We start from the raw sequence: 115,343 nt of genomic DNA, 5'->3' as shown, positions 1-115,343 counted from the left end.
AAGCATTTGAACAAACGGATACCGTAGCATGTGGTAAGACCGGTACGAAATTGCGGTCGCAATAAGCTCTTTGTGGCGTCTTGTTGATCTCGCCGGCTAGTGTGCTGCAGCGAGATTTTCTGCACCAATTGAAACGGGAGGAGAGTAAATTGCGTCGTTCAGGGTGGGCGATTCTCGCTGTTCTACTCGCAATCCTCATAGCGATAGCCGTTACATGGGCATCACTTGCATTGTGGTATCGCCTTCCCGTTTCGGAGTTGGCCAGAGGCTTTGCCGCCGGGCTATTCGCTCTTTTTGGGTTGTTCACAATCACGAGATTGTTTGGCCCGTGGCGTTTCAAAGCCGTCGTCATATTCGCAGCGACGTTCGCACTTGTCCTGGTCTGGTGGCATACGATCAAGCCCCTCAAGAATGCATCCTGGGCACCCGATGTCGCTCGACAGGTCACAGGCGAATTCAACGGCGACCTGCTGACACTGACAAATGTGCGGGATTTCGAGTGGCATGGCAGCACTGACTTCCTCGAGCGATGGACGACGCGCACCTACGACATGAGCAAGCTTCGGACGATCGACCTGTTCATGTCCTATTGGGCCGGGCCAGAGATTGCCCACGTGATTTTTAGCTTTGGTTTTGAAGGTGGCGAGCAGCTTGCGTGGTCGATCGAAGTCCGTCGCCGGGTTGGAGGTGCATTCTCGCCCGTCGCCGATTTGTTCAAGAGCAATCCCCTGGTGATCATCGCAGCAGACGAGCGGGATGTTGTGGGCGTCCGTTCGAACGTCCGTCGCGAAGATGTGCAAATCTACCGCCTGAAAGCATCCCCCGAACAGGCACGTGCGCTCCTGCGCGAGTATGTTGCCGACGCCAATGCCCTAGCCGCGACGCCGGCTTTCTACAACTCGCTTACGAGCAATTGCACGACGACGGTCGTCAAGATGATGCGCGTGGTTGGAGGCACCGTTCCCTTCGACTGGCGTCTCATCGTCAATGGCTATCTCCCGGACTACGCCTACGATCATGGGGCGTTGGATATGGAAGCGTCACTCGCTGAACTCAGGACCGCCGCTCATATTGACCAGCGGGCGCGGGTCGACGCATTGTCGCCGCACTTCTCAAAGTCGATACGCGTCGGCGTACCTTCGCCACCGCCGGCGGATCCGCAATAAGCGAGAGACGTGCCATTGCTTCGATCGCGCCTGGAAGCTGCCGAAACCTCGGAAGGAGGAAGAGCTTCACGTCGCGGTGACGCAGGTTGGCCAGCGAGACAACACTCCTGGCTTGGAAGAATGCTTGAGGCTGTGACCTCCCAAGTTACAGGCTAGCGGTCAGCGTTGGAAGGTAAGATGTATGGTTCCGCTCGGCGCCGTTTCAGCTTTGACGTCGTAGCCAGTCTCCAGACCGCGCAGCTCGTCCCATAAGCGTACGCCGCGACCGAGCAGGATCGGCGCAATTGCAACATGAAGGCGATCGACAAAACCTGCTCTCAGAAAGTCACGAACAACAGTCGGCCCACCGCCGATCCGCACATCCTTGCCGCGGGCCGCCGCAACAGCCTGCTGGAGCGCATCAACCGGATCGGTATTGAGGAAATGGAAAGTGGTACCGCCAGCCATCTCTATGGAGGGGCGAGGCTTGTGGGTGAGAACGAAGACCGGAACTCGGAAGGGCGGCTCCTCGCCCCACCAGCCACGCCAGTTCGGATCGTCGGGGAAGTTGTGGAGCCCGAACATGCCGGCGCCCATGATCTCGGCGCCCACATTGGCGAAATATTCCTTCGCGTAGTCGTCATCGACCCCGGTGGTCCCGGCTCCGCTGGTATCCTTGAGCACGCGCTCGCGGAAAGTTCGCGTTGCCACATATGCGCCGACCAGGCGCGGCCAGTCCTCCCCGAACGGGACTTCGGGCGTTTGATCCGTCGTGGTCGCGAAACCATCGAGCGAGATCATGAGATCGACACGAACTGCCATGGGAGCTCTCCTTGCGAGTGGTTGCGCCCTAGCCGCCCCAAGCCAGGGCATCGACACTAAGGCAGATGCCTTTATAATTGATCATTACACTAAGGCAAGTGCCTTATTGTCCTTGACCGCCATTCCAATGCGTCTTAACAATTCGCATGCCCTATCATTCGACCCCACTCGACCTTGCCTTTCACGCTCTCAGCGATCCGACCCGTCGCGCGGTCGTATCACGGCTGGCTGACGGCGAGGTGCCGGTCAGCGTTCTGGCCGAGCCGTTCGACATGGCGCTGCCCTCCTTCGCCCAGCATCTCAAGGTACTGGAAGATTGCGGACTGATCGCCAGCGAGAAGCGCGGGCGCAGCCGCTGGTGCCGGTTGGTACAGGCGCGCTTCGACGAGGCGGCGGACTGGATGATAGCGGAGCGCAGGCGCTGGACCGAGCGGTTGGATCGTCTGGAGGTCTACCTGGACAAAGCGGGAGAGGATGATTGATGAAGACCATGGCAACCCTGTTTGACACCTGGTCGCTTGATCGAGAAATTGTGCTGGTGAAGCTGCTCAATCACTCGCGTGACAAGGTCTTTGCCGCCTGGATGGACCCCACGGCGCTTGCCGAATGGTACGGTCCGGCCGGCCTTAGGATCGAGAGCCATGAGGCCGATATCCGTGAGGGTGGGCTCTGGCGGTTCGACATGGTGGGCGTGTTCGAGGGCCAGGAGCAGCGCTTCCCGAATCTGATGCGCTTTCTGGAAATCGTGCCGAACGAGCGGATCGTGATGGACTATGGCACACCCGACCCGGACGACCCCGACCGCTTCCGCGTCACGGTGACTTTCGATGAGCAGGCCGACGGCAAAACCGTGCTGACCTTGCGCCAGCTCCACCCCAGCCCCGTACGGCGTCGGATCGTCATCGGGTTTGGCGCAGTCGAATACGGACTGCAAACCCTGGATGGCCTGGCAGCCTGGCTCGATCGCTGAGCGTTTGGCCTATCAGTCCCTAGGTCACCATTGACTGAGGCTGCTACAAGCCTTGCCCGGAGACAATGACCGCAATTGGCCCGGAAGGAAATCAGCCATGGAGGGCCTGTTTGACGGGAGATTCCCTCACGTCAATCCTTGGCTAGTGCACGCGCATCTTGGCCGCGGTTACTGCTTCCAGAAACTTTGCACGCGCTACTTCGGCGTCGACGCGACCGGCAAGGGCGCCCCGGCAGGCATTTCGCGCCTGCAGGAAGGACAGCGTTTCACAGTCCTCCCAGCTATCTTTCAGAAACAGGACGGCATCGAAGGCGCTCGATACGAATTCGCTACCTCGCGAGCCCACCGAGATTTGAACGGGCTTCTCCCACTTGACGATTGACATGACGATCTCCCTACTGGCTCTAGCGACGGGCAAACGTGCAATTCGTGGAAGAGTTCCGTGACCCCTGGAGCGGTCACGAGATGCTGCCGCGAGGGCGCGGACAGCCGACGAGAAGTGTCGCCGACCGCCCACGCCTCGTGTGCTACCCAGCCCCATCCAATGATCAGCAGATACTAACCTGTTCCCGGTCTTCTCCCTACGTGGTCCAGGTAGCAGTGGCCCAAAAGGAGAGAGTCTCCTGCCTGTTGAATTGGTTAGGCTGTGGTTATCCTGTTGATAGGCGGTGGATCGTCTGCTGCCACCGGAAACTGCCCACGCGTCGGTTGTCGGAATGGCGCTGCGGGAAGGACGCCTTGGCGCGTGTCAGGTAGCAAGTTCTCGCGCCCGTCCAGAGTGAGCTTCTGGCCCGTGAGCAGTCATCCGGCGTTGCCGCCTTTGCATTCAACTGTCGTCATGACTTGGTTGTTCGTTGCTAGAATGCCGCGTAGCTTCGCCAGAGAACATACAGACTGACGCAAAATATCACCCACCTGAAGACCTGCGCGAGGATGTTCCTGTAGTTCGCCAGTCGCGTGGCGGCAATCGTGCCGATGATACCGCCACCGATGCCACCTAGAATGAAATAGCCCGCAGTAAGCCAATCGACAAAACCCGACGCGGCATAGTTCACGGCCGTCGCCAATCCGAAAGTGCCGACCGCGAGCAGCGAGGTTCCAATCGCGTTTATGAGAGGCATTCCCGTTGCGACGAGGAGACCGGGCACAATAAGGAAACCGCCCCCTATCCCAAAAAGTCCGGAACATCCGCCGGCAAAAAGCGCGATCAGGCTTGTTTTCCCGTGTGTCCGTATCGTCAGCGACTGCGCTGTGACATCCGCTCGGCTCCTCGTTCTTCGCATCATGAAACTGACGAGCATCATAAGGAGGCCAAACATGAAGAGCAGGTTTTGGCCGTCGATGAGTTTCCCAAGACTCGAACCCAGGTAGGCACCGAGACATCCGGCGATCGCAAAGATCAAGGCGCATCGCCACCAGACATGACCCTTCACCGCATGGCCGGCCAGGTTGAGATACGCATTGGCCGAAACAGCGAGAGCCCCTGTGCCAATCGCGGTGTGCACATCGCGCATTCCGACAACATACACCAGCAGCGGCGTGGCGAGGATTGATCCGCCTCCCCCGATCAAACCGAGAATACAGCCGATCAATGATCCTGAGCTGAGAGCAAGCATAAGTTGCAGGAGACTGCCATCCACGTTGTTACGCGCCCCACGCCGATCCGGACAATGCATCGAGGGGAATTTTAAGATAACGACGGCCGTTCTCCTCGATCGGAGGCAGTTCCCCTCCCCGTATATTCACCTGCAGCGCGTGCAAGATAAGCTTCGGCATGGGCAGGATCCTGTCGCGGGCTTCCCGCAAGCCGATGAAGTCACTTCGCGATTGGCCGGCGACATGCGGGTTCTTCCTACGCTGATCTGCAACCGAGCTTTCCCAAAGTGCCTGACGTCCTTGGGGCATGTAGTCATGGCCGGTGAACAGGCGTGTCTCCTCCGGCAGGCTCAGGATGTCCTGGATTGACTGCCACAGGCTGGCTGCGCTGCCGCCCGGAAAATCAGCGCGGGCTGAGCCGCTATCGGGCATGAACAGTGTATCATGGATGAAGGCTGCGTCGCCCACGACGTAGGTAATCGACGCCAGGGTATGGCCGGGCGAATGCATGACGCGGACCTCGAGCTCGCCGATGTTGAATGTGTCACCATCACGAAAGAGCCGATCCCATTGCGAACCGTCGCATGCGAAATCATCCCAGTTGTAGATATCTTTCCAGATCTGCTGCACTGCGGTCACATGCTCACCGATCGCCGTCGGCGCTCCGGTTTTTGCCTTGAGATAACTGGCTGCCGAAAAGTGGTCCGCATGAGGATGCGTGTCCAAGATCCACTCGAGCTTCAGGTCGTTGCCCGCGATGTAATCGAGGATGATGGTCGCATTGATCGAAGCGGTCGTGCCGGACTTCTCATCGAAATCCAGCACCGGGTCGATGATGGCGCAGTTTCGCGTTTTGGGGCACGAGACGACATACTGGATACTGCCAGTGCGCGGGTCGTAAAATCCGGCGACCTCAGGTTTTTGCATGGGGGCTGCCCTCTGGTGCTGCTCCACGCGCAAAGAAGATCGCACGGCTCGGATCGACGTCGTAATCCTTTTCGAAGGTCGTCGCGTCAGTTGCGATTGTTGCCACTGAATCGAGAATGAACTGCACCTTCTCGTCTGGTAGCAGCACACTAAAGTTCAGCCGGACAAAGCCGGGCTTCTTTAGTTCATCTCCCGAGAGAATGGCCTGTCTGATCTCCTCGCTTTGCTGTTCATCGATCGACAGCAGTCGGTGGACATAGGGCCCGGCACAAGCGCAGCCACCGCGCGCCTGGATTCCGAAGCGGTCACTGAGCATTCGCGTCACCAGTTGCTGGTGGACGTAGCCGCCCTTCCCGTTCCTCACTCTGAAGGAAAAGATCGGCAGCCGGTCGGCATTGGACAGACCGAGCAACTCCAGTTGCGGGACGTCCTTCCAGGCTTGGAGTGCACGTCGTGCAAGCTCGCGATTGCGCATCGTCATCTTTTCAGCCCCGATCGCATCCTTGACGATGAATGCGAGGGCCGCACGGATATCACCGACCACATTCGGTGTACCGGCTTCTTCGCGCGATTCGAGACTGTCGCTATAATCATGCGTCTGCGGCGAGACGAACTTCACCGTGCCACCACCCGGCCAGGTCGGTTTCTTCGTCGAAAGCCCGTCGCGCCGAAGGATCATGATTCCGGAGGCACCTGGGCCCCCGATGAACTTGTGCGGCGAAACAACGATCGCGTCGATTTCCGCATCGGCGGCAGGGGACATGGAAATCGGCACATAGGGACCGGCTCCCGCATAGTCCCAAATCATCTTTGCGCCAGCAGCCTTGACCATCGCAGTAATCGCCGCGACGTTGCTGGTGATGCCGGTGATGTTTGATGCAGCAGACAGCGTGCACACCACCAAATCGGCGTTACCGTGCTTGAGCGCATCTGTCAGCAGCGACAGGTCAGGTCCGCCCGATGGAGTCTCGGCGATCTCGACAACCTCCGCACCACTTTCCCGCCAGGGCAGGATGTTGGAGTGATGCTCGTAAGGGCCGACAACAATGCGAACGTGCTTACCAGCCGAAACCGCCTCGGCAATGCCATAGAGCTTGACGAGGCGATTGATGCCAGACGTCGCGCCTGAGCCCGTGAAAATTACCGCATGTTGTTCACTCGCCCCGCAGAATTCCCCGATCATCGCGCGTGCTTCCCGGCGCATACGGGTCATGAACCCTCCGCAGTAGGAAGCCTCCGTGTGACTGTTGGCATAGTAGGGAAGGATGTCTTCCAGGATGAAACGCTCGATTTGGTGGAGCGCGCGACCGGATGCAACGTAGTCTGCGTAGACCAGCTCCTTCGCCCCGTACGGCCCGTCGATCGTCGCATGCGATCCGACCAGTCCTTCCCGGAGGTTGTCCACGAGGCGATCGCGTTTCAAACTTCGGCGAAATCTGGAAATTGGGGATTCGGTCTGTCGCGCCGCAGGTTGTGCAAAGTCCACGATCGTTCTCCTTCGCCTCGGGGCGTTGACACCGATCGTATCCTCCTTCAGGCTCAAAGAAGTCACCTAATTTTCGCTAGTTTCTGTAAAAGACATATCAAATGAACGAAGAATCGACAAAAATTGATGATTTTGATATGAAGATACTGAGTGCGATGCAGCACGATGCCAATCTCTCGCAGCGCGATCTCGCGGAGAAGATCGGCCTGTCTCAAAATGCCTGCTGGCGGCGACTGCAACGCCTTCATTCCATCGGCCTGATCAAAGGCGCACACTGCGATATCGATCTCCAGGCGCTGGGGTTAGATCTGACTGTTTTCGTGATGATCCGGACGCGTCACCATTCGAAGGAATGGAGCGAAGGATTCCGCGCGCATGTCGAGGGCCTGCCGGAGGTGATCGACTTTTATCGGATCGGCGGGGATTGGGACTATCTGATCAAGGTCATCACCAAAGGCATGTCCGGCTACGACGCATTTTATCAGAAACTGATCACGAACTTCGACCTTGCAACAGTGACAGGCTTCTTTTCCATGGAAGCGATCATCAACAATCGGCCGGTCGAGTTGAGAAAACTGACCTCCAAGGCCCAGGGGTCCACCCCGCCGAAAGCGACCCCGACGCGTGACCGCCTCTAGTGCCTCAGCAACGGACTGACTTCTTCCGCCGGTGGTGCTTTCTCACCGCAAACATCCCCGTGGAGGAAGAAAACGATCAACATTCTCGACCGCAAGGGAATTCCATTTTGGGGGTGCAAGGCAGCGACGCCCGCTCAACCTGCTTCTCCTTCGACGCCGACCGCCTTGCAGAAAGCGGCAGGAGGGTGCCGTCCAACCTCCCCGCCGGGCCCGTCCCAGGTCTCGCCAAACTCAGTCGCACACCCTGGGTCGTCTCGCCCGCCGCGGCTAGGGACAAGGCGTTGCCAGAAGGGCGGCGTCCGCCAGCCGTCGGTTGGACGTCCGGCGGTGAGCGAAGTTGAACAGGCACGCAAGGAGAGCCTGTTCCGGGAAAGCGATTACCCCTTCGATTCGACGAGGATCACCAGAGACTCCGGCACCACCCCGTCGAAGGCCATCGCATCGGCGGCGGCCTTGCTCTGCATCGCCGCCTGCAAGCCATCCATATCCGCAACGTCCATCATCAACGCCACGCGAGTGGGATCCTGAGGATCAACAAACGTTCGGATGTTGGTAACCCCGAGCGGACCAAAAAACTCCTCGCGCTTTCGTGAGGTGAGCCAGTGTTTCGCGCCCTTAGTGATGTTGTGATAGCCAATAATCGTCGGCATGGCATCCTCCCTGCGACGACGACGGCGGCCGGATCAGGGGCCGCGCTCCATCGCGCAAAGTTACTGTGCCCTGTTTTTGCTTTGGTGTGAATTGGTGGCGGTGGGATGACGAGTTCCACGTCACCGAGTTCGTGATGAAAGCCACACGCAGGATCAGTCGTCTGGTGGCGAATGAAATCCAGATGGCAGGAAGGATCCAGCCGAGGGGACTTCGATATCCTGCCGAGACGACGCGGATGGTCGGCGAACGCTGAACGCGGCGGCTATCGCCCTAAATCCGATCGGGCGATAGGCAGGATCGTCGCCCGGTTCGCCAAGGTCCTTCGATTTCGGATCTTTCAACGCACTGTCCTCCCGACCCCGCAACGACAAGGTCAGATAATACCAGCCTTTCTCTATGCTCGCCACGGAAGAGGCTGCTGTCCGATGCCGTTGGTGTCTCCATTGGAGAGACCAACCCGCTACCGCAATCTTGACGGCAAGCTGACCGACTCCACTCTCTTCGCGAAGAGAGGTGCCCCGATCTTCCGAAGGCAATCCAGACCGTTTCCGGCATTGTCAGGAGCACATGGAAGCTGCGTTTTCGGCCTGTCCGACGCCGCGATCCTGGCAAGGATGGAATCTTGAAGAGGTGACCGCCGCTTTCATCGAGTTGGCTCACAACCATATGCTGGGCCTCCTTGCCAATCGCGGTCTGGAGCGCGAATTTGCAGTTCTGAACAAAGCGCCAGAGGACGGAACCAGGAGCTGGATTGGCGCGTCTTCAACTTTTGCTTCTTGCTGCCAGAGATTTGCTTCTAGCCGCCAGCCATCTTGCTGGTGCCGCCTCGACTATCCATTTGTCGATGCAACGGTGGGGAAGCGCTTTGGGACCTTCCGATCTCTTAAGGAGGAAAGTAGATGACTAGACTAGCGTCGAGCCGCGCATACCGCAAAAGCCGGGTTACATGGTGACGTCGATCTTTTGCTCCTCTCGGATCTTATATGCCGCTCCCGGGCCTCCCGGAACAGAAATTGCATGGTCTCTAATATAAGTTGCGGTTGGGAGGCTGGGTGTAATGAACTGGCACAAATCCGATAATTTCGCTCCACTGTTCCTCGTGTTCCATGGTCAACAAAAATACAGGCAGATCCGTTCGCTTCGGCAAATGGCTGAAGTTCTTATTGCCGCCTGGCCCTCCTTTGATGGCGAGGAATACCTGACGGCTGCGAAAATTTGCCTGGATGCGCACCTTGGCACCTGCTCGGTGAACGAGGCACGGATCGCGTTGATTCGTGCTGCCGCAGAAGCAAATATTCCGGTCATCGCCGTCGTGCCACCAATCTGCGACGAGCAGTCTTCAATTGTGGAAGGAGGCGCTTCGTTAGTGAAAGGGGTTCATTCCGCATAAGTCTGACCAAGATCGGGCTAGCCCCGACGGTACAGTCCGTTGCTCTGTGCACGCTACCGCTGCAGGTCATAAACCGCCGGACAACGCCATAAGCCTACGGAATCTTCCGGTAAATCCAAAGCTGGGCCGGAGGAATATTTCGTACCATGAACGCCAAATGGCGCACCTCGTAGCCGGCGGGAAGTGCCACGACCGGAGACAATAGGCCGTAGGTTATTTGAACAACCGGTCTCCCGACGGGAACGCGTTCCAACAGATCGAGGACGAGTGCTAGCCTCCGATCCGCAGGCAGGTGCAAAAGCGGGATCGCGGAGATGACGCAATCAAACTTGGCGGCTCGTTTCCCACCCAGCGTTAGGTCGAGTGCAAAAGCGTCGCCGCATCGAATATCGACCTGTGGGAAAAGACTTCGCAGATGCTGACAGAACTCTGGCGAGTACTCGATGGAGGTAAGGTTTTGTGGTGCGATACCGCGTCCCAGAATTGCTTTGGTAATCACGCCTGTGCCTGGACCGAGTTCAAGTACGGGTAGCCCAGAACCGGGATGCACAACGCTAGCCATCTTTCGAGCTGTCACGGTGGAGGTCGGCGCAATTGCACCGACAGAAGTTCGATCACGTTTCCAGCCCTTTAAGAAAGCAATTTCATCCCTGAACTTAAGTCCGACACGCTCCCGCATACTCATTGAACTGTCCCTTCATTCGTTACGAAGCCTCATCACAAGCTGTCAGCTGCGAGGCCAAAATGCGCTTGTGAAAATCTTTATGAGGCGCCGGACACGAGCAGTGGCACGGAGAGGGGCTTCGCGTCGTCGTCAAGAATTTCGAACCGGTAATGATTGTCTTCGTCGCACGATACCGAGTAGGTCAGTCTGTCGACGACGTTGTTTTGGGCGTCAAAAGTGAGAACCTTTGGCTTGAGTTCCGTGATCTTGTGCTCGGCGAGATAGATCGAATTGCAGATGATAATCTGGTCCCCAGGCTGGCATGTGCGGGCGGCGGCACCGTTTAGGACACAGCATCTGGATCCGCGCACACCCAGAATGACGTATGTGGAGATGCGGGCGCCGGAGTTCTTGTTCCAGATTTCAACAAACTCCATCGGAAGGATCCCGGCCTCTTCGCAGTGAGCGGGGTCGAGTGTGATCGATCCGTGGTAATTGAGATTTGCCTCAGTCACATGGATCCCATGGAGCTTCCCGGCCACCAATTTTCGCATTTTGCGCCCTCGCTATCGGTCTTGCCCGCTCCGACCGCTGTCGGCAGTCCGGCACTGTAAAGCAGCCGTCGGAAATTGGAGGCTCGCGTCAGAGACTCAAGAAATAACTTCCAGCCAGCTAATTAAGTGGGTGCTATCGGATTGGAGGCGTCGTTAACAGGCCAGAATATGTCGTTTGGGTACGGTTGGGCAATTATTGCGCATGCCAACGCGCCTAGTCGGCGGGCGCCAGTTTGCTTGCCGTTCAGCAACTCGAAACACTTTCCGTTCGAGCGAGCGTTGATCGTTGACCTCGCCTCACGCCCTCATCGAGACATGTGCAAGATCCCGCGTAACTGGGCCGCCACTATGGATCCACCTATCGCAAATTCAGGGAAGGCCAAAGAAGGCATCCAGAGGCTCTTGAAGGATTTGTTCTTCGAGGTGTCGAAGGATGAAGGCACCCGACCACCATGAGGCTCGGGTGCCCTCCCTCAGCAAGCAGAGGTGCGCTTTGCTAGATGCTCTGGGGTGGTGCGAAGAAGCAGTTGAGGTAATCTTCGTTAGGGTGAAGACAGACATGAAACTCCCCGTCTCCCGAAGGCAACTCGTCGCCGTAGGGCACGAAAAACGTGTGTGGTCGTTTGGCGAGGAAGTGGTCGCCCGGATGCAGGATAATTGAGAAGCCACCGCGCATCTTTCGAACGCGTTCGCGCGGAATAGCATCGCAGTCGCCACCCTGGCCACGCCCCCTGCAGCAAGCTGGAGGGTAGGTCCAGCCGGATTCGGCGTCGTGCGCGTCGGAAGAAATACTCGACGTTGCACCGATGAGGATGGTTGCAGCTATCATTGTGAACGACGACGCGGTCATCTGACCCTCCCCCCGATCGTTCAGAACATCGCATTTTACGCCCAAGATGGAGAACGAACAATTCCCGTACCCTGTGTGCAAGAGCTTCGGGATCCGGTTGGACCCGCCGGGCGGTAAAAGCTTGTTCCACCCCGAGGTTTTCGCCACCCTCTAAGCGGTCGACGAACAGAGAAAGGGCTTCCGGCAGCATCTGCTCGTTCGCGGTGGAGAGCGGCGGGTATTCCAGCATGAGTTCCGGTCCGAGTGGGGCGATTCCGAACGCAGGCTCTATGAGACGAGCGGAGTATTCGCTGCGTGTGATCGCAACTACCCTCTCCTGCCCGCTGTGGGCCGTGATCACCGCTCCGCCGCATCCCGATGTCGAAACGATGCAAGCTCCAACCGACCTCTCGACCTAGCGGCTGCTTTTGACAGACCAGATTGCAATGGCCATCAAAGCAAGTCCGGACATTTGAACGAGTGAAAGCGAATGGCCGTAAATCTTCCAATCGATCACAAAAGCCGTCATGGGATATACAAACTGCAGTGCGGCGGTTCGACCGGTGCTTAGGCGAGCAAACCCGGCAAACATTACGACATAGGCAAGACCCGTATGGATCGCACCCAGCCCTGCTAGCCAGGCAATTGTGTCCCAATGGCTGGGCCACCCGTGTAGAATTGGCCACCAAAATGTAAGGACAGCGCCAACTAGACACTGCCACCAAGCGAGGGCAAATGAACTTACGGATCTCATCACCTTCGTCAGCAATGGAACCCAGGCGTAGACAAACGAGCCCGACAGGCTCATCAGCAAACCATAGAAATACTCTTGATGCCGCGCGCCCGTACCCATCACGTCGGTCGTCAGCACCAATCCCGCGAATGCCAAGAGCGCCGCGCCTACCTGCTTTCGGGACACCTTTTCCCGAAGAAGCCACACACCGAGCGCCATCGTCCAGAATGGCTGGATGTGGAATACGACAGTGGAAACGCCGATTGACGTACGTGGAATCGCGGCGAAATGGAGCGCCCAGCTAATAATCATCAGAACGCCCGTCGCGACAGCGCCGAGTAGGTCCCGTGCCTGCAGCCTGATTTCAGCCAACCGCCCACTCAACGCGCCCCACGAAAGCAGAGCAAGAAACCCAAAAAAGCATCGAAATGCTACCGTAGTGAGCGGGTCTTGGTTTGCCTGGAGCACGAAGATGCCGACCGTCCCAAGGATCAGCCCGCCGAGTACCATAAGGATCGTGCCCTGGCGTTCCCGCGCGTCACCCGGGACGGTCAAACCGGCAGATGTTGCAAGTGATGTGAGACCCCGTGTGTTCATCGGAAAATAATGGCGCTGGATCGATGTCCAGAAAAGCGAATATCTGTTACACGGATCATTCGATAATCGAATGGCCGGTGAGATGAACGATCTCCAGATTGATTGGCTTAGAACCTTCGTGGCAGTTGTCGACACGGGCTCCATCACGGCAGCATCCCGTCAGGTTTCCCGTTCCCAGTCGGCAGTCAGTATGCAACTCAAGAAGCTTGAGGAATGCGTAGGGAGTTCCTTGCTAAACCGGGGCCCACGCCACCTGTCTCTGACGCCTCCCGGCTTCGATTTACTCGCTTACGCGCGACAACTTATCGAATTGCACGGCCGCGCCCAGATCGCGATGCGCGGATCAGCGGTTTCTGGGAAGGTCGCCGTCGGTGTCCCTGACGACTACGTCGCGAGTTACTTCGCGCAAATTTTGCGGACCTTCGCCAACCGTTTCGCCGAAGTAGAAATATCAGTCGTTTGCGAACCGTCGAGTTCGCTGTTGCCAAGGATCGACCGTGGTGATTTGGATTTGGCACTCGTGACACGCGATATGGCGACCCGAGGGGAGCCAAATCGCGGCATATTCCTTTTCTACGAACCCTTGGTGTGGGTTGCGTCAGACCAGCATGAGGCGTGGCGGAAAAACCCGCTGCCCTTGGCTTTGCACGAACTGGGAAACCGCTTCCGTGGCGAAGTTTTGGCAGGCATCGCGGCGCTTGGGCGTGACTACCGTGTCGTCTATAGTTCACATAACCTAACGGGGCAGTTGGCGGTAGTAGAGGCAGGTTTGGCCGTTGCCGCGCTCGCACGATCCAGCGTTCCCAGTCATTTGAAGTTACTGGATACTCGCCATGGTCTGCCGGAGCTGCCTAAAATGGAGGTAGCCTTGGTTCGCAGCAAAGACTCTAAGCGCTCTGCGGCGGTCGACGCTATGCACAGCGAGGTCCTTCAAGTGTTGAATTTCCAGCCTTGATTTTCCTTGTCCGTTGGCAGCATGGCGCCGGGACGACGCACCCGAGAGGTGCTGTGGCTCGATGGCGGCTTTTTCCGATGGGGCTGGATTGTTTAACCACAACTTGATCGAGGGACCATCGATAGCCATGACATGATGGACCCGCTTGCCTGTTGACCAAAGCCTCATGAAGCGTGTGAGACATGGTCGTTTCCGGGGCAAGTTTTGTGATGACGGTGACCACCCGGTCACCGCAGGTCAGAGCACCGATTGCCTCCCGGCGATTGCCACGCCTTATTGAAAACGGCGTTCAAAATCACAATCTCAAAGTGATGATTGGAGCCTGACGATGCTATACCTAACTCTCGTCCTCGCCTTTTGCGTTTTAACCAGCACATACTTCGTCGGACGTTTCTACGCCGCAAAGACCCGGTTGGTCGAAAAGGCAATTGAGGAAACGATTGAGCGTAAGCTGTTGACATCCCCAATAAGCGCCGAGTTGCACCGCCTGCGGGAAGAGAACGGAGTGATGCGCAACCTGCTGATCGACATGGTGGAAAACGAGGCTTCGCTAGCCGACGCAACCAAAATGTCAGAGGTGGAAAGGACACGCGCGACAAACGCTCGAACACTCCGGCGCCGGGAGGTTTTCGGTGAGGCGATACTCGTGCTTCAGCAGACCAATGGAGGGCGACCCACAGCAGACAGCCTACTGAGCGGGCCCAAAGGCAGGCCTGGTGTGAACGTTATCCATCCGCCAATCTAGGGTGGCTCTCACTTGGAAGCCAATCGCCATACCCCGGAAGATGGGCGATAAACTGTCAGGCCTATCAGCCCGTCCAGGCGTATACGTCCGCTGGCTCTGCTACACCCTTAAGCACGAACGAGCCAACATTCCTAAACCCTTTCGGTACCTGTGCTGCGAATGGCCTTGATGCCAGAAGGCTGTAGCCGACCGTATCTGCAACTTTCTCGATCCGGGCCGCTTCGTTGACTGCGCGGCCGATCGCCGTGAAATCGAGGCGACGGGAGGCGCCGATGTTGCCGTAGAAAACCTCGCCAACGTGCAGAGCGATATCGACCAGCAGCTGCGGTTCCTCTTCATCGTTGCGCCTTGCATTCAGCAATTGATTGGCTTTCACAGCCATCCGAGCCGACGACAAAGCACGGCCACAAGCCTCGGAGGGATCGTCGATGTCAGCAGGGAAAATCGCCAGCAGGCTATCACCCATAAATTTGAGGATCTCGCCACCATTCTCCTCCACCGGCCCGGCAATCGCCTCGAAGTGTTCGTTCAGCCAGCCGACGATCCTCTCCGGTGGCCACCGCTCGTTCAAGGACGTGAAGTCCTTTAGATCGGCAAGCAGGATTGCTGCGTATATCGAGGCGCCATCTCCCCGACGGGTCTGCCCGCTGAGAATGCGGCCACTGGTTCGCGTGCCGGTGTAGACGGCAAGCATGTCGGTCGCAACGCGGGTGGTTGCAACTCGGCAGCAAGTCAGTGCCAACGCGGGCATCAAGCGTTCGACGTCTGCGATTTGTTGTTCTGAAAATCCGCCGGGTCCATCGACTGCTATCGAGAAGCCCACGCCACCAAGGGCAGTCTCTCCAGGAAACTCCGCAAGCTTGATCAAGTACTCAGTCGCGCCGAGCTGTGCCAATTCGTCGAACAACGGAAAGCTATTGGTTTCGTTCGCCGGCAGGCTCCACCGGCCGTAGAGAAGGTTATTCGACAGCAGATGGAAGATCGGCGAGCGCTCGAACATCTCCTGTCCCGCGTCATCATGCCCTTGGATGTCAACGGACATGACCGAGTGTGGCGACCACGCGACCGAAAATCCCTTCTGCATCGGGTCGATGGACGGCATTGCAATCGAGGCGCGGACAATCCGATAACCTAAAGCGACCAATCTTGGCCCAAGTCCCTCCATGATCTGCTCGACGCTCCGGCTGGATAGGCCTTCCCCGATGATCCAGTCGATCAGCTCCTGCAAACCCTGCACGAAAAACCCTCCATCATCGCGCATCCACCATAGGCTGGCACTGGATGCCCGGTCGAGAAGGCAAACGAAATCCAAAAGAAAAAAAAGGAGGCTTTCCGACGAGGCGGGCGGTCGTAGAAGCTACCCTTCGAAAGTTCTCCGCGCCTGCGGGCCCTTGGTTACAGTCGTGGAAGGCCAGAACCAGGTTTCCTCGCCTATTGCTGCCGCCTCATAGGGATGCGCGCCTCGTCGCGAGATTGATTGGCGGGTCGCGCGGTTTGCGAATGGCTGCGCGGTCGGCCAAAGCAAAAAGGCCGACGCGTCTTTCGCGTCGGCCCCAGTCTGCCGGTTAAGCCGTCGTGAACGGCACGGCTACGAAGGTCGTGTTATTGCCGCGCTGTATCAGCAGCAGCACTGACTTCTTCTTGGCCTTCGCAACATCCGCAACTGCGTTCTTGGCTCCACTGGCATTCTGGATTGTCTTGTCGTTGACCGACAGAATGACGTCACCGGCTTTCAGCCCCGCCGACGCTGCCGGTTTGTCCGGCGATACATTGGCAACGACGGCACCTTGGACGTCCTGTGAGAGGTCCAGCCGCTCACGAACTTCCGGCGTCAGGTCGACAAGTGCGACACCAATCCGCGGACCGGCTGGGATTGCCTGTTCGGAGCCATTGGGAGCAGCAAGCTTAGCCGTTCCGTCATCGCTGCTGCCGATCTCGACCGTGAGGTCGACGCTCTTGCCAAAACGCCAAACCGTAACGGTTTTCTTGTCACCAGGGGTAAGAGCCGCAACGAGCTGCGACAGGTCCTTCGGTGTCGACACCGACTTTTCGCCAACCGCCGTAATCGCATCGCCCTGCTTGATACCGGCGCGAGCGGCGGGCGTGTCTTTCGAGACGTTCGCAACAAGCGCACCAGCCGGATTTGCCAGATCGATCGCGTCCGCAACTTCCTGCGTCACCGGCTGGATCTGGACACCCAGGTAGCCGTGATCGACGGAACCGGCGTTCTGAGAATTTGCGACAACCTCCTTTGCCTGATCGGCCGGAATGGCGGATGCGGCAAATGCAGATGACGTTTCGAGGGAAATGGAGGCCGCGCCGATCATAATGGCGGCGCCCAGAAGAGCCGCAGATCTGCGGCGATTGACAATGTTTGTCACGATTTCAGTCCTATTAATTGATTCACCGCGTAAAGCCTCTCAGCGAAGCTCAACGCTTGGCAAGGATATGAAGCCAGCCAATTATGTTTTCAAATTAAAAGTATATTACAATTTCATTGCCAATAAGTAATGTATTAAAATAATTTAATACTTGATGGCAAGCTTTTGCAACTGGAGCGACGAATTAGCCTTTCGGAAGCTCGTGCTGCACCGTCCGCCCTGTTCGCAAGGTTTTCGCCAGGGGCGGTCACCCCCAAGACGGTGCGGTCGCCGTTGACCGCCCACAGCCAAGAGCGAGACGACCTCGACTGCCTCCTTGTCCTGATCCCCGATGCACGAGTTGAGCCGAATTTACGGAACCGGGACTTCCAGTCCAGCCTTGATGCGATCCATCGCGACAAACGTCCGGAAACGTTTGACGTTATTGTTTCCGAAAAAGAGCCGCCGGGTCAGGGATTCATATTCCTTCATGGATGGTACGACGACGAGGAGGATAAAATCCGCTTCGCCGGTGACATAGTAACACTGCTGGATTTCGGGGGTCGCCGCGAATTCCCGCTTGGCGCTTTCTATTTGCTCCGCGGTCTCGCTGATCACCTCCACTTCAACGAAGATTGTGATCAGATGCCCCAGCGCAGCGGGATCGACGATCGCGACATTTGCCTTGATCACACCGGCTTCCGTCATCTTCTTGATCCGGCGCTGAACGGCTGGAGCCGACAGATTGACCGCTTCGCCGATCATTCTCTGCGGCGTGAGGTTGTCCCTCTGGAGGAGGGCGAGGATTTTGCGGTCGAAGTCATCCAAAATGATCTTCTGCGCCAGCGCACCCATACTTTTTCGCTCCCTCGACGAAACAAACTTGCAAATCAGACCCCAATATTCAGCGCACGATGCAGAGGCAATGCAATATATTTTCCCCTCGAACCCGAGCGAGGCCCCAATGTTTCTCATAAATTCGAATAGCGCCTACAAGTCTCCACTGGACCCACGGGACGCGGAAGCTCTTGGCCCGGTGGCTGCCGCGGAGGTCGAGAGGTTCCTGTCGCACCGCCAAAACAACGCGAAGACGCCGTTGGTGTCCCTCGGCGGCCTTGCTCGCAAACTCGGGGTGTCGAGCATCCATATGAAGGACGAAGGCTTCCGGCTCGGCCTTGGCAGCTTCAAGGCGCTTGGCGGTGCCTACGCGGTGATGCGTCTTGTGCTCGAGGAGGCAAGCAAACGCCTTTCCAGGCAAGTCGATGTAACTGAACTTCGTTCACCTGAGGTCCTTGCCGTGGCAAAAACCATGACGGTTGCCTGTGCCACCGATGGCAACCACGGACGTTCCGTGGCCCAGGGGGCGCAGACCGTCGGCGCACGTGCCGTGATTTTCGTTCACTCGGGCGTCAGCGACCAACGTGTGGCGGCCATCGCAGGATTTGGCGCCGACGTGTGCCGCGTCGAGGGAACCTACGACGACTCTGTCAGGGAGGCGTCCAGGGTTGCGATCGAGCGTGGCTGGACAATCGTGTCGGATACGTCCTGGCCCGGCTATGAGCGCATTCCAAGCCTTGTAATGCAGGGCTACACCGCGATATTCCGCGAGGCACTCAGGGAGTTGCAGGACCCGCCGACCCATGTTTTCGTTCAGTCAGGGGTTGGCGGCATCGCTGCTGCGGCAGCCGGCTATCTCGCGCTTGTCATGGGGGACACACGCCCGATCTTCACAGTTGTTGATCCCGAACGTGCAGCATGCATCGTCGAGAGCGCCAGGGCCGGGCATCCGGTGACGGTCGACCACGGTGAGCCGACAATCATGGCCATGCTCGAATGCTACCAGCCGTCACTGGTAGCCTGGCGCATCCTCTCGCGTGTGGCAGACGCGTTCATGACCGTAGACGAACACGACGCAGTCACCGTCATGAAGAGGCTGGCCCACCCGGTCGGGGGAGACCCCGCCGTCGTGGCGGGCGAAAGTGGTGGCGTTGGCCTGGCCGGATTGATCAGGGCCATCGGTGATCGGCAGATCAAGGCTCATTTGCGGCTTGGAGATCAATCGCGCGTCCTTGTGATCAACACCGAAGGGGCGACCGATGCGCTCAAGTATGAGGCGATTGTCGGGGAAGCACCAGGATCAGTTTTGTCGAGAAACGCAGGGGCGGCGGCATGACTGGATCATCGGTAAATGAGGAACGCTTGCTCGGACGTCTGCGTGAACTCGGCTCCATCGGCAGGGACAAGGATGGCCACCTTGTCAGGCTTGCGGCGTCCGACGCGGACAAGCACGGCAGGGATCGCTTGATCGTCTGGATGCAGGAAGCCGGGCTCGACGTCGCAGTCGATCGCATCGGCAACATCTTCGGCATCTGGGCGCCGATACAGGCCGACGATACAACAAAACCGCTGATGCTGGGGTCTCATATCGATACTGTGATCAATGCAGGGGTGTTTGACGGCTGTTACGGTGTCCTTTCGGGACTGGAAGTCGTAGAAACACTGAAATCAGAGGGCTTCAATCCGAACCGACCTATCGCGATTGCTGCATTTACCAACGAAGAAGGCGTGCGCTATGCGCCTGACATGATGGGGTCGCTGGTCCATGTCGGCGGACTTGATGTCGATGAAGCGCTTGCCACCGTAGGCACTGATGGATCTGTCCTTGGTGAGGAGCTTGCCAGAATTGGCTATGCCGGACCACAAGAGCCCGGCTTCCTGCAACCGCACGCCTATATCGAACTCCACATTGAACAAGGGCCGATCCTCGAGCGCGAGGAGACCCCGGTTGGGGCCGTCGAGAACCTGCAGGGCATTTCCTGGCAACGAGTAACCATCGAAGGAGATGCCAACCATGCAGGCACGACACCCATTTCGCTGCGCCGCGATGCCGGCTTGGCAGCAGCGCGCGTCATCACCTTTCTGCGCGACCGGGCGAATGCCTCGAACACCCCTACGGTCGCCACAGTCGGGTGCATGGAATTCGAGCCAAACGCAATCAACGTGATCCCGTCGAAAGCGACATTCACGGTCGACCTGCGCGATCCGGATGAAGGAAAATTGTTGGCGGAAGAAGCTGCCTTGGCAGCATACCTCGATACGGTTGCAGACGATGAGCAGGTCACAATCACCACGAAATGTCTGGCAAGATTTCAGCCGGTGACTTTCGACTGCGGCATTGTGGCGGCGGTCGTGGAGGCTGCGACGGCCCGTGGATTGAAATCGAAAAGGATGACTTCCGGTGCAGGGCACGATGCTCAGATGATCGCCAGGATCGCACCCTCGGGGATGATTTTCGTACCCAGTATCGGCGGCATCAGCCATAACCCCAAGGAATTCACGCCCAACACCGATCTGGTCGCAGGAGCCAATGTGTTGCTTGACGTGGTCCGCAATCTCACCGCACCGGAGAACTGATCTGATGACCGACATTGAGACGCTCCATGCCGAAATGAGTGAGTGGCGGCGACACCTCCATGCCAATCCAGAATTCGGTTTTGCGGAGCAAGCCACGGCTGCGTTTGTCGCCGACAAACTTAGAACATTTGGCCTCGATGAGGTCGCCGAAGGCGTCGGTGGTACCGGGGTTGTCGGAACCCTCAAGCGAGGGACCGGCAACCGCGCCATCGCCTTGCGAGCCGACATGGACGCCCTGCGCATCACCGAGCAGGGTGACATGCAACATAAATCCCGCAACTGCGGGCTCATGCACGCCTGTGGTCACGACGGTCACACCGCCATGCTCCTCGGAGCCGCGAAGATGCTTGCCGCAGAAGGCGGTTTCGACGGGACGGTCCGCTTCATTTTCCAGCCGGCCGAGGAATGGGGCAAAGGCGCACTCGCGATGATGTCCGATGGTCTTTTCGAGAAATATCCGTTTGATGAAATCTATGGCATCCACAATATGCCGGGTCTTCCTGTTGGTTATTTCGAGACAAAACCTGAAGAATTCATGTCGGCGGAGGACAATTTCGAGATCACGCTCAAGGGGGTCGGGGGACACGCCGCCCGACCGCACTGGGGCAGCGAAGTCCTGGTCGCCGCCTGCGCCATCGTCACCAATCTGCAGACGATCGTCGCGCGGCGCATCGACCCCGCCGACATCGGCGTCGTATCGGTCACTGAGCTCATCACCGACGGTACCAGGAATGCCCTGCCCGGCATGGCACGCATTCTCGGTGATGCCCGCAGCTTCCGCAGGGAGATCAGCGAGCGCATCGAGCAGCAGATGCGGATTATCGCGCAAGGCACTGCGCTTGCCTATAATGTCGAGGCCCATGTCCGTTACACGCGTGAATTCGTTCCACTCATGAACGACGCCGCCTTGGCTGCCGAAGCCATGGCCGTGGGAGTAGAATTATATGGCGCGTCGAACGCAAGGGTCGCAGCAAAACCGATGACGGGATCAGAAGATTTCGCGCAGTTCCTCAGCCGGGTGCCTGGGTGCTTCGTCTTCCTCGGCAATGGCGAGACATCGGCTCCGCTCCACAATCCGAATTATGACTTCAATGACAACGGCCTTGTCCATGGTATGCGATTTCATGCAGCAATAGCGCGTCGACGCCTGGCAAATTGACCAAAGCGACGGCAGTTGCAGGCAAATTTTCGCCATCGAGGATCTAGCGCCTTGCCACTGAAGACGATCATCGCAACGTGCGACGAAGTGACGTTGGTCCGCCGGTGTTTCTAGGCACAACGCGGGCGACCTCAATCTCAAAAATCGAGCCAAGTGCCCTACCGAAGGACCTGGCGGTCTGGCCAGGCTTTGGTTCAAAAGTGACCCAAATCTTTAGTCGGTCTTCTGATCGCAACGTATCTTGCGATAGCAGCTATCCATTGTCAGGCCCTACAAGCCTTTTCAACCCGTTGTGGATCGACGAGGCCGGTGCAGTGGCAAGGTTCGAAAAGATATCACGCAGCAAATCCGCTAACAGATTTACGACGAGTGGCGAGTGACGAAGTTTTGGCTTTAACAGCCAGACGTCAACGTGCTCCGCCGGTTGAAGCGGCCGCCGAACCACGTTGTCAAGATCCAGGCCAACGAATGGCGGAACGATCGTGACGCCTGCTCCTTCGGCCACCAGCATTGCGGCGGTTTCGGAGTATGGCACCTCGATCCTGCCGCGTGAGGGGGCACTGAGGATCTGGAAGACGCGATCAGCTCTGGTAAACGAGCAGTCGCTGGACGGTAGCGCGATGAATGTCTCGGATCGGATATCGTTGATGTGAAGCTCTTCCTTGTCAGCCAATGGGTGATTTGCAGGAAGCATACAAACCAACGGAAAGGTTATCAGGTGCTCACTGGACACCTGTGGGTGGTCGACCGGTATGGTCGACAGTCCGAGGTCGACTTGTTGGGTTGCGACCATATCGAGAATACTGGGCGAGCTTCGTGACAGGACCTGTATGCGAAGGTCCAGGCGCTTCATGTTCTTCGCAAGGATCGATGGGATAAAGCGAACGGAGAATGCCGGAGGGGCCGCTATGCTGATCTCGCCCCATTCATGGTCACGAACAGCGCGCGCCACTTCCTTGATGCGCTTTGCTCCATGGAAAACCTTCGCAACCTCTGTCGCGAGGATCTCTGCTTCACGCGTCGGCACCATTTGGCCACCTCTCCGCTCGAACAGGGCGAATCCACAGTCCAAAGTGAATGATTTTAGCAGTTTGGATATCGCCGGCTGGGTGATTCCCAGTCGCTCCGCCGCGCGTGTCGCGGACCCCGTTTCAATCACCGCATGAAAAGCTTCGATCTGGCGTACGTTCATTAAGGCGCTCCATGAGTTTTGGTTATGTTACTGCTCCATTTTGACATTTGACAATCATTTTGGAGCTGAGCTTTATGGAGGCGCTTGCTGAGAGGCTACCAGATCGCCTGCCCTCCCGGACGATGTGTCGAACGCTTGGCCATCGGAGCTCTGTCACTCCTTTGAGACCTTGGAGGCATGTGAAATGAAGCATACTCTCGCTTTGGCTGCGTTGATGGCTGGACTGGCAACGTCGGCGATGGCCGCACCTTTGACGGTCTGCCTGGAGGGAGCGCCCGAGACGTTCAATCCGCAGCTAACGAGCAACGGCACGACCGCGACTGTCCTGGAGCAGATCTATGATGGCCTGGTCACGGTCGAGCCAGGCGGATCGCAGATTGTTCCTGCACTTGCTGAACGTTGGGATGTTTCGCAAGACGGCCGCACATACACCTTCCATCTTCGCAAGGGCGTCAAGTGGCAGACGACGGCGGATTTTACCCCGTCACGTGAGTTCAACGCCGACGACGTCATGTTCACCTTCGATCGGATGATGAAGCCGGACCATCCCTATCGGCAGGTGAATGGCGGCAGCTACATTACCTTCAACACGAAGCTTGCCGATGAACTGAGCAAGGTCGAGAAGATCGACGACTACACGGTCGCGTTCACCCTGAAGAAGGCGCTCGCACCGTTCCTCGGCATCATGGCCCACGGCTCCTTGAAGATCACGTCAGCCGAATATGCCGACAAGCTGCTTGCCGCCGGCACGCCCGAGCTATTTGATCGCAACCCCGTCGGAACCGGTCCTTTCCAACTGCAGGACTACCAGACTGATGCGGTCGTCAGGTTGTCTCCATTTTCCAGTACCTGGGGTGCTGAACAGCATATCGCTGCGAATACGCCAATGGTCGATGGCATCATCATGGCCATCAGTAGCGATGCGTCGGTGCGCGTTCAGCGGGCATTGGCCGGCGAATGTGCAATATCGTATTTCCCGAGCCCGGCCGATGCCAAGGCGATACAAGACAGCGGAAACCTGGACCTCGTAAGGGTCAAGGTCGCATCGTCCGGGTTTATCTCGTTCAACTTCACCATGGACAAGTTCAAAGACATCCGCGTGCGCCGGGCGCTCGCTCAAGCGATCAACATGAAGTCGCTCGTCAATGTGGTGTTCGACGGCATGGGGCACGAGACAGGAGCGGTCATCCCGCCGTCCCTCTGGGGTAGCGCGACAGATCTTGGGCCTTATCAATATGATCCCAAGCAGGCGAAAGCGTTGCTTGCCGAGGCGGGCTTTCCCGATGGGTTTGCGACGCAGATCTGGGCAGTGCCCGTTGCTCGCCCCTACATGCCCAACGGTCGGCGCGCTGCGGAAATGATCCAGGCAGATTGGGCCGCCATCGGCGTCAGGGCAGAGATCATCAGCTACGAGTGGGCAGAATACATCAAGCGGGCGCGCGAGCACGAAGCCGAGGTCGGCATGTTTGGTGGCATCTGGGACTTTCCGGATCCGAGCCAGATCCCCAGCAACTATTTCTCGTGCAATTCCGATGGAAAGCCAAGCCCGTCGAACATTGGCGCCTGGTGCAACAAGGACTTCGTCTCCTTGATGGCGCAGGCCGGGTCGATATCGGATCAGGCCAAGCGTACCGAACTTTATCAAAAAGCTCAGCACGTTCTCTACGACGACGTGCCAGCGGTTATGTTCGGAAGCGCCGACCAGTTGATGGCGGTCTCCAAGAAGGTCAAGGGCTTCGTCCCGGCGATCTTCGGGACGTCACGAATGTCCGGCGTGACGGTCGAGGATTGATGTCACAAACTACATGCTGACGAACAGGTTGAAAGTCGAGGAACAAAAATGCGGGTTATTGTCATCGGTGGAGGTATGTTCGGCGCGAGCACGGCCTACCACCTTGCCCGACACGGAGCGGAGGTCGCAATTTTCGATCAGGTCCATCCTGGCAAAGCGACGCTCGCAGGCGCCGGGATCGTGTGCCCCTGGGCAACGCAGATCGAAGAGCCCGAATGGTACGAAATGTACGCTGCTGGTGCGCGATACTACGATCAGCTGATCGCGGACTTGTCCAGCGATTCAGAGACCGAACTTGGCTATCGGAAAGTCGGTGCGCTGGTCACCTCCTCCGATGCCGGTGACCTTAAATCCGCCGGAGAACGGATTGAGCGCAGGATTAAAAGCGCGCCGGAGGCAGGGGAGGTTTCCCTCCTCTCACCGACGGAAGCGAAGGCAAAGTTCCCGGTTCTACGCGAGGATCTCCCAGCATATTTCATACCGGGAGGAGCTCGCGTTGACGCACGGCTGTTGTCGGCTGCTATGATCCGCGCGGCTGTAAGGCGAGGCGCGACCTACAGCAACGACTTCGTCACCCTGGAGATACATGACGAGCGCGTTCGCTGCCGCATTGGATCCGGCAAGATCATCGAGGCGGACGAAATCGTAATCGCGGCGGGGGCGTGGGCCTCGCAAATTCTGGAGCCACTTGGCCTTGCTCACCCGGTCAAGCCACAAAAGGGGCAGATCGTCCACCTCCGCCTCCCCGGCGTTGCGACCGCACAATGGCCGGTTCTTCTGCCGATGACGAGCCACTATATGCTGGCGTTCGACGACAGTCGTGTCGTCGTCGGCGCGACGCGAGAAACCGATTCTGGTTTCGACAACCGTGTAACGGCGGCTGGCCAAGCGGAAGTCCTCAATGCCGGCCTTCAGATTGCTCCCGGTCTGGCGAATGCCGAAGTGATTGAAACCCGCATCGGCTTTCGTCCCGCTGGTCCGACGATCAAGCCGATCTTCGGACGGGTGCCCGGGCTGCAGGGGCTGAGTGTCGCAAATGGCCTGGGAGCCGGGGGCATATCCATCGGCCCCTATGCCGGCAAGCTCCTCTCCGAGGTCATCAGTGGCAAGCCGACCGAACTTCCAGTGACCGCTTACGCGCCAAGTCGCTGACAACGGGTCTGAGGCAGACCTTGTTTCACCCTCGCGTGGGCGGGCTGCGGAGATTCGCGCCTGTCCAAACGAACCACGTTCCATCAACGACAATAGGAAATACCAATGGTCAAGCGCATCAGAAAAGCTCGCATCATGCATGGGGCCGTCGAGCACAATGGTCTTTTGTTCATTGGCGGCCATGCCGCTGTCAACATCGATCAGGGCATGGAAGGTCAGACGCGCGAAGTCTGCGCGAAGCTTGATGCCGTTCTTGCGGAAGGCGGCTCCGACAAGAGGAACCTTCTACAAGCCCGTATCTACATAACGGACATGTCAAAGAAGGAAGAAATGAATGCGGCCTGGCTTGCATGGTTGGCAGATGAGGACCTTCCGGCTCGCGCGACGATCGGAGTGGCCGATCTCGGTGATCCACGTCGATTGATCGAGGTGACGGCGATCGCTGCCGTAAAGGATAAGTAGAGCGCGACTTAAACGTCGGCGGGCGCAACAATTTCCATGACCGTCCGCCGTCATGTGGTCGACACCGCTGGCTGACGGCAGCAAGGGGCCACGTCGAGACACAGCAATCCGCTCGTCTTTCTGTTTGCGGGAAGAACTGGTTGCGTTTGCGTGAGAATCCGGGCTCTTCGGGATGCTTGCACGAAAGCCGTTGTGGATCAGATCCAATCATTCCGCGCCTTCAGCGCGGGTTGGACGAGCCGCATCCTTCAGGGAGCGGCGTCTTTTCTCCTGCGAGACCCAGGCGTCTGGGACAGCGTTGCTGCAGCACGAACAGTCTACGCGCAACGCCGCAGCGCACTCGCGTCAGCACTTCGGGACCGCGGTGTCCCTGTGCAGGACAGCCACGGTCTGTGCCTATGGGTGCCGGTTGCTTCGGAACCGTTCGCTATGGTCACATTGGCCGCTCGCAACATTGTCGTGGTCCCCGGAAGTAAATTTTCGGTCTTGCCGAGCAATCACATCCGGGTTGCCACTTCCATTCTTCGCGGTTCAAGCGAGCATATTGCTGACGCTATAGCGTTGGCCTTTCATCCATAATTCCGGGTGACCGATTGAGAAAAGATCGGTGCAAAGTGCGCTTTGCGCCATGTGCGAGGAACGATGAACCCGGCACGCAATTTCTCGCCCGTTCAAGTCGGCTCGCTTCCCTTTCTTACCAATTCGTCACCGAGCCATCCCGGCGTTTCAGATGAGGCGCCTCCCAGAATTCAAAACTCTGCCTGGCAATCAACTCCTCGTTCACTTCGACCCCCAGGCCGGGCGCATCGGAAACTGGATAGCAGGCAGCCTCAAGCCGTGGCTGGACCGGAAAGAAGTCAGAATTGTCAAAACCCAGATGCGTCTCCGCGGGGCTCGCCCGCGTTTCCAACCAGGCAAAATTCGCAACGGCGGCGCAGAAGTGGATCGTGGCAGCTGTGCATACCGGGCCGAGTGGATTGTGCGGCATCATGTCGACATAGTGAGCCTCGCTCCAGCCGGCGACCTTCATCGATTCAGTCAGACCGCCGACGTTACAGACATCAAGGCGATTGAACTGGTGAATGTCGCGCTCGATGAAGGGCAGGAACTGCCACTTCGACGAGAACTCCTCGCCGATCGCAAATGGAATATCGGTCATTCGACGCAGCGCCTCGTAGGCGCCCGGTGTTTCGTCGCGGATCGGCTCCTCGAGGAAGTCGAGTGTGCCCTTCGGCATCTTCTGGCAGAAGCTTGCAGCTTCAGCGACCGTCAGGCGGTGGTGATAGTCGATGCCCAGAACGATTTCCTCGCCCAGTGTTTCCCGAGCTTTGACGCACCATTTCGCTGTCATCGCGATATGTTCGCGGGGCTCGTAAATCTCCTTGTGCTCGTGACCCGAGGGTGAAAGTCGCATGGCCCTCCATCCATGCTCGACCAGCATCTGTGCCTGCTCGATCATCGCTGGCCCCGGCTCCGCGAAGGTCGTCGCAAAGGTCGGTATCCGGTCGCGCTGCTTGCCGCCGAGCAGCTCGTAGACGGGCACGCCAAGCGCTTTGCCCTTGATGTCATGGAGCGCGATGTCGATCGCCGAGATCGCGGCCTGCAATACGCGACCGCCCTCGAAATACTGGCTGCGATACATCTCCTGCCAGAGCGCTCCGATCTTGAACGGGTCGCGGCCACGCAAGAATTCCGCATAATGTTCCAGCGCACCGACGACCGCCTTCTCGCGGCCGGAGAGTCCACTTTCGCCCCAGCCGAAAATCCCCTCATCGGTCTCGACCTTCACCAGAAGCTGGTTGCGAATGCCAACCTTGACGGCGTAGCTCTTGATTGCTGTGATCTTCATGTCCGTTCTCCGGTTACCAGTGCCAGAGCGTGCCGTCTTCGAGACGGTTCACAGGCAGATAGGCGCGCTGATATGGATATTTCTCGGCAAGCTTTTCATCGATATCGACACCGTGGCCGATCGCATCGCCCGGATGGAGATAACCGTCATCCAGGCTCCAGGCACTCGGGAACACCTCAAGGATTTCCGGCAGGTAGCCCGAATATTCCTGAATGCCGAAATTCGGCACCCAGAGGTCGAGATGCAGGTTGGCGCCGAGGCAGATCGGCGACATGTCCATTGCGCCGTGGCAGGCAGTGCGGACATTATAGACGCTGGCGAAATCCATGATGCGCCTTTGGGCGGTCACACCGCCGGCATGTACCGTGGTCGTCCTGATGTAGTCGATCAGCTGCTCTTCCATCAACAGCCGCGCGTCCCAGATGGTGTTGAAGACTTCACCCACGGCAAGCGGTGTCGTGGTGTGTTTGCGGATCAGACGGAAGCCCTCCTGATACTCGGCCGCCACCGTGTCTTCCAACCAGAAGAGCCGTGCAAATTCGAGGTCTTTACCCAACCGCGCCGCTTCGATCGGCGTGAGGCGGTGGTGGCTGTCATGCAGGAGCTCAATATCCCAGCCATGCGCCTCGCGGACCGCCTTGAAGAGTTCGGGAACATAGCGCAGATATTTCGACGTCGACCAGGTTTCCTCGTGAGGAATGGCATCGTCTGCAGCGTTGTTGGTGACCGACTTCTTGCCGGTGCCATAGACGTCAGGCAGACCGGGAATGCCGACCTGAACACGGATCGCCTTGTAGCCCTGCTTAATCCGCTTGCCGACCGCTTCGACCGCTTCGGCAATATCAGTGCCCTGCGCGTGTGTGTAGCACAGCACCTTCTCGCGGCTGGCGCCGCCCAGCAGCTGGTAAAGCGGCATGTTGGCGGCTTTCGCCTTGATGTCCCAAAGTGCGGTATCGATACCGGCGATCGCCGCCATGGTCACAGGACCGCGGCGCCAATAGGCTCCCTTGTAGAAATATTGCCAGATGTCCTCGATGCGGCTTGGATCGCGGCCGATGAGCAATGGTGCAAGATGATCCTGAAGATAGGCTACGACGGCCTTTTCACGACCGTTCAGGGTGGCGTCGCCGACCCCTGTCAGCCCCTCGTCGGTGAAGATCTTGACGGTGACGAAATTGCGTCCGGGCGAGCAGACAATGATTCTGACGTCGGTAATTTTCATGACTTATCCGTTGGCTGAAACTGTACGTGCGGGGTCGTAGCGGAACCGGTTGTGAATGCGCCGGTTGCGCGGGTCGGGATGAGGAATGGCGGAGAGCAGCGCGCGGGTATAGTCATGCGCCGGATTGTTGACGACCTGATCGGTCTCACCCGCCTCCACGATCTTGCCGCGATACATCACAGCAACGCGGTCGCACATGTAGCGGATAACCGACATATCGTGCGAGATGAAGACGTAGGAGAGACCGAGCTCGTCCTGCAACTTCATCATGAGGTCAAGCATCTGTGAGCGCAACGACACATCGAGTGCCGAGGTTGCTTCATCGGCAACGATCAGCCGCGGCTTGAGCGCAATTGCCCGCGCAATACCGATACGCTGTCGCTGACCGCCGGAAAAAGCATGCGGGTAGCGTTCACGCCAGGCCGGTTCGAGGCCGACCTGCTGCATAAGTTCCGAGACCCGATCATCGAGGGATCTGCCCTTCACGCCATCGAGCTTCAACGGCTCGGCAATGATCTGGCCGACCGTCTTGCGTGGGCTGAGCGATCCGACCGGATCCTGGAAGATCATCCGGATATCGTGGCGAACATCCTTCAATGTCGTTTTGTCGGCCGAGCAAAGATCGACCGTGCTGCCGTCAGCGCGGCGGTAATTCATGGCGCCGGCTTGCGGATCGTAAATGCGCAGCAAGCAACGTCCCATTGTCGTCTTGCCCGAGCCGGATTCACCGACGATGCCGAGGGTTTCACCGGCGCGAACGATCAGCGACACGTCGTCCACTGCCTTCAGGCCGGATGGGAAAGTCAGCGACAGGTTCTTGACCGCGAGTAGCGGTGGCGCGCCAACGGGGATTTCGGATCGTGTCAGCCGAACTTCCGCCTTCTTCTCCAACTTGACGACCGAACCGATCAGGCGGCGCGTATAGTCGTCCTTTGGTGCGTGGAAAATCTGCTCCACGGAGCCACGCTCCATCACCTTGCCCCGATACATCACCAAGACTTCGTCGGCGATTTCGGCAACGACACCCATGTCGTGGGTAATGAAGAGCACGGCCATGCCGTGGCTGTGCTGCAGTCGTTTGATCAGATCGAGAATTTCGGCCTGGGTGGTGACGTCGAGTGCTGTCGTCGGCTCATCGGCGATCAGAACCTGGGGATTGCAGGCGAGCGCCATGGCGATCATGACCCGCTGGCGCATGCCTCCGGAGAATTCGAAAGTGTAGCAGTCGATTGCGGTTTCAGGGCGCGGTATTTCAACCTGGCGCAGCAGCTCGAGAACGCGGTCGCGCTGCGCCTTGCCGCGAATGCCGAAATGTATGCGCAGCGCTTCGCCGATCTGCGCGCCGATACGATGGACGGGCGACAGTGAACTCATCGGCTCCTGGAAAATCATGGCGATCTCCTTGCCGCGAACGCCGCGAATTTCCTTGCCGCGCGGGTCGAGCTTGGCGAGATCGACCGATGAGCCGTCTCCCCGCGTCAATACGATCGAACCATCCTCGATACGACCGGGTTTATCGACGATCTGCAGGATGGAGCGCGCCGTAACCGACTTCCCGGATCCGGATTCGCCGACAACACAGAGTGTCTTTCCGCGCTTCAGCTCGAAGGACACATCGTCGACCGCCTTGAACAGACCCGTGCGCGTCGGGAAGTAGGTTCTCAGGTTGTCGACCTTGAGGAGTGTATCGTTGTTCATGGTCATGACACCGACTCGTAGGGATCTGCGGCATCGCGGAGGCCGTCGCCGAGGAAGTTGAGGGAAAGCACCGAGATGACGATTGCGGCAGCCGGCGTGAACAGGAGCCAGGGCGCTTGAGCGACCGCGCGGATGTTCTGCGCCTCCTGAAGCAGCACGCCCCAGGAAATGATCGGCGGCTGTAGACCGACGCCGAGGAAGGAGAGTGCGGTTTCAGCCAGGATCATCGAGGGGATCGCCAGCGTCAGTGTGGCGATGATGTGGCTCATGAAGGACGGCACCAGATGGTGGAAGATGATGCCGAGCTCGCTCATGCCGTCGAGACGTGCGGCAATCACGAAGTCCTCATTGCGCAGAGAGAGAAACTTGCCACGCACCTCCCGCGCCAGGCTCGTCCAGCCAATCAGCGAAACGATCAGGGTGATGACGAAATACGTCCTGAGCGGTGGCCAGCCAACGGGGATTGCTGCCGCCAGCCCCATCCATAGCGGGATCGTCGGGATCGAGCGCAACAGCTCGATGAAACGCTGGATGGCGATATCGGCCCAGCCCCCGAAAAATCCGGATATGCCGCCGATCGTGACGCCAAGGATGAGGCTCATGAAGACCCCGACAAGGCCGATCGAGAGGGAGATCTTGGCACCATGGACCACGCGCGAGAAGATGTCTCGCCCGAGGCGATCTGCGCCAAAGATGTACATGCTGTCTCCCGGCATCGGGTTGGTGAGGCCAAAGAGCTTGGTCCTCATAGGGATGAAGCCGAGAAGAGTGTATGGCTGCGCCGCAGGTACGAAAAAGCCGACCGGGATCGGCTTGGCAGGATCCGGGGTGAACTCACGCCGCATGGATTCTGTGTTAAGCGTCATCTTCAGCTGATTGACGTGCGGGCGCAAGGAGCCGTCCAGCAGAAGCGATATGCCCTGTGGAGGGGCGTAGGTGAAACGCGCATTGGTCGCGTTGGGATCGAACGGTGCGATGAAATCCGCGAAAGCAGCGACGAGATACATGAACACGATGACGACAAGGCTTGCCAGCGCGATCTTGTGCTTCTTGAATTTCAGCCAGAAGAGCCGCCATTGGCCGGCAACCGCAATGTCACTGCGGTGAAGGTCGATTGATGTGCCGGTCTCCGGCGGGAGCTGAGTGATGTCTGTCATTGGAACCGGATCCGCGGGTCGGTGATGGCGAGCAGGATGTCGGAAATCAGCGTGCCGATAATGGTAAGCACCGAAATCAACAGGATTAGCGAGCCTGCGAGATACATGTCTTGTGCAAGCAACGCGCGCAGCAGCAGCGGTCCCGTCGTCGGCAAGCTCATGACAACCGAGACAATGATCTCACCCGAAATAACGGCGGGCAGAATCCAGCCGAGCGTCGAGATCAGCGGATTGAGTGCAAGCCGCACCGGGTAGCGAATGAGAAGCTCGAATTCGGACATGCCCTTGGCGCGGGCCGTCGTCACATAGGGCTTGGACAATTCGTCGAGCAGGTTGGCGCGCATGATGCGAACGAGCGCTGCAAGAGAGCCGAGACCGATGACGAGCACGGGCAGCCAGACGTGTTTGGCAAAATCGCCAAGCTTGGCAAAACTCCAGGCTGCGTCGACGAAAGCGGGCGAAAACAGGCCGCCGACACTTTGGCCGAAATAGGCCGACATGACGTACATCGCCGAAAGCGCCATCAGGAAGTCAGGCACGGCGAGAAAGAAGAAGGCAAGGAAGGTCGCTGAATAGTCGGAGATCGAATACTGGCGCACGGCCGACAGGATGCCGATCGGAATGGCGATCGCCCATACGAAGCAGAGCGTCAGGAAGGACAGGAGGAGCGAGAAACCAAGGCGGCCCCAGATCAATTCGGTGACCGGCTTGCCGAGCTCGAATGAAATCCCGAAATCGCCATGCATGAGGATCCCGGCCATCCATTTGTAATATTGGAAATACATCGGTTGATCGAGACCGTAGCGCTCACGCATGGCGGCAACCGTGCCCTCTTCGACCGCACCACCCTGGCTTGCCCAGTCGGCCATCAGAGTCGTGAGATAATCACCGGGCGGGAGTTGGATGATGATGAAGGCGATGATGGAAACGGCAAGGAGTGTCGGTATCGCGAACACCAGCCGTTTGGCGATATAACGGAGCATGATTTCTGACCGCTCGATGGGATCGAAGGGGCGGACCGGGGGGAAGTTTCCCCGCCGGCCCGGAGGAGTTTAGTTAGCCGGCTTGTCGAAGTACCACTGGGTCAGCGTCGGGGCTGGATGCCAGAGATTGCCGGTGATCGGAATGCCGTTGACGACATTCTTCAGGTTCTTCGACACCATCATGTATTTCGGCATGGGGCGCGAAATGCCGATGTTGAGGAAGTTGTCAGCGGAAAGATTGAGGAATTCCTTCATCTTCTCGCGGCGATCGTTGTCGCCCACGGCAGCGTTGACCTTGTCGTAGGCTGCCATGAGAGCCTTGATCTCGGCTGGAGGTTCCTCGCCCGTGGCGTGGTTCGAATACCACTCGCTCCACTTCATCGCGAAGAAGATGTCTGCCTTCTGGAACGGCATGTAACAACGCGGGTCGGTGTAGACTTCAGACAGGCCGCCAACGCAGTTCCAGATATAGGCGTCCTGCTCGTTTGCTGCCCACATGGTGTTCAAGCGAGCGCGATCCGTGGTCCGCAGCTGGATGTCGATCCCGACGTCCTTGGCGTATTTCTGCACCATCTGCATCACGTCGGGATAGGAGAGCCCGAAAACGTCTGCCACCATGAAGTTGATGGTGAAGCGCTTGCCGCTGTCGTCGAGACGGAAACCTTCCGCGTCTTTCTTCGGCATGATCTTGTCGAGCATGTCGTTGGCAAGCTTCGGATCAAATTCCGTGTATTGCTTGGCTTCACGCTCGTTGAAAAGCTCGTGCTCGGGCTGCGTCGCCACCTGCGCCGGGGCGCCCTGGCCGACATAGACGAGATCGATGATCTCCTGCCGGTTGATCGCGTGGCTGAGCGCGATGCGGAAATCCTTGTTCTGGAAAAGCTTGCGCTTGGTGTCGTCGGTCGAGTTGAGATTGAGCAGGATGACGGCATCATTCGCCGGCAGGTCCTTCACGTCGACAAAGCGATAATTGCCGCTTTCCTGGCCATCGAAGAGCACCGACTTGAAGGTCGAATTATTGATGTGGCGGAACGCGAAATCGAACTCGCCCGACGTCATCTTCAGCGCCATCAGCTGTGGGTCGTCGAGCTTTGCCCAGGTGACGCCGTCGATATAAGGCAGCTGGTTGCCCTCAGGATCCACCTTCCAATAGTAGGGATTGCGGGTCGCGACGACGCGTTCGCTGTCGGCATAGGGTACCGTCAGGATCCACGGGTTCATCGTTGGCAGCTGGAGGTTTTGCCAGTACGGCGGCTGGAAGGTCAGGGAGACCKTCGAGTTGAACAGCGCCACCCAATCGCCTGCAGCCGGATTGGCTTTCAGCAGAGCGGGGATGCCGTCCTTGTTATACTTCTCGTGGAACTGGCTGAGGTAGTGCTTGGGGTAGATGACCGGCAGATGACCCTGGCCGTAGGCGAGCTGTTGCAGGAACAGGCCATAGGGGCTGTCGAATTTGAATTCGACTGTCAGGTCGTCGATCTTGCGCACTTTTACCGGTTTGCCCGCGACCGTAAAAGTCGGGTTCTTGGCCGGCGAAAGCGCGTCGTTCATGAACACGTCTTCGTACCAGAACATGATGTCATCGGCCGTGAAAGGCTGGCCGTCGCTCCACTTCAGCCCCTTGCGAAGCTTGAAGGTGTAGGTGGTGGCATCATCCGATGCGGTGAATTCCTCCGCCAGCGAAGGTATCACCTTCTGCCAGGCCGGATCCCAACGAACGAGCAGTTCATTGGCGATGGTACGGGTCAGATTGTACTGGTCGCCATTGGCGAGAATGGTGGTGCGCAGCGTGCCACCGTATTTGCCTATTCCATCAACCATCGCTTCGACGAAGGGATGCTCAGGAAGCCGATCGGCAACGGCTGGCAGCTTGCCGGCCTTCACTTGCTCGTCGAGCATTGGCGCCTGTTTGAAATCCACCGCAAAGGCAGGAACAATCGCTCCCAAGAGCGCCGCACTCAACAACCCCGTCGATAGGACGAGGCCACGCAGCTGTTGCTGGTAACCCATTCTTTTCCTCCTGATAACCGGCCCTCTCCGCCGACTGAAAACGAAAGCCAGGTCGGCAATCGCGTGGAGCGAAAACTTTCAGATCGTACATTATATGTCAATCGGAATGTACAAACAATTTGAAGAGGTATTGGCAAACCGGGGGAAAGTGTATTAAAAGCAGTCTTATGACCACGATAACGCGAATGCCCCAGACCATGCCTGACGGTGACGAGTTGACCGAGGAAAATGGCGCGTCCATCTACGAGCGCCTGCGCGATGACATCATCCATGGCCGCGTCAAGGCCAACGAGCGCCTGAAGGTCGCCGAGCTCGCCGCGCGTATGGGCACCTCCACCAATCCGGTGCGAGAAGCATTGCAGCAGCTGCGCGGCGAGGGTTTCGTGGTCATGATGCCCAATCGCGGCGCCCGAGTGCGGCCGATTGACGAGGAGTTCGTCAGAGATATCTGCGAAATAGAGGTCTTGATCGAGCCGGCGCTGACGCGCTGGTTTGTCGGGGTTGCGACGCGAGCAGATGTCGATGAACTGGAGCGCATTCAGGCCGAGATCGAAGCCCTGAACTTTTCGGATGAGCTGAAACACTCAAATCTGGACATGCAGTTTCATCGGCTGATGTACGACCGGCACTACAACAGGCACGCTGTCGATCTCTGGATTCGCCATCGTCAGATTTTATGGGCGATAAGTCGCGGCTTTCCCACCTCCCTGAGCCGCCAGTCGAACGTTCGTGAGGAGCATCGCGAGCTCATCGGATGCATCAAGGAGCAGGATGCGGACGGGGCGGCGAACGCCATTGCCAAACATGTTGGTGGATCAGGACGGCACATCATCGAGCGCATGCGTCTCAACAAGCAGCGGCCGTGATTTAGCCGAAGCTCGGCCATCGCGCCGGCCGGGGCCGTCATGGTTGTTGCGCCTTTCGATGATGGGAAATGGCCCTCGCGGAAATTGCGATCGGGACGCTGACCTTGTCCACGCGCCGACCGTTCGTTGCCTTGCGGCAGACCATGGCTGGGCTCATGACGCGAGGTGCCTTCGGCAATACAGGGCAAGTCCTTGATGCACGCGTGATCACGAGATAACGTATACGTCACCGAAAACATTCCTGAAGTCCAATGTCATCGAATTCCGACCGGGTAGACGTTGCCCATCGCACTCTCCGACAGGCCATAATCGAACAGGCGCTGAAAGCCGGAACCAGGCTGCCAGAAGACGAGATTGGCAGGCACTTCGCAATGAGCAGAACCCTGGTTCGCGCCGTGCTGGCGAAACTGCAGGCCCAGGGGCTCGTCGACACCTACCACAAGCGAACTGCCACGGTTGCCCAGCCGAGCCTCGACGAGGCGCGCAATGCCTTTGCTGTTCGGCGCGCGCTTGAACGGGAGGTGATGAAGGCGGTGATCGCGCGTTGGAGCCCGGTAGTCGAGAAGATCCTCTCCGATCACGTGCAGGAAGAAGGGGCCGCCCATGCCAAGGGGGATGTGCGCCTGTCGACCCGGCTAGCCGGCGAATTCCACCTCAAGCTTGCGGAACTCTCGGGTAATGCGCTGCTCGAACGATATCTCTCCGAACTCGTATCCCGCTGTTCGCTGATCCTGGCCATGTACAGCCGGCCGCACTCGAGCGAGTGCGCCATCAGCGAACATTCCGGACTGATCGGCGCGCTCAAGAAGGGCGATATCGCTGCGGCAGAGCATCTGATCGACGACCACCTGTCATCGGTTGAAAGCAGGGCCCTGCTCGAGGACGATACCGCGGCGGAACTGGATCTCGGCTCGATCCTCTCGCGCTTTTCCGCCCGTGGCAGCGGCTAGGCTGCCGCTTTTTCAATGATGTATACATGATCATGCATTTTATGTAGACGTTCGAAACCGGCGGCGACACGCGTGTACGTGATGGTGTCGGCGGTTTTCCTCGAATGAATCCATATATCTAGCCACTCTGTGCTGCCAGGAGTCCTTTTCCGATACAATCTGGCACCATTGTTGCATACATGATTACGGATATCATGTAGCCAAGAAGCGGGTGGATATGCCAAGATGACGACGAGCAATCCGGAGCTGCCCGAGCCTGGTCGCCGCCGAAATGAAGGCCGCAGAAGCTGCGATCACCAGCGCCAAACTGAAGCCGTTTGCCGGCGTGAGCAAGGACCAGAAAGGCACGGGTAAAGGTGACCAAGGGCCAGGAACTGGCGGATGCCGATATCAAGGGCATGACCTGGCTGATCGAAGGCGTGCAGGGAACCCTGCCGCAGAACTGATCGTCGCACGACGATCGATTGACAGGCCGCCTCCCCGATCCCGTCGGGGAGGCGTATTGATGATACAACAAAGAAATCGAGGGAGATCCCGGTGACCGAAACACTTTTTACAAACGCCAAGCTCGCCGACGGCACCTTCAACGACATTCTGGTCTCCGACGGCCGCATCTCTTCCATCGCTGCTGCTGGGTCGAGCTCCGGCTCTGCGCGCACGCTCGATATTGCCGGTGCGCTTCTCGTCCCGGGCTTCGTTGAGGGCCACATCCATCTGGACACGAGCTTCTACGGCGACAAATGGATCCCGCATAAACCTTGCACCAACGGGTTTGACGTGCATGAGCGCGTCGCCTTCCAGGCCGAGAACATGGCAGCCGCCGCACCGATGGACGAGCGTGCCCGCAGCCAGCTCGACCTCTGCATTTCGAACGGCGCGCTGCAGATGCGCAGCCATGTCATGGTCGATGGCTCGGTCGGGCTGAAATCGCTCGAGACCATCCTGGCCGTCCGCGAAGAATACAAGGACATCATCGACATTCAGCTCGTGGCCTTCCCGCAGAGCGGTATCCTGAAGAGCCCCGGCACGCGCGACCTGATGGACGAGGCGATTTGCATGGGAGCCGATCTGGTCGGCGGGCTCGATCCGCTGTCCTTCGATCGTGATATCAAGGGGCATCTCGACGCGGTCTTTGGAATTGCCGAAAAACGTGGTGTCGATGTCGACATACATCTCCACGATGCCGGCACGATGGGCGCCATGACGATCGAGGAGATCTGCGCGCGGACCGCAGCACTCGGCATGCAGGGGCATGTGGCCGTCAGCCACGGCTACGGGCTTGGGGACCTCGCCCCGGATGCCGCAAAGAAGATCGCCGCCGTCATTGCAGAAAGCGGCGTCTCGATCATGACCAACGCTCCAGGAAATCACAATTTCCCGCCGGTCGCATTGCTGCGGGACGCCGGCGTCAATGTTTTTTCAGGCAATGACAATATCCGCGATTCGTGGTGGCCCTTCGGCGATGGCGACATGCTCCGTCGGGCAGAGATCATCGCCTATCGCTCCGGCTTCTATACGGATACCGAGCTCTCCGCCGCTTTCGATGTGGTTACGACAGGAGGCGCCAAGGCGCTCAATCTTGAAGGCTATGGCATCGCCGTCGGCGCCAAGGCTGATTTCGTGACACTCGCCGCCGACCACATTCCGGAGGCAGTCGTCGCCGTCCCCAAGCCGCGACGCGTCTTCAAGCAGGGTCGGTTGGTGGCCGATAACGGCGCAGTGGTCCGCTGATGCAATTTTCAAGCAGGCAGACCGAAACGGGCGGCGCGCGATCGCGTGATGGCATGGTGACAACACCGCATTGGCTCGCCAGCGAAGCCGGTGCCCGGGTGCTTTCACGCGGCGGGAATGCGATCGAGGCGCTGGTCGCGGCTGGAGCAGCACTTTCGGTCGTCTACCCGCATTTCTGTGGTCTCGGCGGAGACGCCGTCTGGATGGTCTCCGACGAGGCCGGCGATGCACGGACGTTCCTCGGCATAGGCCAGGCGGCAGATGTTGCCGTCCCCGGCAGCACGATCCCATTGCGCGGCGCTGCCTCGACCTTGACCACCGCCGGCCTGGTCGACAGCTGGGACAAGGTGCTCAGCTATTCCGCAACCGCTTGGGGTGGCACCGAGAGCCTGTCGGGATTGCTGGACGATGCGATCGCCCTGGCCGGAAACGGTTATGCCGTGAGCGCGTCGCAGGCATTCTGGTTCGATTTTCGCGCCGCCGAATCCGACGCGTGGCTGGGATTTCGCGACCTTTTCAGGCGGGACGGTATCCAGTGCCAGCCGGCCCTGGCGAGGAGCCTCGAGGCGATCGCCAGAAACGGCGCCCGCGAATTCTACGAGGGGGCGCTCGCCGGCCGCATCGCAAGCGGTCTTGCCGCGGCCGGCTCGCCGCTTACTGCTGCCGATCTTGCAGCGACAAGCACCCAGGTCGTTGCGCCCGTGCGACTATCCTATGGTGAAACAGTACTTTTGGCGCCGCCACCCCCGACCCAGGGCGTGACCACACTCGCTATCATGGGCGTCCTCGCTCATCTGTTACCGGCAGACAAGGCGGTTGACAGTGCGTCCTATTATCACCTGCTGGTAGAGGCGGTGAAACAGGCATTTCGCGACCGGCATCTGATTGCTGATCCGGCATTCGGTGACGATGTCTCCGGGGCACTCCTTAATCCCGATCGACTTGCCGGGAAGGCCGCCGCAATTGACCCCACCCGTGCTGCCGCCTGGGCGCATCCCTATCGGCAGGGCGACACGTCCTTCCTGGCCGCTGTCGATTCCAGCGGGCGGGCAGCCTCGATGCTTCAAAGTATCTATTTCGATTGGGGCAGCGGCGTCGTTGCCGGCGATACAGGCATTCTCTGGCAGAACCGCGGCGCCGCCTTCAGCACTGATCCCATAAGCCCGAACCGCTACGGGCCTGGAAGGCGTCCATTCTACACCCTCAATCCCGGCCTGGCGCTGAAGGGCGGCCGCCCGCATCTGGTCTATGGCACGCAAGGTGCCGACGGTCAGCCGCAGACGCTGGCACTGCTGCTGAGCCTCCTCATAGACCATGGCCTCGATCCCCTGGCGGCCCTTTCCAGGCCACGCTTCCTGCTCGGCCGTACCTTTTCCGATAGCCGCGACAACCTGAAGATCGAGGAGAATATTGGCAGTGACGTGATCGCGGCGCTTGCCTTGATGGGCCATGAGGTCACGACGATCGCTCCGCTCAGTCCGCTCGGCGGTCAGGCCGGTATCATCCGCATCAGTGGTGACGGCATGTTGGAAGCAGCTCACGACCCTCGCAGTGACGGCGGGGCAATCGGCCTATGAGCACTGCTGGCGACAGTCCGCTCGACCTGCTTATCCGCAATGTCCGGGTGAAGGAGCATGGTGGACTCGTCGATATCGCTGTTCGTGGCAACCGGATCGTGGCGATCGAGCCCGGGTTTCGTTGCGAGGCCGTCGAGGACTTCGAAGGCGATGGCGCTTTTGCGTTTGGTGGTTTCGTCGACACGCATGTCCATCTGGACAAGGCCTGCATCCTCGATCGTTGCTCGATCTGCGAGGGAACACTTGCTGAAGCCGTGCGACAGACCTCCAGCGCCAAGGCAGACTTCACCGAGGCGGACGTCTATGATCGCGCCGCCCAGGTCGTCGAAAAGGCGATCTCGCACGGCACTGTGCGGATGCGAACCTTCGTCGAGATCGATCCGCGCGCAGGCTTTCGCTCCTTCGAGGCAATCAAGCGCATCAAGACGGAATACGCTTTTGCGATTGATATTGAAATCTGCGCGTTCGCGCAGGACGGTCTCACGAACGAGCCTCAGATGCTGGACATGCTCGACCGGGCGCTCTCAGAAGGGGCCGATCTCGTCGGTGGCTGCCCCTACACTGATCCCGATCCGGTCAGGCATGTGGACCTGATCTTCTCCCTCGCTGTCAGGCACGGCGTCGCAGTGGATTTTCATCTCGACTTCCATCTGGATCCCGGCCAGAGCGATTTGCCGGCTGTAATCGCGGCCACAGAGCGCCATGGCTGGCAAGAACGGGTCGCAATCGGCCACGTCACCAATCTTTCGGCCATGCCGCTGGCCGATGTCATTCATATCGCCGACAAACTTGCTGAAGCGGGCATCGCGCTCACCGTTCTTCCGGCGACAGATCTTTTCCTCACTGGCCGCGGGCACGACCGACTGGTGCCGCGGGGCGTCGCACCGGCGCATGTCATCGCGCGACGCGGCGTCGTCACCTCAATCGCCACCAACAACGTCATGAATCCTTTCACTCCCTATGGCGACGCCTCGCTGATCCGGATGGCAAATCTCTATGCCAATATCGCACAGCTTTCGCGGGACGAGGACGTGCACTCGGTCTTTGAAATGGTGGGACAAACGGCAGCGAGGCAGCTCGGCGTTCCGCACGGCCTTTGGGTCGGCGGTGACGCGACCATCGTGCTTGTCGATGCGGTCGGCCCGATGGCGGCTGTGCGCGAGGTCGGCCGTGTCCTCGCCGGCTGGAAGAATGGCCACATGAGTTTCAACAATGGTCGAGCTCGGATCCGCAGGCGCTCACTTGTGTGAACACGGTACCAATGTCGACGGTGTAACCGTCTTGTGCCTGTGTGGCTCTGAGCCTGCTGGCCTGGAAACAAATCAGACGGAGGGTTCAAGGGGACGCCGTTCCGGCGCCAATGTGCCAGCCATTGAAATACATTAGAATTGACGCTATATAACGTCAGTATCAATGGCATGTATGGGAGTTTTGGATATCATGGGTCTTGCTCGGTATGCAGACGGCGGCTTGTTCTCGCCCCGCAAGATCGCGCAAGCATTGCGCACGACCAGCGAGGAGATCGCGCTGACCGCTGGACTTGGCAAGGATGCCATCCAGCGTAAGGATCGCATTCGTTCCGACAAGACGCAGCGGCGACTACGCGAGGTCACAGAAATCATCAACAAGGTCGAGCCCCGGTTCGGTTCGGCTCTGATGGCTTATGCCTGGTATCGCTCGGAGCCCTTGTCGGGATTTTCCGGTTTGACGGCAATGCAACTGGTGCGTGATGGACGCGCGAACGACGTCCTTGACTACATCGATGCAGTCGATGCGGGCGTTCACGCCTGACTTGCCGATGCACTTTAAGGGCACCCTTTATCGCGCGCTCAACCCGATCTACGCGCAAGACGCTTTGTCCGGGCGTGGAGCGGAACTCTATGGCGGACGGTTCAACCGAAAAGGAACCCCGGCGCTCTATACGTCTCTGTCCGTAATTGCCGCGCTACGAGAGGCCAATCAGGTCGGCAGCTTGCAGCCGACCACGCTGGTATCTTACGACGCCGACATTGAGCGTGTTTTCGACTGCCGGGACGAGGTTGCTCTGCGAAGCGAAGGAATGGACGCCAGCATGCTTGCTGATCCGGCATGGCGCGATCAAATGAGGAAACACGGGGAGGCATTGACGCAGGCGTTCGCCCGCGCACTCAGCCAGGCGGGTTTTCACGGATTGCTAGTGAGGAGTTTTGCGCACGGGGCAACTGACAATGATCTCAACCTTGTCCTCTGGCAATGGAGCGCCGCGTTACCCAGTCGGGTGACGCTCATCGACGACGAACATCGTCTGTCGCCTTAGCTAGGGCCAGCTGATCGCAACCGCATTGGACGTCGCAACGTTCGATCGGGCTCAATAGCGGATCCGCCGCCAACCGGCTTCAGGTCTTCTGCCGCCCATAGAGCAAAAGCATGCTCACGATCACTACGCCGTAGATCAGCTGGCGACCCGCCTCTTCAATTTGCATTACCGAAAGGATCGACTGCAGTAGGGTAATAAGGATCACGCCTGCCACCGTACCGAGGTAGGTCCCTTTTCCACCAAGTACATGGGTTCCACCAAGGACCACGGCCGCGATTGACGGCAGAAGATAGGCGTCGCCCATCGATTGTGAGGCTTTTGACGCATAACCGGCCAGCAAGACTCCACCAAGTGCGCTGAGCGAACCCGAGATGACAAAGGCGATCATAGTAATACGCCGGGTGTCGATGCCCGACATATAGGCCGCCCGTTCGCGGTTTCCGATTGCATAGAGCGATCGACCGAAGGTCGTTCTGGTCAACAGGAAAACCGCCAGTATGCCAACGGCAAGCCAGACAAGAACGCCGTTGGGCACAGAGGGGATGGTGTATCCGGTCGCGAGAAATCGCATCGCCCGAGAGGCAGAATCCTGCGGCGAGAACCCGCCCGTGTAGACGACCATCAGTCCCTGCACGACGGCATTGGTCGCGAGCGTGATGATCATGGAGGGAATGCGCAGGTAGGCGACGGCAAGTCCGTTGACCAGACCAATCGCTGCCCCGCATGCAATTCCGAATGGAATTGCCAGGAGTGATCCGCCTGCGCCATAAGCTGTCGCAGCACAGGCCATCATCGCGCCAGCGGTCACTGTCCACGGAACGGACAGATCAATCTGCCCAAGCAGGATTACCATCATCATCCCCGTCGCGATCACGCCGAGGAAGGAGGCCACCTTCAACTGTTGCAGGAGGTAATCGGGCGAGAGAAAATTCGAAGAATAGATCGATCCGCCAAGCAGCAGGAGCAGGATGCAACCGAAGGCGATCGCCACCGCGGGATCTCTTCCCCGCAGCCGACGAGGAATTATTGAATGCCGCATGCCGAAAGCATCTTCGCTCATTGGAACCATTCCAGTCGATTGCGTACACGGGCCAGCCCGATCGAGCCAATGCCGATCGCCAGCATCAACACGATGCCCTGGAACAGAGGCTGCCAGAGTGGGTCGAGATCAAAAACGAAAAGAAGATCGCCGATCGTGCGGAAGGCAAGCGCCCCGAACACGGCGCCGACGGCACTGCCCTTGCCACCCGCCAGAGACACGCCTCCAAGGACAACTGCAGCAATCGAGTAGAGCGTGTAAGCATTGCCGCTCGCAAAGGCCGCCTCACCTGTATAGGAAAAGAAGGTGAGATAAAGTCCGCCCATGGCCGACAAGAGCCCCGCAAGGGCATAGGCCAGAAGCTTAGCCCGCTTGAGCGGCATGCCGGACATATAGGCAGCATACTCCGAAGACCCGGCGGCGTAGGCTGCGCGCCCATAAATCGATCTGCTGAACGGGATCCAGACCAACAGTATCGTGGCAGCGAGAACGATCAGGCTAGTGGGCAACACCCCGAACATCTTGGAGGTAAAGACGTCAGCAAGTGTCTCGTTAACGGAGCCGCCCGGCGTTGGCCGCAAAAGTAGCGCAAGCCCGAAAAAGATAGCACTGGTGGCGATGGTCGTCACGATCGGCTGCAGTCTGCCGAAGATGATGATCAGACCGTTCAAGGTGCCGCAGGCGAGACCTGCCGCCAGCACGGCGACGATGCCGAAGCCCGTCTGCAGTGGTGTGCCGACGACAAGCCAGGATGCGAGACAGTTGCACAGAACCAGAACCATCCCGGCCGAAAGGTCTATGCCCGCCGTGATCACCACGAGACATTGTGCCATCGCGACGAAGGCGAGGAGCGTTGCCTTGTTGGACGCTGTCTGCACAACGTTTGGTGTGAAGCCCGCTGGATGGTTGGAAACATAGATGACGAACATCACCACAAAGAGGGCCGCGGCAAGAAGCGTTCCTTTATGAAGCTCGTACCGGAATCGCCATTCACCGACCTTTCCCGTGTTCACAGTGTTGGCCCCCGCTCCACCTGTTTGGCAGCGATGTTCAACGCACTGCCGATCAACGCGCGTTCGTTGATATTGTCACCTTCAAGCATGCTGGCGATCGTGCCGTCGTACATCACAAGGACTCGATCACAGCAACCAATCAGCTCGTCGTAGTCGGTGGTATAGAAGATAATTGCCGCACCACCGTCCGCAAGCTTTCGCAGCAGCTGGTAGATCTCCTGTTTGGTCCCGACGTCGATGCCGCGTGTGGGATCGTTCAACAGTATGATCCGGGGCCGGTTCATCAGCCATTTGGCAATGACAACCTTCTGCTGGTTTCCACCGGACAGATTGCTGACCGGCATGTCGATGTTCGCCGCTTTGATGGCAAGGAGCTTCAAGAGTTCGCCAACGCAAGCGGCCTCCGCGCCGCGATCGATGACACCTTTCCGCGAAACACTGCCGAGGGCCGCTATCGAAAGATTCTCCCGCACTGTCATGGGCAGCATCAACCCCTCGGTCTTTCGATCTTCCGGGATGAGAGCTATGGAGGTTGCCTGCGACTTCGCCTCCTTGGGACTGGTCAATCGCAGACTGCGACCATCGATCCGCACGTCGCCCCTGACGTCGCGAAGCACGCCGAAAAGCGCCAGCAGGAGCTCGCGTTGACCCTGCCCGTCCAGGCCGCCCACGCCCACAATTTCGCCCGGGCGCGCATCGAATGTAATGTCAGTCAGACGGTCCCCCCAGCACAAGCCAGAGCAGGAAAGGACGGGCGGCCTCGAAATCTCGACGCCCGGCTTGGCTGGAAACACACTTTTGTATTCCCGACCGATCATCAGCTCAACAACCTGCTGATCGGTCTTTGTCCCGGCTTTGTAGGATTCGATGCTACGCCCGTTCCGGAACACGGTGCAGTCGTCGGCGAGTTCTGCAATTTCATGCATGCGATGCGAAATATAGACGAGCGCCAATCCCTCCGATCGCAGTCGCTTCAGGACACTGAAGACCTTGTCGACATCTGACTTGCTCAAGGCGGAGGTCGCCTCGTCCAGGATCATCAGCCGAGGGCTGCGCGCGAGAGCCTTGGCAATCTCGACCATTTGCCGACGGGAAAGCGGAAGGTCCTTGACCAGCGACGACGGATGAATGTCGAAGGCGCCGGCGCGCGAAAGCGCCTCCTCGGCGATCCGTCGCTGGGCGCCGCGGTCGATCATCCCAAAACGCGTGGGCGGATTGCTGATGACGATGTTGTCGGCGACCGAAAGGTCGGGAATGAGCGACAGCTCTTGAAAGACCGAAACGATCCCGGCCGCATTCGCCATCGCAGGCGACGAGAAAGATACCGCCTTGCCATCCAGCAGCATTCGGCCGTCGTCGGGTATCGTCACCCCGGCCATGATTTTGATCAGCGTCGATTTTCCTGCACCGTTCTCGCCGAGGACTGCATGGATCGCGCCGGGTCGAATTGCAATATCGGCCTCGTTGAGGGCTATGACGCCGCCGTAGCGTTTCGATATGCCTTCCATGCGCAACAGTGGTTCTGACAAGATCACCCTCCCATCGGGTGCATTTCGCCTGTGACTGCGAGCACGCATGCCCGCAGTCGATCCCATGGGCACTTGCTGCTATTGGTTTTCCTTGGTCTGCCCCATGATTTCTTGCGCGGTGAAATTGATGCCGCAAGTCGGGAAGGAGTTGCCGACGAAAAAGTTGTCGGACTGATCAGGGTAATAGTCCTGATCCTTCTTCAAGTCGGGATGCGACACGAGTGCCGTCGGCAACTTGACGGCTTGCGGGACGACCTGGCCCTCAAGAGCTGCGATGGCAGTCTTTATGGCGACAGCAACCTGAGCTGGCCCTGTCCCGGCTGACGAGCAAACTAGCCCCTCGCCCGCATGAGCGGCGCAGAGCTTTCGGAAGCCATTTTCGGTCTCGCCGCCGAACGGAACGAAGGGGTGCTTCGCGTCGATCATCGCCTGAACGACACCGGTGTCGCCACCCTGGGCGGTAATCCCGTCAAACGGTCCATTTGTCGCTATAGCATCTGCCGTCGCCTTCTGGGCAACGCCGTCATCCCATTTGCCGACGACTTCGGTCACGTCGAACTTCTTGCCGGAGGCTGCCAGTGTTTCCTTGATGCCATTATGGCGGTCGGTATCAACGGACGTGCCAGCGACACCCCTGACTTCCAAAATCTTGCCGCCGTTCGGCAGGTGTTTGACAAGCCACTCGGCCCAGGTGACACCAAGGCCCTTCTGATCGACGTTGACGTTGATCGCGTCTTTCGTGTCCAGGGTGTTGTCGAATGCTACGAGCACGACGCCAGCTTCCTTGGCTCTCTTGATCACGGGGCCAAAGGCTGTCGGGTTTTGAGCATTGACGACGATCGCATCATAGCCGGCGTCGATGAAGTTGTTGATCGCTGAAATCTGTGCCGGCACGTCCTCTCCGGTTGAGACAACCTTGAACTCCTTCAACTTCGCCTTGACGTCCGGTTGCGCCGCATAGGCCTTTGCGGTCTGGACCATCTGGATGCGCCATGTGTTGGCAATGTAGCCGTTGGCGAGCGCGATGCGGTAAGGACCTTCCTTTTTCGGATACTGCAGAAACTGAGTATCAGAAGCCCAAGGCGTCATGCAGCCTGGATCTGCTGCTGGTCCGTTCACAACTTTCGGTTCTGCATATGCAGCGCCGCACAACAGCGCAAGGATCGGTGCGGAAACTGCCGCAACGCGCGCAGAATTCGCTTTCACGTTTTTAAGCATGGATGTCCTCCTCCAGAGGCGGACGCAGCCGCCCTCCAATATTCTCAACCTCCAGTATTGTCATTGGTACGCTTGGTCCGAAAAGGCTCCACCCTGCCCTTTGCGGAACGATCGAAACGTTAACATACGTGACAGCGCTGTCAAATTCTATTTGATAGCGCTGTCATTTGTGGAGTATCACTTTGTTCTGCTTATTTCTCTCTGCTCTCTAACCTTTTGTATTTGGACAATGCTTTAATGCGCCGAATAACTCTCGACGATGTTGCGAGCCTGGCGGGTGTCAGCCCGATCACGGTTTCGCGCGTGCTCCGGAAGCCGGCCACGGTCTCGGAAACCTTGCGGCTGCGCGTTATCGAGGCCGTCGAAAAGTTGGGCTATGTGCCGAATGTGGCGGCAAGCAGACTTGCCTCGTCGCGCACCCACACGATCGGCGTGATCGTGCCGACGCTCTATAATGTGATCTTTGCTGAATACCTGTTTGCGCTGCACGAAGTTTTAGTCGCTGCAGGTTTCCAGGTCGTCGTGGTCAACAGCAGATACTCGGAAGTGGAGGAAGAGAATGCGATCAAGGCGCTCCTTGGTCAGCGGGTGGAAGCGATCATCATTGCAGGTATTCACCATACTGCACTGTCGCGCCAGCTTTTGGTCCAGGCGCGACTTCCGGTTGTGCAAACTTTCGAATTGTCCGACGATCCAATAGATCTCAACATCGGCATGTCACAGGAGCATGCGGGCCACATTGCGACCCGCCATCTCATTGATCGCGGCTTCCGACGGATTGCATTCCTGACAGGCAATCTCGACCATCGCGCCCAGTCACGCTTTGACGGGTATCACAATGCGATGCAGGAGGTAGGCCTGAAAAGTCTGGAAATGATTGCTCATAGACCGCGCCACAGTTCGGTGGCACTCGGATCCGAGCTCTTTGGCGAGATGGATGACCGCGGCGATCTCCCCGAGGCGATATTTTGTACGGACGACAACCTGGCTCTTGGTGCAATGCAGGAGTGCAGGAAGCGACGCATCCGCGTGCCGGATGATATTTCGATTATCGGTTTTCACGACCTCGAATTCTCAGCCTGCGCGGCACCGTCCCTTTCCTCGATCGCCACCCGCCGTTACGAAACCGGCAGGCTTGCTGCCGAGAAGGTTCTCCTGGCGCTCGATGCAGCAACAAGATCCGGACCCGAACAAATCGACATGGGATTCGCGCTTGTCGTGCGCGAAAGCACTTCTAGCGAACTTGTCTTCGCGAACCGGAATAGCAATTCGAGTGCCGACGCGATCAGGCCGACCAACGAGGGCGAGCAGCCCGACGATTGAATCGATGCAATATGCATCCTTAACGCCGTTTTCCGGTTTTGCAGGAGTCGGCCCGTTATAAGGGTTTTGGCTAATACTTATAACATTGACGGCAACTGATCGAACTATAAGGTTTTGGCAGAAACTTATAACGGCAATCCAAGCGGACTTGCCAACGAGACAAGATCATCCATTGAGGCACGGGGCAAATATGGCCTGAAAGATGTGCCCCCGCGAAGAACGAGTGGCAACCGATAGAGGCGCTCTACATCCGCAACATGCCAGCTCGTTATAAGGTCGGTTCGTTATAGGGTTGGCTGGGACTATAACTCGAGCTCCCCAGGTGTGAGGGGACATCGCCACGCAGGAAGAGCGAGGCGATGCTCAACCTTGTGTTAATGAAGAGCACCAGCCGTGGGCGCGTTGACATATGTGACAGGCGCTCCGGGAAACCGAGCAATCAATATCCGGGTCAGTTCCTCCTGAGTGCGATGACCGCGATTGAAGAGGTCGACTGCCGCGCTGCAGATTACTTCCGACGTTCTGTCATCTGGTTTGGCCCTGTAATGCCGGTACCAGGATTGAACGGACAGTGAGAGCACGGCCAAATCGGCTTCGAGGATACTCGAGACTAGCATTCCTTACCTCCCCTCAGAATTACACGAGCTGCTCGGCCAGAACCTGTGCGAGCATCTCCAGGCTCAGGCCAGTTCGAGTGACGACCGCCAAGGCGCGCCGGGGCGCTCATTGCGACGTGATGGTCTGTCGTCCGTCGTTCGCAAGATGCGCAACAATCGCGCGCCGGATTTCGCTAATCGTATCGAAGACCATGTTGTCCAGATCAATGACGCTGAACCGGACAGCGATGAACTTCAGACGAGTTTCTACGGGAACAGCGATCCCGACTTCCTGACCATTGAAAACGACAGCCTGTTTCTGCATGACAAACCCCGAGGCACACACCATCGTGCGTCCCATAAGCAATTTTCGGTGATGGATTTACGACGGGTCAGACCGATGGTGCGGCTCGATATCGGGTTGAAACGCGATGGCGCACCCGCTGCACAATTGCGAATAAAGAAACGCTCGGACGCAATGTCTTATCCTCCTCAAGCGTCGTCAACCAACACTGAGTACAAGTACCAAATTTTGATGTTGGGCACCTCTCCCAGAACAAAACCTATTCGAGAAAAGTCAGATAAGCAACTGAAATAGTGTAATTTTTAGCGCGTTGAATTATATGATAATTGCCGCAACTGCGAAGCAGAAAATGACGTACGTGCGTCCAAGTGCGGTGGCAATATTGTCGGGGCGGCCGTACGTGTCACCGCGTCGCCGAGCGAAACTGCTTCCTGAGGGCGCGACGCGGATTGAGCTCCCGAAGGCTCCCGCAGTCTTGCGGATCGCCGGCAACTTGTGCTGAGCTAAAATGCAGACGCATCTACCAGTATTGACGAAAGTCACCCGTGGCTGACTGTAGCAGTGTGAGCGGATATCGGCCGGGGTGATGGACAAGCGCCGTCATGTTGATTGGCCGGTCCCGCTCGTCAAAGGCGATTTGATCGACAGTGAGCACGGCCGAAGGTGACGGGAGTTCGAGCATCGCAGCTTCGGCTGGATCCGCAAGTCGCGCACTGAGTGTCGTTTGCCCCCGCCGTGGCTGGATGCCGTAGACTTCGCGCAGCTCGGCATAGAGCGAGCGATTTGCGACCGTCCAGTCCATGCCGGTCAATCCCGGCGCGCGGGAGGCCGCTATCCAGTCGGTCTGGAGGACGACCGGCACGCCGTCAAGTAGCCGCAGGCGCGCCAGCACGATCACATCCGATCCGGGAGGCAAGAGCAGCGGCCGGGTGATGTCAAGAGACGCCTTTACGACCTCCATCGCAAGAAGGCGATGTCCGGGCACGCGACCACTTGCCAGGGCGGTGCTCGTAAAGCTCCTGAGGACCTCGAGTTCAAATCCTCCTCCATTTTCCGCAACATACAAGCCCTTGCCCGGCTGACTTTGGACAACGCCCTGGCGGATCAGTTCGCGCACCGCATGGCGCACCGTGATGCGACTAACATCGTAAAGTGAAACGAGTTCACGTTCGGAGGGCAGCTTGCCGCGCAATGGCACCTTCCCTTCCCGGATCGTAGCCAGCAAGTCTTCGTAGACCTGCTGATGAAGCGGACGAGGGTCGGCCCGATCGATTGCCGCATGCCTCTTTGTCGCTGCCACCGGTTCACGGGTTTTCACGTTGCGTTCGCTCCCTTAGTCGGTGCTGGTATTTGCTTTTGCATCTTTGCCCACAAGGGACACAAGAGTCCAGTTGACATGACTGGTCATAACCAGTCCTACTAGGCTCAGGAACCAGAGAGTTCCGCACCGCTCAAGTGTGATAAAGACAGGAACAGCTCATGTTGAAGAAATGCCTTACTGCAGTTGCAGTCTATGCCGGCCTATGGGCCAGTGCCGCGCATGCGGAAAGCATCTCCGTATTCTGCGCACCAACCGAATTCGAACTTTGCACCAAGGTTGCCGACGCCTGGAAGACAAAGACAGGCAACGAAGCAAAAATTAACAAGATGCCGGCTCTCCTCGACGACGCGATCCCGCTCTATCAGCAATTGCTGGCGGCAAAGTCCAAGGATATCGACGTCCTGTTTCTCGACGTCATCTGGCTCGGGATGTTCAAGGCCAACCTGCTTGATTTGAAAACCATGATTCCTGCGGCCGATCAGGACAAGCATTTCACTTCTACGCTCAACGCTGCCAAGCTGGACGGCAACCTGGTCGCGATGCCTGCCTACATGGACGTCGGCCTGATGTTCTACCGCAAGGATCTCCTGGAAAAGTATGGCAAGCAGCCTCCAAAGACCTGGGATGAGCTTGCTGCGACCGCAAAGGAAATCCAGGACAAGGAGCGCGCCGCCGGCAATGCCAAGATGTGGGGCTACGCCTGGCAGGCAAAGAGTTATGAGGGCCTGACCTGCGATGCGATCGAACTCATTGCATCAAATGGCGGCGGCACGATCATATCCGACGACGGCAAGGTTACGATCAACACGCCGCAAGCCGCCGAAGCGATCGAGAAGGCCAGAGGCTGGATCGGTTCGATCAGCCCGGAAGGCGTTCTGAACTACGATGAAGAAGCGTCACGGGCAGTTTTTGAATCCGGCGACGCGGTATTCCATCGCAATTGGCCCTATGTCTGGGGTACATCGCACAAGGAAGGCAGCTCGATCATCGACAAGGTTGGCGTCATGCCGCTTCCGGTTGGCAAGGAAGGCCAGAAGTCCAGCGGCTGCCTGGGTCCCATGTATTATGGCGTCTCGAAATACAGCGCCAAACCTGAGGTCGCAGCCGACTTTGTGAACTTCATCACCGGTCCGGAGATGCAGAAGATGCGTGCCGTGGAGGCGACCCTCAACCCTTCGATCCAGTCGCTTTATAGCGATCCGGAGGTGCTGGAAAAAATTCCATTCCTGAAAGACAACCAGCAAGCCTTCGCCGATAGTGCGGTCCGTCCGTCCGGCTACACCGGCACCAGCTACAACCGTGTCTCTCAGGCCTTCTATCGCGCCACCCATGACGTGCTGTCGGGCAGTGGCGATGCCAAGGACAGCTATGCATCGCTGGCCAAGCGCCTGGAAAAGCTCAAAGAGAGCCGCTGATTGAAGCAAGATTGCGGGAGCCTCAGCTCCCGCAACCTGTGCAGCCGGCGCTCTGTGCCGGTCGAGCCCCCATGCGCAAGCCAAGGTGAAAGATGGCATCGGTTTCGATGGAGTCCGTTTCGAAGAGTTTCGGAACACACAGTGTCATTCATGATGTAGACTTGAAGATCGACGATGGTGAATTCGTTGTCTTTGTAGGCCCCTCCGGATGCGGAAAATCCACGCTGCTGCGCATCGTGGCGGGCCTGATCTCAGCCTCGTCTGGAACGGTCAAGATTGGTGGCGACGATGTCACCGATGTCCCCGCTTCGAAGCGCGGTGTTGCCTTTGTTTTTCAATCCTATGCGCTCTACCCGCATATGACGGTGGCGCGCAACATTGGTTTCGCACTCGAGACCATGGGGATCCGACGCGATGCGATTGCTCAAAAGGTGCAACAGGTCGCGCGTATGCTCAAGGTTGACCATCTCTTGAGCCGGAGACCGAGAGAATTGTCCGGAGGTCAGCGCCAGCGCGTGGCGATTGGACGGGCATTGGTGCGGCAACCCGAGATTTTCCTGTTCGACGAGCCGCTTTCCAATCTGGATGCGGACCTGAGAATGGAAATGCGCATGGAGATCGCCAAGCTTCATGATGATCTCAAGACGACGATGATCTACGTCACGCACGATCAATCAGAAGCCATGACGCTGGCAGACCGGATTGTTGTCCTCAATCACGGCAGAATAGAACAGATCGGCACACCTTCGGAGCTGTATCGTCAGCCCGGCAATCGGTTTGTTGCGGGTTTTATCGGCAGTCCGCGCATGAACTTCCTTGCCGTCGAGACACGGGCAGCGCATGACGATGAGCACATCGTCGGCCCGGGCGGCCTGGCAATTGGGCAATCGCCAAGCGATGCAATTCCGGTTGCCGAGATAGGCATTCGGCCGGAGGCGTTGCGCCTGGTACCAACGGGAACCGGGCGTCTCGATTGTATGCTCGAGCGGGTCGAAGACCTCGGACACGAACACTTCGCCTATTGCCGGGTGGGGAGCGGCACACTCTGGGTTGTTCGCCTGCCCGCGGCACCAAACCCCGACGCGATCGGCAAGCCGGCTGCACTGACTTTCGACGACCATTCGCTGTTTTTTTTCGCCGCCGACGGCACACGACTTTTGCCGTCGGCCGAACCATTCGGCGTCAGGAGCGCTCTATCATGAGTGCACGCCTTGCCCGCCGCGATCACCTTGCTGCCTGGCTCTTCCTCGTGCCGGTCATTGCCTCAATGCTGCTTGTCGCCGTATGGCCGTTAGGACGGACATTCTTCTTCGCCTTTACGGACGCCTTTCTCGACGATCCCAGCGTCTACTCCATGGTCGGCATCGACAACCTCATCGAGGTTTTCAATGACCACAGCTGGTGGCTTGCCGTCAGGAACACACTGACCTTCACGGTCATCTCGGTGGCAATTGAAACTGCGCTGGGATTGGCTATCGCTCTTCTTATCAACGAGGCCATACCAGGCCGGGGTCTTGCGCGCGCTGCGATCCTTGTCCCGTGGGCCATTCCGGTCGTGGTGTCCACCAAGATCTGGGAATGGATGTTGAACGACCAGTTCGGTGTCATCAACAAGCTACTGGAAGCCCTTGGGTTCATCGACCACGGTGTGGCATGGACTGCGAGTGGTTCGCTGATCATGGGGGTGGTCATTTTCATTGACGTATGGATGACGACCCCTTTCATGGTTTTGCTCATTCTCGCGGGCCTGCAGATGATCTCCCAGGAAATCTTCGAAGCCGCCGAAGTGGACGGCATTCCGGCCTGGAAACGCTTCTGGTCGATCACCCTCCCGATGCTGCGACCCGCGATCGGAGTTGCCGTGTTGTTTCGCACGCTCGATGCCCTGCGCATGTTCGACCTTTCCTACGTTCTGGCGGCCAGCAATGAAAAGGTCATGACAGTGTCGATCTACGCACGCGACCGTCTGATCAGCTTCCAGGAACTCGGTGTCGGCTCCGCGGCTTCGACCTGGGTTTTCCTGCTGGTTGCGCTCGTCGCGATCATCATCATCGGTGCCTTGCGCCTCGACAGGGCAGCGGGGCATTGATCATGACTGACCTTTCTCTTGTACGCCCGGCCCGAAAGTCGAGCGCCTATTACAGGGGCCGGCGCCAGGTGTTGCGGGTGCTGCAAATCCTTGCCCTATCACTGGTGCTGATCTACACGCTGTTTCCCTATTACTGGGCCTTCGTTTCGTCGACGAAACAGGGCGCAGCACTCTACCGTTCGGTCCTGCTGCCAGCGCTCGACTTTACCTATTACCGGGAGTTGATCAACAACCCGGTGTTCATCGGATCACTCCTGAACTCCGCCTATGTCGCCGTAGCGACGACCTGCCTGTCCCTTGTGATCGGTATCAGTGCGGCCTATGCGCTCGGACGCATCGACTTTCCGCAGCGTCGGGCCGTTTTGATGATTATCCTGATGATCTCGATCTTTCCGCAGGTGGTCGTGCTTTCGGGCATGTTTGAGCTCATCAACTGGCTCGGGCTCTTCAACCGTCCAAGCGCGCTCATTCTGACATACCTTCTGTCAACGGTGCCGTTTACGACGTGGATTCTCACAACCTTCATTCGCGAGTTCCCGCGCGAGTTGGAGGAGGCCGCGATCGTTGATGGTTGTTCGCACCTTCGTATCCTCCTGAAGATACTGCTGCCGCTGATGGGACCGTCACTTGCAAGCACCGGCATCCTCGCCTTCATTCTTGCATGGAACGAATTCCTCTTTGCCTTGACTTTCACGCTGACGGACGAAAATCGCACCGTGCCGGTCGCGATCGGATTGATCGCCGGCACCAACCGTTACGAATATCCCTTCGGACAGATCATGGCTGCCTCGGTGACTGTCACGTTGCCGCTGATCGCGGTCGTGCTCATCTTCCAGCGGCGCATCGTTGCGGGGCTGACGGCCGGTGCCGTGAAGGGATGACGATAAAGGGACCAATCACATGGATATGCTTGTCAAGCTATACGATCTCAAACCGGACACCTCCCTCGATGCGAAAATGGAACGGCTAGGTGTCACGATCCGTCGCGTCTTGCCGCCTGAACTGAAGGCTTTGACCGATTGGATTACGCCCCGCTTTGGAGCCGGGTGGTCTTGCGAAGCGACCACGGCCGCAATGCGGCAGCCGCCGACGTGCTTCATCGCAATCCAGAACGGAAGACTGATCGGCTTTGCCTGCCACGACGCCACGGCAAAGGGCTTCTTCGGCCCGACTGGCGTCGATAGTGCAGTCCGTGGCCAGGGGGTTGGCCATGCGCTGCTTTTGACGACGTTACTCGATATGTATGCACAAGGGTATGCCTACGGCGTCATCGGTGGCGCAGGACCCATGGACTTCTACGGCAGAAGCGTTGGCGCCGTTCCGATCGAAGGATCCGTCCCCGGAATATACAGGGGCATGTTGGCCGAGGCAGAGCCAGATGAAATCTCGCAATCGCATGGCCAACCTTCATAGATGCGCGTCCAGAGTCCTTGAGCGGCTCATGCAAGCCAGGGTGTGGGCCGCCCCAAGGTTACGTGAACTCCCTTGAACTGCGAATATTCGTCGAAGCCATAGCGGCCAAGCTCGCGTCCCAGTCCGCTCTTTTTGTAGCCCCCGACCGGCAGCTCCGGTGTTCCGTCGATAACGCTGTTGATCCAGCAGCGACCAGCGCGAATGCGGCGGATACTTTGCAGCGCGTTTTCGAGGTTGGTTGACCAGACGCTCGCTGACAGGCCGAATTCGGTACTGTTGGCAAGTGCGATAGCCTCTTCGGCTGTCTTGAAGGTCAGTGTTGAAAGCACGGGCCCAAAAATCTCCTCACGAGCGATCGACATGTCCGGTTTGACGCCTGCAAAGACCGTCGGCGGGTAATACAGTCCAGTCCCCTTGCCTACCCTTTCGCCGCCAAGAAGAAGTTCCGCGCCGGAGGCAATCCCTGCCTCGACGTAAGCATGCACCTTTTGTGCATGCGCCTCCGAAATCATCGCGCCGATCTTGGTGCGCTCGTTCAACGGATCCCCGAACGTGACCTTCCGTGAAATGCCGAGCAACCGATCCATCAAGGCATCCCGGATATCCTCCTGAACCAGCAGCCGGCTCCCTGAAATGCAGCATTGGCCGGCATTGTGATAGACGCCGTAAGCGATCCCGTCGGCCGCCGCATCGAGATCCGCATCGGCAAAGACAATCTGCGGCCCCTTGCCCCCAAGCTCCAGCCCCACCCGCTTGACGCTACGCGCGGCGATTTCGCCGAGCTTCGTGCCAACGCGCAGGGAACCAGTGAACGCCACCACGTCGATGCCTGGATCCTCCGCGAGAGCCTGGCCAGCCGGATCGCCAAAGCCTGTGACAACATTGAAGACCCCGTCCGGAATGCCAGCTTCGCGCGCAAGTTCCGCCATGCGGACCGACGTGCCGGAGGTGAATTCAGATGGTTTCAGGACGACCGTGCACCCAGCGCCGATCGCCCATGGCACGCGCTCCGAGGCAATGATGAAGGGGAAGTTCCATGGCGTGATGATGCCAACGACGCCTGCCGGTTCGCGCAAGACGAGACCAAGCCGGTCGTCGCCAATATTGTTGTGCGACTGTCCCTCAAGCGCCCGGGCCTGGCCAGCTGCATAGGACCACAGATCCGCGCAAAATCCGATCTCGCCCCGAGCCTGGACGATTGGCTTGCCGACCTCGAGGCTCTCGATCAGCGCAAGTTCTTCCTGGTGGGCAAGAATGAGATCCGCCACCTTGAACATCAGTCGCGACCGCTCGGCGCCCGACATGCGCGGCCAAGGACCGGTGTCAAACGCCCGCCGCGCTGCTGCGATTGCCAAGCGAACGTCGTCCGCCGACGCATCCGGCCATGTTGCGACCACGATACCGGCATGGCCGGGGCTCACCCGATCGATGGTCTTGCCCGTGGCAGCATCAGCAGACTTGCCATCAACGAGCATGCGGTAACGATATCTGGATCCCAGCCGCGGATCACTGGAATCAGGCACGATAAAGTTAGACAGCATCATTTCTCCCCGACCAGACATCACGGTCGGCCTTTTCGTCCACTTCCGGTCTTCAATGACCGGACGCATTCGTTTAGGTCGTATGGTGCAGCATGGAATGGCCCCGCTGGTCTAGTCCTGACGTGCAACCACCGGCAGCGAGCCCTCGTCGTGCAGGCGGCCTTCAGTCTGTCGAGCTGCTGCCACGAGGCGGCGCTGTGCCCGGATCGCATGCCATTGCTGGTCGATAAGGACGCCGATGAGGATCACGCCACCCATCACGGCAAAGTTCAACGACGACGGGATGCCGAGCAAGTTCACAAGGTTCTGCAATTCCTGAAGCAAGACTGTACCAAGCACGACACCGACGATCGATCCCTCGCCGCCGCGCAGCGAAAACCCGCCAAGCACGGCAGCGGCGATCGCATAGAGCTCGTAAAACTGTCCATGGCTCGCCGGTGAGATCGAGCGTGTATACATGGCAAAATAGATCGCCGAGAGCGCCGTGAGCAATCCGCAGATGACATAGGCCGACATGATCATTCGGCCGGTGCGGATGCCTGAATAACGGGCCGCTTCCTCGTTCTTGCCGATTGCGTAAAGATAGCGCCCGAAGACGGAGCGGTGCAACACCACCCACATGACCACCGTGATGATGACGAGCGCAATGAAGGTGTTGGGAACACCATAGAAGCGGCCCGCGGTCAGGAATTCGAGGTCGGGGAAATTCTGGCCGAAGGCAAATCCCGCCGTCCCGTCGGCAGTATAGAAGCGCGCGGCGCCACGATAGATCAGCAAGCCGCACAAGGTGACGACAAAGGGTTGCAGATTGAGCCTGGTAATCAGCCAGCCATGAATGGCACCGATGACCGCGCCAAGCACGAGGATGAGCGGCAGCGCCAACATCCAGGACATGTCCTGGACAGCAATGAAATCGATGAAAAGGACGCCAAGAAGCGCGACGAGCGAACCCACGGAAAGCTCGATGCCGCCGGTAATGATGACAAAGGCCTGGCCGATCGAAAGGATGCCAAACAGTCCGATCAGGTTGGCGGTGTTCGCCAGATTGATCGGCAGCAGGAAGCGCGGATTGATGATGGCGACGACGATGCCGACGACGACAATCAAAAGCAGCAGTCCAAGGTCTTTCTTGATCATTCGAGATCCGTTCCCCGATACCTATGATGGCCGCAGCCGCTATTTTACTCTCTTGCCGACGGCAAGCAAAAGGACGCTTTCCTGGCTGAAGTCATCCTCTTCCAAAATCCCGGCGATCTGGCCCTCATGCATGACGGCGATGCGGTCAGATACGCCGATCACCTCTTCCATGTCGCTTGAGATCATCAGGATGGCGACGCCAGCATCGGCAAGGGCCCGCATCAGCCCGTAAATCTCATTCTTCGCCCCGATATCGATGCCGCGCGTTGGCTCGTCGAAGATCATCACCTTCGGGTTCATCGATAGCCATTTGGCAAGCACCACCTTCTGCTGATTGCCGCCCGACAGAGTGCCGGTCCGGGTCGAAACCGAGGGCGCCTTGATGCCGAGGCGAATGCGCTGCTTTTCGGCCGCCGCCGCTTCGCGGTCGGCAGACAGCATGTGGCGGTTGGCAAGATTTGGAAGGTCGGCAAGGGTAATGTTCTGGGCAATCGGGAAATCAAGAAGAATTCCGTTGCGCTTGCGATCCTCCGGCACCAGGAAAATCCCGCGAGCCACGGCATCACGCGCGGAGCCGACCGCGATTTGCTGTCCGTCCTGCAGAATGGCTCCGCCGTAACTCCGGTCAATGCCGAAGAGCACCCTTGCAAGCTCGGTGCGCCCCGAGCCAACAAGGCCGGCAAGTCCGAGGATTTCTCCATACCTGATGGCCAGATCGACAGGGCGGGACGGATAGGCCTCGGTGCGCACGCCGCTTGCCGTCAGCGCAACCGAGCCGGGCGCGCGTTGCGGTTTGGCGGTGCGCGCCGCAAGCACCCGGCCAATCATCAGCTTGACCATCTGGTCGTGGCCGATCTCGGCCTTTGCAAGCGTACCGACGAGCGTGCCATCGCGTAGCACGACCACGCGGTCGGCGACGCGCTCGACCTCGTGGAGGCGATGCGAGATGAAAATCACGCTGATGCCATCTGCTTTCAGCGACTTGATGATGCTCAAAAGCCGCTCGGTTTCGGCCAAAGGAAGGCTGGATGTAGGCTCATCGAAGATGACGAGCCTCGCGTTGATCGACAATGCCTTGGCGATTTCCACCATCTGCTGCTCGGCAAGCGAAAGCGACGCCACGGGGGTGTCGGCGGAAAAATGCGCCCCCACGCGCTTCAGGAGCGGCCTTACCATCTCCCTCAGTCGATCACGATCGACGAGCTTGAGAGGCCCGGCCTTCAGAGGTTCGCGGCCCAGGAAGATATTGGCGGCGACGTCGAGGTTTTCGAAGAGATTGAGTTCCTGGTGGACGAAGGCGATGCCGGACGAGATGCTCGATTCGACGGTTAGCGAACGAAGCTCCGCCCCGTCGAGCAGGATCGTGCCCCGGTCGGGCGCGATCACGCCGCCGAGGATCTTCATGAGCGTCGATTTTCCTGCCCCGTTCTCGCCGACGAGGCCGATCACCTCGCCCGGCATGATGTCCATTGACAGGCCGTCAAGTGCGACGACGCCCGGATAAGTCTTGCCCACACCGGAAAGCGAAAGGAACGGTGTCGCGGGCGCGTCCGGTGACGGGATATCGGAGCTGTGGTTCATCGCCTGTCCATGGCTGCTAATGCTGTCGGCACGAAACGTCACTCGCGGCGGCGACTGGCGCCACCGCCGCAAGGAAGGTTTACTTGCCGGCCATGGCCTTCAGGTTGGCAGCATACTTGTCGACATCATCCTTGCCGATGATGACCGTCGGGATGATGATCAGACCGTTGGCTGGAACGCCAGACTTGTCGCCCTTGAGATAGGCTGCCATCAGCTTCATGCCCTGATAGGCCCATTCGAACGGCTGCTGCACGACGGTCGCCGCAATTGTGCCTTCCTTGACGCCACCAAGCGTGATCGGATCGTCATCAAAGCCGACGACGGTGATCTGGCCGAGCTTGCCTGCGTCACGCAGCGCCTCATAGATGCGTGGCGTGTTGTAGGAATAGAAGCCGACCATGCAGGTCACGTCCGGGCTGGCAACCAGCGCATCCTCGACGTTCTTCTTGGCACGGGTCTGGTCGATGTCGTCGCCGCGAACGTCCGTCAGCTCGATCTTTGTCCCCTTCAGCCCGTCCTTCATGCCCTGGATGCGTTCCTTGGCATTATCGGCGCCGAGAAGTCCGACGAAGCCGATGCACTTGCCGCCATCAGGCATTGCCTTCTTGGCGATTTCAGCGGCCTGCTTGCCAGCATCAACGTTGGACGAGCCGATATAGGCGACACGGTTGGTCTGGGGCGCGTCGCTGTCGGTGGTAAAGAGTGCAGTCTGCGAACCGATCTTGTTCAGGCCGTCCGTCTGGGTCTTAGGATCGACGGCGGAAACCATGACGCCTTTGACACCAGCGCTCACAAGGTCTTCCATCAGGCGCTGTTGAACGGCGACTGACGCCTGTTCAGGATATTTCAGCTGCATGTCGTAGTCTGGCATCTCGCCCTGAGCCTTCTTCACGCCGGCCTCAGCAGCCTTCCAGAAGTCGGAAGCCCCGTTGACGACGAACGCGAGCGTGGGCTTGTCGGCAGCATGGGACACCGCCACAGGCGCGGCACTCAGCATCAATCCGGCGAAAAACAAGGCAGCATTGCGTTTCAGCTGATTCATAATACACCTCCCGAAGGGCCGCAGTAGCAAGGGCCCGATTGCAACTTGCGGCCGGCCGGATGCGCGCCCCCTCCTAGGGCGGTCGCGAAGCGACGAATGGCATAGGGTTCCGATCGCTCCATGACGGTATACAAGAATTTTAATTAGTAAATAGTATTATCAATGCAGATCAAAACATTTCATAGAATGGCAGCGGGAATTGCATTTTTGCGTTCGGATATGGCCACCAGCGGCGTACAAGTATGTCACTTCATGCGATTGCTAACGCGAACTGATCAGTGGTAATATTAATTACCAATGCTGCGCAAGCATACACCTTGACCAATATGGGTAACGGACCTCCACGGATGCGAAAAACCAAGATCTTGGACGAGCACGAGCCCGCGGCAATGAAGCCTGCACGCAACCGAAAGGCTTCTCGCCCCGAGCGCGTGACAATGATGGATATTGCCAAGGCGGCCGGTTGCTCGCAGGCGGCCGTTTCCTTCGTGCTCAACAACACGCCCGGCACCCGCATCTCGCAGTTGACCCGCGAGCGCGTGTTTGAGGCAGCGCGGGCACTTGGCTATATGGGAGCGACATATGCAACGCCGACCTCTTACTCGGGCCTGGACAATGTGATCGGGTTTGCCGTCGACCAGCTCGCGACCAGCCCGGAAGCGATCGTTGCGATTGAAGGCGCGCGGCAAGCCTCATGGAACGCCGGCAATGTCCTGTTGGTGACGCAAACGCTCAGCGATCCCGTCATGGAGCCGAAGGCAATAAACGCGTTGACGAGCGGCGGCATATCGGCGCTCATCTACATGACGATCTATACGCGCGAGGTTGAGCTTCCCGCCTATTTTTACAAGCTCAACATCCCGACGGTGCTGCTCAACTGTTATACGGCGGATTACGCCTTTCCCTGCGTTGTGCCGAGCGAGATTGCGGGAGGACAGAGTTCCACCCGGCATCTGATCGCGCATGGACACCATCGCATTGCCACGATCACCGGCGAAATCTGGATGCAGGCTGCGCAGGATCGTCTTACCGGATATCGCCGCGCGCTTGCGACAGCCGATATTCCCTTCGATCCCGAGCTGGTCATCGAAGGCGACTGGTCGGCCAGCGCCGGCTATGCTGCAACAATGAAGCTGCTGGCTTTGAAGGAGCCACCAACAGCGATCTTCTGCCAGAATGACAGAACTGCGATCGGGTGCTACGAAGCCCTCAAGGATGCGGGTCTTCGCATTCCCCAGGACATGTCGGTTGTGGGTTACGACGACGAAGACATATCGCGACATCTCGTTCCCCCGCTGACGACGTCTGTCCTTCCCCATCTCGCCATGGGCCAATGGTCGATCGAACATCTCAATCCGGAAAGCCTTCCTGGCAAGAAGCGGTATCCGATTACGAAGCTCGAATGCTCTCTCGTCAAACGTCACTCTGTCGCGGGACCTCCGGTCAAAAGGCCAAAAATCCACCACAGCGAGCAAAATGCGCAATAGAGCAGTCGGCGGTGCAATCCCAGCGAATGTGATCAGCTACGTTCACCCATTCACATAGGCTCCTCATCGAGGCGGTTATTGCGAGACGACAGCCGCGGAATCCCCCGGTTTGACCAACCCTGGAAAGTGGCGGGCGATGAGGATGCCATCCATCTTCGCGACGAGCTCGACAGGCGCTTCGCCGGTAGGGGCAAGTTCCTGTCCGGTTATGGACTGTCTGCCGGTCCCGGTCCGGATCCCGCTTCGCCGTTGCCGATCTCGACCGGTTGAAACAGGCTCCCAATCTCGTCGCCGACACCACCACTTAAGCCGCACACCAACATCGTCAGGTTTCCGGCTCAGGCCCGCCAGCGCAGCAGCCTGGCTTCTGCCGCACCGGCGAGCCTGTTAAGTGAAAACCCGACAAGGCCGAGAATGATGACGCCGACCATGACCAGTGCCATGTCGAAGCGCTCGCGTCCAGCAATGACCAGACCGCCGATGCCTGGGCCGACCGCAAGAAAATACTCCGCGCCGACGGTCGCCAGCCACGAATAGATGAGGCCGAGATGGATGCCGGTGGCGATCGCCGGGAGAGCTGACGGCAGGTAAATCCTGGCAACGCGCTGCCAGGGTCGAAACCGCAGCGCCCGACCGACCTCCACCAGCTCTGAAGGCGCGTCCTTGATTCCGTCATAGGTGTTGAGGGCGATGGGAATGAAAGCTGCAAGAGCGACAAAGACCACCTTCGCCTGCTCGCCGAAACCGAACCACACCGAAATGAGCGGTATCCATGCAAGCAGGGAAATTTGCTTCAGGCCGTTGAAGGTCGGCATGACCAACCTGTCTCCGATCCTCGTCACGGCAACGAGCGTGCCGAAACTGACGCCGAGGATGCAGCCAATCAGAAAACCTGCGATATTGCGCAACAGACTGGCTGCGAGCTGGCCCGTCAGACCATTGTCGATGATCTCGCGCTTGGCGGTCAGGACGACATCTTCGATCCCCGGCAGAAAGCGGGGATCAACGAGCCCGAGGCGGCTGGAGGCCTCCCACACGGCGAGGAGAAGAAGAGGAAGGGTGAGGCCACGTCTTATACGGACAAGCCTCGTTGACGCTTCGGCCATCGTCAAAGTCCTTCTTTCTTCCAGCGCTGGATAAAGACCTCGACGCCATTCAGGCCCTTGTCCATGGTAACGCCTATGAGGCCGATCACGATCATCGCGATGATCACGGTATCAAGCCAGAACATCTGTCTTCCCCACACGAGCAGGTAGCCGAGCCCTTCGGATGACGCCAGGAGTTCGACCCCGACAAGCGAAGTCCATGCGTGCGTAAGGCCATAGCGGATACCGGTGAAAATGGAAGGAATAGCGCCTGGCAGGACGATCAGGCGGAGCGTTTGCCACCGGCTGAAACGCAGTGCCTTGCCGACTTCCACGTATTTGCCGGGAACACTTCGGATGCCGGAGAAGGTATTGAGCGTGATCGGCACAAGAGCGCCCTTGGCGATGATGATGATCTTCAGTGTCTCCTCGATGCCGACCAGCAGCATCAGAAGCGGGATCCATCCAAGCGTCGGGATCTGTGCGAAGGCTAGGAACGTCGGCTTAATATAGTCTTCCAGGCGCTGAGACAGGCCCATGGCGATGCCGAGACCCAATCCCAACCCCGCGCCGATGGTGAAGCCGAAGACAACGCGGCGCAAGCTGACTGCGGCATGGTAAAGCAGCTCCCCGCTCATGATCATGTCACCGGCGGTCTGCAGTACATAGGACGGCGCCGGAAGGATCTGCTCCGGCAGCCAGCCTCTCGCGGAGGCGAGCCACCAGAGGGCAATCAGCAACACGGGAAGAAGCAAGGCCGAGAGCGAAGAGAACCGTCCCTTGAAAAACCTGCGCGCGTTCGGGATGCCGTCATCACCGGCGATTTCAAGAGGGATTGCCATCAGCCTGCTGCTCCAATGCTCTGCTTACGAGGCGAGCGGCTTGCCGTCAGCGCCATAGGCTTGCCAGAAGTGCTGCAGGTTGAACCGTTCAATGGCGCTTTTGAGGTAGCGAGGCTCGAACCAGCCCTCAAGATCGACATCACGGCGGATGAGACCGAATTCCTTGCTCTTCGCCGCCTGCTCCTTGTATTGCGACACAAGCAGGTCATCGATCAGCGGCGAGTTGCGGTAGGCGAGCGTGTCACCCTTGAAGTATTCCTCCAGAATTGGAACTGGCGTTCCCGACTTGTGCCACAGCTCGAGAAGTGCGGTGCGGTTCGGCTCGTCCGACGACCATTGCGCCGCCTTGACGAAAGCATCGACGACCCGCTGGGTTATGTCAGGATGGGCATCGATGAACGCCTGGCGGCCGATGACGCCGGCATTGCGGCCGAAGCGCGGATCGTCCCCCTTGGTGGTGTAGATGATATCGGCTGCACCCTTGGTGGCGAGATTGATCAGCTGCGTATCGCCGAATGCGGCGTCGATGTCCTTGCTGGTCAACGCGGCAACCGTGCCTGCGCTGTCGAGATTTACGACCTGAACGTCGCGCTCCGTCAACCCATTGGCCTCCAGCACCTTGATGGCAGCCAGATGACCGTTCGTGCCGCGCTGGAGGGCTATCTTGCGGCCCTTCAGATCCGCGATAGATTTAATGCCGCTATCTTTGGCGACGGCGAGATAGAGCGGCTTTCTCGCTCCGCTTGCCAGGAGATACTTGGTCTTCAGCCCGTTGGCACGGCCGATCAACGAGGGAAGATCACCCTGGTAGGCGAAGTCGAGCTGATCATTCGCAAAGCCTTCGTTGACGGCAGGGCCTGCGCCCTTGAAGAAGGTCCATTCAATCTTGATGTCCGGATCCTTGGCAAATTCCTTCTCCAGAAATTCGCCCGCCCGGGCGGTCGCGGCAGATGTGCCTTCCGCGTAAGGACGATTGTCGACGCCAATCGCGGCATAGCCGACATGAATGACCAGCGGTTCCTCGGCGCGGACCGTGGCCGGGGCGGTCGCGAGCATCAATGCGAGGCCGGCGATCACGCGTGACAGCAATGCGTGTTTCATAGTTTCTCTCCTTTTTTTGAAGCTTATCTGGCGAGTGCGACTGCACGTTCGGCGTGGCTGCCGTCATCGGCTGATTTCAACCCCTTGGGCTGGGTGCTTTCGCCCGTCGCATGAAGGCTCTTCAGGACGCGGTCGCGCAGGTTGGCAATATCGCTGGATGTACGCCGGCGTGGGCGAGCCAGCTTGACCGGTACCACCTCGCGGATGCGGCCCGGACGCGGCGACATGACGACGACGCGATCCCCGAGATAGACCGCCTCTTCCACGTCATGCGTCACCAAAACCATCGTGATGTTTTCCTTCGCCCAGATCTCCTGCAGCTCGTCCTGCAGGCGTGCCTTGGTGATGGCGTCGAGTGCCCCGAAAGGCTCGTCGAGCAGAAGGACGTTCGGCCGGCTGACAAGGCCACGGGCAATGCCGGCACGCTGCGCCATTCCCCCGGACAATTGATGCGGGTAGACATTGGCAAAACGGGAAAGCCCGACAAGCTCCAGATGTTCGCGCACAAGCTCTGTCTTTCGCGCCTTGGTCAGCTTGCTGTTCAGCAGGCCAAGAGAGACGTTTTTCTCGACCGTCAACCAGGGGAAGAGGCGCGGTTCCTGGAAGACGATGCCCCGATGAAGGCTGGGTTCGACGACTAGCTCGTCCGCATGGCGGATGGTGCCGGATGTCGCGAGATCCAGGCCCGCGAAGAGACGCAACAGCGTCGACTTTCCGCAGCCGCTGGCACCGACAACAGTGACAAACTCGCCCTTTGCAATATCCAGATTGATGTCGTCGAGCGCGATCAAGGGCTCCCCGTCGATCTGGAACTGCCGGGTTATGTGCTCGGCTGTGAGATGGTGTCGGTTCATGTCGATCACCCCTACTCTGCCGCGGCCTGAACGCGCGCCGGGTGACGGGGTATGCTAAGGCCAAGATTTTCGCGCAACGTCCTGCCCTGATATTCGGTGCGGAACAATCCACGGCGGCGTAGTTCCGGCAACACGAGCTCCACGAAGTCCCTTAGTCCGACGGGCAGATGCGGCGGCATAACATTGAAGCCGTCTGCCGCTCCGGTCGTGAACCAGTGCTCCATCTCATCAGCGATCCGGCCCGGCGTGCCGACGACCTGCCAATGGCCACGCGCGCCTGCGATCCTCAGATAGAGCTCGCGGATCGTCAGGTTTTCGCGCCTGGCAAGATCAAGAAGCAACTTTTGCCGGCTCTTGCTTGCGTTCGTTTCCGGGAGGTCCGGGATGGGGCCGTCCAGAGGATATTTCGAGAGATCAACGCCGCCGGTCATGCCGTTCAACATCGACAGGCCGACCACCGGATGTATGAGATCCTGGATTTCCTGGAATTTCGCCTCAGCCTCTGCCTGCGTCCGGCCGACGACCGGGAAGATCCCCGGCATGACCTTCAACTCTTCCGGCCCGCGTCCGTACCTGGCAAGTCGGCTTTTGAGATCCCTATAGAAGCCGCGAGCATCCTCGATTGTCTGATGCGCGGTGAAGACAACCTCAGCGGTACGCGCGGCAAGCTCCTTGCCCGGTTCCGACGAGCCTGCCTGTACGAGCACCGGCTGACCCTGAGGCGCGCGGGCTACGTTCAGTGGCCCGCGAACCTTGAAGAATTTGCCCTTGTGATTGAGGATATGCTGCTTGTCCGGATCGAAGTAGATGCCGCTTTCCTTGTCGCGCAGGAATGCGTCTTCCTCCCAGGTGTCCCACAGTCCGCGCACGACATCGGCAAACTCTTCGGCCCGCTCGTATCGCTCCGCATGTGCATAATGCTCATCACGACCAAAATTATGCGCTTCGTGCTCGCTGGACGAAGTGACCAGGTTCCAGCCCGCTCGGCCGCCGCTGATGTGATCGAGCGAGGCGAATTTCCGCGCGATATGGTAGGGCTCGTTGTATGAGGTGGAAGCTGTGGCGACGAATCCGATGTGCTTGGTCACCGCCGCCAGAGCCGAGAGCAAGGTAATCGGCTCGAACTGCGCCACATAGCGGACAGCTGTCCTGCTCAATGCCTCTATGTCCGTCCCGCGCGTTCCAACGCCGTCAGCCATGAAAATGAGATCGAACTTCGCCGCTTCAGCCAGCTGCGCAAGCTCGATATAGTGAGCAATATTGGAACCGGCGTCCGCCTGCGCTTCCGGATGCCGCCACGCGGCCACGTGATGGCCCGTCGGATAGAGGAAGGCGCCAAGTTTGAGCTGTGGTCGCGCGGCACTCATGTGTGTCTCCTTGGTGAGGGAGACGATAGGCTAGCAGCAACAATTAATATCTATAGAAATAGTATTCTATTTCCTGTGGCGATGCGAGATTTTTGCCGCGTGCAATGGAGCCTTTTGAATGACGACGTACTGCCGTGGCGCCGGTCAGAAAGATATTTCGTCGATAGCGCCGCTGGCGAAATTGTCGCCTAAGAAAAGAACTTCTCTGCGTAAAATCAATCAGATATTTCTGGACCGAAAAGCCAGCCAGCGGCGAGCGGACGCAGAAGTACCCGCGCCAGGGCCATTGCTGCGCTCTCGGCGGCTTCTCGGTGACGGACGGCCGCGAGGCCGGCCGCCGCTTCATTGACAGCCTTCAACTGCTCTATCCCGTCGCCAATATCGGTGACGCGCGCGCTTATTGGCAACAGGGAGCGGGGCTATTTCCGTGCTCGGCAGCTTCGTCCATGAACCATCAGCCATGTATAGGGGGTGGCGTCCCTGCCCCGGACAGATCCGGACCAGCATCCATTTTTGCACCTGAGGTGCAAAAGCTATGATGGAAGCCGGTCGGTTAGCGTGACGACTTCGCAGTATCTTCCGAAATGCGCATGTCCTTGCAGGGACCGGCCGAGCGGCGCTCGATAATGCGCGAGGCGATATTGACGCGGCGAGCGGGGTCGCCTGGTCGCCGCGGCGTCTCGATGCGCTCGAGCAGGAGGCGCAGGCCGACCGCCCCGCACTCCTGACCCTCCATTCGCACGGTGGTTAGCGGCGGCGAGATCTGTGTTGCCGGGGAAAAGTCGCCGAACCCGACGACAGAGACGTCGTCGGGAATGCGATAACCCTGACCGAGCAATTCGGAGACAACGGTCAGGGCAAGACCGTCATGGGCACAGAAAAACGCGGTCGGCCGCACACCGCTCTCCTTCAGCGCGCCAAAAGCATCGGCGAAGGCTCCCTGTTCGTCGAACTGCATCACATGAAGCGCGACGTCGGGATGACTTTCGGCGATCTCGCGAGCGCCGTAGAAGCGCTCACGGCGTCCCCTGTATCCCGGGGCACCGGACACGTAGGCAATCGAGCGATGGCCGAGATTGATCAGGTACTGGATGACCGCCTGGCCTGCCTCATGGTCCGTGCCAGTGATCTGATCGGCCTGCTCCAACGGGTCGATCCAGCCGAACCGGACGATCGGAATGCCGGTCGCCGTCGCAGCCGCAATCGCCTCGCGATCATGGGGGCCGACGAGAAGCAGCCCGGCGCAGGCACGGGCCAGATCTTCCAGCTGCCGAGCGCTATGCGTCCAGTGCACGCGCAAACCCATGCCGAGCCTTTGGGCTTCGCCCTGCATTCCATTCTGGACCTGCATGTAGAGCTCGCTGTTGACAGGATCGAGATCGTGAAAAACAACGGCGATATCGTTGGAACCCGACTGGGCCGCCGGTTTGGCATAGCCAAGACGTACGGCCATCTCGCGAATGCGCTCGCGCGTTTCCTCGCTGACGCCGCTCTTGCCCGCCAGTGAACGCGAGACCGCATATTTCGAGAGGCCTACCTCCCGCGCGATCGTCTGCAACGTCACTCGTCCCCTGCTCCCCACTCCGCACCTCTGCGTTGTCGTTCCATCTTCGCTTCGCCTACACTGCCTCATCTGAAAAAGCAAACTTCATCGATAACGAAACATAACGCTTTACCTAACAGTATCCAAGTGTAATCTTCCCGTCATCCAAGCCTGGGAGCAGAACAACAATAAAGGGGCGCGGATCTTTGGAGGAGATATCCATGATCAAGCTGAAACGTCGTGCGTTTCTGGCCGGGACCTCGGCCGTTCTGATTTTGCCTGCACTGCCGGCTCTTGCGACCGGCTACACGGAAGCGGACGTCCTCAAGGAAAAGGTTTCGAGCGGCGCGCTGCCACCGGTCGCGGATCGGCTGCCGGCAAACCCGCTCGTCGTCAAACCGGTAGAAAGTGTCGGAAAATACGGGGGCGACTGGAATATGGCACTGGTCGGCGGCGGATCGCTCTCCATGCTCTTCCGCTATCAGGCCTATGAGCCGCTGCTTCGTTATACGCCGGATTGGTCAGGCGTCGCCCTCAACGTCGCGGAAGCCTTCGATGGCGATGCCGAATCCAAGGTCTATACGATTCGCCTTCGCAAGGGCATGAAGTGGTCGGATGGCCAGCCCTATACTACGGCCGACGTCAAGTTCTGGTATGATACGGTCCTGACCGACAAGCGCGTCGCCGTTACCAGCCAGGGCCACTGGAAGACAGCCGGCAAGCCGGCCAAGCTTGAAGTGGTCGACGAACAGACCTTCAAGGTGATCTTCGAAAAACCTAACGGTATGTTTCCGCTCCAGGTGGCCTGGGCCAACAACGACCACACGACCCGCTGTCCGAAACATTATCTCGAACAGTTCCATATAGACTACAATCCGAAGGCCGACGAACTGGCCAAGCAACGCGGCTTCGAAAGCTGGATCGCAGCCTTCCAGGCGGCGTCCGGGTTTCAGGATGATAACGCATTCTTCCTCAATTCCTCGAAGAAGCCCTGCCTCAACGCCTGGATGTTCACAACCGCGCCCGGCGAAAATACCGAACGCGTCATTGCCGAACGCAACCCCTTCTATTGGAAGGTCGATACCGCGGGCAATCAACTGCCCTATATGGACAGGATCGTCTACCAGATGGTGGCGGATCCGCAGGTATTGCTTCTGAAGGCCATGCAGGGCGAGATTGACCTGATGGACCAGTATATCGCGACGCCGAATAATAAATCGGTGCTTTACGATGCCCGTGAGCAGGGCGGCTACGACTTCTACACGCTGACCTCGACAGAGGCCAACGTGATGAACTTCATCTTCAACCTGAACCATAACGACGCGACCAAACGGAAGCTCTTCCGGAACAAGGATTTCCGCGCGGCTCTTTCGACGGCGCTTGATCGCCAGACGCTGATCGATGCCGTCCTCGTCGGCCAGGGCGCGCCGGCCCAGCCCTCGATCAAGCAGGGAGATCCGCTCTATAACGAGCAGCTCGCCACGCAGTTCACCTCGTATGATGTCGACAAGGCGAATGCCATGCTCGACCAGATCATACCGAAGCGCGATGACCAGAACTTCAGGTTGGACGACCAGGGCCGGCGCCTGACGATCATCTTCGAGATCGACCAGGCTCGTGCGATCTTCCTCGATCTCTTCCAGTTGGTCATCCCGATGTTCCAGGCAGTCGGTATTGATGCGCAGATGCGCACGATGGACCGTTCGCTTTGGGAAACACGCGTCCGCCAGGGCCGCGATTTCGATGCCACGGCCCACCAATTCGGCGCCAATGGCGGTGTCGCCGCAATGCTCGACCCGCGCTACTATGTGCCGACGGATTCAAACGCGATGTATGCCCCGGCCTGGCAGCTCTGGTATCTCGACCGAAACAATGAAAATGCGGAAGAACCGCCGGAAGAGACCAGGAAGCTGCTCGAGCTTTACGACAAGCTGAAGGCGACCGCCGACCCCGCAGGTCAGCAGGAAGTCATGAAGAAGATCCTGCAGGGCGCTGCCGACAACTTCTACGTCTTCGGTGTTTCGCAGCCCCCGGACGGCTACGGCATCGTCAAGAACAACATGAAGAATATCACGCGGACCATGCCGAATTCCTTCGGTTGGCCCACACCCGCTCCCACCATGCCGGAGCAATTCTACAAGGCCTGACGGTCTTTCAGGATCAGACATGTATCCGACGCCGGCCGACCTGGGCCGGCGGCAGATCCCTCGTTGCCTTTTTGCCAAACGATTGGATGAACCGATGCTCGATGCGAGAAGACAAAACACCGGAACGCTCCGGACACCGGACTGGTTCAAGGACGCGACCCGCTGGACCCAGCTGACCTTCGTCGAGGACGACCCGGAGAAGTACGACCCCGCCTTCTGGGTCGACGTCTTCAAGCGCACGAGATCCAATGCAGTCTGCCTTAGCGCCGGCGGCTACATCGCCTACTATCCGAGCGAAGTGCCCTATCACTATGTCAGCAAATATCTCGGCGACAAGGATATCTTCGGCGCGCTCGTCGATGCGGCCCGCAAGCTCGACATGCATGTCATGGCTCGTGTCGACCCACACGCAATCCATGACGATGCCGCCAGGGCCCATCCGGAATGGGTGATGATCAACGCCGACGGGACGCCGCGCCGCCATTGGGCCTATCCCGATGTCTGGGTGACCAATGCCTATGGCGACTACAATACCGTCTTCATGCCCGAGGTCGTCAAGGAGATCGTCCGCAAATACGATATTGACGCGGTCTTTGCCAATCGCTGGCAGGGGCATGGCGTCGACTATAGCGAAGACAGTGCCCGCCGCTTCAAGGACATGTTCGGCCATGACCTGCCAAAAAAACCGGATGCGGAAGATCCGGCTTGGCAGGCCTGGGTACAGTGGCGCCGCCGGGTCCTCACCGACATGATCGCCCAATGGGACGATGCGGTAAAGGCGATCCGCCCGCATGCGAGCTTCATTCCGAACATGGGCGGTGCCTCGCTGATGGAATTCGACCTGTCGGTCATTGCCCGCCATTGCCCCTTCCTCGTTGTTGACCACCAGGGCCGCAAGGGCCTGGAGCTCGGCTGGTCGGCCGGACGCAACGGCAAGCGCATCCGCGCCACCTTTCCGGATCGCCCTGTCGTCCTCATCACCTCGATCGGTCCGGAGGAGGAATATCGCTGGAAGGATGCGGTCACGTCCGGCGAGGAGATGCAGCTCTGGATCAATGACGGCACAGCGCATGGCCTCTATGCCTGGTTCACCAAGTTCAACGGGGTGGTCCCGGACGAGCGCTGGGTCGAGCCTGTCGCCGACGCCTTCGCCCTGCAGGCGGCAGTCGAGCCGGTGCTCGAAAGCATGAAGCCCGCCGCCGAAATCGCCGTCATCGACCCCTCCACGACGTTGCGCCACTGGGCACCGGAGGAGCGGCCCAACGCCGAAAAGCACGATCTCGGCTTCTACCACGCCCTGGTCGAGGCCCGCCTGCCCTTCGAGCTTCTCTCGGACCAGGTTCTGACGAAGGAAAATCTCGACCGCTTCAAGCTCATTATCCTCGCCAACGCCGCCTGCCTGTCGGACGAGCAGAACGCTGCGGTCCGCGCCTATGCCGAACGCGGCGGCAGCGTGATCGCTTCCTACGAGACCTCGCTGCGCGACGAAACCGGCAGGCAGCGCCAGGAATTCGGTCTCTCCGAGTTGTTCGGCGTCAAATTCGTCTCCGGACCGCGTGGCATCGTCAAGAACACTTACGTGGCGCTCTCCGGTGATCATCCGATCAACGAAGGCTACGAAGGCGCCGAACGCATCATGGGCGGTACACGGCTTCTCCACGTCGAGGCCACGAACGGCTCCAAGACCCCGTTCCTCTACGTGCCCGACTTCCCGGATCTGCCGATGGAAGAAGTCTATCCGCGCAAGGCGCCGGAGGGTGCCGCGGTCATTGCGCGCGAGACAGGCATGGGTGGCCGCGCTGTCTATATTCCCTGGAACATCGGCGAAATCTTCTGGGAGGTCTTTGCCGTTGACCATGCCCGGCTGATCGCCAATGCCGTCCACTGGGCACTCGGCAAGACGCCGCGCGTCACTGTCATGGGTCCTGGTGTCGTTGATCTGGCCCTTCGTGAAAATTCCGACGGCATCGCGCTTAGCCTCTTCAACCTCACCAATCCGATGATGATGAAGGGACCGATCCGCGAAAATTACCCTCTGGCGGCGCAGACCGTTTCGGTGGAAATTCCTGCCGGCAAGTCCGTGGCGCGCGCCTGGCTTGTCGTTGCCGACCGTGCCGCAAACGTCAGCGTCAAGGATGGCCGTGCACAGGTGGAGGTGCCGGGGATCGAGCGGCTGGAGGTGCTGCACCTCACCTGGAAATGAGGTGTAGCGCGCAGAGGAGCGCTTTCGGCCGCTGCCGGCCGGGAGCGGATGAATTTCCGACGAAGGCGCAAGGGCGCTCTCAACGGGAGGAGAGACATTCCGATGCTTGGCTATATCTTCAGGCGCGTGCTCTACATGATACCGACCCTGTTCGGCATGTCGCTGATCTCGTTTCTGATCATCCAGCTACCGCCGGGTGACTATCTCACCTCGATGATCGCGACGATGAGTGACAGCGGCCAGGCTGTCGATCCGGCGCAAATCGAACGGTTGAAACAGATCTACGGCTTCGACGACCCCTTCTACGTCCAGTACCTGAAATGGATGTGGGGAATTGTCAGCCGCGGCGACTTCGGCTGGTCCTTTGAATGGAACCAGCCCGTCTCGGGCCTGATCTGGGCGCGCATGGGCTCAACGCTGGTCATCTCGCTGCTGAGCCTCCTCTTCGTCTGGATCGTATCACTGCCGATCGGAATCTATTCTGCCGTGCGCCGCCATTCCATCGGTGATCACGTCTTCACTTTTTTCGGCTTCATCGGCCTTGCCGTGCCAAACTTCATCCTCGCGCTGACGCTGATGTATATTGCCTACAAGTATCTTGGCCTGAGTGTTGGCGGGCTGGTCTCGCCCGAATATGCAGAAGCACCCTGGAACCTCGCCAAGATCGGCGATTTTCTCACCCATCTCTGGATTCCGATCATCATCATCGGCGCATCCGGAACGGCGGCGATGATTCGCATCCTGCGCGCCAATCTGACGGACGAACTGCACAAGCCTTACGTCATTACCGCCCGCGCCAAGGGCCTGCCGGAATACAAGGTCATCCTCAAATATCCCGTTCGCATCGCGCTCAACCCCTTCGTGTCGGCGATCGGTTGGGTGCTGCCGCATCTTGTCTCGGGCGTGACGATCACGGCTATCGTTCTCAACCTGCCGACCTCCGGCCCCCTGCTTTTCCGGGCGCTGGTCGCACAGGACATGTACCTCGCCGGCAGCTTCATTCTGCTGCTCTCCGCGCTGACCCTCGTCGGCATGCTCTTGTCGGATCTGCTGCTTGCGCTGCTCGATCCGCGCATCCGGTTCGATTGAGGAGAGGCCGATGAGCACGCACGAAACATTCGGAACCCATACCGGCCCTCTTCATATCGTTGCCGATGGTCCGTCGATCAGCCCACTGAAGCAGGGCAAGACGGTCTCGACCGCCGCAGTCGGTCCCTGGCGGTTGATCGCCGGCAAGCTGCTCCGCCAGAAGGTGGCGATGGTCGCCGGCGTTATCATTCTCCTGCTTTATCTCGTCGGCCTCTTCGCCGAATTCCTGGCCCCCGGGCTGCCTTCGACCTCCAGGCCGCAATTTACCTATGCGCCGCCGCAGGGCTTGAGTTTCTTCATGACCAGGCCCGACGGCAGCTCCGAGTTCAACTTTCATGTGAAGGGCTACAAGGTCGAGATCGACAAGGTGGCGCTCAGGCGCACCTTCGTCGTCGACGATACCAAGGTCGTGCCGATCGGCTTCTTCGTCAAAGGCCCGGCCTACAAGCTCTGGGGTCTCATCCCGATGAGCAGACGCCTGATCGGCCCGATCAACCCGAACGATCCAATGTATCTCCTCGGCGCCGACCGGCTCGGCCGCGACGTGCTCTCGCGGCTGATCTACGGCACCCGCGTCTCCATGTCCATCGGGCTTGTCGGCGTTGCCATGTCGCTGATCCTGGGTGTCGTACTTGGCTCGATCTCCGGCTTTTTCGGTGGCTGGGTCGATACACTGATCCAGCGTGTCATCGAGGTGGTAAGTGCCATGCCGACCATTCCGCTCTGGCTTGGGCTCGCGGCGGCGATCCCGCTGACATGGTCGCCGGTCAGTGTCTATTTCGTCATCACGATCATCGTCTCGCTGCTCGGCTGGACAAGCCTTGCCCGCGAAGTGCGCGGGCGTTTCCTGGCCCTGCGCAGCGAGGATTTCGTGACTGCGGCAAGGCTCGACGGATCAAGTGAAGCGCGGCTGATCTTCCGCCATATCCTGCCGTCGCTGACGAGCCATATCCTCGCCGTCGTGACGCTCGCCGTGCCGACGATGATCGTCGCGGAAACGTCTCTCTCCTTCCTTGGCATCGGTCTGAAGCCGCCTGTGGTTAGCTGGGGCGTGCTGCTGCAGGACGCTCAAAACATCCGCACGGTCGCCACCGCACCCTGGCTGTTGATCTGGCCGTCGCTGGCAGTGGTCGTCGCGGTGCTCTCGTTCAACTTCTTTGGCGACGGCCTGCGCGACGCCGCCGACCCCTATGACAATTGAGGAGGAAGCTATGACCGACCTTCCCGATGACGTTGTCCTGTCCGTCGAAAATCTCTCGATCGATTTTCGGCTGCGCACCCATATCCTGCACGCCGTCGAGAATGTGAGCTTCCAGCTCAAGCGGGGCCAGACACTTTGCCTCGTTGGTGAAAGCGGCTCCGGCAAGAGTGTCACCGCGCGCTCGCTGCTGCAGATCGTCGACAGCCCCGGACGCGTCGTCGGTGGCCGGATCCTGCTTCGCAATGGCAGCGCCATCACCGATATCGCGACGCTTTCACCTGCCAGCAGCGCCATGCGGGCAATTCGCGGCCGACGCATCGGCCTGATCTTCCAGGAGCCGATGAGTTCCCTGTCGCCGGTCCACACCATCGGCTCGCAGATCGTCGAAGCCGTACGCCTGCACAGCACCCTCGACAAGGCGGCGGCGCGAGCCCGTACAGTCGAACTGCTGCGCCAGGTCGAAATCCCGAATCCCGATAAGATGGTCGATCGCTATACGTTTGAATTCTCGGGCGGCATGCGCCAGCGCGCCATGATCGCCATGGCACTTGCCGGCAATCCCGATATCCTGATCGCCGACGAGCCTACGACGGCGCTCGACGTCACGACCCAGGCTGAAATCCTCGATCTCATCAAGCGCCTGCAGGTGGAGCGTGGCATGGCGATGCTGCTTATCACCCATGACATGGGCGTGGTCGCCGAAGTCGCCGACGAGGTTGCTGTCATGCGTTTCGGAAAGATCGTCGAGCGCGGCCCGGTCGACCCGATCTACCACGCGGCGGAACATCCCTATACGCGCCAGCTCCTCGCCTCGACAGTCAAGCTCACCCATCACGTCGAAGGGAGGTTGCCGGCAATCGCGCTGTCGGCTGAGGCGCCGAAGCCGGTCCTTTCGGTGCGCAATCTCGGCAAGACCTTCGGCTGGCAGGGCAGCGCCAACACGCTGCGTGCCGTTGACGACGTCAATTTCGATCTCTATCCGGGCGAAAATCTCGGCATTGTCGGCGAAAGCGGCTCCGGCAAGACAACGCTCGGCCGGCTCATCCTGCGCACTGTCGAACCGACCACCGGCAGCGTCATCTACCGCGGCAAGGGCGGAGAGGAGGTCGAGGTCACGAAGCTCGGCAAGAAGGAACTGCGCGGGTTCCATCGCGAGGTACGGTTGGTCTTCCAGGACCCCTTCGCCTCGCTCAACCCGCGCATGACGGTAAAGGAGGTGATCGGCGATCCCCTCGTCGTCAACGGGCTCGCCAAGGGCAAGGCGCTGGAACAACGGGTCGCCGAGCTCATGCGGCTTGTCGGTCTCGATCCATTGGGCATGGAGCGTTATCCGCACGCGTTCTCCGGCGGTCAGCGGCAGCGTATCGGCATTGCCCGCTCACTGGCGCTCGATCCGCGCATCATCATCGCCGACGAGGCTACATCGGCGCTCGATGTCTCCATCCGCAGCCAGATCCTCGATCTGCTGCTCGATATCCGCCAGCGCCTGAACCTCAGCTTCATCTTCATCTCGCACGACATTTCCGTGGTTCGCTACTTCTGCGACCGCGTCGCCGTCATGCATCGTGGCAGGATCGTCGAACTCGGTGAAGCCGAGCAGATTTGCACTGCTCCGCGGGAAGCCTACACCAAGAGCCTCATCTCCGCCGTTCCCAATCCCGATCCACGCGACAAGCGCATGTTGCACCGGCATCGTTTCATCGCGCCTGCCAATGCATAAGGACCTTCCAGTGCCGAAATTCTCCGCCAATCTCTCCTTTCTTTACCAGGAACTTCCCTTCCTCGACCGCTTTGCCGCCGCCGAAAAAGACGGCTTCTGCGCGCTCGAATATCTCGGTCCCTACGCCGAGCCGAAGGAGAAGGTCGCAGACGCCCTGAAGGCAAGCGGTCTGAAGCAGGCGCTCTTCAACGTGCCCTCCGGCGACTGGGTTGGCGGCGAGCGCGGCATTGCCTGCCTGCCTGATCGCATCGACGAATTCCGCAACGGTGTCACGCTCGCACTCGATTATGCCAAGGCCCTCGACTGCCCGCAGGTCAACGTCATCTCCGGTCTCGTGCCGAAGGGCGCCGATCGCCAAGTGCTGGAGAGGGTTCTGGTCGACAATCTGAAATACGCTGCCGCACGCGCCGCCGATGTCGGCGTGAAGCTGCTGATCGAGCCGATCAACCTGCGCGACATTCCCGACTTTTTCCTGTCGACGACGGAACATGCCGAACGGATCCTCGACAAGGTCGGCTCCGGAAATCTCTACATACAGTACGATTTCTACCACATGCAGATCATGCAGGGTGACCTGATCCCGACCTTCACGCGGCTGCGCGACAGGATCGCGCATGTCCAGATCGCCGACAATCCCGGCCGCAATGAACCGGGCAGCGGGGAGATCAACTACCGTTTCATCTTCTCTGAACTCGACCGCCTTGGCTACGACGGCTGGGTCGGCTGCGAGTACAAGCCGAAGGCTGGCACCAGCGAAGGCCTCGGCTGGATGAAACCCTATCTCGAGTCAGCCGAAGTGGAGATGATATGAATATCGGATTTATCGGACTTGGTGTCATGGGCCGCCCGATGGCGGAGCACCTGATCGATGCCGGCCATACGCTGCATCTGAGCCGAGTGAAGGAAAACTCCCAAAAGCTCGTCGCCAGGGGTGGCAAGTCCGCAGCCAGCGCAAAGGCGGTAGCGGAAGCCTCCGACATCGTCATCCTCATGCTGCCGGATACGCCCGATGTTGAGGCGGTGCTTTTCGGTCCGGACGGCGTGGCATCCGGCCTGACCGAGGGCAAACTTGTCATCGACATGAGCTCGATCTCGCCGGTGGCCACCAAGGCTTTTGCCCGTCGCATCGAGGCACTCGGCTGCGACTATCTCGACGCGCCCGTTTCCGGCGGCGAAGTCGGCGCCAAGGCCGCCTCCCTGACGATCATGGTCGGCGGTCAGCAGCATGTCTTCGAGCGCGCTCGACCGCTGTTCGAGAAGATGGGCAAGAATATCACATTGATCGGTGGTGTCGGCGATGGCCAGACGGCCAAGGTCGCCAACCAGATCATCGTCGGGCTGACAATCGAGGCGGTTGCTGAAGCCCTTCTCTTTGCCCGGTCCGCCGGTGCCGATCCGGCCAAGGTTCGCTCTGCGCTGATGGGCGGCTTTGCTTCCTCACGTATCCTCGAGGTACATGGCGAACGCATGGTCACGGAAGCCTTCGAGCCGGGGTTCCGCATCCGTCTGCACCGCAAGGACATGACACTGGCCGTCGACGCTGCCCGCGCCCTTGACCTCTCGCTGCCGAACACCGCTGCAACGCAGCAGCTGATGAACGCCGCGATTGCCAATGGCGACGGCGAGCGTGACCATTCCGCCCTCATCCGAACGCTGGATCTTCTTGCCGGAGGTCCGCGCTAAAGGAACCGCTCAATACTAACCCCGGACATCATCGTCGTTTGCCCTGACCGGAGCAGGTCTCCGGATGCCGAAGGCATGTCCGGATTTGATTGAAAAGGACAGGACAATGCTCAGAAACGATATCCAGTTCCCTTATGGCGCCGTCTATTTCCGCAAGTCCAACCCGCCCCCCGAAGATTGGGAGCGCGACTACACGACGGCCCGTGAAGACGGCCTCAATATCTTCCGCCACTGGTTCATGTGGAGCGCGATCGAAACCGCACCCGGCATCTACGACTGGGAGGAATACGATCGCCAGATGGACCTTGCCGCAAAGAACGGCATCAAGACGGTCATTGCCGAACTGATCCATGCCGTGCCCGACTGGGCGGTGCGCAAATATGCCGATGCGCTTCAGGTCAATGCCGACGGCACGAAACTCGGATCCTACATGGGCGTCTCGGCGGCCACCGGCGGCTTTTCCAACAATGGCGGCGGCGCCGGCGCCTTGACGCTCAACTGCCCGGAGGTGAAGGAAGCGGCCGGCAAATTCCTGACGGCGCTTGCCTCCCGCTACAAGGATCATCCAGCGATCTACGGCTACGATGTCTGGAACGAGTGCAACTACTCCGCCGATGTCGATTACAGTTCCTACGCCAAGGCTGCCTTCCGCATCTGGCTGGAGAAGAAATATGGCAGCCTGAAAGTGCTGGCGAAGGCGTGGAATCGCTACAGCTATGCCGATTGGGCGGATATTGAGCCGCCGGCTCATATGGCCCCCTACCCCGAATGTATCGACTGGCTGCAGTTCAAGCGCGACAATTTCTACGACCAGATGCAGTGGCGCATCGACACCATCCGCGCCGTCGATCAAAAGAACGTCATCGCCGCACACGGCATCTCCGGCTCGATCCCCAACATGGCGTCGAACGGCTGCGACGATTGGCTTGCTGCCTCCAAGGTCGAGGTCTACGGCTTCACCTGGATCCAGGCCCGCAAGGGCACTGAGCCCTGGAAGACCTGGTACGGTGTTGACATCAATCGGGCCGCGGCCCGCGGCAAGCCCTTCTGGCACGCCGAGCGTCAGGGCGGGTCGCTCTGGCTGCAGCCCCAGGTGATCGGCCGCGATAAGGAGGACGGCCGCGTCGCCGAGCCCGAGGATATCCGCATCTGGAGCATGACCTCGCTTGCCGGGGGCGCGCGCGGCGTGCTCAACCTGCGTTGGCGCCCGCTGCTCGACGGTCCGCTCTTCGGCGCCTTCGGCGCCTATGGCATGGATGGTTCGCGCACGTCCCGCTCGGAGATGCAAAGCGCCATGGCAAAATGGGCGAACGATCCGGCGCGAGCCGCTCTCTGGGAAGCCAAGCCTATACGCGGCGAGATCGGGATCCTCGTCGTGCGCGAGACCCAGGAATGGGATTATCTGCTGAATTACGACCGCAAGGAAAAACCCTATCCGGAGGCCATGTGGGGAGCCTATCGCGCCTTCCTCGACAGCGGACTCCAGCCGGACTGGGTACACATCGACGATATCGACGCCTATGATTTCCTCTATTTCCCCTACCCCATCATGTTCACCGCGAAACAGGCGGAGCAACTGAGAGCCTGGGTGGAAAAAGGCGGTACGCTGATCGCCGAGGCGTGTCCTGGTTATTTTGGCGATCGCGGTCGTGTGGGCACCGTGCAACCGAACCTTGGCCTCGACCCGGTCTTTGGTGCGCATGAGGAAACAGTCGAGTTCATGCCCGATATCGGTGACCGCATCCATTTCGACATGGACGGCCTTCCGGTTGACGGCGGCGGCCTTCTGCAATCCTACTGCCTGACCGGCGGGACCGGCCGCGGCCATTTCACGGACGGCCGCCTTGCCATCGTCGAGAACAGATACGGCAAGGGCCGTACGCTTCTGATCGGTACCAATCCCTCGGTCGCCTATTACCGCACCGACGGAAAGAAGAACGGCGCATTCTTCGCCGCCCTGTTGACCTGGAGCGGCCGCGCGAAGCACGTGACACTCGATAACAGCAATCTTTTTGCCAGAGTACACAAGGGTGAGAAAGGCAGCTTCCTGTGGCTGGTCAATCCAACACGGACATCTCAGTCAACGAAAGTGAAGCTCGCCGAAGGTCTGGGCCAGCCCGACTTCGCCGGACCTGTCTGGCCGGTCGACCATATCCGTGGTGACGGCAATATCGAGGTGTCGGCTCGCGACGTGTTGATCCTCCCTCTCCGTCCGAAGTCCGTTTCGCAATGGTAGCCGGGTCATTGGCTCCCGCGGGTCGGCCAGCAGTTCGAGGAAGTCGCACGGTGGGCCTGTTGCTTATCGGCCCATGACGATCTTGCCCCCGCGTCTTTTCGCTGGTCGGAAGGACGCGCCGGTGGCCTATCGAACATCGGCGCGATCGCTGTCCTTCTCTACGACCTATAGTCTGGCGCCGTCACATCAAGTCTGCGCTTGACGCTTTCCAGGTGCAAGTGGGCGCTTTCTGGGTCGCCTTCCCGCATCTGCTTTGCAGTGGCAGCGGCAATTTCCGGCTTTACCGGGAGCAAGGGTCGTCCTGTGCTCATGGCCTTCACCTGAGCCTCCGCCGCCCGTTCCAGATAATAGAGATCGTCCCAGGCCTCCGCGATGTTAGGCGCGCAGACCATGACGCCATGGTTCTTCATAAAGAGAATATCCTTGTCACCAAGAACGGTCGCCAAACGATCGCCTTCCCGCTCATCGAGCGCAAGACCGTGATAGTCCGTGTCAACCGCGGTGCGTCCATAGAACTTCAACGCGGTCTGTCCGGCCCAGACAAGCGGCTCCCCTTCGATCATGCTGAGCGCCGTCGCATTCGGCATATGGGTGTGAAATGCCGCGCCAATGCGCGGCGCCATCTTGTGCAGGCGGGCATGAATAAAGAAGGCCGTCGCCTCCGGTTCACCATCGCCGGACAGCACATTGCCGTCGAAATCGCAAATCAGGAGACTGGAGGCCGTTGCCTCCTCGAAGGCCCAGCCGAGCCGGTTGACAAGAAAGAGGTCGGCATGTCCCGGCACGAGAGCGGAGAAATGATTGCATATCCCCTCTTCGAGGCCATGCCGTGCGGCTGCCCTCAGACAGGCGGCCAAATCCACGCGCGCCTGCCATACCTCCTGGGCGTCGAGGTCGGTGTTTCGCAGTATTGCCGGCGCCGACTGTCCGCGTTTGAGTTCATGGGCCATGACAAAATCTCCCTAAAAACAATTGGCCCTATTCCATCCAGCCTGCGGCGGAAAGCAAGTCGGGAAGCTCGTCAAGTCGGGCAATAATTTCGTCTGGCGCGTAGTCGGCAAGCGGCTTGCGGCCGGTTCCGCGGTCGACCCATACCGTTTTGAAGCCAAGCTCCCTCGCCGCAGCGAGATCGAGATGAGGGCTCGCACAAACATGAACCAGTTGGTGCTTTTCGACGCCAAGCTCTTGCCAGGCATATTGGAATATCTGTCTTGTCGGCTTGTAGGCTCCGGCCTGCTCCGCCGTGATCACCCGATCGACCCAACCGCCGAGTTGCGCAACGTTTCCGGCTATGATCGCATCGTCCGTATTGGAGATAATGGCAAGTTTGAACCCCGCCGCCTTCAGTCTGGCCAATGTCTCAACCACCTCTGGAAAAGGCGGCATGCGGCTGATGGATGAGGTGAGAAGATCCGCGTCGCCGGGCGATACCTCGAGGGAGAATTCCTTCATCGCCAGCGCAAGAGCGGTCGCGCTTACATCCTGGAACGAACGGTGTGGACGTTCCGCCTCGAGCCGATGCTCGTGCCGGTCGTACACGGCAATGAAGGCATCCCGGTCGATCGATTGCTTATTTCCCGCGAGGATCCTGTCCATTGCCGCAAGCAACCCTTCGTCCCACTGGATAAGGGTGCCATAGCAATCGAAGGTCAGCCATTTCGGGTGCGGTCCTGAAAGTGTCATCTCGGTCTCCTGATTGTTTCCAAGCAGGATTGACATCGGGCGCGATCATTTGGAAATTAAATGTCACCATATTCATTATTGGAAACTCAAATGAGCTTCGGTTTCGACCTCGACCTTCTGCGCACTTTTGCCGCCGTCGTCGAGACAGGCGGGTTTACACGGGCGGCAGAGCGCGTTCACCTCACGCAATCAACGATTAGCCAGCAGGTCAAGAAGCTCGAGACCAATCTTGGACGCACGCTTCTCATCCGCGACCGCGCCTCGGGCCGTGTGCGAACGACGGAGGAGGGTGAACTGCTGATGAGCTACGCCCGGCGGATACTGTCGATCTTGGCGGAGGCAGACGAAGCTCTGGGCCGCTCGGTCCCGGTTCCGAAGACCGTGCGGCTCGGCGTTCCGGAAGACTTTGCCGGGCGGCGGATGATTGACCTGCTCTCCGGCTTTGCGCGGACCACTTCACATACGAGGCTCGATACGATCGGCGGCTGGAGCTTCGAGTTGCGAAGGCTTCTTCAAGCGGGAGAGCTCGATCTAGCCCTTATCAAGCGCGAGCCGGGCGATGGCAGCTGTATTGCCAAGTGGGAGGAACCGCTAAGTTGGGTGGGTAGCCGGACCCTTTCCGGCGGGACCGATCCGATTCCGCTTGCGGTGTTTCCACCCGGGTGCATCTATCGCGAAAGGGCCATCCGGGCGATTGAGGAAAGCGGAAGACGTTGGCGTATCGCCTATTCGAGCCAAGGCCTGATGGGCGTTCAGGCGGCGGTTGCATCCGGCCTCGGCATCAGCTTGCTTCCAGTCGATGCAATACTGCCCGAGCATCAGCCGTTGAACGGTGCTGACGGTTTTGCGCAGGAACCCGCGTCCGAACTTGCGCTGATCGCGGCCACAAGGAAGCTGGAACCGGCGGTCAAGGAGACGGCCGATTTTCTGATAGCGAACCTGACCGCGCTGAGGCGAAGCGCCAAAACGCCGATCGCCCGCGTGAACTGATTTCGGTCCTGATTGCTGTGAGCACACACAAGGCCGTTTCGCTCTGACCAAAATCTGGCCCCACCGTCGGGCAAGACGAAACCCTATAAGACCTGGCGATACCGGCAAACACGGGATCGAACACCGGCCACCGGTAACGTCGCACTTTGCTGCGCAGGATCGAAGAGGTTTCAACTAGCAAACAAGCTCGAACACCTCGATCTGTTCGAAACGGCCTTTGGCTTGCGCCAGTCCAAGAGGCCGAAAACGGAATGCATCTCCCGCTTTTGCGGTGATCGCCCGGCTTGCGAGGATAGAGGTGCCGAACTCCTTGTTCATACCTTCCAGACGGGAAGCAACGTTGACGGTGTCGCCCATAGCTGTGTACTGGCGACGGGTCTGGGCACCAACACTGCCGACAACCGCCGGCCCGGTATGGAGACCGAACCGGGTGATGAATTCCGGGCGTCCCGAGGCCCGGTTGGCCGCATTGAATTCGTCGATCGCCGCCTTTAGCGCCAGGGCGCAACGACAGCCGTTCTGCACGTGCTGAGGATCCGGCACCGGTGCGTTCCACATGCCGAAAATCGAGTCACCCAGATATTGGACGATAACGCCGTTGTGCTGCTCCACGATATCGTTCATCAACTGAAAATAGGACGAGAGCAGCGCAGTAACGCTTTCCGGGGAATACTGCTCCGAAATTGTCGTAAAATCCCGGATGTCGGTAAAAAGCAGGGTGACGTCCTGACGCGAGGCAACCCCGGTTTCGACTTTCCCGGCGCTCACGATCTTGCGTACAAGTTCCCGCGGCACATAAAGAGAAAAATTACGGATTGCGTCACGTGCTGCGGCAAGTGCGTTTGCGAGAATGTTGATCTCGGCGATCATGGAGCGGTAGGCTCCCTGTCCCTTGAAATCCAGATCCCCAATTTGCCTGGCTTCGGCAGCCAGAGAAAAAAGCGCATTGCTGATGAGCCGCGCGACGACGAGCGCTGCCACAATACCCGCAACAAGAACACCACCGGCAATCATCAGCGTCTTGATCAGCAAGCGGTTGCTTGGACCGACAAAATCGTCGACAGGTGCCGCAATGACGAGCGTGTTGCCCTTGAGGAGCCCGGAAAACTCGACCGGCGAGATCTGGGCCATGTATGGCACCCCCGCAACCGAAAAATGCGCCACGCCTCCCCTGGTGCCGGCTTCCGTCAGCAGCAATTGCCTGACCGCGTCGAAGGCCGGATCCCCTGAATACGGTGCAGCAACTTCATCGCGCGAGGTATTGGAAAGCGTTTCGAGGATTAGAGCCATGATCGACGGGTCAGAGTGGACGATCAGGCGCCGGTGATCGTCGAAAACATAGCCACGTGCATGTGTCGATATTGCTTCCTCGTTCAGCAAGCTGCTGATGGTTTCCAGAAGCACGTCTGCGCCCGCCACGACGCGCCTGTCCTTTTCCATGGGCGTGGCGAGCGTCAGGCTCAGTGACTGCGTCGCGGCGGTGACATACGGGCCAACCGAGGCGGGCCCATCTTTTGCAACGGCAGCGCGATACCAGAGCCGTTGCCGAGGATCGTAAGTTACGGTTTTGCTGTCGCGCTCGGCGAGCAGGTTGCCGTTGACATCCAGGAACCGCCAGGCGGACGTCATCCCATCCGCGGATTGCCCAATGGTGATCAGCGCAAATGCTGTGCCGGACGGTGCTGAAAGGACTTGGCTCCATTTCGGATTGGTGAGGACACTGGCTGCCTGAATAAAGGAACCGTCCGGATAGCCGGCATACAGGCTGTCCAGTTTCGGTGACCCCTGCAGCGCCTTCAGCAGGAAGTCGCGCTTTGCGTCGAGCTCCGCCGGAGGCGCCGATACCATTGGAGCCAGGGCGGAGCTTGTCTCGATGGCGGAAAAGCCACTGTCGAAGACGCTGCGATAGTGATCGAGCGCATGCAAGCTCAACAGCCGCATCTTCTCCTGCGCGGCATCGATCGCGGATGACCGCCCATGTTGGTATGTCAGCCACATCAGCGGCGTGCAGACGGTTACGAGCAGGAGTACGATCACGATGCTGAGGTGCAGGCGTAGCGGCTGGGACCAGGGCATCTCGGGATCGCCTTGCGAGGAAGACGCTTTCACTTCCTCCACTTAAGGCCACCCTGTCTAAGTCTTGTGGCGTCTTTGCCCTTGGTCATTTCTGAGGTCGCCGTATTCGTTCACGGCCTTATCTTTCACCGATTTCGCGCCTGAGCAAGATGGATCGGCCACAGCTTCTCAGGCGTTCTTCGCAGTGGCAAATGTTATGCTCGCGTCACTCACAATAGCAACGTGCGAATAGGCTGCCTGACCGGCTGCCGCCACATCTCCACGCATGATCGCCGTCACGATGGCATCGTGTTCGTCATAGGATTTGGCCAGGCGCCCGGGCAGGCGGAACTGCGCCCGGCGGAACGGCGCCAGTCTTGCGCGGGTTTGCGTCACCAATTCGAAGATGTGCTCGTTATGGGCGCCACGATAAAGGCGAGTGTGAAACTCCGTGTTGTGCGCAGCATAGCCTTCCTCGGCTCCAGCGTGCACCAGCTTTGCCGAGGCCCGATGCTCGAGTTCGAGGGAGCGCCGCTCATCGACCGTCATGCGTTCGGCCGAAAGCCGTGCGCAGATGGCCTCCAATTCCGACATCGCCTCGAACATCGAATGCAGATAGGCCTCCGTCACGTTCGCGACGACGGCACTGCGGTTGGGCTCACGATCGACCAGCCCCATGGCGCCAAGTTCGCGCAGCGCCTCCCGGACCGGCGTGCGCGAGACATCGAAGCGGGCGGCCAGCGAGATCTCATCCATCCTCTCGCCGGGGACGAAAAGGCCGGTCACAATCATATCCGCGATGGCGCGAACCATCTGCTCGACGGTCGTGCCCGCCCTGATTACCTGCCTGCGCTTGATCTCTGTCACGATCCTGATTCTTGCTGCGTCAACTGCATACAGATGCGGCCAGTTGCCAGACAAGTCAATTATCTTCTTGTTTCTAGAGGCATTGCGTTGCCCCAGCGAGCTTTCCTGAAGGGCCAGACGACAAGAGAATGAGTGAATAGTAATCATAGATTAAAATTTGATCATTCCGGCGGTAAAACTGCATACAGTTTAGACAAGCAAAACAGTGCTGCTAATATTGGTGCGATAAATCAAGCACTTAGAATATGGCACGGTCATTGCATACACTTTTCTGCACCGTTTTTTCGAACCGGCCCTGGCCGCAAGGAGCATTCCTATGACCAAACTCCTTTCCATGAACCGCCGCCACTTCCTGCAGGTTTCCGCCGCCGGAGCACTCGCCTTGACGCCAGGCCTGCTGTCGGGCCGCGCTCTCGCCCAGGCCGCACTCACCGTCGGCTTCATCTATGTCGGCCCCAAGGACGACTACGGCTACAACCAGGCCCATGCCGAAGGAGCGGCGGCGCTGAAGGCCCTGCCGGGCGTCACGATCGTTGAAGAAGAGAATGTCCCCGAAACCGTCGATGTCCAGAAGACGATGGAGTCGATGATCAACCTCGATGGCGCGACGCTGATCTTCCCGACCTCGTTCGGCTACTTCGAACCACATATGCTGGCGATGGCGGCAAAGTACCCGGATGTGCAGTTCCGCCATTGCGGCGGCCTCTGGCAGGAGGGCAAGAACCCTGCAAACACGGGTTCGTATTTCGGCTATATCTTCCAGGGCCAATACCTGAACGGGGTCGCGGCCGGCTACACGTCGAAAAGCAAGAAGCTAGGCTTCGTCGCGGCCAAGCCCATTCCGCAGGTGCTGCAGAACATCAACGCCTTCCTGCTCGGGGCGCGCTCGGTCGATCCGTCGATCACCTGCCAGGTCATCTTCACGGGGGAATGGTCGCTTGCCGTCAAGGAGGCCGAAGCGACCAACGCGCTGATCGACCAGGGTGCGGATGTTATCACCTGCCATGTCGACAGCCCGAAGGTTGTTGTCGAGACGGCAGCCGGTCGCGGCGCCTTCGTGTGCGGCTACCACGCAAACCAGAGCCCGCTGGCGCCTGAAAAATATCTGACCGGCGCCGAATGGGCGTGGGGCAACGTCTACACCGATTTTGTCAAGAAGGCCCAGGCCGGCGAGAAGCTCGGCAATTTCGTGCGCGGCGGCCTCAAGGATGGCTTCGTCAAGATGAGCCCGCTCGGACCTGCCGTGCCAGCCGAAGGACGGACGAAGTTCGACGCAACGCTCGCCGAGATGATGACGGGCAAGTTCTCCGTCTTCAAGGGGCCGATCAAGGACAACAAGGGCAACGTCGTCGTCACGCCCGACAAGAGCTATGCCGAAGATGCCATCGAGCTCGAGAGCATGGCGTATCTCGTGGAAGGCGTCGTCGGATCCACGGCCTGACCCGGAGGGAGACGCGTCATGACAGTCGAGGCGAATACCTCAGCAATAGCCATCGCTTCCCAACGATCGTCCGTAGTGAGACCCATCCTTGAGTGGGTCGCACGGCGCGCCGAACCTGTCGTCATCAGTTGCGGCGCGATCCTGATCGGGCTGGCGCTCTTCTCCATCTTCATTCTCGTGATCGGCAAATCGCCGGCCACCTTGTTCCAATTGATGTACACAGGCGGTTTCGGCAGCTGGTTCTCGATCCAGAACAGCCTCAGCCGGGCCGCCCCCCTCCTCCTGACCGCGCTTTGCGTCGCCTTGCCGGCGCGTCTCGGGCTCGTCATCATCGGCGGCGAGGGCGCGGTCGTATTGGGTGGCGTTGCTGCGGCGGCGGCCGCATTGCCGTTCGTCGGCACGCTGCCCGCCTTCCTCGTTCTGCTGCTGATGGCGGCGGCGGCGATGCTCGTTGGCGGCATCTGGATCGGTCTTGCCGGCTTCCTGCGGCACTATCGCGGGGTCAACGAGACCATTTCTTCGCTGCTGCTCGCCTATATCGCCATCGCCCTCATGAACCAGTTCGTCGAAGGGCCACTGCGTGATCCGGCGAGCCTTAACAAACCCTCCACCACCCCCCTGCCCGCCGAATACATGCTGGGCAAGATACCCGGAATGGATGTGCACTGGGGGCTCGCAATCGGCGTCGTCGCCTGCATCATCTCGTGGGTGCTGATCGAGGTCACGAGCTATGGCTTCGCGGCGCGCATCGCCGGCGGCAATGTTCGCGCCGCACAGATACAGGGGTTGCCGGTCGGCCGCCTGATCGTCGGCTTCACGGCGATCGCCGGCAGCTTCGCCGGCCTTGCCGGCATGATCGAGGTCGCCGCCGTCCAAGGCAGTGCCAATGCCTCGCTGGCGGCGGGTTACGGCTATACCGGCATCCTCGTCTCCTTCCTGGCGCGGCACAATCCACTGGCGATCATTCCGGTCGCCATCCTGCTCGGCGGCATCGATGCGTCGGGCGGCCTCATCCAGCGCCGGATGGCTTTGCCTGACGCAACGGTCCTGGTGCTGCAAGGCACGCTCTTCGTCGTCATCCTCTTTTGCGAGACCTTCTACGGTCGCTTCAAGATCTTCAATCCCGACCTCTGGAAAAGGAGCCCATGATGGAAGCGAGCGGCATCGGCATCTGGGGTGTACCCCTCGCCATCTTTGCGGGCGCGATCCGTGTCTCGACGCCCTTCATCTTCGTCAGCCTCGGCGAGACCATCACCGAACGCTCTGGCCGCATCAACCTTGGCCTCGAAGGTACGCTGGTCTTCGGTGCCATGACGGCCTATGCGGTCGCCGTGCTTACCGGCTCGCCCTGGCTCGGCGTGCTGGCGGCCATGGGCTCGGGCACCGTCTTCGGCCTCGTGCACGGATGGATCTGCAAGTGGCCGAAGGTGAATGACATCGCGATCGGCATCGCCATGATGCAATTCGGGCTGGGACTGGCCTTCTTTCTCGGCAAGCCCTTTATTCAGCCGGCAGCACCGCATCTGCCGTCGATCCCGCTCGGTGCGTGGTCCAACCTTCCGCAGGTTCAGGCGGCACTGAACATCAATGTGCTCTTCATCGTGGGGGGCGCGCTGGCACTCTTCCTGTGGTGGGGGTTCAAGAACACCCGTGTCGGTCTCGTATTGCGGGTTGTCGGCGACAGCACCGATGCGGCACGTGCGATGGGGATCAATCCGGATCGTGTCCGGCTGCTCGCCACCGGCGTCGGTGGATCGCTCGCCGCCTTGGGCGGGGCCTATCTCTCGCTCTACTACCCCGGTTCCTGGAACGAAGGCATTTCTTCCGGACAGGGCCTGATGGCGGTGGCGCTGGTGATCTTCGCGCGCTGGAACCCGATTGGCTGCTTCCTGGCCGCCCTTCTCTTCGGCGGCGCCGGCGCACTGGGTCCCGCCTTGCAGTCGGTCGGCGTCACGCAGGGCTACTACCTGTTCTATGCAGCTCCCTACGTGCTGACGCTCGTCATCCTCATTGCCACGTCCTCACCAACACGTTCGCTTGCCGGTGCCCCCGGCGCGTTGTCGCTCACGAAATAGGGGATCTGCCATGAATGGTCTCGGCGGCCTTAACAAATCGGAACATGGCGTCGGTATCGGCCTGGTCCAGCTTCAGCTTCCTGTCACGGTCACCAGGGAGGACCTTGCAAGGCAGACCAAGGTTATCGTCGACCTCGTTGGCAAGGCCCGTCGCAACCAGGCAGGCATGGATCTGGTCGTCTTCCCCGAGTACGCGCTGCATGGCCTGTCGATGGACATCAATCCCGAGATCATGTGTTCGCTCGACGGGCCGGAGGTTGCTGCCTTCAAGAATTCCTGCCGCGAAAACCGCATCTGGGGCTGTTTCTCGATCATGGAATTCAATCCGGATGGGATGCCGTACAATTCGGGCATCGTCATCGACGACAGGGGCGAACTGAAACTCCATTACCGGAAGATGCATCCATGGGTGCCGGTCGAGCCCTGGGAGCCTGGCAACTTCGGCATTCCGGTGATCAAGGGACCGAAAGGTGCGAAGCTCGCACTGATCATCTGCCATGACGGGATGTTTCCGGAGATGGCCCGGGAGTGCGCCTACAAGGGTGCCGAGATCATGATCCGGACAGCGGGCTACACCGCTCCGATCCGCGACAGCTGGAAGTTCACCAACCAGTCAAACGCCTTCTGCAATCTGATGGTGACCGCCAGCGTCTGCATGTGCGGTTCGGACGGCACGTTCGACTCCATGGGCGAAGGCATGATCTGCAATTTCGACGGCACGATCATCGCCCACGGCACGTCCGGTCGCCCGAACGAGATCATCACCGCCGAGGTCCGCCCCGACCTGGTGCGTGAGGCGCGGCGCAGCTGGGGCGTCGAGAACAATATCTACCAGTTCGGCCATCGCGGTTATGTCGCCGTCGCCGGCGGCGCGGGGGACGCGCCTTACAGCTACATGCACGATCTCATCGCGGGCCGGTACCGGTTGCCCTGGGAAGATGAGGTCAAGGTCGTCGACGGCACGTCCTGCGGCTTCGACAAGCCGGCGCGAGGCTATGGCGAAACTTTCAAACTTGCGGGCGAATAGGAGAATTCGATGGATGCGTTGGTCGAAGCCAGGGGACACTACATCAATGCCGATCCCTATGCCTGGCCCTACAACGGCGCGCTGAGGCCGGACAACACGGCGCTCATCATCATCGACATGCAGACGGATTTCTGCGGTCCAGGCGGCTACGTGGATCATATGGGTTATGATCTTTCGCTCGTGCGCGCACCGATCGAGCCGATCAAGAGAGTCCTTTCCGCCATGCGCGCCAAGGGCTATCACATCATCCACACCCGGGAGGGGCATCGGCCCGATCTCGCCGACCTGCCGGCGAACAAGCGCTGGCGCTCGCAGCGTATTAACGCTGGCATCGGCGACGCCGGCCCTTGCGGCCGCATCCTCGTTCGCGGAGAGCCGGGCTGGGATATTATAGACGAGCTGAAACCGATCGAGGGCGAGACGATCATCGATAAGCCCGGCAAAGGCTCTTTCTGTGCCACGGATCTGGAGTTGATCCTCAACCAGAAGCGGATCGAGAACATCATCCTGACAGGCATCACCACCGATGTCTGCGTTCACACGACGATGCGCGAGGCCAACGATCGCGGCTTTGAGTGCCTGCTGCTCGAGGATTGCTGCGGCGCCACCGACTATGGCAACCACCTCGCAGCCATCAAGATGGTGAAGATGCAAGGCGGCGTGTTCGGATCTGTGTCCAACACGGCTACCCTGATCGAGGCCCTTCCCTGATGCCCTCCTTGCGTGCTCATGTCTTTCGCGTCCCGGCAGGCAGTCCAGATGATGTTTCCGGTGTCGAAGCCCTGTTTGCCGGCCGAACTGACGCTTCCGACGTGGTTGCCGTGCTTGGCAAGACCGAGGGCAACGGCTGCGTCAACGACTTCACCCGCGGCTACGCCACACGCAGCTTCGAGCGGCTGTTCGATGAACAGAATGTAGAAGGCGTCTCAATCGTCATGTCCGGCGGCACGGAAGGCGCGCTCTCTCCTCACTGGACCATCTTCACGCGCAAACAGGTCGAGGAGCCCGGAGAAGGGGCTCTGGCAATCGGCGTGGCGCGTACCCCTGCCCTGCCGCCTGAACAACTCGGCAGGCAAGAACAGGTCCGCATGGTGGCGGTGGCGGTTAAAGCCGCCATCCGGGATGCCGGGATCGAGGACACCGCCGATGTCCACTTCGTACAGATCAAATGCCCGCTGCTGACCACTCAGCGCATTGCCGATGCGGAAGCAGCCGGAAAGACGACGGCGACACGCGACACGCTTAAATCAATGGCGCTGTCACGCGGCGCGTCGGCACTTGGCGTTGCCGTTGCACTTGGCGAGGTGGATATCGACGCCATCGACGACAGTGACATCTGTAGCCGCTTCGATCTCTATTCCCGATGCGCCTCGGCTTCTTCAGGCGTCGAGCTCTTGGATCATGAGGTCATTGTACTCGGCATGAGCGCAAATTGGTCCGGGCCTCTCACCATCGACCATGCCGTCATGCGGGACGCGATAGACACTGGATCCGTCCGCGCTGCCTGGGATCGTCTGCCGGCGGAAGGAAGGCTCGCGGCCGTGCTGGCCAAGGCCGAACCGGATCCGTCCGGTCACGTTGGTGGCAGGCGCCATACCATGCTGAACGATTCCGATATCGCCGGCACACGCCATGCCCGCGCATTTGTGGGCGGCGTGCTCGCCGGCGTCTTCGGCATGACCGACTTATACGTATCGGGCGGTGCCGAACATCAGGGACCGCCAGGTGGCGGGCCGGTCGCAATTATCGTCGAAAAAGGAGACCGGAAGTGAGTATCGTACGCGACACGCCTCTTCCCCAGGCTGGCAAGGCCGTCGGCATCCAGACGCTCGACATGACGATGCGGTTTGCCAGCTTTACGGCGCTCGACCACGTATCGATCGATATCCCGGCCGGAACCTTCCATGCGCTCCTCGGCGAGAACGGCGCCGGCAAGTCAACGCTCGTCAAGTGCATCATGGGCTTCTACCATCAAACCTCGGGTTCGCTCTCGGTCGATGGGCGCGAAGTGGCGATCGCCTCTCCCAGGGATGCGGCAACCTATGGGCTCGGCATGGTCTACCAGCATTTCACGCTGGTGCCGTCGCTGACGGGCGCCGAAAACCTCGTCATCAGCCGGGCTGCCGTGCCGGCGGTGATCAACTGGGCCAAGGAGCGTAGGGATCTTGCAGCCTTCATGGAGCACATGCCGTTCAAGATTCCGCTCGATCGCCCCGTCAGCGAGCTGGCCGCTGGCGAAAAGCAGAAGCTCGAAATCGTCAAGCAGCTCTATCTCGGCCGCAGTTTTCTGGTGCTCGACGAACCGACATCCGTGCTGACGCCAGCCGAGGCGGACGAAATGCTCGGACTGGTGCGCGGCATGACGGATCGCGGCGAGCTGACCGTGCTGATGATCTCACACAAGTTCCATGAGGTTACGAAGTTCGCCGACGCGGTTTCGATCCTGCGGCGCGGCAAGCTGGTCGGCGGCGGAGGGGTCGACCAGCTCTCGACCGCAGAGATGGCATCGATGATGATCGGCGACGTCAAGCTCGCCCAGCTCGATACACGCGTGCCAGTGTCTGAGATGGCAAAGCCTGTTCTCAAGGTGGATAAGGTCAAGGCACCGGATCGCTCGGGGTTGAAAACCATAGAAATCGAGACGCTGACGGTTCGCTCCGGCGAAATCGTCGGTATCGCCGGCATATCGGGCAACGGCCAGAAGGAGCTGACGGAGATCCTGGCCGGCCAGCGGCCGACCGAGGTGGGCAGCGTGCTTGTCAACGGCGACGCCTACGGGGCGACCCGGCCGGAAACGCGCCGGAACAATGTGCGCTTCATTCCCGAGGAGCCCCTGCACAATGCCTGCGCGCCGCGCATGACGGTCAGCGAAAATCTTGCCTTCCGTACATTCGATCTTAAAAACGACGGAAAAGATGCGATCTGGCTCAACAAGGGCAGGATGAAGAAGCGGGCGACGGATCTGATCGCCGATTACAAGGTCAGGACCGCCTCCTCCGCCTCGCCGATCGCAGCCCTTTCCGGCGGCAATGTGCAACGCGCGGTGTTGGCGCGTGAACTGACTGGCGAAGTCGATCTCCTGATCGTCGCCAATCCTTGCTTCGGCCTCGATTTCTCAGCGGTGGCGGAAATCCGCGCCCGCATCATGAAGGCGCGCAACTCCGGTGCGGCCGTGCTGCTGCTGTCGGAGGATCTCGACGAACTGTTGGAGATGTCCGACCGGATCATGGTCATCTCGGACGGAAAGCTGGTCTACGAAACCCCGGCGCGCGCGGCCGACATCTCGGTCATCGGCGCGCATATGGCAGGACATCACTGATGGCAGACATCAAGGCACAGCCTTTTGCCTTTCCGGCCAGGCCCGACCAACTGGCGCTGATCGTCATCGACATGCAGCGTGACTTTGCCGAGCCAGGCGGTTTCGGCGCAAGCCTCGGCAACGATGTCAGCCGCATCACCAGGATCATTCCCGATGTCAAACGGTTGATTGAGGGATTTCGCGAGGCCGGCCTGCCTGTCATTCACACCATGGAGTGCCACAAGCCGGATCTTTCCGATCTGCCTCCCGCCAAGCGCAACCGCGGCGCTCCAACCCTTCGGATCGGCGATGACGGGCCGATGGGACGGATCTTGATTGCCGGAGAGGCTGGCACGGCGATCCTGGCGGAGCTTGCCCCCGTCGACGGCGAAATCGTGATCGAGAAGCCGGGCAAAGGCGCATTCTACGCGACCGAACTCGGCGACATCTTGAAAGCGAGGGGCATCAGCCAGCTTGTCTTTGCCGGCGTCACAACCGAGGTCTGCGTTCAGACGACCATGCGCGAAGCCAATGATCGCGGATACGAATGCCTTCTCGCCGAAGAAGCAACCGAGAGCTATTTTCCCGAATTCAAGGATGCCGCCATCGCCATGATCCGCGCCCAGGGCGGGATCGTTGGATGGACTTCACATGTGGACGACATATTGGAGGCGATTGGTCATGCCTGAGACTACACGCGAGCTTCTGACGCTAGGGGGCTGGAAAGAGCTAACTTTCTCTCCATTTCGTGAGGACGTTACGATCCACTGGATCCGCGCTTTCGAAAACGATCAGCCGGGGGTCGCCCTTTTGAAATACGAGGCCGGAGCCTCCGTACCGCGGCATCGACACGAGGGGCTCGAAACCATCCTGGTCCTGGAAGGCACACAATCCGATGAGGCCGGCGACTATGGGCGCGGCAGCTATGTCGTGAATGCGGCTGGAACCGAGCACTCCGTCTGGAGTGACACCGGTTGCGTGGTGCTGATCCAATGGGATCGGCCCGTAAGGATACTGGAAGAGGAAATAGCATGACCGGCGCACCGGCTTTCGACATCGCATCGCTGCACGCATTCTACGCTTTGGGTGGAACCCCCGACACGATCATTGACCGGGTGTTTGCGCGCCTGGCCGAAGTCAACGATCCGGGCATCTTTCTTCATCTCTCAGATCGCGAGGCGCTGCTTGCCGAGGTGGAAGCGCTGGGGCCGTTTGATGCCGAGGCCAAGCCGCTCTGGGGCATCCCCTTTGCCGTGAAGGACAACATCGATGTCGCCGGCATGCCGACAACGGCTGCCTGCCCTGACTATACCTATGTAGCGGCTGTTGATGCGACTGTCGTTCGCTTGCTCAAGCAGGCAGGGGCGCTCGTCATCGGCAAGACAAACCTCGACCAGTTCGCAACGGGCCTCGTGGGCATCCGCTCGCCCTACCCGATCCCTCGCAACGCCATCGACGCCAACCTCGTTCCCGGCGGCTCCAGCTCCGGCTCGGCCGTCGCCACCGCCCAAGGGATCGTCAGTTTCGCGCTCGGAACGGATACGGCCGGGTCCGGCCGGATCCCCGCAGGACTTAACAACATCGTCGGCCTCAAGCCGAGCGTCGGCGCCCTTTCGACAGCGGGGGTCATACCGGCCTGCCGCACGCTCGATTGTGTTTCCATTTTCGCCCTTACCGTCGATGATGCATGGCGTGTCTTCGACACCACCGCACGCTACGACGCGGCGGATGCTTACTCGAAGGACATACCCGCATCCGGCTATGGCTCGCTTCCGCCGGTCCTGAGCATCGGGGTTCCTGCAAAGGCAGACCGCCAGTTCTTTGGCGACGCCCGCATGGAGGCATCGTACGAGAGCGCGCTCGCGATGCTGACGATGCTCGGCCATCGCGTGGTCGAAGTGCCGTTCGGAGATTTCTACAAGGTTGCGAATCTGCTCTACGAAGGCGCCTGGGTGGCGGAACGCTATGCCGCGGTGAAGGCATTCTTCGATGCCAACGAAACGAGCTTCCATCCGGTCACACGCAAGATCTATGGTGGCGCGAAGGCACTGAGCGCGGCCGATGCCTTCAACGGTCTCTACGCCCTGCAGGCTCTGAAGCAGACAGTGCAGCCGCTCATCGACACTGTCGACGTCTTCTGTGTGCCGACGGCCCCGAGCCATTATACGCTGGCCGACCTTGCTGCCGAACCGATCCGCGAGAACTCGCGGCTTGGGACCTATACCAATTTCGTCAATCTGCTCGATATGTGCGGGATCGCCGTGCCGACTGGCAGGCGTGGCGACGGCCTCCCGGCGAGCATGACCCTGCTGGCACCATCCGGCCGGGATGGCCTGGCGGCGTCCCTTGCCCGAGAGATCCACCAAGCAGCGGGTGTCAGTCTGGGAGCGACAAGCTGGTCTCTGCCACCGGCCTTTCCGAAACCGGCGAGAATTGATGAGGATGGGATGATCGATCTCGTTGTCGTCGGTGCGCATCTCTCCGGCATGCAACTAAATGTCCAACTGCGCGACCTCGACGCCGTTTTCTCTCGGCAGGCGCAGACATCGGATGCCTACAGGCTCTATGCGCTTGCCGGCCAGGTGCCCGCCAAGCCGGGGATGATCCGTGTCGAGGCCGGCAGAGGCGGCCGCATCGACGTGGAAGTCTGGCGCTTGACGCCCGCTGCCTTCGGGCAATTCGTGGCGGCAATACCCTCGCCGCTTGGAATCGGCTCAATCAGTCTGTCAGACGGAACTGTGGCAAAAGGCTTCCTTGTCGAGGCCGCAGGGATAACAGGGGCCACCGACATCACCAGCTATGGCGGCTGGCGCAACTATGTGGCGGCGGACACCGACCGGAGAGCGCGAAGCGCAGGCTGATCAATCCCGGCAATTGCGGATCGCAGAGCCTGGGAGTTCTCACCCATCTGTTACGGCAGCGCCAACTGCCAAGATAACCGGCTGCGTTGCCACGACGCCAATGCGGCCGCGCTCTGGCTCCGTTTCTGAGGTAACCGCGCTCGGTTCAACCGGCAGCAATGATCTTGTGGCCACGGGCGCAGGTAAGCATGGAGGTCAGCAATTGCTGCAGAGCAACAGCGATTGCCACTTGCAATGTTTATAAAATCATCTAACACTAAACATATTGCTAAACATGAGAGTTGAGGAGTTCATGTAGGCATTCTCGCAAATGGGTGAACTTGCGCGGTCGGCGGGGAGCCGGCCTTTGGTTCTGGGAGGAACTTATGCAAAAGAAATCGAAAGCCCTTCTTGGGCTGGCCTCGGCGTTCATCATCTCGTCGGCGCTGCCCAATCTCGCCAAAGCCGACCAATTGACGCTCTGCTGGGCCGCATGGGATCCGGCAAACGCACTGGTCGAACTCTCCAAGGATTTCACCGCCAAGACCGGCACTGAAATGAAGTTCGAGTTCGTACCGTGGACGAGCTATGCAGACCGCTTCCTCAATGAACTGAACTCCCATGGCAAGCTCTGCGACCTGATCATCGGCGACAGCCAGTGGATCGGTGGCTCGGCTGAAAACGGCCACTACGTCAAGCTCAACGACTTCTTCGACAAGGAAGGCATCAAGATGGATGACTTCGTGCCGGCGACGGTCGTCGGCTATTCGGAATGGCCGAAGAATACGCCGAACTATTGGGCGCTGCCCGCCATGGGCGATGTGGTCGGCTGGACCTACCGCAAGGACTGGTTCGAGCGGCCGGAACTACAGAAGGAATTCAAGGCAAAGTATGGTCACGATCTTGCGGCGCCGAAGACCTACGACGAGCTGAAGCAGATCGCCGAGTTCTTCCAGAAGCGCGAGATCGATGGCAAGACCGTCTACGGCGCCTCGATCTATACGGAGCGCGGCTCCGAAGGCATCACGATGGGCGTGACCAACGTCCTCTATGACTGGGGCTTCCAGTACGACAACCCAGACAAGCCCTACGAGATGGAAGGCTTCGTCAATTCGCCCGATGCGGTCAAGGGACTGGAGTTCTACAAGGCGCTCTATGACTGCTGCACACCGCCCGGCAGCTCCAACGTCTACATGGTTGAATCCGCCGACGCCTTCAAGTCCGGCCAGGTGGCCATGCAGATGAACTTCGCCTTCACATGGCCGGGTCTCTACAAGGATGAGAAAGTCGGTGGCGACAAGATCGGCTTCTTCCCCAACCCGGCGGAAAAGAAACATTTCGCCCAGCTTGGCGGACAGGGTATCTCGGTCGTCTCCTACTCCGACAAGAAGGACGCAGCACTGCAGTACATCAAGTGGTTCGCCCAGCCTGAAGTGCAGGCCAAGTGGTGGCAGCTCGGCGGCTACTCGTGCCTGAAGTCAGTTGTGAACGCCCCGGACTTTGCGTCCAGCCAGCCATATGCCCAGGCATTCCTGGACTCGATGGCGATCGTCAAGGATTTCTGGGCAGAGCCAAGCTACGCAACCCTCCTGCAGGACATGCAGAAGCGCGTTCATAACTATGTCGTGGCCGGCAACGGCACGGCTCAGGAGGCGCTCGATGGCCTCGTGAAAGACTGGACCGAAGTCTTCAAGGACGACGGCAAGATCTAGTGTCCGGCTGGACGCAAAACATTCTTGCCAGAATGGCGGCCCGGATCGCCAAGACTGCCGGGCCGCCACGTGTCTCACATACGCAAAGACCAGGTGACACCTTGAACATTTCATCTTCCTCCATGGTCGAAAAGGCAGCTGACGCGACTGCGAGGGCGACGCCCACATCGGTCGCACGCCGTGTCCGGGGACTATCCGACCGAGCGATTGCCTGGCTGTTCATTGCACCGGCCATCATCCTGCTTCTCGCCATCAACATCTTCCCGCTCATCTGGGCGATCTATCTGTCGTTCACGAACTATCGTGCCAACCGCCCGAATGCGCCTGTTCTGAACGTCGGATTTAGCAACTACCAGCGGGTCCTGAACGACCCCGATATCTGGCAGGCCATGCAGACGACGGCGCATTTCGTGTTTTGGACGATCCTGCTGCAGACGGTTATCGGCTTTACGCTCGCCTATCTGATCGACCGCAAGTTTCGTGGCCACGCCTTCTGGACGACGCTCATCCTGATACCGATGATGCTGTCTCCGGCTGTTGTCGGAAATTTCTGGCGCTTTCTCTACGAGCCGCAGATTGGTCTTTTCGCCTACGCGGTTTCGCTCATCACCGGCATTCCGACCGCCGACATCCAGATGCTCGGCAGTGTCACGCTGGCGCCTTGGGCCATCATCATTGTCGATACCTGGATGTGGACGCCTTATGTCATGCTGATCTGCCTCGCTGGCCTGCGCTCGATCCCGGACTACATCTATGAGGCAGCCGAGGTCGATCGCGCCTCGCCCTGGCGGCAATTCTGGTCGATCACCGTGCCGATGGCCCTGCCTTTCATCATGCTCGCCGTACTGTTCCGCGGCATCGAGAACTTCAAGATGTTCGACATGGTTACACTGCTGACGGGGGGCGGCCCGGGTTCGACCACCGAAGTGGCCTCGATCACCTTGAAGCGTACGGCCTTCGAGAGCTGGGCGACAGGGCGGGCGTCTGCCTTCGCCATCATCCTCTTCGTTGCCGTGTTCGGCCTCGCCAACATCTACGTCAAGGCACTCAACAAGGTGAAGCAACGATGAGCTCCGTCACCTCAGCCCATTCCGTCGTCGAACCGAGCCGGGCACACAAGCGGATCGCCGGCACCATCGTTATCCTCTACGCCCTGATCACCATGATCCCGCTCGTCTGGATCTTCCTGACCAGCATCAAGTCTCCGCCGGACTCCATCAGCTATCCTCCGAAGATCATCTTCACACCGACGCTGGAAGGCTACTGCAACCTCCTGACAACAAGGACGCGGCAGACGCCGGAATACATCGCCTCCCTTCCCGCGCCGACCGGCACCTGCGACGAGGTCACCCGCAAGCGCAACATGGTGATCGCCGGTCCCTCCAATTTCCTTCCGCGCTTTGCCAACTCGCTGGTGATTGCCTTCGGCTCGACATTCCTGGCCGTCTCATTGGGAACGCTGGCCGCCTATGGCTTCTCGCGTTTCCGGGTCCCCCTTGCCGACGACCTGTTGTTCTTCATCCTGTCGACACGCATGATGCCGCCGATCGCCGTCGCCATCCCAATTTATCTCATGTACCGTGAGCTTGGTCTTTCCGACACGGCGCTGGGCATGATCCTGCTTTACACCGCGGTCAACGTCTCTCTTGCAGTCTGGCTCCTGAAGGGCTTCATCGACGAGATCCCACGGGAGTACGAGGAGGCAGCGATGATCGACGGCTACACGCGGCTGCAGGCTTTCTGGAAAGTCGTCCTGCCGCAAGCAACGACCGGTATTGCCGCCACCGCGATCTTCTGTCTGATCTTTGCCTGGAACGAGTATGCCTTTGCGGCACTGCTGACATCGGGCGAAGCGCAGACGGCACCGCCCTTCATACCGACCATTATCGGCGAAGGCGGTCAGGACTGGCCGGCAGTCGCGGCGGGAACAACGATCTTCCTGATCCCGATCCTCGTCTTTACCATTCTCCTGCGCAAGCAGCTCTTGCGCGGCATCACCTTCGGAGCGGTCCGCAAATGACCCACCTCATAGAAACACCGCGCCGCCCATCCCGCCCGAAGCGCCCGTTCTTTCTGCGTCGCGGCCCAATGGAGAGTATCGCAACCGCGTTGATTGCCATCGGCTTTCTCATGCTCTTCCAGCCATTCCTGTTGGTGCTCTACACCTACTCGCTGGTGACGCTGCTTGCGGGCACGGCCATGTTCATCATCGTCTCGAAGTTTCCGGAGTGATCCATGGCGGACATCAGAATAGAAAATCTCCGCAAGCAGTTCGGCAGCTTCGTCGCTGTGCAGGATTCAAGCTTCACCATCCATGACGGCGAATTCCTGGCACTGCTCGGACCATCCGGCTGCGGCAAGACGACGACGCTGCGCATGATCGCCGGTCTGGAACTGCCGACCAGCGGCAAGATCTATCTTGACGGCGAAGAGGTCACCTTCAACCGCGCCAGCGCACGCGACATCGCCTTCGTCTTCCAGCTCTTTGCGCTCTATCCACATATGAACGTGCGCAAGAACATCGCCTTTCCGCTGCTGTCGCAAGGCATGCCGAAGGCCGAGATCCGCCAGCGCGTCGAGGAAACCGCGAGGCTGCTACAGATCGATCATATCCTTGACCGATCGGTCTCCGGACTTGCCGGCGGTGACCGGCAGCGCGTGGCGCTCGGTCGCGCCATCGTGCGGCGTCCCAAATGCTTCCTGATGGACGAACCGCTGGGGACGCTCGACGCGGAATTTCGCGAGGTCATGGTTCACGAACTTCGTGAACTGCACAACCGCATTCAAGCGACGACTGTGTACGTCACCCATGACCAGCATGAGGCGATGGCGATGGCCGACAAGATTGCCGTCATGAACCATGGGGTGATCGAGCAATTCGGTACGCCCCAGGAAATCTACAGCAAGCCCGCCACCATGTATGTCGCCGATTTCATCGGCTCGCCATCGATGAATTTCATGCGCTTCACCTCGGGCCTGCAGACAGGCGCGCGATCCGTCTCGCTTGATGGGGTCGATGTCGCCGTTCCCGAGGTGCACCAGGACCTGGCCGAGGCCGAATTGGCACTCGGGGTTCGGCCTGAGCATATTCGCCTGAGCGATGCGTCGCCCTTGAGGGGAGCGGTCTATGGCAGCGAATATCTCGGGACCAATCAGGTCGTGACGATCGAGACGTCGAGCGGCGTCATCAAGGCGCGAGTTCCGGCAAACCGCAACTTCCGTATCGGCGAGACGGTCGGTCTTGACTTCAATTCGGCCAAGCTCGCGCTGTTTGACTGCCAGTCGGGCCGCGCCATTGCTTCGGCACTCTACTCGGAGGCCGAGCATGGCTGACATCGTCCTCAAGGGCCTCGACAAGCGCTTCGGCGATACGCAGGCTCTGTCTGATCTCAACCTTTCCATCCGCGATGGCGAGTTCGTCGTCCTGCTTGGGCCGACCGGTGCCGGCAAGACGACGACGCTGCGCCTCATTGCCGGCCTGGAACGGCCCGATAGCGGTCGCATCGAGATCAATGGTCGCAACGTCTCGGGCGAAGCGCCCGCCGAGCGCGACGTCGCCTTCGTCTTCCAGCAATATTCGCTCTATCCGCACATGACGGTTTACGACAACCTCGCCTTCCCGCTGCGAGCGCCTGTGCGCAAGCTAGGGGCTGAAGAGATCGACCGTCGCGTGCGCGAAATTGCGCGTATGGTCCGGATCGACCACAAGCTTGAGAACCGTTCGACGCGTCTGTCGGGCGGCGAAATGCAGCGTGTCGCGATCGGCCGGGCGTTGGTACGAAGGCCCGCCATCTACCTGATGGACGAACCCCTCTCGTCGCTCGATGCGAAGCTGCGTGCCGAACTGCGCCTGGAACTCAAACGGATCCAGAAGGAACTCGGTTCTACCTTGCTTTACGTGACCCACGACCAGGTCGAAGCCATGACGATGGCGGATCGGATCGGCATTGTTGCTGGAGGCAGGCTGTTGCAGGTCGGAACGCCGCGTGAAATCTACGGCAATCCCACCAGCCTCGATGTCGCTGCCCGGCTTGGCCAACCGCATATCAACCTGCTGCCTGCCGATCTCCTGCCAGGCGCCAATCCGCCGCCAGGTACCAGGACGATCGGTGCGCGAACCGAGCATCTCGATATCATGGTCGAAACGAATGCCAATGCCGAAATCGACTGGATCGAGCACCTTGGCGACCAGAACCACCTTCACATCCGGGTTCGCGACCACAAGCTCGTCACACTTGCCGATCCATATCTCGCAATCCGGCCGGGTGATCGAATCAGCCTCACGTTACGCGATCCGCTCTATTTCGACGCCAGCGGCCAGCGTCTGGGCTAGAATTGAACGATACAAGACACACTGCATAAAAGACGGGTCTCTCTCCATGAAACATTTCTTCAATCGCCGGGAAACCATTGTTACCGAAGCCCTCGATGGTCTGCTCCTGACAAGCAGTGCCGGTCGGCTTGCCCGTCTCGATAGCTTCCCCGACATCAAGGTGATCCTGCGCGCGGATTGGGATAAATCGAACGTCGCGATCATCTCCGGCGGCGGCGCGGGTCACGAGCCCTCGCATGCCGGCTTCGTCGGCAAGGGCATGCTGACAGCGGCTGTATCGGGCGAGATCTTTGCTTCGCCGAGCGTCGATGCCGTGCTGACGGCCATCCGTGCGGTAACGGGCCCCAAGGGCGCCCTGCTGATCGTCAAGAACTATACGGGCGACCGGCTCAACTTTGGCCTCGCTGCCGAAAAGGCCCGTGCCGAAGGCTTCGATGTCGAGATGGTGATCGTTGCCGACGATATTGCCATCCCCGGAATCAACCAGCCCCGCGGCGTTGCCGGTACCTTGTTTGTGCATAAGATCGCCGGCTACCACGCCGAAGCAGGAGCCGGCCTGAAGACGGTCGCCGCACAAGCGGCTGCCGCAGCCCGAGATATCGTTTCACTCGGCATGTCGCTTTCGACTTGCAGCGTTCCCGGTCAGGCGCATGAGGATCGGCTCGGCGCCAATGAAGGGGAGCTTGGCCTCGGCATCCACGGCGAGCCCGGTGTCGAGCGGATCGCCTTGCAACCGGTTGTCGACCTTGTCGCGACGATGACCGAGCGACTGGCCGCAAGACTGGATGGTGCGCACGACCACGCACTGTTGATCAACAACCTTGGCGCCGTGCCACCGCTTGAGATGGGCGTCATTGCCAATGCCGTGTTGTCCTCGCCGGTCACCGGCCGTGTGCGCCTGATCGTCGGACCGGCACCGATGATGACCGCGCTCAACATGAACGGTTTTTCGCTTTCGCTCATTCGGCTGGACGCTGCTCGCGAAGCCGCGCTGAAGGCCGCAGTCGGGCCGCATGCCTGGCCACCCGTCGCCGAACGGCACGAGATCGCCATCGTTCCCGCCCCGGATAAGATATCTGGCCGGGATGAAGTGGCCTCGGCTAGCGATGACAGCCGGAACCGTCGCCTTTTGACGGCGGTCTGCGAGCATCTGATTTCCCTCGAGAGCGAGTTGAACCGCCTCGATGGCCGCGTCGGTGATGGCGATACCGGGTCCACCGTGGCAGCAGGGGCGCGTAGCGTTCTTTCCCGCATTGACACGCTGCCGCTGAAGGATGCTGGCGCCACCATGGCCTCGATCGGTGAGATCCTGAGCACGAGCATGGGCGGCTCCAGTGGTGTACTGCTCTCGATCTTTTTTACCGCCGCCTCCAAGGCCATGGCGGAAAAGGCTGATATAGCCGCTGCCCTGCTTGCCGGGCTCGATCGGATGACGTTCTATGGAGGCGCCGGCATCGGCGATCGTACCATGGTCGACGCGCTGGCGCCTGCACTCGCGGCCTTGGCATCAGGTGATGTCGCGGCCGCGGCGAAGGCTGCGGCTACCGGTGCTCAATCGACAAAGGCGATGCTGAAGGCGAAGGCCGGCCGCGCCTCCTATGTCGGTGAGAAGGATCTGGAGGGAGTGCCGGATCCGGGGGCTGTCGCTGCGGCGGGCGTGTTCGAAGTCGTTGCAGCGCTGGCATGAATTGGCGATTGGAGGATATCGGATGCAGGCAGAACCGGTTCTTCTGACGGGTCTGATCGAGACTTGCCGGGCAACGATTGCGGCAAACAGCGAACATCTCTGCGCGCTTGATCGGGCGATTGGGGACGGTGACCACGGAACGAATATGCGCCGTGGCTGCGACGCAGTCAGCGCCGAGGAAGCCTCTGTTGCAACTCTTCCCTTGCCCGACGCGCTTGAAAAGATCGGACTGACGCTCGTTATGAACATCGGTGGAGCGGCCGGCCCTCTCTATGGCACACTGCTCATGGAGATGGGTCGCGAGCTCCGTGCATTGCACCAGAACCAAGATTTTCCAGCGGTACTGATGCAGGCAATTGATGCGGTCGCCCGTCGTGGCCGCTCGCATGCCGGGGACAAAACCCTTCTTGATGTTCTCTATCCGGTTCAGGACGCACTTGCGCATCGTTCGTCTTTGACGGACATCGCACGTCAAGCCGAGGTTGCTGCCGAGCGGACGTCTGCCATGAGGGCGATGCGCGGACGGGCTTCCTATCTCGGGGACCGGTCAATCGGCCATGTCGATCCGGGCGCTTCAAGCTGTGCGCTTCTGACAACCGCGATCTGCCTCTATCTCGAGGAGCACCGCAGCGCATGAATGCGAAGACGCCAAACGTCGGAATTGTAATTGTCTCCCACTCGCCGCTGATTGCGCGTGGCACCGCCGATATGGTGCGGCAAATGGTTGGCGACAGCGTGCCGCTGGCCTGGTCCGGTGGCAACAGTCACGGCGAGTTGGGAACGGATGCCGGCGGAATTCTCAAAGCCATCGAAGAGGCCTGGTCGGACGCCGGCGTAGCCGTCTTTGTCGATCTGGGTGGAGCTGAAACCAATAGCGAAATGGCAATCGAAATGCTCGGCTCGCCCCGGTCCAAGCGGGTATCGATCTGCAACGCCCCTATCGTTGAAGGAGCCGTTATCGCCGCTGCCGAGGCCTCCGGTGGCGCATCACTGACCAAGGTGGTCGCAACGGCAGAGGAGCTCTCACCCTGATGAGCAGTGGATTGCGCATAGGAACCCATGAGGCCGGGCAGGTCCATGCCAGTTGCCAGACGGAGGTCGAGGTCAAGCATGGCGTCGGACTGCATGCCCGGCCTTCGGTGACGTTCACGCGCCTGGCAAAGTCGTTCCCCTGCTCCATCGAGGTCGCTGTCAATGGCAGCGACGTCTGGCTGAATGGCAAGAGCATCATCAAGATCATGGGCGCCAAGATCCGCAAGGGCTCGGTGCTTAAAATTCGCGCCGACGGAATCCTCGCCGAAGAAGCGATCCGGGCATTGAAGGGCCTCGTCGAGCGCAATTTCGATGAGGAAAAGAAGCATGGCCGCCCCGCTTAGATTGAAAGGCACGAGCGCGGCGCCAGGTGTTGCCAGCGGATCGGCCTTCGTCGCCGAACCAATGGCCACTGCCCCGTCACCGCCATCAAGCGTCTCCGGCCATGCCGAACTCGCCAGCGCAATCGACACCGCCATCCGCGAACTACAGGATCTTGGCACCGGGGCAGACCCAGAGGGTGGCGACATCGTCGAGTTTCAGATTGAGGTGCTCCGCGATCCAACGCTGACCGAGATGGCCGGCGCGCGTATCGATGCGGGTGAAAATGTAGCTTTCGCCTGGATCGGAACGCTCGATGGATACATCCGGGAACTGGAATGCTCGGAAGAAGATCAACTAAGGGCGCGTGCCGTCGATATTCTGGACATCAAGAACCGCGTCCTCTCCGTACTCACTGGAACGCCCGTCGACGACTTTCCAGCCGGATCCATCTATGTCGGAAAGGACATGGAACCCAGCCGCTTCCTCGCCCATGACTGGTCGGCAGGCGGCGGTATCGTTCTTTTTGCAGGGAGTGCCGTCGGCCATGTGGCCCTGCTTGCCAAATCCCGGTCCGTCCCGATGGTGATTGGTACCGGCCGCTTCGCGACGGAGGGAGGGCAACACATGGGAGTCGACGGCGATTCAGGTGTTGTCATTTTGCAGGCAGCCAAGGACCATGCGACGTCGACGCAAGTCAGCCGTCCGCCAAGAAGCACCGCACCGCCACTCGACAGCGGAATCCTGCATACCGCGGACGGAGCGCAGGTTCTCTTGTCGATCAATGTCAATGCTCCCGACGAAATCGATGCGATCCCGGTCGCGACAACCGCCGGAATAGGGTTGGTGCGCTCGGAGTTCGCGGTGACGTCGCTCGGTGATGCCGCAAACGAAGAAAAGCAATTTGAGATCTATCGCCGCCTCCTGAATTGGGCTGATGGCCGGTCCGTGACAATCCGTATGCTGGACATCGGCGGCGACAAGACGCTCTCCGGCCTCACGGAAATGTCCTCTTTGCGCGGCATTCGTCTTCTTCTAGCCCGGCCCGAAATTGCGCGTGTGCAAGCTCGCTCGCTTTTGCGCGCGGCGGTCTTCGGCAATCTTCGCATCATGCTGCCAATGGTGACTTTTCCATCTGATGTCGACGATATCAGGCAGATCTATCGCGAAGAATCCAGCCTCCTCGCAAGCCGGGGTGTGCCGCACCGCATTCCCCCGATTGGCATGATGGTGGAGGTCCCGGCGGCGGCTCTCATGCTCGATCAATTCGAAAACGCAGACTTCTTTTCGTTTGGCACGAATGACCTTTCGCAATACCTCGTCGCTTCCGCACGCGAGCAGGCCGACTTTGCTCGATATCAAGCCCGCGCAGTGCCCGCAGTGCTGCGCCTGGTCGCACAGGCGGTCAAGCTTGCCGGCGGCAAACCAGTCAGCATTTGCGGAGACATGGCCGGCGATCCATCCCGTATCTCTGATCTTCTCGCCGTCGGTCTGCGGCATTTTTCCGTGGCGCCAGATCGGCTTCCCACGATAAGATCGGCCATAGTCGGCCTGAATGCCGATGGGACAAGGGCAGCCGGAGAATAGGGATGGCGCGCGAAGACACCGAAGACGCCATTATCGCCTATAAGAACATTCTGGCGCAGATCATCGAAAACCGGCCTTCGGGAACCCGTCAGCGGCTGGCGACGGAACTCGGCAAGCATCGAAGCTTCGTCACCCAGATAACCAGCCCCATTTATGCGACGCCTCTTCCGGCCCGTCATCTTGCGACGATCTTCCGGGTTTGCCATTTCAGCGCCGCCGAACAGGAACGCTTTCTCGACGCTTATCAGACCGCCCATCCCGGCAAACTGCCGGAATTTGGCGCCTCGGAAAAGTTGCGTCACCTTTCCATCATGGTGCCTGACTTCGGTGACGAACGACGCAACCGGCTGCTTGAAGAGGCCATCACCGACTTGGTGCAAAAGATCGCTGCAATTTCGGGATCGCCGGATTGAACGGACCATTGCGCGCGACGAGACGCTAGATGATCATCGCCTTGGGAGGGGCTTGATGAAGAAATTCATGAATACAGCGGAAACAATGGTCGCCGAAACCCTCGACGGATTTGTGCGCGCCCATGAGGACTTCGTTGTGTTCGGCGCTGATCGCAAATTTGTCCGCCGTCGTCACCTCGTTCCGGGCAAGGTGGCAATCATCTCCGGCGGTGGCGCGGGTCACGAACCAATGCATATTGGCTTCGTCGGCCGCGGCATGCTCGATGCGGCATGTGTCGGGCATATCTTCACCTCTCCTACTCCGGACCAGATCGTTGGCGCGATCGAGGAAACGGATACCGGGGCTGGCTGCCTGCTCGTGGTGAAAAACTACGACGGCGATGTCATGAATTTCGAAATGGCGGCAGAGATGGCATCGAGCCGCCACAAGATTGAAATGGTGATCGTGAGCGACGACGTCGAAACGGCGCGGACGCGGGACGGGCGCGGCCGACGCGGTGTTGCCGGTACCGTGATCGTTGAGAGACTTCTCGGCGCTGCAGCCGAAAAGGGAATGGCGCTCGCCGAATTGAAAGCCCTTGCCGGTGATCTTTCGCCCCGCATCAGATCGATGGGTGTCGCATTGACTGGCGTAACGGTTCCTCACACGCAGCGATCAACCTTTGCGCTCGGCCCGGGTGAGATAGAAATGGGCGTTGGCATTCACGGGGAACCAGGCCACGAGAGAGAGCCCTTTTCCAACGCAGATGCCATCATCACGCATCTGAGCGAAACAGTCTTCAACGAAGTCGCCCCGGTTGCGGATAAGGCATTGCTTTTCGTGAATGGACTTGGCGGCACGCCACCGGCCGAACTCTATCTCGCCTACAATACTGCCCACCGCTTCATGACGGATCATGACCTGAGGATCGTACGCTCGCTGGTCGGCACTTACGCCACCTCCCTCGACATGCAGGGCCTTTCCGTCACGCTCGCCATCCTCAGGGAGGACGAACTCCTCCTCTGGGATTCGCCCGTTGCGACGGCGGCATTGCGCTGGGGGTGCTAGGGCGGTCACCTATCGCAAGCGCGAACCGGCCCTGCGGCTACCCATGCAAACAATGGCATGCGGTGACAGGAGCGAGCTTGGGTCCCACCAAACGCGTCTAAATTTAGCGTCATCCAGAACCTCAGGACATCATCGTGAGACACGGAACCACAGAATTTTCCGGCGTTAGGTAGCAAAGACCACCAAAAGCAGCTTAGGCATCTGATTTACTACAGAAATTACCGACGTTATGGAGCAAGTGCCACATGCGCCAGGCGGCGCGTTGGAAGCGGCAATGCGCCCACGCTGTCGCCTCTACCGACGCGGTCTTACCAGTGTTTCTGGGGTTATCAGATGCAGCCGCTCGTCTTCTTCCGCGAAACTCTCGACATCGCTTGAAAAACCACTTCTACTGAAAAACAGGTAGTGCTTGCCCGTCGCTCCTTCCCCGTAAGTCGTTTTCTCGGATCGCTCACGCAACAATCGGACGTGGCCAAGGTCGATCACGCGCGATCGCCATTTGCATTCGCCATAGAAAAATGCACCATCCAACAATCGCCCCGCGACATCGATGTCGAAATCGGCGTGACCCCAAATCTGGCCAACCTCCTGCGTCGGAACCGCAAGGACCTCCTGCAGATGAAGCCTTGCAAATTGAAGGGTGATCGGTTCGAACGCAATTGCCATATATTCGGAGAACCGAGGCTCCACGACGCGGTCGTAAACCTCCTCGCCAAACCCGCTGCTGATCGCGCTCAGGCTTGGTCGCACGAAACGATGCCAGAACGACATCAGGCTGTCTGCAACGCGATAGCGGCGGTTTCGGCCCTTTTCGTCGGCATCCAGCGATTTCGAATTATCGATCAAATCAAGCGCGAGCAGTTTTGCCAGGTACGGTCCAATACCGTCTGCTTTGACACCCAGTCGGCTTGCGATCGCCGACTTAGTGTTGCAACCGTCAGATATAGCCGCAACCACGCTTGAGTAAAAGGACGGCTCTCTGAGTTCGGTCTGCAGCAGCGTGTTCGGTTCGTCGATCAGGGTGCCTGTCTCTGTGAGCAAGAGTTTGATGACGTTATTGCGGAGCGGTTCCTGAGCGTCGCAAAGCTGAAGATAGTAGGGAATGCCGCCGAAAATCGCATAGGTTCTGATAATGTCGTCGGCCGTGTACTCCGGGAAAAACTTGGCGACGTCGACAAGGGGCAAGGCCTTCATGTCGATCGACAGGGTTTTTCGCCCGTAAAGCGGGTTCCGTTCCGCCAACAGGTCTTCCATTTGAGAAATGGCAGAGCCGCAAAGGATCAGTTTCATCGCCCCGTCTGCAAGTGCGCCGGAATCCCAGAATTTCTGCACGATCGATGGCAGTGCTGGCTCGTTATCAAGCAGATAGGGAAATTCGTCGATCGTGACGATCAATCCCGGATGCTCGCCGGCACGCTCGGCAACATAGTGCAGTACCCCCTCCCAGCTTGACAGGGCTTCGAGCTGCGGCTTTGATCCGATTGCCTTTCCGACATCGGATTTGAACTGTTCCAGGTTCAAAAGTGATGAGACGCGGGTCGCCTGAAAGTAGATTTCTGGGCGGTTCTTGGCGGCCTCCCGAAGGAACCGCGATTTGCCGATCCGCCGTCGGCCAAATACGATGATGAGGGAAGGTCGTTGCGAATCCAATTCGATCCGCACCAGCTTGAGTTCACGTTCGCGCCCGAGAAACTGCATATGCCTGCCCTACGGTAATTATAATTACCGTAATCGCGATTACCTTAATCGTGTTTACCTTATTGACGATCAGTTTGTCAAGTTCTGCGCGCTACAGGCTCTCCAAACCGTGCCAGATTGTCGATTTTTCCTCAGACAACAGGGCAAGCCTATCCCTTTGAAACCCGGCTGTTGATCTCTCGTGGGCAGAAAGAGTTCCGAGGGGTCAGTCTCTTACTGCACCCGAACGTTGCTTCGGTCGAAGAAGTGCAGTCTCTCTGCCTTGGCGGCAATCCGCACCGGGGCGTCGATCTCTATTCTTGATCGGCCCGCGACACGAAAGACAACATTGTCGCCGGTCGGCAGCGTTGCGTGAACGTAGCTTTCAGCGCCGATCAGCTCGACAGCGGCGACGCGAGCATCGGTGGTTAGGGCTGCGGGTGCTGCGCCTTCCACCAGATAGAAATCCTCTGGGCGGATGCCGATGGTGGCGGTCTCGGCTGGAAGAAGGTCCGGGTTGCTCAATGTCAGGCTCGGATTGTCGGTCGAAAACAGGTTCATCGCCGGCGAGCCGATGAAGGTCGCGACGAAGGTTGTTGCGGGTTTCTCATAGAGCTCGATCGGTGTGCCGACCTGCTCGATCAGGCCGCCGTTCAGGACGACAAGCCGGTCGGCGAGGGTCATAGCCTCCATCTGGTCATGCGTGACGTAAACGCTGGTGGTTGCAAGTGACCGCTGAAGGCGCTTGATCTCGACCCGCATCTGTACGCGCAGCTTGGCGTCGAGGTTGGAGAGCGGCTCGTCGAAGAGAAAGGCGGCGGGCTCGCGCACGATCGCCCTGCCCATCGCCACACGCTGGCGCTGGCCGCCTGAAAGCTGGCGCGGCTTGCGCTCAAGGTAGGGCTCGATCTCGAGCGAAGCAGCCGCCTTGGCAATGCGCCTGTCGATCTCGTCCTTGGGTGTGTTGCGGTTCTTCAAGCCATAGGCGAGGTTCTGGCGCACGGTCATATGCGGATAGAGCGCATAATTCTGGAAGACCATGGCGATGTCCCGCTCGGAGGGCTCCAGCTCGTTGACCCTTCGCCCGCCGATCCCGATCTCGCCGGCAGTGATACCTTCCAGCCCGGCGATCATACGCAGCAGCGTGGACTTGCCGCAGCCCGAGGGGCCGACGAGGACGAGGAGTTCGCCGTCGGCGATGTCGAGCGACACGCCCTTGATCACTTCGATGCCGCCGCCATAGGACTTGCGGACGTCGTTAAGCTTGATTTCGGCCATTATTTCTCCGTTTCCACCAGACCTTTGACAAACCAGCGCTGCATGAGCACGACGACGAGGACTGGCGGGATGATTGCCAGGATCGCCGTCACCATCACGAAGTTCCACGGGGTCGCCGCATCAGCAAAATCCACCATCTTGCGCAACCCGATGATGATCGTCGTCATGCGCGCGTCGTTGGTCACGAGCAGCGGCCAAAGATATTGTGTCCAGCCGTAGATGAAGAGGATGACGAAAAGCGCGGCGATATTGGTGCGCGATAGCGGCAGCAGGATATCGCGCATGAAGCGGAAGGGACCGGCGCTATCGATACGTGCCGCCTCGACCAGCTCGCCCGGGATCGTCAGGAAGAACTGCCGGAACAGGAAAGTCGCCGTCGCTGACGCCATCAGCGGCAGCGTCAGACCGGCATAGGTGTCGATCATGCCGAGATCGACGATCACCTTGTAGGTCGGCAGGATACGGACTTCGACCGGCAGCATCAGCGTGATGAAGATCATCCAGAAGAAACCCATGCGGAAGGGAAAACGGAAGAAGACGATCGCGAAAGCCGACAGGAAGGAAATCGCGATCTTGCCGACCGCGATGACGAAGGAAACGACGAAGGTGTTCCAAAGCATCCGCTCGAGACTGACACCGACGGTGCGCTCGACACCACCGAAGAGCGCTTCGCCGTAATTTCCGGAGAAGTGCGCACCCGGCAGCAGCGAGATCGGCGGTCGCAGGATCTCCGCCGAGCTCATCGTCGAGGCGACGAAGGTGTAGTAGATCGGAAAGGCGACGATGACGATGCCGAGGATCAGCATCAGGTGGCCGAGAAGTGTGGCCAGGGGACGTTTTTCGATCATCAGCCTGCCTCACCCATAATGAACGCGACGTTCCACGAAGCGGAACTGGAAGGCGGTCAATGCGATCACGATTGCCATCAGGATGACCGATTGCGCCGCCGAGGAGCCAAGGTTGAGATTGACGAAGCCATCGTTGAAGACCTTGTAGACCAGCGTTTCGGTCGCCCGTGCCGGACCACCCCCGGTAACCGCGTGGATGATGCCGAAAGTGTCGAAGAAGGCGTAAACGGTATTGACCACAAGCAGGAAGAAGGTGGTCGGCGCCAAGAGCGGAAAGACGATCGTCCAGAAGCGCCGGCTGCCGCGCGCACCGTCGATCGCCGCCGCCTCGATCAGCGATTTCGGGATCGCCTGCAAGCCGGCCACGAAGAAGAGGAAATTATAGCTGATCTGCTTCCAGGCGGCTGCGACAATCACCAGCAGCATGGCCTGGTTGCCGTTCAGCAGTGGATCCCAGCCGAAGCCGTTTCGGCGCAGTAGATAGGCAAAGGTGCCCATGGCGGGATTGAACATGAAGAGCCAGAGCATGCCGGCAACGGCGGGCGCGACGGCATAGGGCCAGATCAGCAGCGTCCGATACAAGCCCTGCCCGCGCACCACCTTGTCGGCGGCGGTCGCAAGCGCGAGCGCCAGGACCATGGACAGCAACGCCGTCGCGATGCTGAAGACAACAGTTACCTGCAGCGAGTTCAGATAATTCTCGTCGGAAAGAACCGCCTGGAAATTGGCAAGGCCGACAAAACCGCTCTTGAGTCCGAAGGGATCCTCGCGCTGCGTCGACTGGTAGAGCGCCTGGCTTGCCGGCCAGAAGAAGAAGACCACGGTAAGCACGATCTGAGGCGCGACCAGGAGATAGGGAAGGATCTTGTTTGGAAAAACAACACGCTGCAAATGAGGCTCCTGACAAACGGTAGTAACCGCCCGCGGCTTCGACCACGGGCGGCAGGTGGCGTCTGTTAGTTGCCCAGGGCTTGCTGGATCGCCGCATTGCCTCGCTCGACCGCCTTGTCAAGCGCCGCTTTGGCGTCCTGCTTGCCGGCGAGCATCGCCTCGAATTCCTCGTTCATGATGTCGCGGACCTGGGGCAGGTTGACGAGACGAACGCCCTTGGAATTTTCGGTGGGCGCCTTGCCCATCATCTGCAGGATCGGCGTTTCGCGAGCAGGGTTCTTGTCATAGAAGCCGGACTTCTTCGTGTCCTCGTAGGCCGCCATGGTGACCGGCATGTAGCCCGAAACCTGATGCAGTCGCGCCTGGATCTTGGTCTGGGAGAGGAAATGGAAGAACTCGGCGATGCCCTTGTATTCCGCATCCGACTTGCCGGCGAAGACCCAGAGGCTCGCGCCGCCGGGGATCGTATTCTGCGGCCGCCCCTCCCCATCATAATAGGGCAGTTGACCGATGCCGTAGTTCATCCCCGACTTGACGATGTCGCCGAGG

Annotated in this window: 105 protein-coding genes and 1 pseudogene (1 of these 106 only partly in view); 60 read left to right on the top strand and 46 right to left on the bottom strand. The window is 59.4% G+C overall.

Features of this window, described 5'->3' with window-relative positions:
* Nucleotides 1-170: 170 nt before the first annotated feature.
* Nucleotides 171-1,166 carry an Lnb N-terminal periplasmic domain-containing protein gene (locus AC1DPR_RS06875; RefSeq protein WP_477816025.1) on the top strand — a complete coding sequence of 332 codons (996 nt, stop codon included), beginning with the start codon at nt 171-173 and terminating at the stop codon, nt 1,164-1,166.
* 159 nt (nt 1,167-1,325) lie between these two features.
* Here AC1DPR_RS06875 and AC1DPR_RS06870 read toward each other — a convergent pair whose 3' ends face one another.
* Nucleotides 1,326-1,967, bottom strand: a complete 642-nt coding sequence (locus AC1DPR_RS06870) for a dihydrofolate reductase family protein (RefSeq protein WP_477815999.1) — start codon at nt 1,965-1,967, stop codon at nt 1,326-1,328.
* A 146-nt stretch (nt 1,968-2,113) separates the two neighbouring features.
* Here AC1DPR_RS06870 and AC1DPR_RS06865 point away from each other — a divergent pair, with 146 nt between their 5' ends.
* Both AC1DPR_RS06865 and AC1DPR_RS06860 read left to right on the top strand, forming a co-directional pair.
* Entirely contained in the window at nt 2,114-2,449 is a 336-nt protein-coding gene (locus tag AC1DPR_RS06865) for an ArsR/SmtB family transcription factor (protein ID WP_025662250.1), read from the top strand.
* The gene (locus AC1DPR_RS06860; protein WP_018855697.1) at nt 2,449-2,937 is read left to right on the top strand and encodes an SRPBCC family protein; all 489 of its coding nucleotides are present in this window, start codon (nt 2,449-2,451) and stop codon (nt 2,935-2,937) included. The genes AC1DPR_RS06865 and AC1DPR_RS06860 overlap by 1 nt, the downstream gene beginning before the upstream one ends.
* Before the next feature lie 142 nt (nt 2,938-3,079).
* Here the strand turns inward: AC1DPR_RS06860 and AC1DPR_RS06855 are convergent, their stop codons facing one another.
* The 4 genes from AC1DPR_RS06855 to AC1DPR_RS06840 form a co-directional block, all read right to left on the bottom strand.
* Nucleotides 3,080-3,322, bottom strand: a complete 243-nt coding sequence (locus AC1DPR_RS06855) for a DUF982 domain-containing protein (RefSeq protein WP_018855696.1) — start codon at nt 3,320-3,322, stop codon at nt 3,080-3,082.
* Between the two features lie 472 nt (nt 3,323-3,794).
* Nucleotides 3,795-4,613: a sulfite exporter TauE/SafE family protein gene (locus AC1DPR_RS06850; protein WP_477815998.1), complete on the bottom strand. Its 819-nt coding sequence runs from the start codon at nt 4,611-4,613 to the stop codon at nt 3,795-3,797.
* On the bottom strand, nt 4,582-5,460 hold the full coding sequence (locus AC1DPR_RS06845; RefSeq protein ID WP_477815997.1) for an MBL fold metallo-hydrolase: 879 nt from the start codon (nt 5,458-5,460) through the stop codon (nt 4,582-4,584). The genes AC1DPR_RS06850 and AC1DPR_RS06845 overlap by 32 nt, the downstream gene beginning before the upstream one ends.
* Nucleotides 5,447-6,946 (bottom strand): aminotransferase class V-fold PLP-dependent enzyme, encoded by a 1,500-nt coding sequence (locus AC1DPR_RS06840; protein ID WP_477815996.1) that lies wholly within the window; start codon nt 6,944-6,946, stop codon nt 5,447-5,449. The genes AC1DPR_RS06845 and AC1DPR_RS06840 overlap by 14 nt, the downstream gene beginning before the upstream one ends.
* 101 nt (nt 6,947-7,047) lie before the next feature.
* On the opposite strand from AC1DPR_RS06840, the gene AC1DPR_RS06835 reads away from it, so the two are divergent.
* The gene (locus AC1DPR_RS06835; protein WP_477815995.1) at nt 7,048-7,584 is read left to right on the top strand and encodes an Lrp/AsnC family transcriptional regulator; all 537 of its coding nucleotides are present in this window, start codon (nt 7,048-7,050) and stop codon (nt 7,582-7,584) included.
* Nucleotides 7,585-7,961: 377 nt separating this feature from the next.
* On the opposite strand, the gene AC1DPR_RS06830 is transcribed toward AC1DPR_RS06835, so the two are convergent.
* A complete protein-coding gene (locus tag AC1DPR_RS06830; protein WP_112645770.1) occupies nt 7,962-8,234 on the bottom strand; it encodes a hypothetical protein in 273 nt (90 codons plus the stop codon).
* Between the two features lie 1,058 nt (nt 8,235-9,292).
* Between AC1DPR_RS06830 and AC1DPR_RS06825 the strand changes: the two genes are divergently transcribed.
* Nucleotides 9,293-9,625, top strand: coding sequence for a DUF982 domain-containing protein (locus tag AC1DPR_RS06825; protein WP_018855690.1), 333 nt, complete (start codon nt 9,293-9,295; stop codon nt 9,623-9,625).
* 94 nt (nt 9,626-9,719) lie between these two features.
* Here AC1DPR_RS06825 and pmtA read toward each other — a convergent pair whose 3' ends face one another.
* The 4 genes from pmtA to AC1DPR_RS06805 form a co-directional block, all read right to left on the bottom strand.
* Entirely contained in the window at nt 9,720-10,310 is a 591-nt protein-coding gene (pmtA, locus tag AC1DPR_RS06820; protein WP_477815994.1) for a phospholipid N-methyltransferase PmtA, read from the bottom strand.
* A gap of 77 nt (nt 10,311-10,387) precedes the next feature.
* Entirely contained in the window at nt 10,388-10,843 is a 456-nt protein-coding gene (gene panD / locus AC1DPR_RS06815) for an aspartate 1-decarboxylase (RefSeq protein ID WP_477815993.1), read from the bottom strand.
* 496 nt (nt 10,844-11,339) lie between these two features.
* A complete protein-coding gene (locus AC1DPR_RS06810) occupies nt 11,340-11,693 on the bottom strand; it encodes a hypothetical protein (protein ID WP_112645762.1) in 354 nt (117 codons plus the stop codon).
* Between the two features lie 394 nt (nt 11,694-12,087).
* Entirely contained in the window at nt 12,088-12,915 is an 828-nt protein-coding gene (locus AC1DPR_RS06805; RefSeq protein ID WP_477815992.1) for a DMT family transporter, read from the bottom strand.
* 157 nt (nt 12,916-13,072) lie between these two features.
* Here AC1DPR_RS06805 and AC1DPR_RS06800 point away from each other — a divergent pair, with 157 nt between their 5' ends.
* Together AC1DPR_RS06800 and AC1DPR_RS06795 are read left to right on the top strand one after the other, a co-directional pair.
* Nucleotides 13,073-13,957: a LysR family transcriptional regulator gene (locus AC1DPR_RS06800; protein WP_477815991.1), complete on the top strand. Its 885-nt coding sequence runs from the start codon at nt 13,073-13,075 to the stop codon at nt 13,955-13,957.
* A gap of 328 nt (nt 13,958-14,285) precedes the next feature.
* Nucleotides 14,286-14,702 (top strand): hypothetical protein, encoded by a 417-nt coding sequence (locus AC1DPR_RS06795; RefSeq protein ID WP_477815990.1) that lies wholly within the window; start codon nt 14,286-14,288, stop codon nt 14,700-14,702.
* Between the two features lie 64 nt (nt 14,703-14,766).
* Here AC1DPR_RS06795 and AC1DPR_RS06790 read toward each other — a convergent pair whose 3' ends face one another.
* The 3 genes from AC1DPR_RS06790 to AC1DPR_RS06780 all read right to left on the bottom strand — a co-directional run bounded on the left by AC1DPR_RS06790 (nt 14,767) and on the right by AC1DPR_RS06780 (nt 17,917).
* Nucleotides 14,767-15,939: an adenylate/guanylate cyclase domain-containing protein gene (locus AC1DPR_RS06790; protein ID WP_477815989.1), complete on the bottom strand. Its 1,173-nt coding sequence runs from the start codon at nt 15,937-15,939 to the stop codon at nt 14,767-14,769.
* A gap of 328 nt (nt 15,940-16,267) precedes the next feature.
* Nucleotides 16,268-17,083 (bottom strand): PDZ domain-containing protein, encoded by an 816-nt coding sequence (locus AC1DPR_RS06785; RefSeq protein WP_477815988.1) that lies wholly within the window; start codon nt 17,081-17,083, stop codon nt 16,268-16,270.
* Nucleotides 17,084-17,434: 351 nt separating this feature from the next.
* Complete coding sequence (locus AC1DPR_RS06780) at nt 17,435-17,917, bottom strand: Lrp/AsnC family transcriptional regulator (protein WP_477815987.1); 483 nt, start codon at nt 17,915-17,917, stop codon at nt 17,435-17,437.
* A gap of 109 nt (nt 17,918-18,026) precedes the next feature.
* Here AC1DPR_RS06780 and AC1DPR_RS06775 point away from each other — a divergent pair, with 109 nt between their 5' ends.
* Genes AC1DPR_RS06775 through AC1DPR_RS06765 form a run of 3 tightly spaced genes read left to right on the top strand, consistent with a single transcriptional unit; the run spans nt 18,027 to nt 21,635 of the window.
* Nucleotides 18,027-19,235, top strand: a complete 1,209-nt coding sequence (locus AC1DPR_RS06775; RefSeq protein WP_477815986.1) for a diaminopropionate ammonia-lyase — start codon at nt 18,027-18,029, stop codon at nt 19,233-19,235.
* Nucleotides 19,232-20,476, top strand: coding sequence for an allantoate amidohydrolase (locus AC1DPR_RS06770; RefSeq protein WP_477815985.1), 1,245 nt, complete (start codon nt 19,232-19,234; stop codon nt 20,474-20,476). The genes AC1DPR_RS06775 and AC1DPR_RS06770 overlap by 4 nt, the downstream gene beginning before the upstream one ends.
* A 4-nt stretch (nt 20,477-20,480) precedes the next feature.
* Nucleotides 20,481-21,635 carry an amidohydrolase gene (locus AC1DPR_RS06765; RefSeq protein WP_477815984.1) on the top strand — a complete coding sequence of 385 codons (1,155 nt, stop codon included), beginning with the start codon at nt 20,481-20,483 and terminating at the stop codon, nt 21,633-21,635.
* Nucleotides 21,636-21,888: 253 nt separating this feature from the next.
* Here AC1DPR_RS06765 and AC1DPR_RS06760 read toward each other — a convergent pair whose 3' ends face one another.
* Complete coding sequence (locus AC1DPR_RS06760) at nt 21,889-22,827, bottom strand: LysR family transcriptional regulator (RefSeq protein ID WP_477815983.1); 939 nt, start codon at nt 22,825-22,827, stop codon at nt 21,889-21,891.
* A 184-nt stretch (nt 22,828-23,011) separates the two neighbouring features.
* Here AC1DPR_RS06760 and AC1DPR_RS06755 point away from each other — a divergent pair, with 184 nt between their 5' ends.
* The 4 genes from AC1DPR_RS06755 to AC1DPR_RS06740 all read left to right on the top strand — a co-directional run bounded on the left by AC1DPR_RS06755 (nt 23,012) and on the right by AC1DPR_RS06740 (nt 26,812).
* Nucleotides 23,012-24,619 (top strand): ABC transporter substrate-binding protein, encoded by a 1,608-nt coding sequence (locus AC1DPR_RS06755; protein WP_477815982.1) that lies wholly within the window; start codon nt 23,012-23,014, stop codon nt 24,617-24,619.
* 48 nt (nt 24,620-24,667) lie between these two features.
* Complete coding sequence (locus AC1DPR_RS06750; protein WP_477815981.1) at nt 24,668-25,771, top strand: NAD(P)/FAD-dependent oxidoreductase; 1,104 nt, start codon at nt 24,668-24,670, stop codon at nt 25,769-25,771.
* Nucleotides 25,772-25,876: 105 nt separating this feature from the next.
* The gene (locus tag AC1DPR_RS06745) at nt 25,877-26,233 is read left to right on the top strand and encodes a RidA family protein (protein WP_112824510.1); all 357 of its coding nucleotides are present in this window, start codon (nt 25,877-25,879) and stop codon (nt 26,231-26,233) included.
* Nucleotides 26,234-26,353: 120 nt separating this feature from the next.
* Nucleotides 26,354-26,812, top strand: a complete 459-nt coding sequence (locus tag AC1DPR_RS06740) for an aminotransferase class I/II-fold pyridoxal phosphate-dependent enzyme (protein ID WP_477816024.1) — start codon at nt 26,354-26,356, stop codon at nt 26,810-26,812.
* Between the two features lie 115 nt (nt 26,813-26,927).
* Here AC1DPR_RS06740 and AC1DPR_RS06735 read toward each other — a convergent pair whose 3' ends face one another.
* From AC1DPR_RS06735 to AC1DPR_RS06710, 6 genes are all read right to left on the bottom strand, one after another.
* The gene (locus tag AC1DPR_RS06735) at nt 26,928-28,082 is read right to left on the bottom strand and encodes a mandelate racemase/muconate lactonizing enzyme family protein (RefSeq protein WP_477815980.1); all 1,155 of its coding nucleotides are present in this window, start codon (nt 28,080-28,082) and stop codon (nt 26,928-26,930) included.
* 13 nt (nt 28,083-28,095) lie between these two features.
* A complete protein-coding gene (manD, locus tag AC1DPR_RS06730; protein WP_477815979.1) occupies nt 28,096-29,304 on the bottom strand; it encodes a D-mannonate dehydratase ManD in 1,209 nt (402 codons plus the stop codon).
* 3 nt (nt 29,305-29,307) lie between these two features.
* Complete coding sequence (locus AC1DPR_RS06725) at nt 29,308-31,008, bottom strand: ABC transporter ATP-binding protein (protein WP_477815978.1); 1,701 nt, start codon at nt 31,006-31,008, stop codon at nt 29,308-29,310.
* A complete protein-coding gene (locus AC1DPR_RS06720) occupies nt 31,005-32,159 on the bottom strand; it encodes an ABC transporter permease subunit (protein WP_112645742.1) in 1,155 nt (384 codons plus the stop codon). The genes AC1DPR_RS06725 and AC1DPR_RS06720 overlap by 4 nt, the downstream gene beginning before the upstream one ends.
* On the bottom strand, nt 32,156-33,142 hold the full coding sequence (locus tag AC1DPR_RS06715; protein ID WP_018855673.1) for an ABC transporter permease: 987 nt from the start codon (nt 33,140-33,142) through the stop codon (nt 32,156-32,158). Before AC1DPR_RS06715 ends, AC1DPR_RS06720 begins: the two co-directional genes overlap by 4 nt.
* Before the next feature lie 69 nt (nt 33,143-33,211).
* Nucleotides 33,212-35,152, bottom strand: coding sequence for an ABC transporter substrate-binding protein (locus tag AC1DPR_RS06710; protein ID WP_477815977.1), 1,941 nt, complete (start codon nt 35,150-35,152; stop codon nt 33,212-33,214).
* Between the two features lie 185 nt (nt 35,153-35,337).
* Here AC1DPR_RS06710 and AC1DPR_RS06705 point away from each other — a divergent pair, with 185 nt between their 5' ends.
* The 7 genes from AC1DPR_RS06705 (at nt 35,338) to AC1DPR_RS06675 (ending at nt 42,572) form a co-directional block, all read left to right on the top strand.
* Entirely contained in the window at nt 35,338-36,018 is a 681-nt protein-coding gene (locus AC1DPR_RS06705; RefSeq protein ID WP_477815976.1) for a GntR family transcriptional regulator, read from the top strand.
* A 251-nt stretch (nt 36,019-36,269) separates the two neighbouring features.
* Nucleotides 36,270-36,968, top strand: a complete 699-nt coding sequence (locus AC1DPR_RS06700) for a GntR family transcriptional regulator (RefSeq protein ID WP_477815975.1) — start codon at nt 36,270-36,272, stop codon at nt 36,966-36,968.
* Nucleotides 36,969-37,505: 537 nt separating this feature from the next.
* A complete protein-coding gene (locus AC1DPR_RS06695; protein ID WP_477815974.1) occupies nt 37,506-38,699 on the top strand; it encodes an amidohydrolase family protein in 1,194 nt (397 codons plus the stop codon).
* The gene (locus tag AC1DPR_RS06690; RefSeq protein WP_477815973.1) at nt 38,699-40,276 is read left to right on the top strand and encodes a gamma-glutamyltransferase family protein; all 1,578 of its coding nucleotides are present in this window, start codon (nt 38,699-38,701) and stop codon (nt 40,274-40,276) included. The genes AC1DPR_RS06695 and AC1DPR_RS06690 overlap by 1 nt, the downstream gene beginning before the upstream one ends.
* Entirely contained in the window at nt 40,273-41,526 is a 1,254-nt protein-coding gene (locus AC1DPR_RS06685; RefSeq protein WP_477815972.1) for an amidohydrolase family protein, read from the top strand. The genes AC1DPR_RS06690 and AC1DPR_RS06685 overlap by 4 nt, the downstream gene beginning before the upstream one ends.
* A 190-nt stretch (nt 41,527-41,716) precedes the next feature.
* Nucleotides 41,717-42,067 carry an antitoxin Xre/MbcA/ParS toxin-binding domain-containing protein gene (locus tag AC1DPR_RS06680; RefSeq protein WP_026371577.1) on the top strand — a complete coding sequence of 117 codons (351 nt, stop codon included), beginning with the start codon at nt 41,717-41,719 and terminating at the stop codon, nt 42,065-42,067.
* A 7-nt stretch (nt 42,068-42,074) separates the two neighbouring features.
* Nucleotides 42,075-42,572, top strand: coding sequence for an RES family NAD+ phosphorylase (locus AC1DPR_RS06675; RefSeq protein ID WP_477816023.1), 498 nt, complete (start codon nt 42,075-42,077; stop codon nt 42,570-42,572).
* A 79-nt stretch (nt 42,573-42,651) separates the two neighbouring features.
* Here AC1DPR_RS06675 and AC1DPR_RS06670 read toward each other — a convergent pair whose 3' ends face one another.
* The 4 genes from AC1DPR_RS06670 to AC1DPR_RS06655 all read right to left on the bottom strand — a co-directional run bounded on the left by AC1DPR_RS06670 (nt 42,652) and on the right by AC1DPR_RS06655 (nt 47,371).
* Entirely contained in the window at nt 42,652-43,632 is a 981-nt protein-coding gene (locus AC1DPR_RS06670) for an ABC transporter permease (protein ID WP_477815971.1), read from the bottom strand.
* Nucleotides 43,629-44,624, bottom strand: coding sequence for an ABC transporter permease (locus tag AC1DPR_RS06665; RefSeq protein WP_477815970.1), 996 nt, complete (start codon nt 44,622-44,624; stop codon nt 43,629-43,631). Before AC1DPR_RS06665 ends, AC1DPR_RS06670 begins: the two co-directional genes overlap by 4 nt.
* Nucleotides 44,621-46,159, bottom strand: a complete 1,539-nt coding sequence (locus AC1DPR_RS06660) for a sugar ABC transporter ATP-binding protein (RefSeq protein WP_477815969.1) — start codon at nt 46,157-46,159, stop codon at nt 44,621-44,623. Before AC1DPR_RS06660 ends, AC1DPR_RS06665 begins: the two co-directional genes overlap by 4 nt.
* Before the next feature lie 72 nt (nt 46,160-46,231).
* Complete coding sequence (locus AC1DPR_RS06655; RefSeq protein WP_018855660.1) at nt 46,232-47,371, bottom strand: sugar ABC transporter substrate-binding protein; 1,140 nt, start codon at nt 47,369-47,371, stop codon at nt 46,232-46,234.
* 237 nt (nt 47,372-47,608) lie between these two features.
* On the opposite strand from AC1DPR_RS06655, the gene AC1DPR_RS06650 reads away from it, so the two are divergent.
* Nucleotides 47,609-48,694, top strand: a complete 1,086-nt coding sequence (locus AC1DPR_RS06650) for a LacI family DNA-binding transcriptional regulator (RefSeq protein WP_477815968.1) — start codon at nt 47,609-47,611, stop codon at nt 48,692-48,694.
* Between the two features lie 723 nt (nt 48,695-49,417).
* On the opposite strand, the gene AC1DPR_RS06645 is transcribed toward AC1DPR_RS06650, so the two are convergent.
* Nucleotides 49,418-49,615, bottom strand: coding sequence for a hypothetical protein (locus AC1DPR_RS06645; protein WP_062369951.1), 198 nt, complete (start codon nt 49,613-49,615; stop codon nt 49,418-49,420).
* Between the two features lie 499 nt (nt 49,616-50,114).
* Entirely contained in the window at nt 50,115-50,894 is a 780-nt protein-coding gene (locus AC1DPR_RS06640) for a GntR family transcriptional regulator (RefSeq protein WP_018855655.1), read from the bottom strand.
* Between the two features lie 179 nt (nt 50,895-51,073).
* Here AC1DPR_RS06640 and AC1DPR_RS06635 point away from each other — a divergent pair, with 179 nt between their 5' ends.
* The 5 genes from AC1DPR_RS06635 to AC1DPR_RS06615 all read left to right on the top strand — a co-directional run bounded on the left by AC1DPR_RS06635 (nt 51,074) and on the right by AC1DPR_RS06615 (nt 55,832).
* Entirely contained in the window at nt 51,074-52,330 is a 1,257-nt protein-coding gene (locus tag AC1DPR_RS06635) for an ABC transporter substrate-binding protein (RefSeq protein WP_018855654.1), read from the top strand.
* A gap of 92 nt (nt 52,331-52,422) precedes the next feature.
* Nucleotides 52,423-53,532: an ABC transporter ATP-binding protein gene (locus AC1DPR_RS06630; protein ID WP_018855653.1), complete on the top strand. Its 1,110-nt coding sequence runs from the start codon at nt 52,423-52,425 to the stop codon at nt 53,530-53,532.
* On the top strand, nt 53,529-54,419 hold the full coding sequence (locus AC1DPR_RS06625) for a carbohydrate ABC transporter permease (RefSeq protein ID WP_018855652.1): 891 nt from the start codon (nt 53,529-53,531) through the stop codon (nt 54,417-54,419). Before AC1DPR_RS06630 ends, AC1DPR_RS06625 begins: the two co-directional genes overlap by 4 nt.
* 2 nt (nt 54,420-54,421) lie before the next feature.
* Nucleotides 54,422-55,300: an ABC transporter permease subunit gene (locus AC1DPR_RS06620; protein WP_112645714.1), complete on the top strand. Its 879-nt coding sequence runs from the start codon at nt 54,422-54,424 to the stop codon at nt 55,298-55,300.
* Between the two features lie 19 nt (nt 55,301-55,319).
* Complete coding sequence (locus AC1DPR_RS06615; RefSeq protein WP_477815967.1) at nt 55,320-55,832, top strand: GNAT family N-acetyltransferase; 513 nt, start codon at nt 55,320-55,322, stop codon at nt 55,830-55,832.
* A 26-nt stretch (nt 55,833-55,858) separates the two neighbouring features.
* Here the strand turns inward: AC1DPR_RS06615 and AC1DPR_RS06610 are convergent, their stop codons facing one another.
* The 4 genes from AC1DPR_RS06610 to AC1DPR_RS06595 all read right to left on the bottom strand — a co-directional run bounded on the left by AC1DPR_RS06610 (nt 55,859) and on the right by AC1DPR_RS06595 (nt 61,133).
* A complete protein-coding gene (locus AC1DPR_RS06610; RefSeq protein WP_477815966.1) occupies nt 55,859-57,373 on the bottom strand; it encodes an aldehyde dehydrogenase family protein in 1,515 nt (504 codons plus the stop codon).
* A gap of 111 nt (nt 57,374-57,484) precedes the next feature.
* The gene (locus tag AC1DPR_RS06605) at nt 57,485-58,510 is read right to left on the bottom strand and encodes an ABC transporter permease (protein WP_018855648.1); all 1,026 of its coding nucleotides are present in this window, start codon (nt 58,508-58,510) and stop codon (nt 57,485-57,487) included.
* 39 nt (nt 58,511-58,549) lie between these two features.
* Entirely contained in the window at nt 58,550-60,091 is a 1,542-nt protein-coding gene (locus AC1DPR_RS06600; RefSeq protein WP_477815965.1) for a sugar ABC transporter ATP-binding protein, read from the bottom strand.
* Nucleotides 60,092-60,170: 79 nt separating this feature from the next.
* Complete coding sequence (locus tag AC1DPR_RS06595) at nt 60,171-61,133, bottom strand: sugar-binding protein (RefSeq protein ID WP_025658530.1); 963 nt, start codon at nt 61,131-61,133, stop codon at nt 60,171-60,173.
* Nucleotides 61,134-61,522: 389 nt separating this feature from the next.
* Here AC1DPR_RS06595 and AC1DPR_RS06590 point away from each other — a divergent pair, with 389 nt between their 5' ends.
* Nucleotides 61,523-62,620, top strand: coding sequence for a LacI family DNA-binding transcriptional regulator (locus AC1DPR_RS06590; protein ID WP_026371571.1), 1,098 nt, complete (start codon nt 61,523-61,525; stop codon nt 62,618-62,620).
* A 75-nt stretch (nt 62,621-62,695) separates the two neighbouring features.
* Here AC1DPR_RS06590 and AC1DPR_RS06585 read toward each other — a convergent pair.
* The 7 genes and pseudogenes from AC1DPR_RS06585 to AC1DPR_RS06555 all read right to left on the bottom strand — a co-directional run.
* Nucleotides 62,696-62,806: pseudogene (locus AC1DPR_RS06585) on the bottom strand (N-alpha-acetyl diaminobutyric acid deacetylase DoeB); the annotation flags it as partial.
* Nucleotides 62,807-62,958: 152 nt separating this feature from the next.
* Nucleotides 62,959-63,726, bottom strand: a complete 768-nt coding sequence (locus AC1DPR_RS06580; protein ID WP_018855643.1) for an ABC transporter permease — start codon at nt 63,724-63,726, stop codon at nt 62,959-62,961.
* 2 nt (nt 63,727-63,728) lie between these two features.
* Nucleotides 63,729-64,547, bottom strand: coding sequence for an ABC transporter permease (locus AC1DPR_RS06575; RefSeq protein ID WP_477815964.1), 819 nt, complete (start codon nt 64,545-64,547; stop codon nt 63,729-63,731).
* Between the two features lie 24 nt (nt 64,548-64,571).
* A complete protein-coding gene (locus AC1DPR_RS06570; protein WP_113580906.1) occupies nt 64,572-65,648 on the bottom strand; it encodes an ABC transporter substrate-binding protein in 1,077 nt (358 codons plus the stop codon).
* Nucleotides 65,649-65,671: 23 nt separating this feature from the next.
* The gene (locus tag AC1DPR_RS06565) at nt 65,672-66,502 is read right to left on the bottom strand and encodes an ABC transporter ATP-binding protein (protein WP_477815963.1); all 831 of its coding nucleotides are present in this window, start codon (nt 66,500-66,502) and stop codon (nt 65,672-65,674) included.
* Between the two features lie 11 nt (nt 66,503-66,513).
* Nucleotides 66,514-67,869, bottom strand: coding sequence for an LLM class flavin-dependent oxidoreductase (locus AC1DPR_RS06560; RefSeq protein ID WP_477815962.1), 1,356 nt, complete (start codon nt 67,867-67,869; stop codon nt 66,514-66,516).
* A 553-nt stretch (nt 67,870-68,422) separates the two neighbouring features.
* A complete protein-coding gene (locus AC1DPR_RS06555; protein ID WP_477815961.1) occupies nt 68,423-69,451 on the bottom strand; it encodes a LacI family DNA-binding transcriptional regulator in 1,029 nt (342 codons plus the stop codon).
* 182 nt (nt 69,452-69,633) lie between these two features.
* Here AC1DPR_RS06555 and AC1DPR_RS06550 point away from each other — a divergent pair, with 182 nt between their 5' ends.
* The 8 genes from AC1DPR_RS06550 (at nt 69,634) to AC1DPR_RS06515 (ending at nt 81,691) form a co-directional block, all read left to right on the top strand.
* On the top strand, nt 69,634-71,559 hold the full coding sequence (locus tag AC1DPR_RS06550) for an ABC transporter substrate-binding protein (protein WP_477815960.1): 1,926 nt from the start codon (nt 69,634-69,636) through the stop codon (nt 71,557-71,559).
* Between the two features lie 94 nt (nt 71,560-71,653).
* Nucleotides 71,654-73,762 (top strand): family 10 glycosylhydrolase, encoded by a 2,109-nt coding sequence (locus AC1DPR_RS06545; RefSeq protein WP_477815959.1) that lies wholly within the window; start codon nt 71,654-71,656, stop codon nt 73,760-73,762.
* Nucleotides 73,763-73,864: 102 nt separating this feature from the next.
* A complete protein-coding gene (locus tag AC1DPR_RS06540) occupies nt 73,865-74,851 on the top strand; it encodes an ABC transporter permease (RefSeq protein WP_018855635.1) in 987 nt (328 codons plus the stop codon).
* 10 nt (nt 74,852-74,861) lie between these two features.
* Nucleotides 74,862-76,052, top strand: coding sequence for an ABC transporter permease (locus tag AC1DPR_RS06535; RefSeq protein ID WP_477815958.1), 1,191 nt, complete (start codon nt 74,862-74,864; stop codon nt 76,050-76,052).
* A 10-nt stretch (nt 76,053-76,062) separates the two neighbouring features.
* A complete protein-coding gene (locus AC1DPR_RS06530) occupies nt 76,063-77,772 on the top strand; it encodes an ABC transporter ATP-binding protein (RefSeq protein ID WP_477815957.1) in 1,710 nt (569 codons plus the stop codon).
* 10 nt (nt 77,773-77,782) lie between these two features.
* The gene (otnI, locus tag AC1DPR_RS06525; protein WP_477815956.1) at nt 77,783-78,583 is read left to right on the top strand and encodes a 2-oxo-tetronate isomerase; all 801 of its coding nucleotides are present in this window, start codon (nt 77,783-77,785) and stop codon (nt 78,581-78,583) included.
* Nucleotides 78,580-79,455 carry a 2-hydroxy-3-oxopropionate reductase gene (locus AC1DPR_RS06520; protein WP_062371621.1) on the top strand — a complete coding sequence of 292 codons (876 nt, stop codon included), beginning with the start codon at nt 78,580-78,582 and terminating at the stop codon, nt 79,453-79,455. Before otnI ends, AC1DPR_RS06520 begins: the two co-directional genes overlap by 4 nt.
* A 106-nt stretch (nt 79,456-79,561) precedes the next feature.
* Entirely contained in the window at nt 79,562-81,691 is a 2,130-nt protein-coding gene (locus tag AC1DPR_RS06515; RefSeq protein WP_477815955.1) for a beta-galactosidase, read from the top strand.
* Between the two features lie 158 nt (nt 81,692-81,849).
* Here the strand turns inward: AC1DPR_RS06515 and AC1DPR_RS06510 are convergent, their stop codons facing one another.
* Together AC1DPR_RS06510 and AC1DPR_RS06505 are read right to left on the bottom strand one after the other, a co-directional pair.
* The gene (locus AC1DPR_RS06510; protein WP_477815954.1) at nt 81,850-82,641 is read right to left on the bottom strand and encodes an aldolase; all 792 of its coding nucleotides are present in this window, start codon (nt 82,639-82,641) and stop codon (nt 81,850-81,852) included.
* Nucleotides 82,642-82,669: 28 nt separating this feature from the next.
* Nucleotides 82,670-83,374, bottom strand: coding sequence for a haloacid dehalogenase type II (locus tag AC1DPR_RS06505; RefSeq protein ID WP_477815953.1), 705 nt, complete (start codon nt 83,372-83,374; stop codon nt 82,670-82,672).
* Between the two features lie 90 nt (nt 83,375-83,464).
* Here AC1DPR_RS06505 and AC1DPR_RS06500 point away from each other — a divergent pair, with 90 nt between their 5' ends.
* Nucleotides 83,465-84,364 (top strand): LysR family transcriptional regulator, encoded by a 900-nt coding sequence (locus AC1DPR_RS06500; protein WP_477815952.1) that lies wholly within the window; start codon nt 83,465-83,467, stop codon nt 84,362-84,364.
* Between the two features lie 174 nt (nt 84,365-84,538).
* On the opposite strand, the gene AC1DPR_RS06495 is transcribed toward AC1DPR_RS06500, so the two are convergent.
* Together AC1DPR_RS06495 and AC1DPR_RS06490 are read right to left on the bottom strand one after the other, a co-directional pair.
* Nucleotides 84,539-86,440 carry an adenylate/guanylate cyclase domain-containing protein gene (locus tag AC1DPR_RS06495; protein ID WP_477815951.1) on the bottom strand — a complete coding sequence of 634 codons (1,902 nt, stop codon included), beginning with the start codon at nt 86,438-86,440 and terminating at the stop codon, nt 84,539-84,541.
* A gap of 168 nt (nt 86,441-86,608) precedes the next feature.
* Nucleotides 86,609-87,286 carry a GntR family transcriptional regulator gene (locus AC1DPR_RS06490; protein ID WP_018855625.1) on the bottom strand — a complete coding sequence of 226 codons (678 nt, stop codon included), beginning with the start codon at nt 87,284-87,286 and terminating at the stop codon, nt 86,609-86,611.
* A gap of 316 nt (nt 87,287-87,602) precedes the next feature.
* Here AC1DPR_RS06490 and AC1DPR_RS06485 point away from each other — a divergent pair, with 316 nt between their 5' ends.
* From AC1DPR_RS06485 to AC1DPR_RS06375, 23 genes are all read left to right on the top strand, one after another.
* On the top strand, nt 87,603-88,727 hold the full coding sequence (locus AC1DPR_RS06485) for a BMP family ABC transporter substrate-binding protein (RefSeq protein WP_477815950.1): 1,125 nt from the start codon (nt 87,603-87,605) through the stop codon (nt 88,725-88,727).
* A gap of 18 nt (nt 88,728-88,745) precedes the next feature.
* A complete protein-coding gene (locus AC1DPR_RS06480; protein ID WP_477815949.1) occupies nt 88,746-89,876 on the top strand; it encodes an ABC transporter permease in 1,131 nt (376 codons plus the stop codon).
* Nucleotides 89,876-90,802, top strand: coding sequence for an ABC transporter permease (locus tag AC1DPR_RS06475; protein ID WP_026371563.1), 927 nt, complete (start codon nt 89,876-89,878; stop codon nt 90,800-90,802). The genes AC1DPR_RS06480 and AC1DPR_RS06475 overlap by 1 nt, the downstream gene beginning before the upstream one ends.
* Before the next feature lie 10 nt (nt 90,803-90,812).
* The gene (locus AC1DPR_RS06470; RefSeq protein ID WP_477815948.1) at nt 90,813-91,829 is read left to right on the top strand and encodes a formamidase; all 1,017 of its coding nucleotides are present in this window, start codon (nt 90,813-90,815) and stop codon (nt 91,827-91,829) included.
* A 9-nt stretch (nt 91,830-91,838) separates the two neighbouring features.
* Nucleotides 91,839-92,540 (top strand): biuret amidohydrolase, encoded by a 702-nt coding sequence (gene biuH, locus AC1DPR_RS06465; RefSeq protein ID WP_477815947.1) that lies wholly within the window; start codon nt 91,839-91,841, stop codon nt 92,538-92,540.
* Nucleotides 92,540-93,601 carry a cyanuric acid amidohydrolase gene (gene atzD / locus AC1DPR_RS06460; protein WP_477815946.1) on the top strand — a complete coding sequence of 354 codons (1,062 nt, stop codon included), beginning with the start codon at nt 92,540-92,542 and terminating at the stop codon, nt 93,599-93,601. Before biuH ends, atzD begins: the two co-directional genes overlap by 1 nt.
* Nucleotides 93,598-95,148 carry an ABC transporter ATP-binding protein gene (locus AC1DPR_RS06455; protein WP_477815945.1) on the top strand — a complete coding sequence of 517 codons (1,551 nt, stop codon included), beginning with the start codon at nt 93,598-93,600 and terminating at the stop codon, nt 95,146-95,148. Before atzD ends, AC1DPR_RS06455 begins: the two co-directional genes overlap by 4 nt.
* Complete coding sequence (locus AC1DPR_RS06450) at nt 95,148-95,816, top strand: cysteine hydrolase family protein (RefSeq protein WP_018855617.1); 669 nt, start codon at nt 95,148-95,150, stop codon at nt 95,814-95,816. Before AC1DPR_RS06455 ends, AC1DPR_RS06450 begins: the two co-directional genes overlap by 1 nt.
* Complete coding sequence (locus AC1DPR_RS06445) at nt 95,809-96,162, top strand: cupin domain-containing protein (RefSeq protein WP_018855616.1); 354 nt, start codon at nt 95,809-95,811, stop codon at nt 96,160-96,162. Before AC1DPR_RS06450 ends, AC1DPR_RS06445 begins: the two co-directional genes overlap by 8 nt.
* The gene (gene atzF, locus AC1DPR_RS06440) at nt 96,159-97,988 is read left to right on the top strand and encodes an allophanate hydrolase (protein WP_477815944.1); all 1,830 of its coding nucleotides are present in this window, start codon (nt 96,159-96,161) and stop codon (nt 97,986-97,988) included. Before AC1DPR_RS06445 ends, atzF begins: the two co-directional genes overlap by 4 nt.
* A 365-nt stretch (nt 97,989-98,353) precedes the next feature.
* Nucleotides 98,354-99,679 carry an ABC transporter substrate-binding protein gene (locus tag AC1DPR_RS06435; protein WP_018855614.1) on the top strand — a complete coding sequence of 442 codons (1,326 nt, stop codon included), beginning with the start codon at nt 98,354-98,356 and terminating at the stop codon, nt 99,677-99,679.
* A gap of 101 nt (nt 99,680-99,780) precedes the next feature.
* Nucleotides 99,781-100,749 (top strand): carbohydrate ABC transporter permease, encoded by a 969-nt coding sequence (locus tag AC1DPR_RS06430; protein WP_026371562.1) that lies wholly within the window; start codon nt 99,781-99,783, stop codon nt 100,747-100,749.
* On the top strand, nt 100,746-101,699 hold the full coding sequence (locus tag AC1DPR_RS06425; RefSeq protein ID WP_477815943.1) for a carbohydrate ABC transporter permease: 954 nt from the start codon (nt 100,746-100,748) through the stop codon (nt 101,697-101,699). The genes AC1DPR_RS06430 and AC1DPR_RS06425 overlap by 4 nt, the downstream gene beginning before the upstream one ends.
* A complete protein-coding gene (locus AC1DPR_RS06420) occupies nt 101,696-101,911 on the top strand; it encodes a hypothetical protein (protein WP_477815942.1) in 216 nt (71 codons plus the stop codon). The genes AC1DPR_RS06425 and AC1DPR_RS06420 overlap by 4 nt, the downstream gene beginning before the upstream one ends.
* A 3-nt stretch (nt 101,912-101,914) precedes the next feature.
* On the top strand, nt 101,915-103,012 hold the full coding sequence (locus tag AC1DPR_RS06415) for an ABC transporter ATP-binding protein (RefSeq protein ID WP_477815941.1): 1,098 nt from the start codon (nt 101,915-101,917) through the stop codon (nt 103,010-103,012).
* The gene (locus AC1DPR_RS06410) at nt 103,005-104,012 is read left to right on the top strand and encodes an ABC transporter ATP-binding protein (RefSeq protein ID WP_477815940.1); all 1,008 of its coding nucleotides are present in this window, start codon (nt 103,005-103,007) and stop codon (nt 104,010-104,012) included. Before AC1DPR_RS06415 ends, AC1DPR_RS06410 begins: the two co-directional genes overlap by 8 nt.
* Nucleotides 104,013-104,058: 46 nt before the next feature.
* Nucleotides 104,059-105,699, top strand: coding sequence for a dihydroxyacetone kinase subunit DhaK (locus AC1DPR_RS06405; protein WP_477815939.1), 1,641 nt, complete (start codon nt 104,059-104,061; stop codon nt 105,697-105,699).
* Nucleotides 105,700-105,721: 22 nt separating this feature from the next.
* Nucleotides 105,722-106,336, top strand: coding sequence for a dihydroxyacetone kinase subunit DhaL (dhaL, locus tag AC1DPR_RS06400; protein ID WP_477815938.1), 615 nt, complete (start codon nt 105,722-105,724; stop codon nt 106,334-106,336).
* Nucleotides 106,333-106,731 carry a dihydroxyacetone kinase phosphoryl donor subunit DhaM gene (gene dhaM / locus AC1DPR_RS06395; protein ID WP_018855606.1) on the top strand — a complete coding sequence of 133 codons (399 nt, stop codon included), beginning with the start codon at nt 106,333-106,335 and terminating at the stop codon, nt 106,729-106,731. The genes dhaL and dhaM overlap by 4 nt, the downstream gene beginning before the upstream one ends.
* Nucleotides 106,731-107,075 (top strand): HPr family phosphocarrier protein, encoded by a 345-nt coding sequence (locus AC1DPR_RS06390; protein WP_018855605.1) that lies wholly within the window; start codon nt 106,731-106,733, stop codon nt 107,073-107,075. The genes dhaM and AC1DPR_RS06390 overlap by 1 nt, the downstream gene beginning before the upstream one ends.
* Entirely contained in the window at nt 107,059-108,639 is a 1,581-nt protein-coding gene (locus AC1DPR_RS06385; protein ID WP_477815937.1) for a putative PEP-binding protein, read from the top strand. Before AC1DPR_RS06390 ends, AC1DPR_RS06385 begins: the two co-directional genes overlap by 17 nt.
* A gap of 2 nt (nt 108,640-108,641) precedes the next feature.
* Entirely contained in the window at nt 108,642-109,052 is a 411-nt protein-coding gene (locus AC1DPR_RS06380; protein WP_029792805.1) for a hypothetical protein, read from the top strand.
* Between the two features lie 55 nt (nt 109,053-109,107).
* Nucleotides 109,108-110,100 carry a dihydroxyacetone kinase subunit DhaK gene (locus AC1DPR_RS06375; RefSeq protein ID WP_477815936.1) on the top strand — a complete coding sequence of 331 codons (993 nt, stop codon included), beginning with the start codon at nt 109,108-109,110 and terminating at the stop codon, nt 110,098-110,100.
* Between the two features lie 294 nt (nt 110,101-110,394).
* Here AC1DPR_RS06375 and AC1DPR_RS06370 read toward each other — a convergent pair whose 3' ends face one another.
* The 5 genes from AC1DPR_RS06370 to ugpB all read right to left on the bottom strand — a co-directional run.
* Nucleotides 110,395-111,798, bottom strand: a complete 1,404-nt coding sequence (locus tag AC1DPR_RS06370) for an ATP-binding protein (RefSeq protein WP_477815935.1) — start codon at nt 111,796-111,798, stop codon at nt 110,395-110,397.
* A gap of 213 nt (nt 111,799-112,011) precedes the next feature.
* The gene (locus tag AC1DPR_RS06365; RefSeq protein WP_477815934.1) at nt 112,012-113,055 is read right to left on the bottom strand and encodes a sn-glycerol-3-phosphate import ATP-binding protein UgpC; all 1,044 of its coding nucleotides are present in this window, start codon (nt 113,053-113,055) and stop codon (nt 112,012-112,014) included.
* The gene (gene ugpE, locus AC1DPR_RS06360; RefSeq protein WP_025658489.1) at nt 113,055-113,903 is read right to left on the bottom strand and encodes a sn-glycerol-3-phosphate ABC transporter permease UgpE; all 849 of its coding nucleotides are present in this window, start codon (nt 113,901-113,903) and stop codon (nt 113,055-113,057) included. Before ugpE ends, AC1DPR_RS06365 begins: the two co-directional genes overlap by 1 nt.
* A gap of 9 nt (nt 113,904-113,912) precedes the next feature.
* Nucleotides 113,913-114,794: a sn-glycerol-3-phosphate ABC transporter permease UgpA gene (ugpA, locus tag AC1DPR_RS06355; protein WP_477815933.1), complete on the bottom strand. Its 882-nt coding sequence runs from the start codon at nt 114,792-114,794 to the stop codon at nt 113,913-113,915.
* Between the two features lie 65 nt (nt 114,795-114,859).
* Nucleotides 114,860-115,343, bottom strand: the end of a protein-coding gene (gene ugpB / locus AC1DPR_RS06350) for a sn-glycerol-3-phosphate ABC transporter substrate-binding protein UgpB (protein ID WP_477815932.1). It continues 824 nt past the right edge of the window; the window shows 484 of its 1,308 coding nt (coding positions 825-1,308); the start codon falls outside the window, past its right edge; its stop codon occupies nt 114,860-114,862.

It is taken from the genome of Rhizobium sp. 01T417 (assembly GCF_056398905.1).
Note: the sequence above shows the minus strand (reverse complement) of the source record. Positions and strands in the feature narration are given on the sequence as shown.

Coding starts and splice junctions, on each gene's coding strand:
- AC1DPR_RS06870 (WP_477815999.1), bottom strand. CDS start 1,967: ATGGCAGTTCGTGTCGATCTCATGATCTCGCTCGATGGTTTCGCGACC.
- AC1DPR_RS06865 (WP_025662250.1), top strand. CDS start 2,114: ATGCCCTATCATTCGACCCCACTCGACCTTGCCTTTCACGCTCTCAGC.
- AC1DPR_RS06860 (WP_018855697.1), top strand. CDS start 2,449: ATGAAGACCATGGCAACCCTGTTTGACACCTGGTCGCTTGATCGAGAA.
- AC1DPR_RS06855 (WP_018855696.1), bottom strand. CDS start 3,322: ATGTCAATCGTCAAGTGGGAGAAGCCCGTTCAAATCTCGGTGGGCTCG.
- AC1DPR_RS06850 (WP_477815998.1), bottom strand. CDS start 4,613: ATGCATTGTCCGGATCGGCGTGGGGCGCGTAACAACGTGGATGGCAGT.
- AC1DPR_RS06845 (WP_477815997.1), bottom strand. CDS start 5,460: ATGCAAAAACCTGAGGTCGCCGGATTTTACGACCCGCGCACTGGCAGT.
- AC1DPR_RS06835 (WP_477815995.1), top strand. CDS start 7,048: ATGAACGAAGAATCGACAAAAATTGATGATTTTGATATGAAGATACTG.
- AC1DPR_RS06830 (WP_112645770.1), bottom strand. CDS start 8,234: ATGCCGACGATTATTGGCTATCACAACATCACTAAGGGCGCGAAACAC.
- AC1DPR_RS06825 (WP_018855690.1), top strand. CDS start 9,293: ATGAACTGGCACAAATCCGATAATTTCGCTCCACTGTTCCTCGTGTTC.
- pmtA (WP_477815994.1), bottom strand. CDS start 10,310: ATGAGTATGCGGGAGCGTGTCGGACTTAAGTTCAGGGATGAAATTGCT.
- panD (WP_477815993.1), bottom strand. CDS start 10,843: ATGCGAAAATTGGTGGCCGGGAAGCTCCATGGGATCCATGTGACTGAG.
- AC1DPR_RS06810 (WP_112645762.1), bottom strand. CDS start 11,693: ATGACCGCGTCGTCGTTCACAATGATAGCTGCAACCATCCTCATCGGT.
- AC1DPR_RS06805 (WP_477815992.1), bottom strand. CDS start 12,915: ATGGTACTCGGCGGGCTGATCCTTGGGACGGTCGGCATCTTCGTGCTC.
- AC1DPR_RS06800 (WP_477815991.1), top strand. CDS start 13,073: ATGGCCGGTGAGATGAACGATCTCCAGATTGATTGGCTTAGAACCTTC.
- AC1DPR_RS06795 (WP_477815990.1), top strand. CDS start 14,286: ATGCTATACCTAACTCTCGTCCTCGCCTTTTGCGTTTTAACCAGCACA.
- AC1DPR_RS06780 (WP_477815987.1), bottom strand. CDS start 17,917: ATGGGTGCGCTGGCGCAGAAGATCATTTTGGATGACTTCGACCGCAAA.
- AC1DPR_RS06775 (WP_477815986.1), top strand. CDS start 18,027: ATGTTTCTCATAAATTCGAATAGCGCCTACAAGTCTCCACTGGACCCA.
- AC1DPR_RS06770 (WP_477815985.1), top strand. CDS start 19,232: ATGACTGGATCATCGGTAAATGAGGAACGCTTGCTCGGACGTCTGCGT.
- AC1DPR_RS06765 (WP_477815984.1), top strand. CDS start 20,481: ATGACCGACATTGAGACGCTCCATGCCGAAATGAGTGAGTGGCGGCGA.
- AC1DPR_RS06760 (WP_477815983.1), bottom strand. CDS start 22,827: ATGAACGTACGCCAGATCGAAGCTTTTCATGCGGTGATTGAAACGGGG.
- AC1DPR_RS06755 (WP_477815982.1), top strand. CDS start 23,012: ATGAAGCATACTCTCGCTTTGGCTGCGTTGATGGCTGGACTGGCAACG.
- AC1DPR_RS06750 (WP_477815981.1), top strand. CDS start 24,668: ATGCGGGTTATTGTCATCGGTGGAGGTATGTTCGGCGCGAGCACGGCC.
- AC1DPR_RS06745 (WP_112824510.1), top strand. CDS start 25,877: ATGGTCAAGCGCATCAGAAAAGCTCGCATCATGCATGGGGCCGTCGAG.
- AC1DPR_RS06735 (WP_477815980.1), bottom strand. CDS start 28,082: ATGAAGATCACAGCAATCAAGAGCTACGCCGTCAAGGTTGGCATTCGC.
- manD (WP_477815979.1), bottom strand. CDS start 29,304: ATGAAAATTACCGACGTCAGAATCATTGTCTGCTCGCCCGGACGCAAT.
- AC1DPR_RS06725 (WP_477815978.1), bottom strand. CDS start 31,008: ATGACCATGAACAACGATACACTCCTCAAGGTCGACAACCTGAGAACC.
- AC1DPR_RS06720 (WP_112645742.1), bottom strand. CDS start 32,159: ATGACAGACATCACTCAGCTCCCGCCGGAGACCGGCACATCAATCGAC.
- AC1DPR_RS06715 (WP_018855673.1), bottom strand. CDS start 33,142: ATGCTCCGTTATATCGCCAAACGGCTGGTGTTCGCGATACCGACACTC.
- AC1DPR_RS06705 (WP_477815976.1), top strand. CDS start 35,338: ATGCCCCAGACCATGCCTGACGGTGACGAGTTGACCGAGGAAAATGGC.
- AC1DPR_RS06700 (WP_477815975.1), top strand. CDS start 36,270: ATGTCATCGAATTCCGACCGGGTAGACGTTGCCCATCGCACTCTCCGA.
- AC1DPR_RS06690 (WP_477815973.1), top strand. CDS start 38,699: ATGCAATTTTCAAGCAGGCAGACCGAAACGGGCGGCGCGCGATCGCGT.
- AC1DPR_RS06685 (WP_477815972.1), top strand. CDS start 40,273: ATGAGCACTGCTGGCGACAGTCCGCTCGACCTGCTTATCCGCAATGTC.
- AC1DPR_RS06680 (WP_026371577.1), top strand. CDS start 41,717: ATGGGTCTTGCTCGGTATGCAGACGGCGGCTTGTTCTCGCCCCGCAAG.
- AC1DPR_RS06675 (WP_477816023.1), top strand. CDS start 42,075: ATGCACTTTAAGGGCACCCTTTATCGCGCGCTCAACCCGATCTACGCG.
- AC1DPR_RS06670 (WP_477815971.1), bottom strand. CDS start 43,632: ATGAGCGAAGATGCTTTCGGCATGCGGCATTCAATAATTCCTCGTCGG.
- AC1DPR_RS06655 (WP_018855660.1), bottom strand. CDS start 47,371: ATGCTTAAAAACGTGAAAGCGAATTCTGCGCGCGTTGCGGCAGTTTCC.
- AC1DPR_RS06650 (WP_477815968.1), top strand. CDS start 47,609: ATGCGCCGAATAACTCTCGACGATGTTGCGAGCCTGGCGGGTGTCAGC.
- AC1DPR_RS06645 (WP_062369951.1), bottom strand. CDS start 49,615: ATGCAGAAACAGGCTGTCGTTTTCAATGGTCAGGAAGTCGGGATCGCT.
- AC1DPR_RS06635 (WP_018855654.1), top strand. CDS start 51,074: ATGTTGAAGAAATGCCTTACTGCAGTTGCAGTCTATGCCGGCCTATGG.
- AC1DPR_RS06630 (WP_018855653.1), top strand. CDS start 52,423: ATGGCATCGGTTTCGATGGAGTCCGTTTCGAAGAGTTTCGGAACACAC.
- AC1DPR_RS06625 (WP_018855652.1), top strand. CDS start 53,529: ATGAGTGCACGCCTTGCCCGCCGCGATCACCTTGCTGCCTGGCTCTTC.
- AC1DPR_RS06620 (WP_112645714.1), top strand. CDS start 54,422: ATGACTGACCTTTCTCTTGTACGCCCGGCCCGAAAGTCGAGCGCCTAT.
- AC1DPR_RS06615 (WP_477815967.1), top strand. CDS start 55,320: ATGGATATGCTTGTCAAGCTATACGATCTCAAACCGGACACCTCCCTC.
- AC1DPR_RS06610 (WP_477815966.1), bottom strand. CDS start 57,373: ATGCTGTCTAACTTTATCGTGCCTGATTCCAGTGATCCGCGGCTGGGA.
- AC1DPR_RS06605 (WP_018855648.1), bottom strand. CDS start 58,510: ATGATCAAGAAAGACCTTGGACTGCTGCTTTTGATTGTCGTCGTCGGC.
- AC1DPR_RS06600 (WP_477815965.1), bottom strand. CDS start 60,091: ATGAACCACAGCTCCGATATCCCGTCACCGGACGCGCCCGCGACACCG.
- AC1DPR_RS06595 (WP_025658530.1), bottom strand. CDS start 61,133: ATGAATCAGCTGAAACGCAATGCTGCCTTGTTTTTCGCCGGATTGATG.
- AC1DPR_RS06590 (WP_026371571.1), top strand. CDS start 61,523: ATGAAGCCTGCACGCAACCGAAAGGCTTCTCGCCCCGAGCGCGTGACA.
- AC1DPR_RS06580 (WP_018855643.1), bottom strand. CDS start 63,726: ATGGCCGAAGCGTCAACGAGGCTTGTCCGTATAAGACGTGGCCTCACC.
- AC1DPR_RS06575 (WP_477815964.1), bottom strand. CDS start 64,547: ATGGCAATCCCTCTTGAAATCGCCGGTGATGACGGCATCCCGAACGCG.
- AC1DPR_RS06570 (WP_113580906.1), bottom strand. CDS start 65,648: ATGAAACACGCATTGCTGTCACGCGTGATCGCCGGCCTCGCATTGATG.
- AC1DPR_RS06565 (WP_477815963.1), bottom strand. CDS start 66,502: ATGAACCGACACCATCTCACAGCCGAGCACATAACCCGGCAGTTCCAG.
- AC1DPR_RS06560 (WP_477815962.1), bottom strand. CDS start 67,869: ATGAGTGCCGCGCGACCACAGCTCAAACTTGGCGCCTTCCTCTATCCG.
- AC1DPR_RS06550 (WP_477815960.1), top strand. CDS start 69,634: ATGATCAAGCTGAAACGTCGTGCGTTTCTGGCCGGGACCTCGGCCGTT.
- AC1DPR_RS06545 (WP_477815959.1), top strand. CDS start 71,654: ATGCTCGATGCGAGAAGACAAAACACCGGAACGCTCCGGACACCGGAC.
- AC1DPR_RS06540 (WP_018855635.1), top strand. CDS start 73,865: ATGCTTGGCTATATCTTCAGGCGCGTGCTCTACATGATACCGACCCTG.
- AC1DPR_RS06535 (WP_477815958.1), top strand. CDS start 74,862: ATGAGCACGCACGAAACATTCGGAACCCATACCGGCCCTCTTCATATC.
- AC1DPR_RS06530 (WP_477815957.1), top strand. CDS start 76,063: ATGACCGACCTTCCCGATGACGTTGTCCTGTCCGTCGAAAATCTCTCG.
- AC1DPR_RS06520 (WP_062371621.1), top strand. CDS start 78,580: ATGAATATCGGATTTATCGGACTTGGTGTCATGGGCCGCCCGATGGCG.
- AC1DPR_RS06515 (WP_477815955.1), top strand. CDS start 79,562: ATGCTCAGAAACGATATCCAGTTCCCTTATGGCGCCGTCTATTTCCGC.
- AC1DPR_RS06510 (WP_477815954.1), bottom strand. CDS start 82,641: ATGGCCCATGAACTCAAACGCGGACAGTCGGCGCCGGCAATACTGCGA.
- AC1DPR_RS06505 (WP_477815953.1), bottom strand. CDS start 83,374: ATGACACTTTCAGGACCGCACCCGAAATGGCTGACCTTCGATTGCTAT.
- AC1DPR_RS06500 (WP_477815952.1), top strand. CDS start 83,465: ATGAGCTTCGGTTTCGACCTCGACCTTCTGCGCACTTTTGCCGCCGTC.
- AC1DPR_RS06495 (WP_477815951.1), bottom strand. CDS start 86,440: ATGCCCTGGTCCCAGCCGCTACGCCTGCACCTCAGCATCGTGATCGTA.
- AC1DPR_RS06485 (WP_477815950.1), top strand. CDS start 87,603: ATGACCAAACTCCTTTCCATGAACCGCCGCCACTTCCTGCAGGTTTCC.
- AC1DPR_RS06480 (WP_477815949.1), top strand. CDS start 88,746: ATGACAGTCGAGGCGAATACCTCAGCAATAGCCATCGCTTCCCAACGA.
- AC1DPR_RS06475 (WP_026371563.1), top strand. CDS start 89,876: ATGGAAGCGAGCGGCATCGGCATCTGGGGTGTACCCCTCGCCATCTTT.
- AC1DPR_RS06470 (WP_477815948.1), top strand. CDS start 90,813: ATGAATGGTCTCGGCGGCCTTAACAAATCGGAACATGGCGTCGGTATC.
- biuH (WP_477815947.1), top strand. CDS start 91,839: ATGGATGCGTTGGTCGAAGCCAGGGGACACTACATCAATGCCGATCCC.
- atzD (WP_477815946.1), top strand. CDS start 92,540: ATGCCCTCCTTGCGTGCTCATGTCTTTCGCGTCCCGGCAGGCAGTCCA.
- AC1DPR_RS06450 (WP_018855617.1), top strand. CDS start 95,148: ATGGCAGACATCAAGGCACAGCCTTTTGCCTTTCCGGCCAGGCCCGAC.
- AC1DPR_RS06445 (WP_018855616.1), top strand. CDS start 95,809: ATGCCTGAGACTACACGCGAGCTTCTGACGCTAGGGGGCTGGAAAGAG.
- atzF (WP_477815944.1), top strand. CDS start 96,159: ATGACCGGCGCACCGGCTTTCGACATCGCATCGCTGCACGCATTCTAC.
- AC1DPR_RS06435 (WP_018855614.1), top strand. CDS start 98,354: ATGCAAAAGAAATCGAAAGCCCTTCTTGGGCTGGCCTCGGCGTTCATC.
- AC1DPR_RS06425 (WP_477815943.1), top strand. CDS start 100,746: ATGAGCTCCGTCACCTCAGCCCATTCCGTCGTCGAACCGAGCCGGGCA.
- AC1DPR_RS06420 (WP_477815942.1), top strand. CDS start 101,696: ATGACCCACCTCATAGAAACACCGCGCCGCCCATCCCGCCCGAAGCGC.
- AC1DPR_RS06415 (WP_477815941.1), top strand. CDS start 101,915: ATGGCGGACATCAGAATAGAAAATCTCCGCAAGCAGTTCGGCAGCTTC.
- AC1DPR_RS06410 (WP_477815940.1), top strand. CDS start 103,005: ATGGCTGACATCGTCCTCAAGGGCCTCGACAAGCGCTTCGGCGATACG.
- AC1DPR_RS06405 (WP_477815939.1), top strand. CDS start 104,059: ATGAAACATTTCTTCAATCGCCGGGAAACCATTGTTACCGAAGCCCTC.
- dhaL (WP_477815938.1), top strand. CDS start 105,722: ATGCAGGCAGAACCGGTTCTTCTGACGGGTCTGATCGAGACTTGCCGG.
- dhaM (WP_018855606.1), top strand. CDS start 106,333: ATGAATGCGAAGACGCCAAACGTCGGAATTGTAATTGTCTCCCACTCG.
- AC1DPR_RS06390 (WP_018855605.1), top strand. CDS start 106,731: ATGAGCAGTGGATTGCGCATAGGAACCCATGAGGCCGGGCAGGTCCAT.
- AC1DPR_RS06385 (WP_477815937.1), top strand. CDS start 107,059: ATGGCCGCCCCGCTTAGATTGAAAGGCACGAGCGCGGCGCCAGGTGTT.
- AC1DPR_RS06380 (WP_029792805.1), top strand. CDS start 108,642: ATGGCGCGCGAAGACACCGAAGACGCCATTATCGCCTATAAGAACATT.
- AC1DPR_RS06375 (WP_477815936.1), top strand. CDS start 109,108: ATGAAGAAATTCATGAATACAGCGGAAACAATGGTCGCCGAAACCCTC.
- AC1DPR_RS06370 (WP_477815935.1), bottom strand. CDS start 111,798: ATGCAGTTTCTCGGGCGCGAACGTGAACTCAAGCTGGTGCGGATCGAA.
- AC1DPR_RS06365 (WP_477815934.1), bottom strand. CDS start 113,055: ATGGCCGAAATCAAGCTTAACGACGTCCGCAAGTCCTATGGCGGCGGC.
- ugpE (WP_025658489.1), bottom strand. CDS start 113,903: ATGATCGAAAAACGTCCCCTGGCCACACTTCTCGGCCACCTGATGCTG.